The sequence below is a fragment of the Planctomycetota bacterium genome, assembly GCA_016125255.1.
GTDB lineage: Bacteria > Planctomycetota > Phycisphaerae > Phycisphaerales > Zrk34 > RI-421.
Genome location: WGMD01000009.1, coordinates 229,355 through 338,975, shown reverse-complemented (window position 1 = coordinate 338,975; position 109,621 = coordinate 229,355). Strand labels below are relative to the sequence as shown.

The 109,621-nt window shown below is 63.3% G+C and carries 106 protein-coding genes, 1 pseudogene and 1 riboswitch; of the genes and pseudogenes, 61 read left to right on the top strand and 46 right to left on the bottom strand.

Features of this window, described 5'->3' with window-relative positions; translation table 11 throughout:
• Positions 1-430 precede the first annotated feature (430 nt).
• Together GC162_10245 and GC162_10240 are read left to right on the top strand one after the other, a co-directional pair.
• Entirely contained in the window at positions 431-2,953 is a 2,523-nt protein-coding gene (locus GC162_10245) for a c-type cytochrome (GenBank protein MBI1369020.1), read from the top strand.
• An 84-nt stretch (positions 2,954-3,037) separates the two neighbouring features.
• Positions 3,038-4,117 carry a hypothetical protein gene (locus tag GC162_10240; protein MBI1369019.1) on the top strand — a complete coding sequence of 360 codons (1,080 nt, stop codon included), beginning with the start codon at positions 3,038-3,040 and terminating at the stop codon, positions 4,115-4,117.
• A gap of 64 nt (positions 4,118-4,181) precedes the next feature.
• Here GC162_10240 and GC162_10235 read toward each other — a convergent pair whose 3' ends face one another.
• On the bottom strand, positions 4,182-5,693 hold the full coding sequence (locus GC162_10235; GenBank protein MBI1369018.1) for a hypothetical protein: 1,512 nt from the start codon (positions 5,691-5,693) through the stop codon (positions 4,182-4,184).
• Positions 5,694-5,841: 148 nt separating this feature from the next.
• Here GC162_10235 and GC162_10230 point away from each other — a divergent pair, with 148 nt between their 5' ends.
• The 4 genes from GC162_10230 (at position 5,842) to GC162_10215 (ending at position 9,219) form a co-directional block, all read left to right on the top strand.
• A complete protein-coding gene (locus GC162_10230; protein MBI1369017.1) occupies positions 5,842-7,572 on the top strand; it encodes a hypothetical protein in 1,731 nt (576 codons plus the stop codon).
• Positions 7,573-7,747: 175 nt separating this feature from the next.
• Positions 7,748-8,047: a 30S ribosomal protein S16 gene (gene rpsP, locus GC162_10225; GenBank protein MBI1369016.1), complete on the top strand. Its 300-nt coding sequence runs from the start codon at positions 7,748-7,750 to the stop codon at positions 8,045-8,047.
• An 18-nt stretch (positions 8,048-8,065) separates the two neighbouring features.
• Positions 8,066-8,761, top strand: coding sequence for a tRNA (guanosine(37)-N1)-methyltransferase TrmD (trmD, locus tag GC162_10220; protein ID MBI1369015.1), 696 nt, complete (start codon positions 8,066-8,068; stop codon positions 8,759-8,761).
• A gap of 50 nt (positions 8,762-8,811) precedes the next feature.
• Positions 8,812-9,219: a 50S ribosomal protein L19 gene (locus GC162_10215; GenBank protein MBI1369014.1), complete on the top strand. Its 408-nt coding sequence runs from the start codon at positions 8,812-8,814 to the stop codon at positions 9,217-9,219.
• A gap of 78 nt (positions 9,220-9,297) precedes the next feature.
• Here the strand turns inward: GC162_10215 and GC162_10210 are convergent, their stop codons facing one another.
• From GC162_10210 to GC162_10195, 4 genes are all read right to left on the bottom strand, one after another.
• Positions 9,298-10,152 (bottom strand): prepilin-type N-terminal cleavage/methylation domain-containing protein, encoded by an 855-nt coding sequence (locus GC162_10210; protein MBI1369013.1) that lies wholly within the window; start codon positions 10,150-10,152, stop codon positions 9,298-9,300.
• Positions 10,153-10,233: 81 nt separating this feature from the next.
• Complete coding sequence (locus GC162_10205; protein ID MBI1369012.1) at positions 10,234-11,004, bottom strand: hypothetical protein; 771 nt, start codon at positions 11,002-11,004, stop codon at positions 10,234-10,236.
• Between the two features lie 39 nt (positions 11,005-11,043).
• Positions 11,044-12,546, bottom strand: a complete 1,503-nt coding sequence (locus GC162_10200; GenBank protein MBI1369011.1) for a hypothetical protein — start codon at positions 12,544-12,546, stop codon at positions 11,044-11,046.
• Positions 12,539-13,066, bottom strand: a complete 528-nt coding sequence (locus GC162_10195; GenBank protein ID MBI1369010.1) for a sigma-70 family RNA polymerase sigma factor — start codon at positions 13,064-13,066, stop codon at positions 12,539-12,541. Before GC162_10195 ends, GC162_10200 begins: the two co-directional genes overlap by 8 nt.
• A gap of 212 nt (positions 13,067-13,278) precedes the next feature.
• Here GC162_10195 and GC162_10190 point away from each other — a divergent pair, with 212 nt between their 5' ends.
• Positions 13,279-14,778 carry a serine hydrolase gene (locus tag GC162_10190; GenBank protein MBI1369009.1) on the top strand — a complete coding sequence of 500 codons (1,500 nt, stop codon included), beginning with the start codon at positions 13,279-13,281 and terminating at the stop codon, positions 14,776-14,778.
• 6 nt (positions 14,779-14,784) lie between these two features.
• On the opposite strand, the gene GC162_10185 is transcribed toward GC162_10190, so the two are convergent.
• The 4 genes from GC162_10185 to GC162_10170 all read right to left on the bottom strand — a co-directional run bounded on the left by GC162_10185 (position 14,785) and on the right by GC162_10170 (position 19,689).
• A complete protein-coding gene (locus GC162_10185; protein ID MBI1369008.1) occupies positions 14,785-16,227 on the bottom strand; it encodes a protein kinase in 1,443 nt (480 codons plus the stop codon).
• A 7-nt stretch (positions 16,228-16,234) separates the two neighbouring features.
• On the bottom strand, positions 16,235-17,350 hold the full coding sequence (locus GC162_10180) for a hypothetical protein (protein ID MBI1369007.1): 1,116 nt from the start codon (positions 17,348-17,350) through the stop codon (positions 16,235-16,237).
• A gap of 115 nt (positions 17,351-17,465) precedes the next feature.
• The gene (locus tag GC162_10175) at positions 17,466-18,290 is read right to left on the bottom strand and encodes a hypothetical protein (protein MBI1369006.1); all 825 of its coding nucleotides are present in this window, start codon (positions 18,288-18,290) and stop codon (positions 17,466-17,468) included.
• 25 nt (positions 18,291-18,315) lie between these two features.
• Complete coding sequence (locus GC162_10170; GenBank protein ID MBI1369005.1) at positions 18,316-19,689, bottom strand: NADP oxidoreductase; 1,374 nt, start codon at positions 19,687-19,689, stop codon at positions 18,316-18,318.
• Positions 19,690-19,745: 56 nt separating this feature from the next.
• Here GC162_10170 and rdgB point away from each other — a divergent pair, with 56 nt between their 5' ends.
• Positions 19,746-20,363 carry an RdgB/HAM1 family non-canonical purine NTP pyrophosphatase gene (gene rdgB / locus GC162_10165; protein ID MBI1369004.1) on the top strand — a complete coding sequence of 206 codons (618 nt, stop codon included), beginning with the start codon at positions 19,746-19,748 and terminating at the stop codon, positions 20,361-20,363.
• Positions 20,364-20,366: 3 nt separating this feature from the next.
• Here rdgB and GC162_10160 read toward each other — a convergent pair whose 3' ends face one another.
• Positions 20,367-21,827, bottom strand: coding sequence for a sulfatase-like hydrolase/transferase (locus GC162_10160; GenBank protein ID MBI1369003.1), 1,461 nt, complete (start codon positions 21,825-21,827; stop codon positions 20,367-20,369).
• Between the two features lie 160 nt (positions 21,828-21,987).
• On the opposite strand from GC162_10160, the gene GC162_10155 reads away from it, so the two are divergent.
• From GC162_10155 to modB, 3 genes are all read left to right on the top strand, one after another.
• A complete protein-coding gene (locus tag GC162_10155; GenBank protein ID MBI1369002.1) occupies positions 21,988-22,881 on the top strand; it encodes an HDOD domain-containing protein in 894 nt (297 codons plus the stop codon).
• A 114-nt stretch (positions 22,882-22,995) separates the two neighbouring features.
• Positions 22,996-23,772 (top strand): molybdate ABC transporter substrate-binding protein, encoded by a 777-nt coding sequence (modA, locus tag GC162_10150; protein ID MBI1369001.1) that lies wholly within the window; start codon positions 22,996-22,998, stop codon positions 23,770-23,772.
• Positions 23,769-24,572: a molybdate ABC transporter permease subunit gene (gene modB, locus GC162_10145; protein ID MBI1369000.1), complete on the top strand. Its 804-nt coding sequence runs from the start codon at positions 23,769-23,771 to the stop codon at positions 24,570-24,572. The genes modA and modB overlap by 4 nt, the downstream gene beginning before the upstream one ends.
• A gap of 184 nt (positions 24,573-24,756) precedes the next feature.
• Here the strand turns inward: modB and GC162_10140 are convergent, their stop codons facing one another.
• Positions 24,757-25,134, bottom strand: coding sequence for a DUF721 domain-containing protein (locus GC162_10140; GenBank protein MBI1368999.1), 378 nt, complete (start codon positions 25,132-25,134; stop codon positions 24,757-24,759).
• A gap of 68 nt (positions 25,135-25,202) precedes the next feature.
• On the opposite strand from GC162_10140, the gene GC162_10135 reads away from it, so the two are divergent.
• From GC162_10135 to GC162_10125, 3 genes are read left to right on the top strand one after another with little or no spacing between them, the layout of a single operon-like run.
• Positions 25,203-26,270, top strand: coding sequence for an ATP-binding cassette domain-containing protein (locus tag GC162_10135; GenBank protein MBI1368998.1), 1,068 nt, complete (start codon positions 25,203-25,205; stop codon positions 26,268-26,270).
• A gap of 47 nt (positions 26,271-26,317) precedes the next feature.
• Entirely contained in the window at positions 26,318-26,755 is a 438-nt protein-coding gene (locus GC162_10130) for a hypothetical protein (protein ID MBI1368997.1), read from the top strand.
• Positions 26,752-27,297 (top strand): hypothetical protein, encoded by a 546-nt coding sequence (locus GC162_10125; GenBank protein MBI1368996.1) that lies wholly within the window; start codon positions 26,752-26,754, stop codon positions 27,295-27,297. Before GC162_10130 ends, GC162_10125 begins: the two co-directional genes overlap by 4 nt.
• A gap of 12 nt (positions 27,298-27,309) precedes the next feature.
• On the opposite strand, the gene GC162_10120 is transcribed toward GC162_10125, so the two are convergent.
• Positions 27,310-27,567 (bottom strand): hypothetical protein, encoded by a 258-nt coding sequence (locus GC162_10120; GenBank protein ID MBI1368995.1) that lies wholly within the window; start codon positions 27,565-27,567, stop codon positions 27,310-27,312.
• Between the two features lie 192 nt (positions 27,568-27,759).
• Between GC162_10120 and GC162_10115 the strand changes: the two genes are divergently transcribed.
• Positions 27,760-28,011: a hypothetical protein gene (locus tag GC162_10115; GenBank protein ID MBI1368994.1), complete on the top strand. Its 252-nt coding sequence runs from the start codon at positions 27,760-27,762 to the stop codon at positions 28,009-28,011.
• A gap of 18 nt (positions 28,012-28,029) precedes the next feature.
• Entirely contained in the window at positions 28,030-28,677 is a 648-nt protein-coding gene (locus GC162_10110) for a hypothetical protein (protein MBI1368993.1), read from the top strand.
• A gap of 129 nt (positions 28,678-28,806) precedes the next feature.
• Here the strand turns inward: GC162_10110 and GC162_10105 are convergent, their stop codons facing one another.
• The 5 genes from GC162_10105 to GC162_10085 all read right to left on the bottom strand — a co-directional run bounded on the left by GC162_10105 (position 28,807) and on the right by GC162_10085 (position 32,277).
• Complete coding sequence (locus GC162_10105; GenBank protein MBI1368992.1) at positions 28,807-29,988, bottom strand: hypothetical protein; 1,182 nt, start codon at positions 29,986-29,988, stop codon at positions 28,807-28,809.
• A gap of 34 nt (positions 29,989-30,022) precedes the next feature.
• On the bottom strand, positions 30,023-30,544 hold the full coding sequence (locus GC162_10100; GenBank protein MBI1368991.1) for a beta-hydroxyacyl-ACP dehydratase: 522 nt from the start codon (positions 30,542-30,544) through the stop codon (positions 30,023-30,025).
• Positions 30,545-30,699: 155 nt separating this feature from the next.
• Positions 30,700-30,879, bottom strand: a complete 180-nt coding sequence (locus tag GC162_10095; GenBank protein MBI1368990.1) for a histone H1 — start codon at positions 30,877-30,879, stop codon at positions 30,700-30,702.
• A 102-nt stretch (positions 30,880-30,981) separates the two neighbouring features.
• Positions 30,982-31,533 (bottom strand): isochorismatase family protein, encoded by a 552-nt coding sequence (locus GC162_10090; protein ID MBI1368989.1) that lies wholly within the window; start codon positions 31,531-31,533, stop codon positions 30,982-30,984.
• Positions 31,534-31,572: 39 nt separating this feature from the next.
• Positions 31,573-32,277 (bottom strand): DUF3467 domain-containing protein, encoded by a 705-nt coding sequence (locus GC162_10085; protein ID MBI1368988.1) that lies wholly within the window; start codon positions 32,275-32,277, stop codon positions 31,573-31,575.
• A 146-nt stretch (positions 32,278-32,423) separates the two neighbouring features.
• On the opposite strand from GC162_10085, the gene GC162_10080 reads away from it, so the two are divergent.
• The 3 genes from GC162_10080 to GC162_10070 are packed head-to-tail and all read left to right on the top strand — an operon-like array spanning position 32,424 to position 35,747.
• Positions 32,424-33,740, top strand: a complete 1,317-nt coding sequence (locus tag GC162_10080) for a beta-ketoacyl-[acyl-carrier-protein] synthase family protein (GenBank protein ID MBI1368987.1) — start codon at positions 32,424-32,426, stop codon at positions 33,738-33,740.
• A gap of 5 nt (positions 33,741-33,745) precedes the next feature.
• The gene (locus GC162_10075) at positions 33,746-35,050 is read left to right on the top strand and encodes a beta-ketoacyl-ACP synthase II (protein ID MBI1368986.1); all 1,305 of its coding nucleotides are present in this window, start codon (positions 33,746-33,748) and stop codon (positions 35,048-35,050) included.
• Between the two features lies 1 nt (position 35,051).
• A complete protein-coding gene (locus GC162_10070; protein ID MBI1368985.1) occupies positions 35,052-35,747 on the top strand; it encodes a hypothetical protein in 696 nt (231 codons plus the stop codon).
• 91 nt (positions 35,748-35,838) lie between these two features.
• On the opposite strand, the gene GC162_10065 is transcribed toward GC162_10070, so the two are convergent.
• Positions 35,839-37,221 carry an MFS transporter gene (locus tag GC162_10065; protein ID MBI1368984.1) on the bottom strand — a complete coding sequence of 461 codons (1,383 nt, stop codon included), beginning with the start codon at positions 37,219-37,221 and terminating at the stop codon, positions 35,839-35,841.
• 124 nt (positions 37,222-37,345) lie between these two features.
• Positions 37,346-37,647: riboswitch (cobalamin riboswitch) on the top strand.
• Here GC162_10065 and GC162_10060 point away from each other — a divergent pair.
• The 3 genes from GC162_10060 to GC162_10050 all read left to right on the top strand — a co-directional run bounded on the left by GC162_10060 (position 37,636) and on the right by GC162_10050 (position 39,558).
• Positions 37,636-38,325, top strand: coding sequence for a PEP-CTERM sorting domain-containing protein (locus GC162_10060; protein ID MBI1368983.1), 690 nt, complete (start codon positions 37,636-37,638; stop codon positions 38,323-38,325). It overlaps the preceding riboswitch by 12 nt.
• A gap of 8 nt (positions 38,326-38,333) precedes the next feature.
• Positions 38,334-39,188 carry a prepilin-type N-terminal cleavage/methylation domain-containing protein gene (locus tag GC162_10055; GenBank protein ID MBI1368982.1) on the top strand — a complete coding sequence of 285 codons (855 nt, stop codon included), beginning with the start codon at positions 38,334-38,336 and terminating at the stop codon, positions 39,186-39,188.
• The gene (locus GC162_10050; GenBank protein MBI1368981.1) at positions 39,178-39,558 is read left to right on the top strand and encodes a hypothetical protein; all 381 of its coding nucleotides are present in this window, start codon (positions 39,178-39,180) and stop codon (positions 39,556-39,558) included. Before GC162_10055 ends, GC162_10050 begins: the two co-directional genes overlap by 11 nt.
• A gap of 36 nt (positions 39,559-39,594) precedes the next feature.
• Here GC162_10050 and GC162_10045 read toward each other — a convergent pair whose 3' ends face one another.
• Positions 39,595-40,005 (bottom strand): YraN family protein, encoded by a 411-nt coding sequence (locus tag GC162_10045; GenBank protein ID MBI1368980.1) that lies wholly within the window; start codon positions 40,003-40,005, stop codon positions 39,595-39,597.
• Between the two features lie 38 nt (positions 40,006-40,043).
• Here GC162_10045 and GC162_10040 point away from each other — a divergent pair, with 38 nt between their 5' ends.
• On the top strand, positions 40,044-40,808 hold the full coding sequence (locus GC162_10040; GenBank protein ID MBI1368979.1) for a DUF3887 domain-containing protein: 765 nt from the start codon (positions 40,044-40,046) through the stop codon (positions 40,806-40,808).
• A gap of 240 nt (positions 40,809-41,048) precedes the next feature.
• On the opposite strand, the gene queA is transcribed toward GC162_10040, so the two are convergent.
• Positions 41,049-42,104 (bottom strand): tRNA preQ1(34) S-adenosylmethionine ribosyltransferase-isomerase QueA, encoded by a 1,056-nt coding sequence (gene queA / locus GC162_10035; GenBank protein ID MBI1368978.1) that lies wholly within the window; start codon positions 42,102-42,104, stop codon positions 41,049-41,051.
• A 233-nt stretch (positions 42,105-42,337) separates the two neighbouring features.
• Between queA and GC162_10030 the strand changes: the two genes are divergently transcribed.
• From GC162_10030 to GC162_10015, 4 genes are all read left to right on the top strand, one after another.
• Positions 42,338-42,778: a hypothetical protein gene (locus tag GC162_10030; GenBank protein ID MBI1368977.1), complete on the top strand. Its 441-nt coding sequence runs from the start codon at positions 42,338-42,340 to the stop codon at positions 42,776-42,778.
• A gap of 23 nt (positions 42,779-42,801) precedes the next feature.
• Positions 42,802-42,999, top strand: coding sequence for a hypothetical protein (locus GC162_10025; protein ID MBI1368976.1), 198 nt, complete (start codon positions 42,802-42,804; stop codon positions 42,997-42,999).
• 181 nt (positions 43,000-43,180) lie between these two features.
• Positions 43,181-44,041 (top strand): radical SAM protein, encoded by an 861-nt coding sequence (locus GC162_10020; GenBank protein ID MBI1368975.1) that lies wholly within the window; start codon positions 43,181-43,183, stop codon positions 44,039-44,041.
• A 27-nt stretch (positions 44,042-44,068) separates the two neighbouring features.
• Positions 44,069-44,275 (top strand): putative motility protein, encoded by a 207-nt coding sequence (locus GC162_10015; protein MBI1368974.1) that lies wholly within the window; start codon positions 44,069-44,071, stop codon positions 44,273-44,275.
• Positions 44,276-44,583: 308 nt separating this feature from the next.
• On the opposite strand, the gene GC162_10010 is transcribed toward GC162_10015, so the two are convergent.
• The gene (locus tag GC162_10010; protein ID MBI1368973.1) at positions 44,584-45,681 is read right to left on the bottom strand and encodes a hypothetical protein; all 1,098 of its coding nucleotides are present in this window, start codon (positions 45,679-45,681) and stop codon (positions 44,584-44,586) included.
• Here GC162_10010 and GC162_10005 point away from each other — a divergent pair.
• Entirely contained in the window at positions 44,917-46,518 is a 1,602-nt protein-coding gene (locus tag GC162_10005) for a hypothetical protein (protein MBI1368972.1), read from the top strand. The two genes, GC162_10010 and GC162_10005, sit on opposite strands and share 765 nt — an antisense overlap.
• Positions 46,519-46,626: 108 nt before the next feature.
• Here the strand turns inward: GC162_10005 and GC162_10000 are convergent, their stop codons facing one another.
• The gene (locus GC162_10000; GenBank protein MBI1368971.1) at positions 46,627-47,322 is read right to left on the bottom strand and encodes a hypothetical protein; all 696 of its coding nucleotides are present in this window, start codon (positions 47,320-47,322) and stop codon (positions 46,627-46,629) included.
• 220 nt (positions 47,323-47,542) lie between these two features.
• On the opposite strand from GC162_10000, the gene GC162_09995 reads away from it, so the two are divergent.
• The 4 genes and pseudogenes from GC162_09995 (at position 47,543) to GC162_09980 (ending at position 50,703) form a co-directional block, all read left to right on the top strand.
• Positions 47,543-47,989 (top strand): hypothetical protein, encoded by a 447-nt coding sequence (locus GC162_09995; protein ID MBI1368970.1) that lies wholly within the window; start codon positions 47,543-47,545, stop codon positions 47,987-47,989.
• Between the two features lie 170 nt (positions 47,990-48,159).
• Positions 48,160-48,258 (top strand): annotated as a pseudogene (locus GC162_09990) (transposase).
• Between the two features lie 351 nt (positions 48,259-48,609).
• A complete protein-coding gene (locus tag GC162_09985; protein MBI1368969.1) occupies positions 48,610-49,317 on the top strand; it encodes a hypothetical protein in 708 nt (235 codons plus the stop codon).
• 129 nt (positions 49,318-49,446) lie between these two features.
• Positions 49,447-50,703 (top strand): hypothetical protein, encoded by a 1,257-nt coding sequence (locus GC162_09980; GenBank protein MBI1368968.1) that lies wholly within the window; start codon positions 49,447-49,449, stop codon positions 50,701-50,703.
• A 941-nt stretch (positions 50,704-51,644) separates the two neighbouring features.
• Here GC162_09980 and GC162_09975 read toward each other — a convergent pair.
• Positions 51,645-52,568 (bottom strand): DDE-type integrase/transposase/recombinase, encoded by a 924-nt coding sequence (locus GC162_09975; GenBank protein ID MBI1368967.1) that lies wholly within the window; start codon positions 52,566-52,568, stop codon positions 51,645-51,647.
• A gap of 240 nt (positions 52,569-52,808) precedes the next feature.
• Complete coding sequence (gene mqnE, locus GC162_09970; protein MBI1368966.1) at positions 52,809-53,960, bottom strand: aminofutalosine synthase MqnE; 1,152 nt, start codon at positions 53,958-53,960, stop codon at positions 52,809-52,811.
• Positions 53,961-54,138: 178 nt separating this feature from the next.
• On the opposite strand from mqnE, the gene GC162_09965 reads away from it, so the two are divergent.
• Positions 54,139-56,412: a hypothetical protein gene (locus tag GC162_09965; protein ID MBI1368965.1), complete on the top strand. Its 2,274-nt coding sequence runs from the start codon at positions 54,139-54,141 to the stop codon at positions 56,410-56,412.
• A gap of 125 nt (positions 56,413-56,537) precedes the next feature.
• Positions 56,538-56,990, top strand: coding sequence for a ribonuclease HI (gene rnhA, locus GC162_09960; protein ID MBI1368964.1), 453 nt, complete (start codon positions 56,538-56,540; stop codon positions 56,988-56,990).
• Between the two features lie 182 nt (positions 56,991-57,172).
• Here rnhA and GC162_09955 read toward each other — a convergent pair whose 3' ends face one another.
• Complete coding sequence (locus GC162_09955) at positions 57,173-57,373, bottom strand: hypothetical protein (protein MBI1368963.1); 201 nt, start codon at positions 57,371-57,373, stop codon at positions 57,173-57,175.
• A gap of 131 nt (positions 57,374-57,504) precedes the next feature.
• Here GC162_09955 and GC162_09950 point away from each other — a divergent pair, with 131 nt between their 5' ends.
• Positions 57,505-57,846 (top strand): hypothetical protein, encoded by a 342-nt coding sequence (locus GC162_09950; GenBank protein ID MBI1368962.1) that lies wholly within the window; start codon positions 57,505-57,507, stop codon positions 57,844-57,846.
• On the opposite strand, the gene GC162_09945 is transcribed toward GC162_09950, so the two are convergent.
• Positions 57,791-58,297 (bottom strand): hypothetical protein, encoded by a 507-nt coding sequence (locus tag GC162_09945; GenBank protein ID MBI1368961.1) that lies wholly within the window; start codon positions 58,295-58,297, stop codon positions 57,791-57,793. The genes GC162_09950 and GC162_09945 overlap by 56 nt on opposite strands.
• On the opposite strand from GC162_09945, the gene GC162_09940 reads away from it, so the two are divergent.
• Positions 58,242-59,354: a 4-hydroxybenzoate octaprenyltransferase gene (locus GC162_09940; protein MBI1368960.1), complete on the top strand. Its 1,113-nt coding sequence runs from the start codon at positions 58,242-58,244 to the stop codon at positions 59,352-59,354. The genes GC162_09945 and GC162_09940 overlap by 56 nt on opposite strands.
• Before the next feature lie 297 nt (positions 59,355-59,651).
• On the opposite strand, the gene GC162_09935 is transcribed toward GC162_09940, so the two are convergent.
• The 7 genes from GC162_09935 to GC162_09905 form a co-directional block, all read right to left on the bottom strand.
• Positions 59,652-61,367 carry a hypothetical protein gene (locus GC162_09935; protein ID MBI1368959.1) on the bottom strand — a complete coding sequence of 572 codons (1,716 nt, stop codon included), beginning with the start codon at positions 61,365-61,367 and terminating at the stop codon, positions 59,652-59,654.
• A 58-nt stretch (positions 61,368-61,425) separates the two neighbouring features.
• Positions 61,426-62,220 carry a prepilin-type N-terminal cleavage/methylation domain-containing protein gene (locus GC162_09930; GenBank protein ID MBI1368958.1) on the bottom strand — a complete coding sequence of 265 codons (795 nt, stop codon included), beginning with the start codon at positions 62,218-62,220 and terminating at the stop codon, positions 61,426-61,428.
• A gap of 252 nt (positions 62,221-62,472) precedes the next feature.
• Entirely contained in the window at positions 62,473-63,222 is a 750-nt protein-coding gene (locus tag GC162_09925; protein ID MBI1368957.1) for a hypothetical protein, read from the bottom strand.
• 157 nt (positions 63,223-63,379) lie between these two features.
• Entirely contained in the window at positions 63,380-64,936 is a 1,557-nt protein-coding gene (locus tag GC162_09920) for a hypothetical protein (GenBank protein ID MBI1368956.1), read from the bottom strand.
• The gene (locus GC162_09915) at positions 64,933-65,466 is read right to left on the bottom strand and encodes a sigma-70 family RNA polymerase sigma factor (protein ID MBI1368955.1); all 534 of its coding nucleotides are present in this window, start codon (positions 65,464-65,466) and stop codon (positions 64,933-64,935) included. The genes GC162_09920 and GC162_09915 overlap by 4 nt, the downstream gene beginning before the upstream one ends.
• A 375-nt stretch (positions 65,467-65,841) precedes the next feature.
• Positions 65,842-67,347: a sulfatase-like hydrolase/transferase gene (locus GC162_09910; GenBank protein MBI1368954.1), complete on the bottom strand. Its 1,506-nt coding sequence runs from the start codon at positions 67,345-67,347 to the stop codon at positions 65,842-65,844.
• Between the two features lie 161 nt (positions 67,348-67,508).
• Complete coding sequence (locus GC162_09905) at positions 67,509-68,576, bottom strand: 3-deoxy-7-phosphoheptulonate synthase (GenBank protein ID MBI1368953.1); 1,068 nt, start codon at positions 68,574-68,576, stop codon at positions 67,509-67,511.
• 214 nt (positions 68,577-68,790) lie between these two features.
• Here GC162_09905 and GC162_09900 point away from each other — a divergent pair, with 214 nt between their 5' ends.
• From GC162_09900 to asnB, 9 genes are all read left to right on the top strand, one after another.
• The gene (locus tag GC162_09900; GenBank protein MBI1368952.1) at positions 68,791-71,550 is read left to right on the top strand and encodes an azurin; all 2,760 of its coding nucleotides are present in this window, start codon (positions 68,791-68,793) and stop codon (positions 71,548-71,550) included.
• Between the two features lie 24 nt (positions 71,551-71,574).
• Positions 71,575-72,714 carry a hypothetical protein gene (locus tag GC162_09895; protein ID MBI1368951.1) on the top strand — a complete coding sequence of 380 codons (1,140 nt, stop codon included), beginning with the start codon at positions 71,575-71,577 and terminating at the stop codon, positions 72,712-72,714.
• Between the two features lie 41 nt (positions 72,715-72,755).
• Complete coding sequence (locus tag GC162_09890; GenBank protein MBI1368950.1) at positions 72,756-73,316, top strand: hypothetical protein; 561 nt, start codon at positions 72,756-72,758, stop codon at positions 73,314-73,316.
• 82 nt (positions 73,317-73,398) lie between these two features.
• On the top strand, positions 73,399-73,941 hold the full coding sequence (locus GC162_09885) for a sigma-70 family RNA polymerase sigma factor (protein ID MBI1368949.1): 543 nt from the start codon (positions 73,399-73,401) through the stop codon (positions 73,939-73,941).
• A complete protein-coding gene (locus tag GC162_09880) occupies positions 73,797-75,389 on the top strand; it encodes a hypothetical protein (GenBank protein ID MBI1368948.1) in 1,593 nt (530 codons plus the stop codon). Before GC162_09885 ends, GC162_09880 begins: the two co-directional genes overlap by 145 nt.
• On the top strand, positions 75,386-76,189 hold the full coding sequence (locus GC162_09875) for a PEP-CTERM sorting domain-containing protein (GenBank protein MBI1368947.1): 804 nt from the start codon (positions 75,386-75,388) through the stop codon (positions 76,187-76,189). The genes GC162_09880 and GC162_09875 overlap by 4 nt, the downstream gene beginning before the upstream one ends.
• Before the next feature lie 40 nt (positions 76,190-76,229).
• Complete coding sequence (locus GC162_09870) at positions 76,230-76,865, top strand: DUF1559 domain-containing protein (GenBank protein ID MBI1368946.1); 636 nt, start codon at positions 76,230-76,232, stop codon at positions 76,863-76,865.
• Between the two features lie 174 nt (positions 76,866-77,039).
• Positions 77,040-78,818, top strand: coding sequence for an aspartate--tRNA ligase (aspS, locus tag GC162_09865; GenBank protein ID MBI1368945.1), 1,779 nt, complete (start codon positions 77,040-77,042; stop codon positions 78,816-78,818).
• A 199-nt stretch (positions 78,819-79,017) separates the two neighbouring features.
• Complete coding sequence (gene asnB, locus GC162_09860; protein MBI1368944.1) at positions 79,018-80,841, top strand: asparagine synthase (glutamine-hydrolyzing); 1,824 nt, start codon at positions 79,018-79,020, stop codon at positions 80,839-80,841.
• 141 nt (positions 80,842-80,982) lie between these two features.
• On the opposite strand, the gene GC162_09855 is transcribed toward asnB, so the two are convergent.
• Both GC162_09855 and GC162_09850 read right to left on the bottom strand, forming a co-directional pair.
• Positions 80,983-81,603, bottom strand: coding sequence for a hypothetical protein (locus GC162_09855; protein MBI1368943.1), 621 nt, complete (start codon positions 81,601-81,603; stop codon positions 80,983-80,985).
• Positions 81,600-82,217, bottom strand: a complete 618-nt coding sequence (locus GC162_09850; protein ID MBI1368942.1) for a prepilin-type N-terminal cleavage/methylation domain-containing protein — start codon at positions 82,215-82,217, stop codon at positions 81,600-81,602. The genes GC162_09855 and GC162_09850 overlap by 4 nt, the downstream gene beginning before the upstream one ends.
• A gap of 38 nt (positions 82,218-82,255) precedes the next feature.
• On the opposite strand from GC162_09850, the gene amrS reads away from it, so the two are divergent.
• Positions 82,256-83,368, top strand: a complete 1,113-nt coding sequence (gene amrS, locus GC162_09845) for an AmmeMemoRadiSam system radical SAM enzyme (GenBank protein ID MBI1368941.1) — start codon at positions 82,256-82,258, stop codon at positions 83,366-83,368.
• A gap of 186 nt (positions 83,369-83,554) precedes the next feature.
• Positions 83,555-86,233, top strand: coding sequence for a glucosidase (locus tag GC162_09840; protein MBI1368940.1), 2,679 nt, complete (start codon positions 83,555-83,557; stop codon positions 86,231-86,233).
• A 36-nt stretch (positions 86,234-86,269) separates the two neighbouring features.
• Here the strand turns inward: GC162_09840 and GC162_09835 are convergent, their stop codons facing one another.
• Genes GC162_09835 through GC162_09820 form a run of 4 tightly spaced genes read right to left on the bottom strand, consistent with a single transcriptional unit; the run spans position 86,270 to position 88,605 of the window.
• Positions 86,270-86,668: a DNA-binding protein gene (locus GC162_09835; GenBank protein MBI1368939.1), complete on the bottom strand. Its 399-nt coding sequence runs from the start codon at positions 86,666-86,668 to the stop codon at positions 86,270-86,272.
• 32 nt (positions 86,669-86,700) lie between these two features.
• Positions 86,701-87,213 carry a hypothetical protein gene (locus GC162_09830; GenBank protein MBI1368938.1) on the bottom strand — a complete coding sequence of 171 codons (513 nt, stop codon included), beginning with the start codon at positions 87,211-87,213 and terminating at the stop codon, positions 86,701-86,703.
• Entirely contained in the window at positions 87,197-87,700 is a 504-nt protein-coding gene (locus GC162_09825; GenBank protein ID MBI1368937.1) for a YkgJ family cysteine cluster protein, read from the bottom strand. Before GC162_09825 ends, GC162_09830 begins: the two co-directional genes overlap by 17 nt.
• Entirely contained in the window at positions 87,664-88,605 is a 942-nt protein-coding gene (locus GC162_09820) for a histone deacetylase (protein MBI1368936.1), read from the bottom strand. Before GC162_09820 ends, GC162_09825 begins: the two co-directional genes overlap by 37 nt.
• A gap of 23 nt (positions 88,606-88,628) precedes the next feature.
• On the opposite strand from GC162_09820, the gene GC162_09815 reads away from it, so the two are divergent.
• The 3 genes from GC162_09815 (at position 88,629) to GC162_09805 (ending at position 91,312) form a co-directional block, all read left to right on the top strand.
• Positions 88,629-89,273 carry a hypothetical protein gene (locus tag GC162_09815; GenBank protein ID MBI1368935.1) on the top strand — a complete coding sequence of 215 codons (645 nt, stop codon included), beginning with the start codon at positions 88,629-88,631 and terminating at the stop codon, positions 89,271-89,273.
• A gap of 115 nt (positions 89,274-89,388) precedes the next feature.
• Positions 89,389-90,192: an SDR family NAD(P)-dependent oxidoreductase gene (locus tag GC162_09810; GenBank protein ID MBI1368934.1), complete on the top strand. Its 804-nt coding sequence runs from the start codon at positions 89,389-89,391 to the stop codon at positions 90,190-90,192.
• Positions 90,193-90,196: 4 nt separating this feature from the next.
• Positions 90,197-91,312 carry a DUF3298 domain-containing protein gene (locus GC162_09805; GenBank protein MBI1368933.1) on the top strand — a complete coding sequence of 372 codons (1,116 nt, stop codon included), beginning with the start codon at positions 90,197-90,199 and terminating at the stop codon, positions 91,310-91,312.
• A 16-nt stretch (positions 91,313-91,328) separates the two neighbouring features.
• On the opposite strand, the gene fliM is transcribed toward GC162_09805, so the two are convergent.
• Positions 91,329-92,357: a flagellar motor switch protein FliM gene (fliM, locus tag GC162_09800; GenBank protein MBI1368932.1), complete on the bottom strand. Its 1,029-nt coding sequence runs from the start codon at positions 92,355-92,357 to the stop codon at positions 91,329-91,331.
• A 56-nt stretch (positions 92,358-92,413) separates the two neighbouring features.
• On the opposite strand from fliM, the gene GC162_09795 reads away from it, so the two are divergent.
• From GC162_09795 to GC162_09780, 4 genes are read left to right on the top strand one after another with little or no spacing between them, the layout of a single operon-like run.
• On the top strand, positions 92,414-94,351 hold the full coding sequence (locus GC162_09795; protein MBI1368931.1) for a DUF255 domain-containing protein: 1,938 nt from the start codon (positions 92,414-92,416) through the stop codon (positions 94,349-94,351).
• Positions 94,352-94,368: 17 nt separating this feature from the next.
• Positions 94,369-95,253: an alpha/beta hydrolase fold domain-containing protein gene (locus tag GC162_09790; protein MBI1368930.1), complete on the top strand. Its 885-nt coding sequence runs from the start codon at positions 94,369-94,371 to the stop codon at positions 95,251-95,253.
• Entirely contained in the window at positions 95,250-96,146 is an 897-nt protein-coding gene (locus GC162_09785; GenBank protein ID MBI1368929.1) for an alpha/beta hydrolase fold domain-containing protein, read from the top strand. The genes GC162_09790 and GC162_09785 overlap by 4 nt, the downstream gene beginning before the upstream one ends.
• The gene (locus tag GC162_09780) at positions 96,143-96,598 is read left to right on the top strand and encodes a RidA family protein (GenBank protein MBI1368928.1); all 456 of its coding nucleotides are present in this window, start codon (positions 96,143-96,145) and stop codon (positions 96,596-96,598) included. Before GC162_09785 ends, GC162_09780 begins: the two co-directional genes overlap by 4 nt.
• Positions 96,599-96,647: 49 nt before the next feature.
• Here GC162_09780 and GC162_09775 read toward each other — a convergent pair whose 3' ends face one another.
• Together GC162_09775 and GC162_09770 are read right to left on the bottom strand one after the other, a co-directional pair.
• Entirely contained in the window at positions 96,648-97,454 is an 807-nt protein-coding gene (locus GC162_09775; protein ID MBI1368927.1) for a hypothetical protein, read from the bottom strand.
• Positions 97,455-97,461: 7 nt separating this feature from the next.
• Complete coding sequence (locus GC162_09770; GenBank protein MBI1368926.1) at positions 97,462-98,574, bottom strand: helix-turn-helix domain-containing protein; 1,113 nt, start codon at positions 98,572-98,574, stop codon at positions 97,462-97,464.
• On the opposite strand from GC162_09770, the gene GC162_09765 reads away from it, so the two are divergent.
• The 6 genes from GC162_09765 (at position 98,480) to rfaE2 (ending at position 104,232) form a co-directional block, all read left to right on the top strand.
• Positions 98,480-99,325: a phytanoyl-CoA dioxygenase gene (locus GC162_09765; GenBank protein ID MBI1368925.1), complete on the top strand. Its 846-nt coding sequence runs from the start codon at positions 98,480-98,482 to the stop codon at positions 99,323-99,325. The two genes, GC162_09770 and GC162_09765, sit on opposite strands and share 95 nt — an antisense overlap.
• Positions 99,326-99,343: 18 nt before the next feature.
• Positions 99,344-100,405 (top strand): hypothetical protein, encoded by a 1,062-nt coding sequence (locus GC162_09760; GenBank protein MBI1368924.1) that lies wholly within the window; start codon positions 99,344-99,346, stop codon positions 100,403-100,405.
• Between the two features lie 14 nt (positions 100,406-100,419).
• The gene (locus GC162_09755) at positions 100,420-100,977 is read left to right on the top strand and encodes a DUF2062 domain-containing protein (protein MBI1368923.1); all 558 of its coding nucleotides are present in this window, start codon (positions 100,420-100,422) and stop codon (positions 100,975-100,977) included.
• The gene (gene maf / locus GC162_09750; GenBank protein ID MBI1368922.1) at positions 100,920-101,588 is read left to right on the top strand and encodes a septum formation protein Maf; all 669 of its coding nucleotides are present in this window, start codon (positions 100,920-100,922) and stop codon (positions 101,586-101,588) included. The genes GC162_09755 and maf overlap by 58 nt, the downstream gene beginning before the upstream one ends.
• A 101-nt stretch (positions 101,589-101,689) precedes the next feature.
• Entirely contained in the window at positions 101,690-102,742 is a 1,053-nt protein-coding gene (gene lpxK, locus GC162_09745) for a tetraacyldisaccharide 4'-kinase (GenBank protein MBI1368921.1), read from the top strand.
• Positions 102,739-104,232: a D-glycero-beta-D-manno-heptose 1-phosphate adenylyltransferase gene (rfaE2, locus tag GC162_09740; protein ID MBI1368920.1), complete on the top strand. Its 1,494-nt coding sequence runs from the start codon at positions 102,739-102,741 to the stop codon at positions 104,230-104,232. The genes lpxK and rfaE2 overlap by 4 nt, the downstream gene beginning before the upstream one ends.
• A gap of 125 nt (positions 104,233-104,357) precedes the next feature.
• On the opposite strand, the gene GC162_09735 is transcribed toward rfaE2, so the two are convergent.
• The 4 genes from GC162_09735 to rsmH are packed head-to-tail and all read right to left on the bottom strand — an operon-like array spanning position 104,358 to position 108,405.
• Entirely contained in the window at positions 104,358-106,100 is a 1,743-nt protein-coding gene (locus tag GC162_09735) for a hypothetical protein (protein ID MBI1368919.1), read from the bottom strand.
• A gap of 3 nt (positions 106,101-106,103) precedes the next feature.
• On the bottom strand, positions 106,104-106,394 hold the full coding sequence (locus GC162_09730) for a hypothetical protein (protein ID MBI1368918.1): 291 nt from the start codon (positions 106,392-106,394) through the stop codon (positions 106,104-106,106).
• A gap of 39 nt (positions 106,395-106,433) precedes the next feature.
• The gene (locus GC162_09725; GenBank protein ID MBI1368917.1) at positions 106,434-107,396 is read right to left on the bottom strand and encodes a LysM peptidoglycan-binding domain-containing protein; all 963 of its coding nucleotides are present in this window, start codon (positions 107,394-107,396) and stop codon (positions 106,434-106,436) included.
• Positions 107,397-107,451: 55 nt separating this feature from the next.
• Positions 107,452-108,405 (bottom strand): 16S rRNA (cytosine(1402)-N(4))-methyltransferase RsmH, encoded by a 954-nt coding sequence (gene rsmH / locus GC162_09720; GenBank protein MBI1368916.1) that lies wholly within the window; start codon positions 108,403-108,405, stop codon positions 107,452-107,454.
• A 106-nt stretch (positions 108,406-108,511) separates the two neighbouring features.
• On the opposite strand from rsmH, the gene GC162_09715 reads away from it, so the two are divergent.
• Positions 108,512-109,585 (top strand): hypothetical protein, encoded by a 1,074-nt coding sequence (locus tag GC162_09715; protein MBI1368915.1) that lies wholly within the window; start codon positions 108,512-108,514, stop codon positions 109,583-109,585.
• Positions 109,586-109,621: the final 36 nt, after the last annotated feature.

Sequence of the window (109,621 nt, the reverse complement as noted above, 5' to 3'; positions counted from 1 at the left end):
TGACGCGAAAGCGGGATGGCGCGGCGGGTTTTTCGGCGGGAATCGCATGGGGGTGTCGCAAAACGCGCACGGGGATGGCAAATCGGACGCGGGTGTGCGCATGCGTTGATGTAAGTCCTGCAAACAGGGCGCACGAGCGCGACGGGGTCTCCTCGGCGGTGCGCACGGGCGCGCCTGTGCGAGCGGCAGGTGCGGGTTCACGCGGGTTTTGTGAGGATCGAGGGGCGTGCGGCACGTTGATGGGGGCGTGCGCGGGGGATTGGGTGGTGCGCCGTGGGGAGGAGAAGCACGCCGCGAGCGGCGTCGCTGAACGGGGCGGATGGTCCCTTGGCTGGGCGGGCAATGAATTAGGGACGGGGGGCGTTTGAGCGGGTAAGATGGTTTCCCCGCACAGAGTCCCGCCGAATCGCGTAAGAAGGAAATGATGCTGATGAAATGGCTTTACCCGCTGATCGTGTTGGTTTGTGTTGCGCCCGTATTGGCCCAGAGTGGGGATCACAAGGGCGAGAAGATGCCGGAGGTCTGGCGCGAGATGAATGTGCCGGCGGCTCCGCCGCTTTCGCCCGAGGAAGCGATGAAGACCTTCAAAGTCGCGCCGGGGTTTCATATTGAGTTGGTCGCCGCGGAGCCGTTGGTGGAGGATCCGATCGCGATGGCGTTCGACGGGGAGGGGCGGCTTTGGGTCGTCGAGATGCGGGGGTACATGCCCAATGTGGACGGCAAGGGGGAGGACGTCAAGAACGGGCGGATCGTGGTGCTGGAGGACACGGATCACGATGGGAAGATGGACAAATCGACGGTGTTTTTGGATGGGTTGGTGATGCCGCGGGCGATTTCGATCGTGTCGGGCGGGGTGCTGGTGGCGGAGCCGCCGAATATCTGGTACGCGCGCGACACCGATGGCGATCTGGTGTGCGATCAGAAGGAAATCGTGTTCAACAAGTACGGCAGTCAGGGCCCGGTCGAGCACACGGAAAACGGTCTGATGCCGGCGCTGGACAACTGGCTTTACAACGCCAAGAGCGATTCGCGTTTCCAGTTCCGCGACGGCAAGCTCATCGAGCAGCACGTGCCGGCGGCGGGACAATGGGGCGTGACGCAGGACAATTATGGCCGCATCTTCACCAACAGCAATTCGTCGTATCTGCATGGGCATCTGATTCCCGCCTGGTACACGCTGCGCAACAGCGCGTATCCGACGGGCTTGGGCGTCAACGCCCGGATCATCGGGGATCAGTCGACGTGGGCGATCCGCGTCAATCCCGGCGTCAACCGCGGGTACATGAAGTCGACGCTCGCCGCCGACGGACGCCTCAAGAGTACGACCGCCACCTGCGGCCCGGTCATCTACCGCGGCGATCAGTTTCCCTCTTCGATGGTCGGCGATCCGTTCATCCCCGAACCGGCGGCGAACATCGTCTCGCACTTCAAAATCAAGGACGACGGCTATAACGTCACCGCGACGCAGGAAACCTATCCCGACAAGCAATGGGGCAAGCGGGCGTTTTTAGCTTCGACCGACGAGCGCTTCCGCCCGGTGCATTGCTACAACGGGCCGGACGGATGTCTGTACGTCGTCGACATGTACCGCGGGATTTTGCAGCATCGCATCTACGTCACGACGTTTTTGCGGACACAGATTCTGGAGCGCGGGCTGGACAAACCCATCGGGATGGGCCGCATTTATCGCATTGTCAGCGATGAAGGCAAGAAGCCGGTCGAAACGGTGAATCTCGACAAGGCGTCGAGCGCCGAACTGGTGAACAAGCTCAGCGATGCGAACGGCTGGACGCGCGACACGGCTCAGCGCCTGCTGGTGGAGCGCAAGGACACGTCGATCGCGGCCTCGCTCAAGGAACTGGCGCTGTCGGGCAAGTCGCCGCTGGGTCGAATCCATGCCCTGTGGACGCTTGAAGGGATGGGCGCGATCGACACGAAGACGGCGATCTCGGCGATGCAGGATGCGGACGCGCAGGTCCGAATCGCGGCGATGCGCGTCAGCGAAGACACGATCACGCCGGATCATGCCGACGAACTGCTTTCCGCCTACGACCAGCTCAGCAAGGACAAAAACGAAGGCGTGAAGATGCAGGCGCTGTTGAGCTTCGGGATGCTGCCGGACGCTGCCAAGAGCAGCGACGAAGCGGTGGCCATGATCGAGCGTGAAGCGACGAGTGGCAATCATCGCGCGGCGATCATGTCGGGGCTCTCCAATGCGGAGTTGTCGGTGCTGACGCATCTGATCGCGGACCCGAAGGCCAAGGACGCCAATGCGCTGGCGATGGTCAAGGAGTTGGCCTCGACGATTCTCCGCCGCAAGAACACGGGGGAGATTCAGCAGATGCTCGCCTTGGCGTCGTCCGACAAGAACAAGCAGCGTCAGAAGGCGGTGCTCGACGGGATCATGTCGGCGAACAGGAAGGGTTCGGCGGTGAAGCTCGCGCAGCAGCCGGTTGGAGCGGACGAACTGGTCAAGCTTCAGCCGGGGATCAATCGCTGGATCGTCTGGCCGGGCTCGAAGATCGAAGCCGGGGCGACGGTCAAGGAGCTGACGCCGGAGCAGCAGAAGCAATACGAGCTTGGGCAGCAGACGTACATGATGATCTGCGTGGGTTGCCATCAGGTGAACGGCAAGGGCATGGCGGGCCTCGCCCCGCCGCTGGCCGACTCGCCGATCGCCGAGGGCCCGCCCGAGCGGATCGCCCGCATCGTGCTTAACGGGCTGATGGGTCCGGTGCAGGTCAACGAAGAGGAATGGAACCTGGTGATGCCGGGGCTGCGTGACAATCCGCTGCTCGATGACGAGAAGATCGCCGCGGTGATGACGTATGTCCGGCGGACATGGGACAATGATGCGGACCCGGTGCCGACGAAACTCGTGCAGGACGCGCGCAAGGCGACGGAGGGCAGGGTCGAGCCGTGGACCTTCAAGGAGCTTCAGAAGATCAAGTGAGGTGCGACCGATTGCACCGCACGATAAGATGACGCGCCCGCCAGTCTGATGAACGGTCTTTCACACTGAAAGGATACGGAATTTATGTGCCAAGGATTCACGCGGATGATCGGGTTTCGCTGGATCGTCATGCTCGCGGCGATGCTGACGAGCGGCGCTTCGCTTCGCGCGGCGGATCAGTGGATCACCTACGAAGCCGGCGACGGCACGGGCAAAGGCAAGAAAATCGTCTTCGTCGCCGGCGATGAGGAATATCGCTCCGAAGAGGGCCTGCCTGAGATGGCGGCGATTCTCGCCAAACAGGGGTTCAGTTGCACCGTCGTTTTCTCGCAGAACCCCAAGACCGGCGAAGTCGATCCGAACGAGCATTCGAACATCCCCGGCCTCGAAGCGCTCGATGATGCGGACCTGATGGTCATCCTCACGCGCTTCCGCGATCTGCCGGACGATCAGATGAAGCACATCGACGACTTTCTGATGGCGGGCAAACCCGTGATCGGGATGCGGACGGCGACGCATGCGTTCAACATCAAGGGCGGCAACAAGACGTACGCCCGCTACGACTGGCAGTACAAGGGCGAGCCCAAGGAATGGGCGCAGGGCTTCGGCCGGCTCGTGCTGGGCGAAACATGGATCAGCCATCACGGATCGCACAAACACGAATCGACGCGCGGCCTGATCGCGCCGGGCGCGGAAAGCAGCCCGCTCGTCAACGGCATCAAGAGCGGCGACATCTGGACGCCCACCGACGTCTACGGCGTGCGTTTGCCCCTGCCCGGCGACGCCAAGCCGATCATCCTCGGCCAGGTCACCAAGACCGAAGGCAAGTTCGATGACAAGGACCCGTTCTACGGTATGCGTCCGACGGACTCGACGCCCGTCGAAGGCGGGAAGAACGATCCGATGATGCCCGTCGCATGGACCAAGAGCTACGAACTGCCCGGCGGCAAGAGCGGCAAGGCGTTCGCCACGACGATGGGCGCGTCGACCGATCTGACCAATGAAGCGCTTCGCCGCCTCATCGTCAACGCGGTGTACGATCTGCTCGGCATGGACGTGCCGGCGAAGGCGAACGTCGATCTCGTCGGCGATTACAAGCCCAGCGCGTTCGGCTTCGGCGGATTCCAGAAAGGCAAGAAGCCGGCCGATTTCAAGATGCAGTGATCACCGCAGCAACATGCTCGATGAACAAAGGCCCAGCCGCGACGGCTGGGCCTTTTTGTTGGCATCAGGGCTTGGTGGTTTCGACCGATGGCGGCGGCGGAACGGCCGGCGCGGTGACGGCGGGTGCGGGTTCCATCCAGCTTGCGATCTTGTCGATGACGCCGCCTTTGATTTTGATGGCGGAGCCGACAACGGACATGATCACGGCGATGAGCAGCACGATGTTGAAGGCGATACGTTTGCCGCCTTTGCCGACGGCGTCGCCGAGGTAGCTGCGTTTGTTCTGGAGGATGAAGAAGCTGACATAGGCGATGGGCAGCATGGCGAAGGCGATCGCGGAGGCGAGGACCGGCAGCCAGATCGGGCTGGGGATCATCACGCCCCAGATGCCCACGACGGCGGGGACGAGTGTGAACATGCGGTAGCGTTTGGGCGTGTATTCGAGGCCGAACATTTCGCAGATGGTGAACCCGCAGCAGACCATGTGCGCCGAGATCGCGCCGCAGCACATGCCGATGAAGCCCAGGTCGAAGACGATGCGTCCGATCGGCCCGCCGAGGACGTCCCGGAGCGACGCGGCGGCCTGCACGGGTTTGAGAGTCGCCGGCGTGACATTGGTGCCCATCGCATCGATGACGCCGTAGGGCGGCTGGTGAATCGTGCTGGCCATGCCGATGATGATCAGCGAAGTCAGAATCGTGTACGGGATGAACAGCGAGGTGCACAGGTCGAACTGGGCCAGCCCCTTGTGATGCTTGCCCCAGCCCTTGGCGAGAATTGAGTAGGGATAGAGGAACGTCATGTTGATGCCGACCGCCGCGCCGATCGCGCCCAGCACGGTCGTCATCGAACCGGGTTGATCCGGGATCGACGGCACGAAGAAGCCCTTGAAGAGCGCGCCCCATGCGATGCGCCCCTTGACCGTCTGCACGGCGACGACGATCAGGAACGCGAGCATCACCATCCGCACCATCCATCGGATGAACGATTCGTAGAGCTTGATGCCCGTCGGCTTGGACCCGTAGCTCCAGGTGAGCATGATGTTGATGGCGAGAATGATCAGCCCGCCGGCGAAACGGACGATCGTCTCCGCGGTCTGCGAGCCCTCGGCATTGGTCACGCCGGCGACATTGGCCAGGTCCCACGACGCCCCGCCGAGCAGCGCGTACTGGCCCATGTGCCAGATGACGGTGGAGACGACGGTCGTGATCGCCCAGAGCAGTGCGATGCTGACATGCAGCTCGCGCTTGACGATCAGGTAGCCGCGCTCGCCCTTGGTGAGCGTGATGTTCGCTAGCGCGGACATCATGGCGACGCCGAGGATCATGGCGATGGGCTGAACCCAAAGAAGCTGATACCCGTAGAACGCGCCCGCCACGACCGACGCCGCGGCGCTGCCGGCCCCGAGCGTCATGGCGCTCTGCATCCACGCCGGTCCCGTCAGCTTGTAGTACCCGCGCACGCGCTCCATGAACGGCTTGCGCTCCAGTTCGATCAGAGCCGCGCTTTCCGCTTCGAGCTTTTGCGGATCCCACTTGGCGGTCATGGGTAGACCCGCCGACTTGGTTTCTGACATGAATGCCTCCAGAGGTTGACACGCCCCGAATTTGCGGCGATCTTAGCCCTCGCCCCGCAGCTACACAACTGCGTCCGCGAATACCGACTTTTTCGTCAGACGCACTCGTCGCAACCTTCCCTTCAAACACCCGCCACGGAATTACTACATGACTGACAGCCCCACGCCGCCGGCGATCGACCCGAAAGTTCAACAGGACCGACAATTCCTCGCCGACGCGCGCCAGCGCGGGCCGGTCGCCCTGATCGGCGCGTTCGTCAAACTCTCCGGCCCCGGCTGGCTTCAAAGCGCCATCACGCTCGGCGGCGGATCGCTGGCGGGCAGTCTCTACCTCGGCGTCCTGGCGGGGTTCAGTCTGATGTGGCTTCAACCCCTGGCCATGATCCTCGGCGTGATCATGCTCTCAGCCATCGGCTACGTGACGCTCAGCACCGGCGAACGCCCGTTCCGCGCGATCAATTCGCATGTCAACCCCGTGCTCGGATGGGGATGGGCCATCGCCACGATGATGGCGAATATGGTCTGGTGCATGCCGCAGTTCGCGCTGGGCACGGCCGCGATGCAGCAGAACCTCGCGCCGCACGCGCTGGGCACGAACGCCCTGCCAGACCCGACCGGCAAACTCGTCTGCATCGCAATCCTGTTCGTCGTCTCGTTCACGATCGTCTGGTTCTACAACGCCGGCGGATGGGGCATCAAGGTCTTCGACACGATCCTCAAAATCATGGTCGGCGTCGTGGTGCTCTGTTTCTTCGGCGTCGTGTTCGAGCTTCGCAGCACGCTGGACTGGGGCAACGTGTTCAGCGGGTTCATCCCGAATTTCAAGCTGCTCAGCGAGCCGGCGCCGACATGGGGGCCGATCCTCGAAGCGACCGGCGCGTACGCGGGCTACTGGCACGACCTGATCGTCTCGCAGCAGCGCGATGTGATGATCACCGCCGCGGCGACGGCCGTCGGCATCAACATGACGTTCCTGCTGCCGTACTCGATGCTCAAAAAAGGATGGGACCGCGACTTTCGGGGTCTGGCGATTTTCGACCTTTCGACGGGGCTATTCATTCCGTTCGTGCTGGCGATCAGTTGCGTCGTCATCGCGTCGGCGTCGCAGTTCCATGTCACGCCCGCGCCCGGGCTGCTGGGTGAATTGGACGCGAGCGGCAAAGCCATTGTCGCGCCGGCGAATCTTCAAAGCTCGTTCGACAAGCTGATGGACGGGCGCGCGACGTTCGAGCTGAATCAGCAGGCCAATGTCATGATCACGGCGGACCTGAAGAAGACGACGATCGGCAAGATGCCGGAGGCGGATCGGCGCGTGGCGGCGATGCTGGTGACGCGCGATTCATTCGATCTGGCGGGGGCGCTGGAGCCGTTGACGGGACACAATGTCGCGCAGCTCGTGTTCGGCGTCGGCGTGCTGGGCATGGCGGTGTCGACGATCATCATTCTGATGCTCATCAACGGATTTGTCATGTGCGAGATGCTCGGGTATGAGCAAGGCGGATGGATGCACCGATTCGGTTGCGCGCTGGCGGGGCTCAGCGGCGCGATGGGGCCGTTCGTCTTTCAGGGGGATGCCAAGTTCTGGCTGGCCGTGCCGACGAGCGTGTTCGGCATGGTGCTATTGCCGATTGCGTACATCACGTTCTTCGCCATGATGAACAACCGGACGCTGATGGGCGACTTCATGCCGCGCGGGGGCAAGCGGCTGGCGTGGAACCTGCTGATGATCATCGCGATCGGGTTGGCACTCGTCGGCAGCATGTACTCGGTGTGGTCCAAGACGCACTGGGTCGGCCTCGGGGCGGTGGGCGTGTTCGCGGGACTGGCCCTGATCGTCCATTTCGTCCGCCCGCCGAGCAAGGAGAAGCTTGGGGGATGAGGTTGATGGGCCGGGCGGCGGACGAACGCCTTCGGTCAGGTCTGACAACGGGTTGTGACGTTTCGCAGGCCTGCGGTTTTTCGCCTCGCCCATCTTGCCAATTGCGATGGACCTGCTATACTTTGCGATTCTTCCCCGATGGCGGGGGTTTGACTGTACTTATGGAGACCGCCGCATGGCTGTCAAGCTGCGAATGAAGCGACTGGGTTCGACGCACCGTCCGTTCTACCGGCTGACCGCCGTGGACGAGCGCAAGAAGCGCGACGGGCGCGTGATCGAGGAATTCGGTCACTACAACCCGGTCGAGAAGGACCCGGCCAAGCAGACCGTGATCAAGCTCGATCGTGCGGCGTATTGGTTGAGCGTCGGCGCTCAGCCCAGCGACACGGTCGCTACGCTGCTCCGCAAGGCCGGGCTCAATGCCAAGTCGGGCACGAAGGTCGACGCTCAAACCCTTCCGACCGCCGGCGCCTGATTGCGTGGGGTGATCCCCATGCGGATCGACGTGTTGACGCTGTTTCCGGAAATGTTCGAGCCCGTGTTGGGAACGAGCATCCTCAAGCGGGCAGCCGAAGCGAAGATCGTCAGCTACCACTTGACCGACATCCGTGCACATACGCAAAACAAGCACGGCAAAGTCGACGACAGACCCTACGGCGGCGGACCGGGAATGGTCATGGCCTGCCAGCCGGTGTATGACGCGGTTCGAGCGACCGAAGCTCAGGACCCCGCACCGGCGAGACGAATACTGATGACGCCGCAGGGCATGCCGCTGCGGCAGGCGCTGGCTGAAGAGCTGGCGCGTGAACCGAGGCTCCTGATCATTGCCGGACACTATGAAGGTGTTGACGAGCGCGTGATTGACGAGCTTGATCCGATGCCCCTGAGCATCGGCGACTACGTGCTCAGCGGCGGGGAACTGCCGGCCATGGTGCTCATCGACACTGTGGTGCGACTGATCCCCGGCGTGCTGGGCCACGAAGACTCGGCTCACCATGACTCGTTCAGCGGCGGGGCCGACCGGCTGCTCGAAGGACCGCAATACACCCGTCCGCCCGAGTGGACCGGCCGGAAAGTGCCCGATGTGTTACTGAGCGGCGATCACGCCGCCATCGAGGCATGGCGAAAACAGCAGGCCGTCAAGCGGACCACCGAACGCCGCCCCGACCTGCTCGACGAAACCGATTAACGTTTAGCGGCGGGGCAACGCCCCGCGCTCGATTACGAAGGACGACTCCCATGACCCACCCCATGATTGCCCAGATCGAAGCCCCCCAGCTCAAGACCGACCTGCCCCGCGTCAACATCGGCGACACCGTCGATGTCCATACGCGCATCATCGAAGGCGACAAGGAACGCATCCAGATCTTCAGCGGCGTCGTCATCGCCATGAAGGGGCACGGGATCACCAAGGTCATCACCGTCCGCCGCATCGTCGCCAACGAAGGCGTCGAACGCATCATCCCCGTCAACAGCCCGCGCGTCGCCAAAATCGAAGTCGTCCGCCAGGGCCACGCCCGTCGCGCCAAGCTTTTCTACCTCCGCGACCGTGTCGGCAAGTCCCGCCGACTCCGCGACAAACGCCGTGGCCTCAAGCACGGGATCGAAACCCCCGGCTCCGCCGACAGCGCCCCCGCCGCCGAGTAAGTCGCAGTCCCATCATCGATACCCCCGAAGCCCACGGCCTCACGCCGTGGGCTTCTTCTTTGAGTGCGATGATGCGCCTTACGGAATATCCCGCGAGGTGTATTCGTCGCTGTCCCACTTGCCGATCTGATACGGCGTCCAGTACACGTGGCCATCGACGAAACACGTGTTGCTGCGCGTCGTCTGCGTATTGCCGGGCCGGCCCTCCGGATCGTGGAACGACCAGCGATCGTTGCCCACGCCGACATACGCCCATCGATTCATGTAATTGCTCATCACATCCCACGCGGGCCATTCCTGAAACGCCCACGCGCGTGCGGAGTAGCGGATCGAGGTCAGCCGGGTGTACGCTCCGTTGCCGAAGCTGTGCGCGACGTTGGCCTTGACGAGGAAGATGTTGTACTGGAACGCGTTGCCCCAGACGGCCTGATACACGCCCAGCCCCGGCGGGTCGGTCAGCGCCCGCGCATCGCGCGGCTTGCCTTGCGGATCGTCGGGGCATTCCCAGATGTCATTGTCCGTTCCGTCGGCGTAGGGATTGAGCAGTCGGTCGGTCAGGTCGACGAATCGCCCGTTCTCCCAACTGACGTGGCGCCCGCCGTAGACATTGGCGAGGTTGTTGAGATTGCCCCCGGGGACGAAGGTCACATTCGGCAGCGCCCCGGTGTTGTCGCCGACATAAGCGAGCATCGCCACGTACTGCTGATGCAGATGCGTGGTGCAGACCACGAGCCGCCCCGCCTCGCGCGCCGCCCGCATCGCCGGCAGAAGGATCGCCACCAGCAGCGCGATGATGCTCGTCACCACCAACAGCTCGATCAATGTGAATCCACGCTGACGCAAGGGATATCCTCGATCGCCGCCGCTCAACGAGCGGCGCGTGACCCGCACATCTCCAAAGGCGTTCGATCGACTTTCATCGATCGAACGCATGGGCATTGCCCGGCCCGGTTCGACCTTCGAACCCAAACCCGCCAGAGTTTTTTTTCGGCCGGACACTCTGCTCATAGTCGTTCAACCCTTGGTCCCATGGCGCGGCCGACGCGCGAGCATCAGGCCGACCAACCCCAGACCGGCGGGCAGCGCGGCCGGCGTCGGCACCGCGATCACCTGCTGGAGCACCACGCCGTCGAGATAGCTGCGCAGGTGCGTGCCGCTCGTGGGGCGGCGGATGTAGAGCGTGGCGTTGCCGCTGCCGTCGGTCGTAACGGTGAAGCTCGCCAGGGCGCGGCGCCAGTCGGTGGTGTGCGTTCCGGCCGTGGTGATCAGCGTGCCGTCGTTGTTGTCATACTGGTCGAAGCCGGTGAACGAAGCGTTGTTGGCGGCTTCGATGCCCCAGTTCTGCGACGCGGACGTGTGCGTGTGGAACTCGAAGTAGATGTTGTAGGTCGTGTTCGCCAGCAAGGAGCCGGCGCCATTGGTGCCGTCGCCGCTGCCGCTGGAGAAGGTCCACTTGAGCGCCGGTTCGGAACCGATGCCCTCCAGAACATTGCTGTTGAGTGCATCGGTGTGGCCGGCAGCGGTGGTGGCTGTGCTGGCGATGCTCGAATCGGCGCGGCCCCAGTTGCTGACGCCATTGGAGTTCCCCGCCACGATGCCGGTCTGGTCGCCCGTGCTGGCGTTGACCAGCGTGCCGTTGGTCGACACGTCGGCGAAGATCAGCGTGCCGGACAGACCCGTCGTCACTTCGCTGAACGTGATCGGCGCGGCATGCGACACGGAGGCCGACGCAAGGCCGATCGCGCATGCCGTCATGCACAACTTCAAGAACGATTCCATTTTCATGACCAATTCCTTTCCACGCAGAAACATCCGAACTCATTCTCACTTTCCCGATGACGGAACATCCGTGACGGGTTTCGTCGCCGAGTGGTCTCGAGTTTCACTCGGCGATGATGGTTTGTTGTCGGCGGGTGTAGACCTCGCGGATGGGACTTCTTCGAGGACCGCCAGGGCATTGAGCAATGCGATCGCACGCCCGAGCGGATGCGGGCCGGTGACCAGCGTGATCCTCCCCGCGGCGTCGGAGCGGACCGTAAAGTCCGTGTGTCCGGTCACAGCCGGGTCGGTCGACGCCGAGCAGGTCGGCGAGGCGAAGAGCAGATGGTCCGGCTCGACCGAATCGCGATACACCGCCGCACGCGCCTCGACGACGTTGCGGTATTCCGAGGCGTTGTCGTAGTGATACCAGCGAAGTCGATACTCGGTGTCCGGGCTCAGGCCCGACAGTTCGACGCTCAGCGTCGTGTGCCGAAGATCGTCGGCGAAGATGAAGTCGCGCAGCGCCGGGGCGAACGGATCGTGGGCCACCGACCCGCCCGGACCGCGATCGCGCGCCATCGACGGCGAGGTGGGCATGTTGACCGTGTAATGCAGCGTGATGCCGCGCTGCGTGACCAGGCCGTTTATGCCGCGTGCATCCACCGCTTCGAAGTACGGCTGCGCGGCGACGCCTTTGCCGCCGGCCTTGAAGTCGAACGCCGCGAGCCAGAAGCGCCCGTCCTGCGCATTTTCGACCGTCACCGCTTCGCCCGCATCGATCGCGGCCGTCTGACCGGCGACGAGCGTCCATTTCCGCTCCGCCGCATGCTCGCCCGCCAGCAGCAGCATCACGCGACCTTCCTCCACGACGACCCGCCGCATGCGGTCGTCCTCGACGTGCGCGGAAAAGCGCGTGCCCAGGTCGACGACCTTCGCCCCGCCGGGCATCTCGACGGCGAACCCGTGCGCTTCGGGACGCACATACGCCTCGAGCCCCCCGCGCGTGAGCCGACCGGCATTGCGGCCGGTCATCTCGAACACGCACGGCGCCTTCAAGTCCACCACCGCCCCGGAACCGAACGCAAGCTGCGTCGTCCCGCGCACCAGATGAATCGCCCCCGCGTCAAGGTCCGCGCCCAGCGAAGGCGAATTCCCCTCGAACTGCGCATCGGCCGACATGTCTGAAAGGAGCGCCATCGCCCGAGGCCCCGGCACGCGCCCCCCCGCCGCCGGCTCCGTCTGATGAAACACCCGCACCGTCACGCCGGCCACGATCGCCATCATCGCCGCCGCGACATAAATCATCCACGTCCGCCCGCCGCGCGACGCCCGCTTCGCATTCGAATCCGGCATCACGCGGCTGGTGATATCAATCGCCGCGCGGCTCGGGGCGTGAAGATCAATCAGCGTCCGCGCATTGAGGCACACATCATTGAAGAACTGCGCCGCCTCCGCCTCTTCGCGCAACATCTTCGACAGCTCGGCGAACTCCGCCGCGTCGAGGCGTCCGTCCAGATGGCGCGTCGCCAGATCGGCAAGCCGCTCGAAAGCGATGGGGTCAGACATCGGACGTCCCCCCTTTCGCCAGTCGCTGACGCACGCACAGCGCCAGCGCCCGGTGCGCCCGCGCCAGTGCGGTGTAGACGGTATTGATCGAGCGCGAAGCCGCCGACGCCAGATGTTCGCCCGTCAGATCCTGCTCATAGCGCATCGTCAGAAGCTTCTGCGCATAGGGCGAAAGCGAAGCGATGCACTCGCGCAGGGCCGAGCGGAGGCGCATCGCATCGTGCGTCCGCCGATCCCAGTCCGCTTCCAGCGCATCGAGCACCGCGTCATCGAACACGAGCGGCTCGGCCGAACGGCGACGCAGCGCATCAAGCGAGCGATACCGGGCTGCCTGACGAAGCCAGCGATTCAGATGGTCCTCGTCATTGATCTGGCCCACCTTCGTCACCGCACTGATCGCCATCTCCTGATACACATCCTCCGCCACATCCTCATCGCGCACGATCGCCCAGATGTACGCCAGCAGCCGCGTCCGGTCGGCGACGAGAACCCGCATAAGTGTGGACTGATCGATGGGCATGACAGCGCGTGCTCCTGCTATCTGTTGATCGCAGCGGGCCCGCCCGATTGTACATGCGGCGAAAAATATATTTCGTGATCCGCAAATACATTCATGCAAATCACTTATAATCTCGCCCAGTCGTGCCGTCCCGTCGGCCGGTGGTGCGGGCGCGGCGGTTCTGTAGAATCGAACCGCTCCGATTCCTCCTGCCGATGAGGCCCGCCATGAAGATGCGTCTTGCGTTGTTCGCCGTGCTGTTCGCCGCGTCGCTCGCACAAGGTCAGTTGCTCGCCCCGACCGCGCCGGAAGCGCAGGGCGTCAACTCGGCGGGCGTGCAGGCGTTCGTCGAAGCGTTCGAGAAGGAAGTCGATGCGCCGCACGGGTTCGTGCTCGTGCGGCATGGCCATCCGATCGCCGCCGGCTGGTGGGCCCCCTATGACCGCGCCACGCCGCACATGCTCTACTCGCTGAGCAAGAGCTTCACCTCCACCGCGATCGGCCTCCTTTCCGATGATGGCAAGCTCGACGTCGACAACGCCGTGCTCCCCTACTTTCCTGACGACGCTCCGAAGGATCCGGATGCGAATCTCCGCGCGATGCGCATTCGTGATTTGCTCACCATGAACAGCGGGCACGACAAGGACACGCTCGCCCGCGTCACACTCGCCGGCAATGACAACTGGGTGCAGACCTACCTGTCCTTCCCCGTCGAGCACCCGCCCGGCACGCACTTCGTCTACAACACAGGCAACACGTACATGCTCTCGGCGATCGTAGAGAAGATCACCGGGCAGAGCGTGCTCGACTTTCTCAAGCCGCGGCTCTTTGAACCGCTGGGCATCGCAAATCCGACATGGGAAACTGATCCGCGCGGGATCGACACCGGCGGATGGGGACTGAGCATCACGACCGAGGATATCGCGCGCTTCGGACAACTGTATCTTCAGCACGGCATGTGGGACGGCAAGCGACTGCTGTCCGAATCATGGATCAGTCTCGCTTCCGCCCCGCAGACGCCCAACGGTACGAACCCCAATAGCGACTGGAACCAGGGCTACGGCTTCCAATTCTGGCGCTGCCGTCACAACTGCTACCGAGGCGATGGCGCGTTCGGACAGTATTGCATCGTCATGCCCGACCTTGACGCCGTGCTCGCCATCAACGGCGGCCAGGGCGACATGCAGCGCACGCTCAACCTCGTCTGGGATCATCTGCTGCCGGCCATGCACGATGCTCCCCTGCCCGCCGATGACGCCGCCGCCGAAGCGCTTTCAAAGAAGCTCGCGTCGCTCCATCACGCTCCCGTGTCGGGCGAGGCGAACTCGCCCCATATTGCGAAAATCACGGGAAATACCTACATATTCGACGCCAACAAGGCGGGGCTTAAGTCCGTGACGTTCGCCTTCGACGGCGACACGCGGCGGATCGTGCTCGACACCGAACATGGCCAAGAGCGCTTCGATGTCGGGTACGGCAAGTGGGAGAAGCAGACGGTGTCGTTTTATCAGTTGGGCATTCCCGCCGCCGCCTCGACCGGGCCGCAGACCGTCGCCGCCAGCGCGGCCTGGGCGAAGCCCGACCAGCTTGTCGCGCGCGCGTGGATCACGACGACACCTTACCGGATCGATATGACCTTCGACTTTGACGCGGAGGCGAACGCACTTGCGATGGCTGCGCGGATCTACCCGTTGCAGGGTCAGATGACGACGTTCAAAGCGAGCGCCAAGTGAGCCGCATCACGGCGCGGCATGCTTGCCGGCAAACTCCGCGGCGGACGCCGTTGCGTAGAACACGACCTGATCTGCCCGGATGAGCCGCGCGGCCGGATCGTCGATGGGCCAGTAGTGGATGGCGGAGATCGAGCTGACGAACGGCGCGCCTTTGGGGTCGACCTTGCCGACCCAACTGAACGGAGGGGCCTTGACCGGCGAACTCGCCGTCGGCGGCGCTTCGGCGGCGACGCGCGGACCGTAGCTGGCGGGCGCATCGGTGAAAGCAATCGGGAAATTCGGCCCTTCGTGCGCCGGGCGCGTCAATAGATACACCATCAGCACGATCGCCGTCACCACCCCCGCCGCCGCGCCCAGCCAGGCGCCCGGACGGCGCTCCACATGATGAAACACGCGCGTGACGACCGAATCGTCCATGCCCAGCTCGCGCCGCAGCAGCGTGCTGCCCGACGAGGCGTCGGGACGCAGCTCGACCTGCTCGGCGCAGAGGATCGAGGCGACCTCGCGGGCGGTGGGTCGATCCTGCGGATTCTTGGCCATCATGTGCCGCACGAGGCGCGACAGCGGCTCGGGAATGTCGGGGCGCGTGCGTCTGACATCCGGCGGCGGGGCATGAAGGTGCTGCTCGATGATCTCCTTCATCGTCTTGCCGGTGTACGGCGCTTCACCGGTCAGTGCGAAATACAGCGTCGCGCCCAGACTGTAAATATCGATCGCCGGGGTCTGCGCCTGCCGGCGGATCACCTCGGGGGCCATGTACTTGGGCGTCCCCACCGACATGTCGGTGAAGTCGAACGGATCATTGGGATCATCGACGCGGACAAGCCCGAAGTCCGAGACCTTGCATCGCCCGTCGCGGCTGACGAGCAGGTTGTTGGGCTTGATGTCGCGATGGATGATCCCGCGCTTGTGCGCGACCGCCAGCGCCGTCGCCGCGTCGCCGATGAGCGTGCACGCCATGACGGTCGACATCTCCTCGCTCGCCTTGACCAGATCGCGCAGCGTTCCGCCCTCGACCATCTCCATCGCGATGTACCACCAGCCCTGCTCCTCGTTGATCTCGAAGATGCGCACGATGTTGGGATGTTCGATGATCGCCGCGGCGCGCGCTTCGCGCAGGAACTGCTCGACCGCCGCCTGCTGATCGACGCCGACGACGCGCTTGCGCAACACCTTCAGCGCCACGATCCGCCGCAGGTTCACATCCATCGCCTCAATGACGCGGCCCATCGATCCCTCGCCCAGCAGGCGCAGCAGCTTGAAGCGCCCCAGCCGCTTGCCGACCCAACTCGGCTGCTCCGGCGGCGGAGCCGGATGAGGCGCGGTCACCGGCAGCGGCGATGTCAGCGCCGCGGCGTCGAGCGGCATCGAGTCGGTCAACAGCGACGCCTCGAACGCCGCGTCGTCGTCGATGCCCTGAAGCTGCTGTGTCGGTTCGTTGCCGTCCATGGGGCTTTTACCGCTTGAATCCCGTGAATTCCATAATCGTCAGAACGCTCTGCCGCTCCGACCGGCCTTCGCTCACGTCGCCTTCATCGGACGCGATGGCGATGTACGGCCCGTCGGCGATGCGCGTGATTGCCTCGATCTTCATGTCCGGCACGCGCGCGATGAGCACCGGCGTCTCCGCCTTGACGCCCGACCACCAGAACAGCGCGCTGTCGAGCGAATCGGGCGGGAACGGGCGATCGTTGTCGAGCTTCGGGCCGTTGGACAGCGCCGCCGTGATCAGATACCCGCGCGTCACCGGGTCCCAGCACAGATCGCTGACGCCGCGCCCGCCCAAATCGAGCGTGAAAATATCCGCGACGACGATGCGGTCGGGGTTGCGGACGTCGAGCGCATCGTTGACATGGTCGAGCGTGTAGAACATCGCGCGCCCGCCGTAGAGCGGATTGCGCATCCCGCAAAGAAGCCGCGGCGGATCCGACCCGGGCACGAAGGCGATGCCCTCCGTGTTCGCCCAGCGATAGGTGTTCTTGTGCGCGTCGGCGTTGAAGGTTTCGTACGGCGTGACATGGGCGCGGTCGAAGTAGCCGCGCAATGTTTCACGCACCGGCGTCAGGTCGATGACGATCGAACCGAGCGGCGTGATCTTCGTGGGGTCGTCGAAGGAAAAGCGAAGCAGATGGCGACGCTTGGGCAGCGGCAGCGCGTCGATGTCGTTGCTCATGGAGCACATCACATAGCCGTACCACTTGTCGCCGACGCGCCGCAGCGTCAGCGATTCGCCGTCCGCCAGCAGCTTCTGCTCATTGGCGATGACGACCATCGGCTCCGGCGGCGAGACGCTCATCGTCGAAAAGTCCACCTTGCTCGCGAACACGACATGCCCGTGCCGATCCGAACTGAACAGCAGATACCCGTTCGCCCATGCCAGCCCGCTGCACTCCATCGGAAGCTGAATCGTCTGCTCGTTGGACACGGCGGCGCGGATCGTGATGTCCACCTGCGAGACGACCGGCGGCTCGATTACGCCGAACCGGATTGTCAGCGGCTCGCCCCCTCGCGGCGCATCGGACACCGCCGCCGCGAGTACGCTGCACAGAAACATGGCTCGAAGTCCGGACATCAGTCCCTCACAAAAGGCGACACAAAAACCACGCCTCACCCCTCCCGCCGACGCCCCGGTATCGCCGCACAACCGACACGATTCTATCAGACCGCCGCCGCCTGCCCAAGGTTTCTCACCAATATCGCTCGAAGTGGATATTCCCGGGTTGTTTTTTCGTATGGGTCACGAAATTCAGCGTTTGCAGCCGGGTTTCGCCATCGTCGACCATCGCCGGGTTGCCGCACAGGAACACATGGCAGTCGGCCGGATCGAGCGCGAAGCCGGTCGCTTCGTGAAATGCGTCCGGCGTGAGCAGGTCGGTGACGTGGCCGTGACGCGGCGCTTCGCATGTGTGCGACTCGCGCGAGCAGATCGGCAGATAGATCACGCGCGGATCGGCGATCGACCGTTGCGTCAGTTCATCGTGAAAGGCCAGATCGGCGGCGTGACGCACGCCGTGGATGATCACGAAGCGCCGCCAGCGATCCGCCCCGGCGTAGGTCCGCAGCATCGAAAGGTAAGGCGAGATGCCCGTGCCGGTGGCGAGCATGATGAGGTTGCGATCGCGCGGCACGGGGGCGAGCGTGAAGTCGCCTTTGATGCGCGGATCGATCCACAGCCGCCCGCCGAGCCGATCGCGCCAAAGGCGCGGCGTCAGATGCCCGTCGCTGACCTTGACCGCCAGAAATTCGAGCGTGTCGCGCTCGCCGGCGCTCGATGCGATCGAATACTCCCGGCGCAACAGCTTCTTCCAACGCGGATCGCCCGGCGGGTATTCATCCGGCTCTTCCACCGGCGGATGATCCCGCGGCAAGCCCAGCGTCGCATACTGCCCCGGCTCGAACGCCGCGAACTGCCCCGCATCCGATCGGACCGCAAACACCGCCACCGCCGACGTCACCTCCCGCCAGTCCACGATCGTCGCGTTGTACGGTTCCGTTAGGAGCATGGAGGACATGCTATTCCACCCACCCGTTGAAAACTCAAAGCCCGTCGAGAAGGTGGATCATTTCCTGCACACGCGTGAATTTTTCGCGGGGTTTGCCCTGCGAAGCGCCGCGTTCGATCTCCGCCGCGTCGATCGTTTGCCACTCGGGGAACGTCACGATACGCACGCCGCGCTGTTCGAGCAGCGCCCGCAGCGACGCCTCGTCCGCCGTCGCGCGCGAAAGTTTGGGCGCATCTTCTAGCAGGCGCTCGATGGTGTCTTCGCTGTCCTTCTTGTTGGTGCCGATGAGTCCAGACGGTCCGCGCTTGATCCAGCCGACGACATACAGGCCGACTTCGACGCGGCCATGCTCATTGGGCACCACCGCGCGGCGTTCGTCGAAGGGCGCGCCCGGCATGGCGACGCCGCGATAGCCCACGCTCCGGAACACCACGCCGCACGCAAGCTCCTGCATCCTGCCCGTGCCGCGCGCCTTCTGAGCGCCCGCTTCGCCGGACAGCTCGTTGGCTTCGAGCACGATGGACGTCACGCCGCCGGCATTGCCGCGGATTTCGACGGGGCTCTGGAAAAACCGGAGAATGATGCGGCGCGGCTGACCCTTCACATCGCGCCTGGCGAATTCCTCGAGCGTCGCCATGTTGCGCTCGGCGGCGTGATGATCCGGCAGCGTCAGTTCCTGTTGCGACGCGGCGTTGAGCTTCAGGTCTTCGGGGTCGACGATGATGTCGCAACCGGGGATGTCGCCCAGTTCGTGAATCTCTTTGGGGGTGAACGCCGCCTGCGCCGGTCCGCGCCGGCCGATGACGTAAATCTCCCTGACCTTGCTGCGCGACAGCGCTTCGATGGCGTGATCGGCCATGTCCGTGTCGCGCAGTTGATCGGCGGACTTGCCCAGCACGCGCGCCACGTCCATCGCCACATTGCCCTGCCCGATGACCGCGACCGTTTCGTGACTCAGATCAAAGTGCACATCGCGATAATCCGGATGCCCGTTGTACCAGGCGCAGAAGGCCGTCGCCGTGTAGCTGCGGGCGAGGTTCTCGCCGGGGATGTCGAGCGAGCGGTCCGTCTCGGCGCCGTAGGCGAGCACGACGGCGTCAAAGTGCTGTTGAAGTTCGGCGATGCTCAGGTCGCGGCCGATGGTGACATTGCCCCAGAACTGAAAGTGCTCGTGCGCGGCGGTTTTTTCGTAGGTGTGGATGACGTTGCGGATTTTGCCGTGGTCGGGCGCGACGCCGAAGCGGACGAGGCCGAAGGGCGTCGGGAAGCGCTCGAACATGTGGACGTGAACCGTCGATTCATGTTTGAACAGCGCCTCGGCGGCGTAGAACCCGCTGGGGCCGGAACCGACGATGGCCACGCGCAGCGGCCGACCGCTCGATGATGCGCTGGCGGCGTCTTGCGACATGCTTGCCTCCGACGGGAAGTTGAACCGCGAACCGATCCCTGTGTACACTTCGGCCCATGAGTGTATCGCAATCGATTGTTTTCGCCACCAGCAATCCGCACAAGATCGAGGAGGTCGCGGCCGTGTTCGCGCCGGCGGGGATCGACGTCGTCGGGCTCGATGCGTTGAACCTCGACGTGCCCGAGCCGATCGAAGACGGGCGCACGTTCACGGATAACGCGCTGATCAAGGCGCGTTACTATGCGAAGCTGAGCGGGCGGCTGATTCTGGCGGACGACAGCGGGCTATGCGTCGATGCGCTGGGCGGCGAGCCGGGCGTGCGGAGCGCGCGGTATGCGGGGGTCAGCGGGCCGCGCAGCGTGGTGGACCCGGCGAACAATGCGAAAATGGTCGCACAACTGCGCGACGTGCCGGAGAAGGATCGCACGGCCCGGTTCGTCTGCGTGATGGCGCTGTGCGATGCGGACAAGACATGGGCCATCGCACAGGGCGCGATCGAAGGCCGGATCGTGCTCGAGCCGCGCGGCGGCAACGGGTTCGGATATGACCCGCATTTCTTCGTTGACGAAAAGGGCTGCACCACGGCCGAGTTGTCCCCCGATCAGAAGAACGCCATCAGCCACCGCGGCACGGCGAGCCGACGGATGATCGAAATCCTGCGGCGGCTCAAATGAATCTCACGGCTTGTCCGTCGCCCACGGGTCGCCGATGCGCTTCAGTTCGGGCATGAGCAGTTGGTCGGTCATCTGCTGGACGATTTGCGGGTTTTCCGCGGCGAGGTTTTTCAGTTCGTAGGGGTCGGCCTTGAGGTCATAGAGACAGGTCGTCGCCTCGCCGTCTTTGAGGGGGTGATCGATGACGAGTTTGTACTGGTGCGTGCGGACGCCGCGCTCGCCGCGGGCGAGGTTCTGATAGGTCATGCGGAAGTAGAGCTGTGCCGCCGGTCGATCGCCCCGCCCCGTCTTGAGAATCGTCGAACGATCAACGCCCTGCACGGCGTCGGGAATCGCATCGCGCAGGCCCATCAGCGACAGCAGCGTCGGATAGAAATCCGGCACGGAGATGAGCAGATCGTCATGGCGCGGCGAAAGCGTGCCGGTCCAGCGGATGAACAGCGGAATCCGCATGGCTTCCTCGAAGCGGTTGGACTTGGCGATTTCGTCGTGAATGCCCAGACAATTGCCGTGATCGGAGCTGAACATCACGATGGTGTTCTCGCTGAGGCCGGCGTCATCGAGCGCGGCGAGGATGCGTCCGATCTGCTCGTCGACGCCGCTCATCATGGCGTAGTAGTTGCGGATGTTCTTGCGGTAGTAGTCGCCCCACTCCGTGCCGGCGGGCGGAATGTCCGGCTGCTTGACGAGGTCTTCGATCGGCACATCGGCGTAGAGCTTTTTGTACTGGTCCGGCACCTGATCGTAGGGCATATGCGGCGGATTCATCGCCACGACCAGCGCGAACGGCGCATCGGCCTGACGATACGATCCGCCTTCATTGCGGATGTAACGGATGGCCATGTCCGCTTCGTGCGTCGGGCTCCATGCGTCGACGTACTTGAACCCGTCGCGCGGCGCATCGGTCGACCAGTACAGCGGCTTCAAGTGATAGTCATACGTGTTGTACGCGTACCAGAAGTCGAACCCGTGCCGCCGATTCGGCGGGGTCCATTCGTTCCACTTCATGCTTCCGCGATTGTTGGCGCAGTCGATGTACGGTTCGTGCGGCGTTTCGAGATGCCACTTGCCGACGTAGCCGAGCCGGTAGCCGTGATCATGCAGCACGTCCGACCAGCAGCGCGTCTCAGTCTTGAGCTGACAATGGATCGATGCGGTCTGCGTGTTGCAGTTACTTACGACGCCGTTGGCCGGCGGGTACTGTCCGCTCATGAGCATCGCGCGGTACGGGCTGCACACGGGCCAGTTGGACACGGCTTCAGTGAACACGATCGACTGCGCGGCGAGCTTGTCGAGGTTCGGCGTCTTGACGGGCTCGCGTCCGACTTCGCCCAATGCCTGCCCGCGCCACTGATCGGGGAAGATGATCAGCAGGTTCGGCTGCTTGGTCTGACCCATCAACGGGGATGCGAAAAGCAGGTGGAAACATGCGAGAAAAACGGCGGCGGGTGCGATGCGCTGCATGATGCTCCCTGCGAAAAGGGACGGACGGTGCGCGGTGCGGTGTCCGATAATGACGCGTCGACGGGCGGTGAAGACATTATTTTCCCCGCACGGTTAAGTCCGTGCAAGGGGCCGACGATGAATGGAGTGGTACGAGTGATTGCAGACGAGGAGAAAAGGCATGTCGCAGACTTCAACGTCGACGGCCCTGGCTTCGGGAAAACAGCAGGCGATCAACGCCGTCATGGCGGAGGTTTCTCAGATCGCCACGCTGCCGGAGATCACAGTCAAGATCATTGAAACCGTCGAGGACCCCGATGCGTCGGCGGAGGATCTTCATAAGATCATCGCCAACGATCCGGCCCTCTGCGCCCGCGTGCTCAAAGTGGTGAACTCCGCATTCTACGGCCTGCCGGGACAGATCGGCTCGATCAATCGCGCGATCGTCCTGCTGGGCCTCAACGCCGTCAAGAACATCGCCATCGCCGCCAGTCTCGCCAAGCTCTTCCGCGGCGGGCGGCTGTGCGCCGACTTCTCGGCGAAGGATCTCTGGACGCATTCGATCGGCGTGGCGGCGGGCGTGAAGCTGCTCGTCGAACGTCTGAAGGTCAACGTGCTCGACGAGGCGTTTTTGTCGGGGCTCATGCACGACATCGGCGTCATGGTCGAGATGCAGGCCGTGCAGCCGAAGCTGTTGGAAGTGTTCGATGTGATGCGCGAAGAAAAGCTTTCGATGCTCGACGCCGAGGAAAAAGTCATCGGCGCGAATCATCAGGACTTCGGTAAGGCGCTGTGCGAAAAATGGAAGTTCCCGGCGAGCTTCGCCTGCGTGGCGGGCTTCCACCACAACCCGATGACGCTCACCAGCGAGCAGCGGTCGCTGACGGCGATGGTCCATGTGGCGGACGTTCTGGCGGCCCGGCTTAAGCTCGGGTGCGACAAGACGGTTTCGACACTGGAGATCGAGCCGGAAGTGACGGACTACCTGAAGCTGACGGACAAGATGATCGAACAGGTCACTGAAGACCTGCCGCGGGCCCACGAGGTTGCCGGCGACGTGATGAGTCTCTCGTAAGCCGGATACCGGACCCGCTTCAATTTGGCGTCTCTCTTTCTCCCTCCGGGCGACCAGAGCTCTTCTGGTCGCCTTTTTTTGTCATGGGGCGAGGCAACTCATACAATCGCGGGCATGCGTCGCGGGCTGCTCATCCTGATGTTCACGCTTGCCTTGGCCGGTTGCGACCGGAAGGACGCCGCGCCGGCGCCGACGGTGACGATCTTCGCCGCCGCGTCGCTTACGGAGGCGTTCGAGGATCTGGAGTCGGCGTTCCGCAAGGCGCATCCGCAGGTGAACATCACGTGCAACTACGCCGGCACGCAGCAGCTCATGGCCCAGCTTCGCCTCGGCGCCCGCGCGGACGTGCTCGCCGCCGCCAACACGCGTTACATGGAGCAGGCCGTCGACGAGCACCTCGTCGATGAGCACGCCGATGTCGTCTTCGCGCTCAATCGGCTCGTCATCGTGCAGTCCAAGCGCAGCGAAGCGCACATCGAGAACGTGGCGGACCTGGCCAAGCCGGGCGTGCGGCTGGCGCTGGCGGATGACAAAGTCCCCGTCGGGCGATACACGGCGCAGATGTTCAAAGCCGCCGGCGAATCGGTCGAAAAGCAGGCGCAGGCGAACGTCCTCTCGCGCGAGCAGAACGTCAAGGCCGTGCTGACGAAGGTGCGGCTCGGCGAAGCGGACGCGGGCGTGGTTTACGCCACCGATGTCACGCCCGATGCACAGCGCGACGTGCAGGTCATCGCCATCCCCGACCCGATCAACGTGAAGGTTCAGTACCCGATCGCCCGGCTGCGCGGCGCTTCCAAATCGGCGGACCTGTACATCCGCTTCATCCTCGGCGATGAGGGCCGCTCGATCCTCGCGGCGCACGGGTTCGAGCTGCCGCCGGTGAGTCCATGACGAACGATCAGAGGCGGCGCGGCGGGTCGTGGACATGGCTGCTGGGTCTGCCGCTGTTGGCGCTATTGCTGATTCCGCTGGCCGCGCTGATCGCGCGGGCGCCGGTGCATCTTCTGCATCATTACCTGTCCGACTCGGACACGCTGACGATCATCACGCTGAGTCTGACCACGAGCACTGCGGCGACGCTGCTGGCGGTCGTGTTCGGGACGCCGCTGGCGCTGGTCATGACCCGACGGCAGTTTGCGGGGCGCCGCGTGCTCGAAGTGCTGATGGAGATGCCCATCGTGCTGCCGCCGACGGTGGCGGGACTCGCCCTGCTGCTGGCGTTCGGACGCTTCGGGCTTCTCGGACCATGGCTCGACAAGCTCGGCATCGAAGTGGCGTTCACCACGGCCGCGGTCATCATGGCGCAGGCGTTTGTCGCTTCGCCCTTCTACATCAAGGCGGCGATGGTCAGTCTTTCGGAAGTGGATGCGACGCTCGAAGACTCGGCCAGGAATCTCGGGGCGTCGGGCACGCGCGTGTTCTGGCGCGTGACGCTGCCGCTGGCATGGCGTGGCATCCTCGGCGGCGCGACGCTCTGCTGGGCCCGCGCCCTGGGCGAGTTCGGCGCGACGATCATCTTCGCCGGCAACTTCCCCGGCCGATCACGCACCATGCCCATCGCCGTCTACCTCGGCTTCGAAACCGACCTCAAACAAGCCATCGCCCTCGCCGTCATCCTTATGACCTGCTCCTTCGCCGGCCTGATGCTCGTGCGGAGTCTCTTGGAGAAGCGGCATCCGTTGGTGAAATGAACGATCCATTCACCATGGCGCGGTTCGATCGTGTCAGTCCGATATGACCAATGACAAATGCATAATGCCTAATGCCTAATGGCCAATTCAATTTGTCATTAGGCATTAGGCATTTGTCAATGGTCATTGAAAGACCACGCACGATCTCGCTGCGGGACACGACGGGCAGGTGTGTTTGCCTTAATTATGCATCCACCGCGCCGACGCTCACGCGGATTTTGCGGAGGGTGGTTTTGCATTTCTGTTTGAGCGTCAGTTCGAGGCCGGAGCGGAGGAGGCGGTCGAGTTCATAGTTGGTGGCGGCGTCGGGGACGGTCACGTGGAGGACGCCGCGTGTGAATTTCGCGAGCTGCGTGCGCGGCAGAAGATGCACGGGCACAAGCTCGACCCACAGCGAACCGAGGTCGCCGAGCTGGGCGGCGGGCTTGGCGATCTGCTTCTGCACGTATTCATTGATGAAGCTCAGTGACAGGTCGCGCTCGGGGCGGTGGCGCCAGTGGCGGAGCCGGGCGATGTGCTGCTCAGCGGCGTGGGCGTCGTGCTCGGAGGCGAAGCGATCCATCGATGGGTCATTGTATCGGCGGCAGGCGGTTGTGACATGGGGGGCGGTCAAGGTATGCTGGTATGCTTATGGTAGGCATCACGCTGACGAATCTGACCAAGCGTTTCGCGGGCACGATGGCGGTGGACAACGTCAACCTCCGCATCGAGCCGGGCGAATTGTTTTTTCTGCTCGGCCCGTCCGGCTGCGGGAAGACGACGCTGATGCGCCAGATCGCGGGGCTGATTGATCCGTCGTCGGGCACGATTCTGTTCGGCGACCGCGATGTGACCCATCTGCCGACGAGCAAGCGTAACACGGCGCTGGTGTTTCAGGGTTATGCGCTCTGGCCGCACATGACGGTGTGGCAGAATGTGGCGTTCGGGCTGGAAGTGCGCAAGGTCGCGCCGGACGAGAAGGCGCGGCGTGTCACGGAGGCGCTGCGCGTGACGCGCATGAGCCAGTTCGCGGACCGGCGGCCGATGCAGATGTCCGGCGGGCAGCAGCAGCGCGTGGCGCTGGCGCGGGCGCTGGTGGTCAATCCCGATGTGCTTTTGCTGGACGAGCCCTTGTCGAACCTCGATGCGAAGCTGCGGCTGGAGATGCGCAGCGAGATTCGGCGCATCTGCACCGAAACGAAAATCACCAGCGTGTACGTCACGCACGATCAGGAGGAAGCGCTGAGCATCGCCGACCGCATCGCGGTGCTGCGCGACGGCAGGATTGCGCAGGTCGGCACGCCGATGGAGGTCTACGCCCGGCCTCGGAGCCGATTCGTCGCCGACTTCCTCGGCAAGGCGAATTTCATTCCGGCGGTCGTCGCCGGTCGTGACAATGGGCAGTTGAAGCTCGACAGCGCGGCGGGCACGCTCAAGTCGGCCGTCTTCCCCGATAACGCCCCCGCGGGCGGCAACGTCACCTGCTGCGTCCGCCCGGAGTCGATCCGCATTCTCCGCAACGGCGAAACCGGAGCGAACACGATCGCCTGTCGTCACGTACAGACGGTTTTCCTCGGCCATCTCGCCCAGCACGAGTTCAGAACGGAGGACGGGCTGGTGCTGACGACCGAGGAACTGAAACCGATGGATCGGCGGTGGTCGGAGGCGCCGCTGCGTCTGGCGTTCGACGCGGAGGATCTGGTCGTGCTCACGGACTGAGTCCTTCGTTTTCCGTTTGTGCATCCGAAGTCTCAAGGGGTTCGATCATGGTCTACGTCGATCTGGCCGCCCGGTTCCTTCATCTGCTTTCGATGGCGGCGCTCATCGGCGGCACGCTGTTCATGCTCGCAGCGATGCTGCCGGCGATGAAGCTCCTCGACGATTCGCTCAAGCAGTCGATCATCGCCCTCGCCCGCAAGCGCTTCATGCGCATCGCGCACCCGGCGATTGCGCTATTGATCCTCACGGGCGCGTGGCAGTGGTATCGCAATGTCGAAATCTACCGCGCGTCCAACAAGGCGCTGCAGGGCGTTCTGGGCATGAAGGTGCTCATCGCGATGGTGATCTTCGGCCTGATCTTCGCGGGGGCGTTCGGCGTGCTCAAGGGCTGCCCGCGCAAGTGGGCGAAGATCACGCTCGCGCTGGCGATCGTCGTCGTGATTCTCGCGGCGGTGGTGCGGGCGATGCGCCTGGGTCAGATGTGAGCGACAAGCCGCCGATTCCGCTCGGGCAATGGCTCATCCGCCGAAGGCGACGGCAATGGATCACCGGCGGAATCGCCATACTGCTGATTGCCGGCGTGCTCATCACACGCACCCTTCAATCGTCAATTTCGCAGATCACACGCGAGCACGCTCTGCTGCGCATTGAATCCATCGATGATTCGGCCGGCTTTTTGCTTTGCGCCTCCCCGCACGGGGACGACAAGGAACATCACATTCATCTGCTCGGCGTCGACTCCGTCACACTGCGGGCCCCCGCCACGCTCGACCGACTCCGCCGCGAGCTGGCCGATCAGCGCGTCCGCGTGTCGCACGATGCGACGACGCACGCGGCGGATCAGGCGTATGTGTATCTGGAGGACGGACGGATGATCAACGAATGGGTCATCGAAGAAGGATGGGCCCGGGCCGACGCAACATCATCGCACGCGCTGACCCAATGGTTCGGCCGGCTCGAAGGCCAGGCCCGACGTCATGAGCGCGGCATCTGGCAACAAAAAGCGCCGGCGGACGCGACGCCCTGAAACGCACGGCAATCACCGATCGTACGGATTGCTTTGCTTGGCTTTGGCCTTGTCGGATTCGTTGCCGATGATGTAGCCCCCGCCGGCTCCCGCGCCGGCGCCGATCAGGGCGCCCTCGGCGGTGTGCCCGCTCTGGTGTCCGACGATCGCGCCGATGCCCGCCCCCGCCGCGCTGCCGACGAGCGCGCCGGTCTTGGCGTCGTTATCACATCCGCCGACGACGGCCAGGGCCAGCACAACCGGCGTGCAGAAAAACAATGAGCATTTCATGAGGACGCCTCCAATCGGAAGGATTGTCAACCTTCCTGATTATACGTGGCCCGGCGAACCGGGGTTCGAAGCGGTTCGTCACGAGGCATCGACGGGTTTTAGGACGTTGCCGCGAGGTTTGGCCAAAGCATGGGGAGGTTCTATACTTGACGCACTCGCCCGGTTCGCCGGACGCCCACTGGAGTCGCACACGTGATCTACCGATCCAATTCACAGTCGCCATGGGAGGATCGGCGGCAGCGGATGATCGACGAGACGAGTGCGTTTCTGACGTGGGCGCTCAAGTATGACCTGCCTCTACCGCAGATTCCGACGCGTCAGGTCAGCGAAGGCGGATTCGGCCAGATGATGAAGAATTCGGGCGCCCGGGCGGCGGCGACCCACTGGTGGCTCCGGGCGGTGCACCTCACCGGTGCGATCTACAATCAATTCTCCGGTCAATGACCGGATCGACGAGGCCTGTTGACGATGGCGATTGAAGCGCATGTGAATCCGACCTGGGCTTGGAAGTGGGTGATTATGGCGGTGTTCACGCTGGTGTTCGGGGCGTGGTGCATCTACGACGCGGTCGTGCGTTATCCGACGCACAATCTCAAGGTCGCCGCGTTCGCCCATTTTCAGAAGAAGGAGGAGCCGCCGCTCTTTGACGCCACGGGCGGGCCCAACGGCTGGGCCTTCGACGAGACGAAGCTCAACTACGACGGCTTCGCCGACTACCCGGCGTTCGCCGCCGCGCAGGGCTGGTCCGACGCCGCCCCCGGCGCGCCGCACAGCGACAGCGATATCTTCATTCAATGGGTTCAATTGGGCATCTGCCTTTCGATCGGCCTGGGCGCGCTGACGTGGGTCACGATCCACAAGGGCACCAAGCTCGTCGCCGATGACGATACGCTCATCGCCTCCAACGGCAAGCGCATCCCCTTCAGCACCATCACGAGCATCGACAAGAAGAAGTGGGACTCCAAGGGCATCGCCGTCGTGCACTACCACACGCCCGAAGGCTCCGAAGCCACCACGCGCATCGACGACTGGGTCTACCGCGACGGCGACCTGGTGCTCGAACAGGTCGAACGTATGACCGGCCTGGGCACCGAACTGCCCGGTGACTGACCCCCGCAAGCGAAGCCATTTGCCCCAAAATACCCGCGATTTTTGCGGGTTTTTTCATCTTAAGTTATTTAGCATTTAGCCTAAATGCGATATATAAACAATGCCGGTCGTCGATGCGGCGGCGGTCGTTCAGTTCGCGTCGGTGTCGGTGTCGGTGTCGATCGAGGTGATGTTGCGATCGGAGGCGCCCTGCTCGCTGCATGCGTCGACGGCGTCGGCGAGCGTGGCTTCGGTCAGCGTTTCGACGGGCAGAAAACGCCCGGTGCGGTGCGGGTTGGCGATCGACCATGCGGCGAAGCTCGCGCGGTCGACGTCGATGGCGTCAAACGAAAGGGTGCGCGCCGCTTCGAGCACCGCGGCAAGGCGCTCGTCGCGGTTTTTCGGCGTGATCTCGCCCAGCGGCGTGATGTGCTGCGGCGTAAGAGTGAACATGTTCACCCGCCCCTTGCGCGAGCCGGGTTGAAGCGATACGAAACGAAACGCCTCCAGCGGCCGCAGCTTCGCGCACGCGGCGCTGTCCGCGAAGCTCGCCAGTTCGAGCCGCGCCTTGTGCTTCTGAGCCGCTTCGTAGCGGCGCTCCCCCGCCGCCGCCCGCATCGCCTGCTCCGCTTCGCTTCGCCAATCAGCGCGCGGCCCGGTCACGAAGCGCACCGCCGCCGCGAGTTGCTCGCGGTAGGCCGCCATCGTGACGGACCCATCGCACGGCGCCGGGCACTTGCCCATCTGCTTGTACGCGCACGCCGTCGCATGCGGCTCCTGCACAAGCAGCGGATACTCGCGGCATAAATCGAAAAGGTCCTCGAGCATCTGCACGTACCGCCGGGCCGCCGCCGTCGTCGCGAACGGCCCGAAGCACATCGCCGGTTTGCCCAGCGGGCGATCGACGCTGACGAAGCGCGGGTGGGCCTCGGTCGGATCGATGGCGATCCACATCGCCCGCCATCGCCGAATCAGCTTCCGGTACGTGCGCGGATACATCGTGCGCACGTTTTCGAGGTAGACCCACTGCCCCTCGAACCGGCTGAACACGGGGCGATAGCGCACGCGCCGCGTGATCGCCCGGTAATCGACCTTGCGCGTCGGCTCGTCCGCCGCCGGTGCGCCGAGCCGATGCACCAGCGCCGCGCGCAGGTTCGTCATCGTCGAAAGCAGAATCGGCCGCCCCGCGCCGTCTTCGAGCACGAAGCACGCCGGTTTGGCCGGAAGGGTAAGCCGCCAATCCTCGACCTGAGCCGCCGGGTCGAAGTCGAACGACGCATCGAGCAGCGGAAAGTCTGAGGATTCGCTGGTGATGGTGGGGTCGCTGGTCATGCTGACGCCTGAAAGCTGACCGCAGAGACCTGACTCAAATCGGCATGCCCGTGATCGTCGCTTCGAAGACGAGGGTGCCGTCGACGACGCCCTGCGCGTCGCAGATGAAGCGGCGGGGCTTGAACTGATTTTCCCGGCCGAGGATCAGCAGGCGCTGACCGGGCGTGACCTGCGAGCGGAACTTGACGTTGTCCGCCGCCACGAACCCGACGAATCCGAGGTCGGGCTTGATGCGTTTCATCATGTACGCGGCGAGCTGTGCGGCGGCTTCGATCATGATGACCCCCGGCAAAAGCGGCCGGCCTGGGATGTGACCGGGAACCCAGAATTCGTCCGCCCGCACATCCTTGTACCCGATGCCCGACTTGCGGTCGGCCGATTCCCACAGAATGCCGTCCAGATGCCGCATGTCCCCGCGCTGGGGATTGACCGCCTCGATCTCGGCGGGGCCGGCGATCGGGTGGGTCAGGTCAATCGTGCTCAGATCAACGATAAAAGTAGGCGGCATGCCGGGCGATCCCTGTACCGGAGCTGCGGGCGATGGCGGTCGCCGCATGGACGCACCGCATTCCTGCTGCGCCGCCGAACCCCCGCGGGCGGTGCAGCCAACATCGTTAAACAATACCCTCACCCTGTTCAATGACAGTTCGGAGGTCCGAAGCCCCGGCGTCGGCCGCTCCGCCGCACCGGGCCCCCGGAATAAAGTCAGGTTCAGCCCTGACTCGAGTCCCGCATTTCCAGGACTTTCACGCGGACCGCCTGAGCCGCCGCCTTGATGTCCTGCATGGATTTACGCACGCGGGTCCCGGCCGCCTTGTTGCCGCCCTCGGCCTTGGCGATGTCTTCCGCGGCCGCCTCCACGAGCGCCTTGAGCTGTTCGTATTCTTGCATTGCTGTCTCCAGTGACAATATGAGTCCTTGAACGAGTGACCAGTTAACCCTATTTTCACCCGCTCCGCAACTCCCCCACCTTGTCCTGCCGCTCAAAAACGACTATCGCACAATCGGCAGCACGCTCCGGAACCGATCCGTCCCTGCTTCGTGCACCATCTCAAGCAGCGCCATCTCCACACTGACCGGCAGCACATGGGCCGTGTTCATCCGCGCCAATCCCGCCTGATGATCGCCCACACGGCGTGAACCGATCGCATCCGTCGCCACGGCCGCGACATACCCCGCCGCCGCCAGGTCCAGCGCCGTCTGCATCACGCAGACATGCGTCTCGATCCCGCAAATCAGCACCGTCCAGCGATTCAGCTCCGACACATGTTTCCGCACCGGCTCGATCCACGCCGAGAACTTCATCTTCGCCTCGATCGGCGTCCCGCGCGGCAGCGCTTCGGCGATCGCCCCCACCGTCGGGCCCAGCTTCTGAGGATTCTGCTCCGTCACGATGATCGGCAGTTTCAGGGCCGCGCACCCGGCGATGAGCTTCGCCGCCGACGCGACGACCGATTCGCCGCCGTCGATCTGCGGCAGAAGGCGCTCCTGAAAGTCGACGACCAGCAGAACGGTCTGCTCGAGTTTGAGGCGTGGGATCGGCATGAGGGGTCACTCCCTGATCGGCCGGTGGCGGGCGGTCCATCACTGCGGGTCATCGCCGCGGTCTTCGTCAGATGGGTCATCCGCATCGGGCGCCGCCGGGGGCGCTTCCGGGGGTGCGTCCGGGGGCGCTTCCTGCGATGCGGGCGGCGCGGCGGGGCGGTGCTGCTGCACTTCTGCGAGCTTGCGGAGGTACTGCTCATGCGAGCGGGTGAGCGTTTCGAGCAGCCGGGGCAACTGCGGGACGGACATGAACACGCGCGCCGCGACGGTGGAGCGCGGATAGAAATTGGCGATGAAGTCGAAGCAGAATTCGCTGGCGGAGTGCGTGATGAGCACGGTGTTGGCGTAATGTCCGACGGCCACTTCGTCGACGAGCTTGAGCTGGCCGTAGATTTCCTCCACGCTCGGCACGGGCGTGCCGGGGGCCGGCTTGGGCAGGGCCGGCGGCGGACCGTAGCGCCGCGTGTAGATGCCGATGTTCTGTTTCAGAGCGCCGATGAGTCCGCTGAAGATCGACAAGGGGAGCACGACGCGGACGGCGATCTGCTGCGGGCGCGTGACGGACTGAAGGAAGTCGATGACGAATTCGTGCTGGCCATTGATGACCAGCGCCCCGCTGGCGAAGGTGCCGCGTGCGACGGACTCGGGGACGCGTGCGGAGACCTGCTGATGCTGCACGCGCTGGGTCATCTGCCCCGAGTCGTCGAGGGGCTGGGGCCGAAACTCTTCGGGCATGTCGTTCATGACCGCTTACGGTAGCGTCCAAGCCCGCGCTGTTCCAGCGTGGGGCGTCGGCGCGTAACCGCAACTGGCCAGCGCTCATCAACCGGCGTACACTGGCATCTTCAAACGGCCCGGCCCCGTCGGGCGACTATCGAGGATCAAACGACATGCCGCCACGCGTGGTGATCACCGGACTTGGAAGCGTCAGCGGGCTGGGCATCGGCGCCGCCGCCATGTGGGAAGCCGTCTGCAACGGCCGCTCCGCCCTGGCGACCATCTGCGCCTTCGACCCCGCCGGTTTCGACGTCCGCATCGGCTCCGAAGTCCGCGAATTCAAGGTCAACGACTACGTCCCAAAGAGCTACCGCAAGGCCACGAAAGTCATGGCCCGCGACATCTCCCTCGCCGTCGCCGCCGCTGATCGGGCCGTGCGCGATGCGAATCTCATGACCCCCGGCATCGACCCCGAGCAGCCCCGCTCGTATCCCGGTAATCGCACCGGCTGTCACATCGGGGCCGGCCTCATCGCCGCCGAAATCAACGAGCTGGGCGACGCGGCCCACCAATCCGTCGGCGAGGACGGCGAGTTCGATCTGCACAAGTGGGGCTCGGAGGGCATGACGCACCTCACCCCGCTCTGGCTCCTCAAGTACCTGCCCAACATGCTCGCCTGTCACGTCACGATCATTCACGACGCACAGGGCCCGTCCAACACGATCACCTGCTCCGAAGCGTCGAGCGGTCTGAGCATCGGCGAGTCGATGCGCGTCATCCAGCGCGGCAACGCCGACATGTGCTTCTGCGGCGGGGCCGAGAGCAAGATCAATCCGATGACCTTCTACCGTCAATATCTGACGGGTCATCTGACCAAGACCGGCAATGACCGCCCCGCCGCCGCCGTGCGACCCTTCGACCAGACGGCCGACGGGTCCGTGCCTGGCGAAGGCGGGAGCATTCTGGTGCTCGAATCGCGCGAGACGGCCGACAAGCGCGGCGCCCGCGTTTACGCTCAGCTTGTCGGCTTCGGCGCATCGCATACGATCCACCCCGAAGGCGGCGGACTCGTCCCCGATCCCGCCGGCAAGGGCATCGCCGCCGCGATCAAGAGCGCCCTCCGCGATGCGCACCTCACGCCCGCCGACATCGATCTGATCATCCCCTTCGGCTCCGCCATTCCCGCGTTCGATCAGGCCGAGGCCGCCGCCATGAAGAGCGTCTTCGGCGATCGCCTCGCCGACATCCCCCTCTGGTCCAGCGCCCCGTACGTCGGCAACATCGGCGCGGGCAACGGGGGCATGAACGCCGCCGTCGCCGCCATGGCGCTGGCCGAGCAGACCATCCCCGCCCGCCTCAACTGCGACACGCCCGTCGACGGCCTCAACGCCAAGTCCGCCGCCGCGGCCAAGGCCGACCTCCGTCACGTACTCGTCTTCACCAGCAGCTTGGGCGGTCAGAACGTCGCCCTCATCCTCAGCCGCGCTTAATCGCCATGACTACATCGAATAAAACACGCATTGTCATCACCGGCATCGGATGGGTCACGCCGCTCGGCCATGACATCGAGACCGTCTGGTCCGCCCTGCTCGCCGGCAAAAGCGGCATCAGCGCCACCGAGCGCTTCGACGCGACGACCTTCCCCACGCGCTTTTCCGCACAGGTCAAAAACTACGATTTTACGAAGTTCGTCCAGCACCCCGAGCATCACGCCCGGGCCGGGCTCAATACGCGCTTCGCCCTCGGGGCGGCCCGGCAGGCATGGACCGGCGCGAAGCTCGATCAATGCGGCGACCTGGATCTGGATCGCGTGGGCATCTACCTCGGGTCCGGCGAAGGCACGCTCGACTTCGACAACTACATCGGGTGCATCGTGCACGGGTGGGACGAGGAAAAGCGCGCGATCGACCCCGTCAAGTGGGCGGGTCAGGCGAAGGCGAAGCTGGACATGTGGCGCGAGTTCGAGCAGGAATCGAACATGACGTTAAGCCATATCGCGATGGAGCTGGGCGCGAGCGGGCCGGCGTACAACTGCCTGACCGCCTGTGCCGCCAGCACGCAGGCGATCGGCGAAGCGAGCGAAATTCTCCGCCGCGGCGACGCGGACGTGATGGTCAGCGGCGGGGCGCATTCGATGATTCATCCCCTGGGCGTGACCGGCTTCAATCGCCTCACCGCCCTCTCGACGCGCAATGACACGTGTCTGACGGCCTCGCGCCCGTTCAACCGCACGCGCGACGGATTCGTCCTCGGCGAGGGCTCGGGCATGGTCGTCCTCGAAACGCTCGAACATGCGAAAAAGCGTCACGCCCCCATCCTCGCCGAACTCGTCGGCTACGGCTCCAGCGCCGACGCCTATCGCATCACGGACATCCATCCCGAAGGGCGCGGCCCGATCGGGTCCATGCGCGGCGCCCTCGCGCAGGCCGGCGTCGAACTCGCCGACATCGACTACATCTCCGCGCACGGCACCGGCACCAGCGAAAACGACTCGATCGAAACCCGGGCCGTTAAAGCCGTCTTCGGCGACATCGCCAGGCAGATTCCCGTCAGCTCGATCAAGAGCATGATGGGCCACCTGATCGCCGCCGCCGGCGCGGTGGAGCTGATCACCTGCATCCTCGCCATGCGCGACGGCAAAATCCCCCCGACGATCAACCTCGACGATCCCGATCCCGAACTCGACCTGGACTACGTGCCCAACCATGCGCGCGATCAGCAGGTCGACGTCGCCCTCTCCAACAGTTTCGGCTTCGGCGGTCAGAACGACACGGTGATCATCCGGCGGTTTGAAAATTGAGATGAACGACAAAGCCGTCACACCCTCCGCACCGAAGCCCCGCCGGTGGCGGCGGCGGGTGTTGCCGGCGATTGTCATTCTGGTGGTTTTGCCGCTGGTTTTCGTATATTTCACGCTGTCGGCGCGGCCGGGGTATTGGCGGGTCGTCGATGTCACGGAAGCGGGGCATGAGCACAATGCGCAGCAGTTTGAGCAGGGCTTGAGCAGCGAGACGACGCGCGTGCGGCCGGCGGGCGCGCGGTGGGAATTGCCGCTCAATGAACAGCAGGTCAACGACTGGCTCGCCGTGCGCCTGCCGCAGTGGCTTGTCAATCAGAACGTCGATCCCAAGCTCATCGGCGCGCTGCATCATGCGATGATGCACACCGACCCGAACACGAACACGCTCGAGTTCGCGGCGCAGCCGGCGATGATCACCGTCGGCCCGCTGCATCCGATCGTGCGGCTGCATGTGTCGATCATTCGTCAGCCCGACGAACCGCTCGCCCTCAAGCTCACCGGCGTCTGGCTCGGCCGATTCCCCATCGCGCTCGACACGCTCGCCGCCCGCGTGCCGGGCCAGTTCAAAATCGACGAACCCCTGCCGTTGATTCTGCCGCTCAAGGACGGGCGCGAAGTCGCCGTGATGGACGCGACGTTCGTCGACGGCGGCGTGATGCTCACCTGTGAAACCCGTCGCGCGATGCACAAAAAATAACCGCGTGCATTTGGCACGCGGCTATTTCAATACACCTCGCCCATCCGGGCGCATTGGACGGAGGGACTCAAGTCCCCCCCGCCTCGGAAAATCAGGGAAGTTCCTCGGCGGCGAGCGCGTTGTTCATCGACTCGGTGTTCGACGCGTCGGTCTTGTCGTAGTTGGACATCTTGTCCCAGAATCCGATGAAGAAGATCACCGCGATGACGCCGGCCATCCCGGCCGGGAGCCACCAGAACTCCGCCCACTGTTTCATCGCCGTCGAAATCAGATCGGGGCTGATGCCCAGCGCTTTCAGGTCCGACACCTTGAACATGTTCATCATCGACTGCACGAATGTTTCGTCGACCGGCGGGCGGGCCTTGTCGATGGCGGCGGTCAGCTCGCCGTATTTTTCGACGGTGCCGAGTTTGGCGAAGCAGACCCAGTAGCCGAAGTACATGCCGACCCCCTGCGTGAAGAACACGAGCATGCTCTGCGCCTGCCCGCGGATGTCTTTCGCCGCGACTTTGTCGGTGTACATGAACCCGGTGACGAAGAAGAAGTCGTAGCATACGCCGTGCAGCGCGACGGCGATGTAGATCATCCAGATGACCTGATCGGGAGCGGCGAGTGCGTAAAGCCCATAGCGAATGACCCAGGCGAGCATGCCCAGCAGGATCATGTATTTGACGCCCAACCGGCGGAAGAAGAACGGAATGAGCAGCATGAAGATGATCTCGGACATCTGCCCGATGGTCATCGTCGACGCCGGGGCGACGAAGCCCGTGTTGTGCAGGTAGTTGGAGGTCAGTCCGTAGTAGTAGGCGAGGGGAATGCAGATGAGCGTCGAGCAGGCGATGAACACGAAGAAGGCGGGCTTGGCCAGCAGCTTCAGCGCATCGACCATCAGAAGCGCGCGGATGTCGAACGGCTTGCCGCGCGCCGGGGGCGGCGTGTGCGGGAGCGTGAAGCTGTACACGCCCAGCACGAGCGACGACGCGGCGGCGAGGATGAGAATCTTAAAGTCCGACGACCAGCCGGCGAACCCGACGACGAGCCCGGCGGCGATCCAACCGATCGTGCCCCAGACGCGAATCTTCGGAAAGTCGTTCTGGTCGGTGATGTTCGTGAAGGCAATCGTGTTGGAGAGGCCGAGGGTCGGCATGTAGCAGAGCATGTGTCCGATGAAGAGCCAGACCATCATCTCGCCGTCGCCCGCTTTGGCGTATCCGTAGGCGAGGTACATCAGGACGCCGCCGATGAGGAACAGCACGCCCATGACGCGCTCGGACGAGAAGAGTCGGTCGGCGATGAGTCCGAGGAAAAGCGGCGCGATGATGGCGGCGATCGGTGCGGAGCCGTAGGACCCGCCGCCGAATTTTTCCGCCATGCCCGCCGCGCCCAGCGCCTGCCCGAGCGTGGCGAACCACGCGCCCCATACGAAAAACTGGATGAACATCATCACGCTCAGGCGAGTGGTCACACCATTCATGCAGAGTCCTCGATATCGGGATGCAAGCCGTAACAGAAAGGTTGGCGGGTCGTTACAAGGTATCAGACGCGTTCGACAATTCAAGCTTGATCGCTGCGGTTGACGCGGGACCCCCGGAAGGGGTATAAGCACACTCGCAATCGGTGCTGCTGCGAATCGCTGATTCAACGCGGCTCAATAGGGAAGTGGGGTGCGGAGAAGCTGTCAGGCGTCAGCCATCAGCGGTCAGCAAAATGCTGAAAGCTGAGACCTGAATGCTGAGAGCTTCTTCCAACTCCCCCGCGGACGCGCCGCCGTGAAAGGCCTCCCGAATCGTCGGGAATGCGTCCGGTCAATCAAGCCACTGTTCGCCCTCGGGCGAATGGGAAGGTGACCGGACGAAACGGGCCTCAAGCCGGAAGACCTGCCTGTTGCATGATTCATGTGTCCTCGCGGTATGGGACGCATCGGGCAACGGCAGCCGTCTTTTTTGACCCACAGACGCCAAGCCACCCGGTACTCGCCGCGAGGACCGGGTGTTTTTTTTGTCTGTGGGTCGCTTCGCCCGGCGCGCAACCGGGCAAGGAGTCTGCCATGTTTGTCCGCGTCTCTCTTCTCGCGTGTGTCATGTTCGTCATGACCGGTCTCGCTTCCCTCGCCTCCGCCGCCATCATCCCGATCGGCTCCGGCGAGAACACCGCCTACGTCGTCGTCAACTTCGCCGACGGAGCCGACTATCGCTTCGACGTCTCCTTCACCGGGTCCGTCACGGGCCTGGACCTCTTCGACCTCATCGAAGCGAGCACCACCCTCACCACCGATCGTCAGACCTTCGACTTCGGCGCCGGCCCCGTCGTCTTCATCGACGGCATCCACTTCGACGGACACGACAATTCCGGCTTCGGCGGCGGGGAAAACTACTGGCACTACTTCACGCGCGACGCCGCGATCGATCCGTGGGCCGTCTCCTTCGATGCGGTCAATCAGCGTGTCGCAGGCGATGATTCGTGGGACGGATGGGTGTACGGGTCGGCGAGCGAACCGTTCGTGACAAGCATTCCCGAACCGGCGTCGATGATCTCCTTCGCACTGGTCATGGGCGCCCTCGTCACACGTCGCCGATGAGGTCAGCGATGATCCACGACACGTCATCCCATTTAGCGGCGGGGCTTGCCCCGCGCGGCGCATCGACTCATCCGCGGCGGGGGGACTTAAGTCCCCCCGCCGCGCCGAGCGCGCGATACGCCTTCACCCTGATCGAACTCCTCTCCGTCATCGCCATCATCGCCGCGCTGATCGGCATCCTCATGCCTTCGCTCTCCAGCGCCCGCGAAGTGGCGCGCGGCGGAAAATGCCTGGCGAACCTGCATGCGATCGGCACCGCCGGCGCCATGTATCAGCGCGACTACGGCGGGGCATTCTGGCCGACCGTGCGCTTCGACTATCCGACCGCCGGCAAAAAGACCTACTTCTGGGGCACCGTCGGCGACCCGCCCGACCCGACGCACAGTTGGCTCCTCAATTACACCAATGACACGCTCGCCATCTTCGACTGCCCCGCGCTCAAATGGGGCACGTACATCCCGCAGGCCGGCATGAAAGCGCCGACGACGACGTATGGCTACAACGCGTGGTGCCTCGACCCCGCCTTCTGGGGACGCACCAACGCCGCCGGTCGACCGATGAGCTACAAGCGCGATCTCGATCTGCGTCGCCCCTCCGACCTGTTCGTCTTCGCCGACTCGGGCTTGTCATGGTCGCCCGGCGGCATCGTCATCTTTCAGAACAGCACCTCCCTCGACCCCGTGACTTTCCCCTGGGGTCCCAACACGACCGCGACGAATCACTTCCGCCATCGCGATCAGACCAACGCGCTTCTCGCCGACAATCACGCCGCCGCGTTCGATCCCGATGGCGGCTCCTTCACCCAGCCCGATCAGAAGCTTGGCTTCGTCGGTGCCGAAAACACACCTCACTATGATCAATAACCGCGCCGCCATCCTGCTGCATCTTCCGCTCATGACCGTCGTCCTCGCCGGCTGCGGCAACGACTTCGCTCGCTCGGACCTCGGCCCCGATTCGCCGCGCGGCCGCGAAGTCACCGCCATCATCGAACAACTTCGCTCTGCCGACGCCGCCCACTTCGATCAATTCACCGCCGACGCCTTGACCCCCGCGCAGAACAAGGCTGTCCAACTCATGCTCAACACCCTCGCCCGATCCCCCGACGCCCGGCTCACCAGCTTCGAGCGCTTCGGCGACAACGTCTACCGCGCCGGCTTCGACGTCAACCAACGCACCCTGTACGCCCTCCTCATCGACAAAAACAACCACCTCCTCTTCGCCGGCCCCAACTGACCCCGTTTGGCGGCGGGGCAACGCCCCGCGCTTTCTTCACAACATCGACTCAAACGCATTGACATGATGCGTCACCCGCACCGGCTTCTTCGCGCCTTCGGGCCACACCACGCCCACCACATCAAAACGCACCACGTGATCCTCGAGCTGATGCGTCCGCACCAACTGTCCCGCCAGCGCCGAGAGCTTCCGCTGCTTGTGGCGATCGACGTGCACCTCCGGCGGCGGGTCCTCCGACGTCGTCGTCTTCACCTCGACGATGACCAGCACGCGCTCCCTGCCCCGCCGCACGATCAGATCGATTTCGCCCAGGCGCGTCCGCACATTGCGTCCGACGATTTTGTATCCCGCCTTGCGAAGCGTCTTTGCCGCCGCGCGCTCGCCGCGCGCGCCCAGCCGGTCGCGCTTTTGCCGATAATCACGCCATATTTGCAACCACCGACGCATCAGCGATACCATACCACAACCCCCGCCCCCGGACGTTCATGCAACGCACCGCGGGCCGCCATCGATGGAGGATCACCCTGTCACGAGTCGCTGAAGTCATTCTGGTGTTTTTGCTGGTGGTGGTGACGCTGGGGCTGGCGCTTCAGTGGCAGAACCAGCAGATGTTGCGGGAAGTGTTGAGCCAGTTGCGATCGGAGTCGCGGAAGGTGACGCTCACCGAGCCGACCGTGACGCTCACGCCGGGCAAGCCGGCTGTTAAACCCGCCGCGATGGACAAGCCGGACAAACCGGCGATGACCGCTCCGCCGTTGGAGCCGGTGACGACCGCGCCGGAGGTGGCCGCCGCGCCGTCGTCGACGCCCGACCGCGCGACGGTCGAACCCGCCAAGCCCGACGCCGCGCCGACCGAGCCGACCGCCGCGACGACGACTTCGCCGACGAAGCCCGACGCCGCCCCGGCCCCTGTGAACCCGGAGGATGAAAAAGCATGGACGACGTTCGGGCCGACTGTCGAGCAGTTCGTGCAGCAGCTCATGAACGGCGACTATGACGCCGTCGTCAAACGCTTCAACGCCCACATGGCCGCGAACCTCACCAAGAGCCAGCTCGCCGCCATCATCGACCCCATCCGCCAGCAGCACGGCTCGTTCAAGGCCCTGACCCGGCACGCCGTCGAATCCGACAACCTCCCCCCCGAAATGCACGTCTTCAACGTCGGCGTCGAACTCAACGACGGTCACGCCCTCACGCTGACCATCACTCTCGACGACAAACAGCGCGTCACGGGATTGTTGATGAAGTAGTGATGGGGTGATGGGGTGAAATCAAAATCCCCCCAAGGACCGGATATCTTCAGTTTCTAGTTTCTAGTTTCTAGTTTCTGGTTTCTGGTTTCTGGTTTGTGGTTTGTGGTTTGTGGTTTGTGGTTTGTGGTTTGTGGTTTGTGGTTTGTGGTTTGTGGTTTGTGATTTTCACCTAAGCTGATCCGCTGCTTTTTCGGTTTTACATCACCACTTCACCGTATCACCACATCACCAAATCCATCACACGATCAGCATCGCGTCGCCGTAACTGTAAAATCGGTACCTTCGCGCGATCGCTTCGGCGTAGAGGGCCTTGAGGCGATCGAGCCCGGTCAGCGCGGCGACGAGGGCGAGGAGCGTGCTGCGCGGCAGATGAAAGTTCGTCATCAGCGCATCGGTGTAGCGGAAGGCGAAGCCGGGCGAAATCAGGAGGCGCGTCGCGGCGCTGTAGTCTTGCGTGGGGTCCAGTTCCGGGGGCGGGGGGAGACTTTCGAGCGTGCGGACGGTGGTGGTGCCGACGGCGACGATGCGCCGGCGGTCGGCTCGTGCGGCGGCGAGTTCGGCGAGCGTGGCGGCGGGGACGGTGAAGCGCTCTTCGTGCATGTCGTGAGCTTCGAGCGTGTCGGTGCGAACGGGGGCGAACGTGCCCAGCCCGACATGCAGGGTCACCGGCGCGATCCGCACGCCCATCGCCCGCAGGTCCGCCAGCAGCGCCTCGGTGAAGTGCAGCCCCGCCGTCGGCGCGGCGACCGCGCCGTGCTGCCGAGCGTACACCGTCTGATAGCGCTGCCGATCGAGCGCGTCGAAGCGGGTTTCATCGCCTTCGCGCTGTGCCCGGATGTACGGCGGCAATGGCATGCGGCCCACCCGATCGAGGAGCGCCGCCGTGTCAAGCTCGCTGTGTCGCGCCGCGTTCCATGATCCATCCTCGCGCTGCGTGATCAGCTCCAGTTCCCCCGCACCGGCGAGGTCGAGCCGTTCGCCCGGCCCAAGTTTCCCGCCGCTTTTGAGCAGCACGTGCCACATCTGATCATCGCGCGTTTCGACGAACAGCCCCTCGACTTTCCCGCCGGTCCTGACCCGCACCGCGTCGAACCGGGCGGGCAGCACCTTCGTGTCATTGATGACCAGCAGGTCGCCGGGCCGCATCAGCGCCGGCAAATCCGCCACCACACGATGCGACATCGCGCCTCCGCCCCGTTCGTAAACCAACAACCTCGCCGCATCGCGCCGATCCGCCGGCGTGCGGGCGATCAATTCCGGGGGCAGTTCGTAGTCCAGTTCGTCGATGCGCATCAACCGATGATCGACGCAATGTGGCGTGGGGTCAACACGCCCGCGCAATCGGATGCTTCTCTTCCCTGCCTTCCATTAACCAATAGCAAATGCCCAATGACGAATAGCAAATGCATTGGTTAATAGTCATTGAGCATTTGTTATTGGTTAACCGAAGAACAATGGCTCCGCCGCCTCCGAGCCGCTGCCGTTCATCTTCTTTTGGCACGCCCTTCGCTCTATCTCCCTGTGCCATGTTCATCGGACGACCTCCCATTCGCCTGCCGGGGAACCTGACGATCGCACACGTGAAGCGCGATCGTCAGTTCCCCGTGCAGGCCGGTCCGTGTCATGGCCATTGCGAATCGTCGTACATGCTCAGCTCGTATCGCCGTCGGTACGTTCCCGCGGCGATCCGCTGCCTGTATACCGAAGCTCATCTGGCCGCCCGTCAGCGCTGTCTGGATTTCCGTCCGCCGTGTAACTCGGTGGATGACCTGCGCCCCGCCCTCTGGCCGTATCGTTTTCCTGACGCCCGGACCCCGGAAGAGGCCGACGTGAACTGTGACGCATCGCAGGACGTAGAACCTTACGTCCCGCACAGGATCCCCGATCCGAACAATCCGCGCTTTGCACAAAAGTCGTACAATCCGCCAGCCGATGCTATCGACAGACTCGTGGATGTGTACGCCTGATGACAATCGCAAAGGAGCGCCCCGTGGATCAGAATCCGATTCACCAAACCGTGCGTGAGATTCACGCCATGTCCCGCGGGCAATGCATCGACGCCCTGACCCACTTCCGCGATATTCCCCTCGACTTTGACGAGTCCTTCCTGAGCCAGATGAGTCTGGAGCGCCTGCGGCATGTGCTGCTCGCCGCCGTGCTGACGGTGCACCGGCGGCGGAGCGCGTGAGCCCGGCCTTTGCCTTTCCGCCTTGCATTGACCATTGACAATTGCCTGATGCCTAATGACCAATGCATTGGTCATTAGGCATCAGGCATTTATCATTGGCCATATCGGCATCTGCGTTAGAGGCCGCTCCCATTCACGCGCGTATAATCTCCTCCCGATGACCGATCCGCGCCCCCTTTCCCTGAAACAGCATTACGCCGCCCATCCCCGGAAATGGCGGGAGTTTTCGTATGTTTACCCGGTGATCTCGCGGCGCAGCGGCGGGCTTTCCATCGGCGTGAACCTCAACATCGACAAGGTCTGCAACTGGGACTGCGTGTACTGTCAGGTCGATCGCAGCGTCCCCCCGCCGCGCATGGACGTCGACCTCGACGCCCTGATGAGCGAGCTGGACTGGCTCGTCGGTTACGCCGCCAGCGGGGCGATCTGGGACGATGTGCAGTTCGCCGATGTGCCGGCCGATCTTCGCCGCATCAACGACATCGCCTTCTCCGGCGACGGCGAGCCGACGACGTATCCGCGCTTCGATGAAGCGTGCGAACAGGCCGCAGCGATCAAGGCCAGGCACCATCTCGATGCCGTGAAGCTGATCGTGCTTTCCAACATGACCATGGCGCACCGCCCCGCCGTGCAGCGCGGCTTCGCCGTCCTCGATCAAAACAACGGCGAAATCTGGGCCAAGCTCGAAGCCGGCACGCAGGCGTACTACGAACTTGTCGATCGCTCGGCCGTGAAGCTCGATCGCATCGTCAGCAACATCCTCGACGCCGGCCGCCTCCGCCCGATCGTCATCCAGTCCATGTTCATGAAACTCCGCGGCGAGCCGATCCCCGATGCGGAATTCAACACCTACCTCGACCGGCTCGCCCATCTCGTGGCGCACGGCTGTCAGATCAAGCTCGTGCAGCTTTACACCATCGCCCGTCAGACCGCCGAGTCGTATGCGACGCCCCTTTCCGATGCGCAGCTCGACGCCCTCGCGGCCCGGCTCCACGCCCGACTCCCCCAGCTCCCCGCTCAGACGTTCTACGGAGTGGAGTAAATCCGCCCGATGACCGATATCATCGTCATGAGCGATCTCGCTTCGCAAATCACCGGCCTCTCCAACGCGCAGCTCGGCACGCAGATTCAGTTCGCCGTGGCGTCGAAGGTGCTTGACGCCGCCAAGTCGCAGGGACAGGCCGCCCTCGCCCTTCTCGATCAGGCCGCCCAGGTCCAGCAGTCGCTTCAGGATGGCCATCCCTATCTCGGCGCCAACGTCAACGTCCGGGCGTGACCGCCTTTCTGATTCGCTTGCCTGTGAATCGTGCTTGTGCACGCGGCGGGGTATCGCCCGCGCGATGGGCGCAAAAAATAACCGATCGAGACACGATGATGGTGAGAAAAGAAGTATGAGATGATAACGGAATGCGCGTGTGTCGATCGGTCGGCAGTCTTTTGCCATTTTTCGGAGTGGAAGTCCGGCGGTCCGCGGCACCTCCTTGGGGGGATCCCGTCTGTCCAACAACATGATTACCCCCCGCACCGCTCACGTCAAGCCGGGGGGACCCCAATTTTGGATTTGGCAAAGGTTCGACGGGTCCCTCAGTTGCCCGCCACCGACGCCGCCCGCGTCAGATAGGACGCCAACGTCTCGTTTTCCAGCAGATTCGTGAACGCCAGGCCCATGCTCACCGGCCCGACCGGGTCCTTGTCGCACATGCGAACCACGCGCCCCGCCGCATGAATCACGCACGCATCACGCCCCGGCAGCGTCACTTCCACATCGACCGCCTCCCCCGTCTTCAGCGCCGAGTCCAACTCAAACCGCATCCCCCCCGCCGAAATGTCGTAGGCGTGGCCCGACAGCGAATAGCGCGAACGCCCCGATCGACGCACCCGCAATCCGGCATAACCGGCCGCAAGCGCCTGACGCGGATGACGACGCTGCTCGATCGAACTCGACGACGAAGTGGATCGGGTCATGTGATACCTCCCTCTCCCCCATCGGCCCGGCGGCGTAACGACTTTAACGACCGCAGCGAACGGGAGGATTGGGAAAAGTACGTAGACAGGAGTGTGGAGTGGAGGGGGAATGCGGTATTGGGAGCGGAGGGGGAATGCGGAGCGGGGAGTGCGGGGTGCGGAATAAAAGACAGGCCGGCCCACACTGCCTTTCCACTCCGCACTCCCAACTCCCAACTCCCAACACTCCTCCGCAACCCCCCTCTCCCGCACCGGTATAATTCCAACATGAACCCCACCTCCCTTCCGGTCCGCGTCCTTCCGTGTCTGATGCTCGCCTTCGCCGCCGCGCTCGCGCCCGCCGCTCGCACCGTCGAGCCCTACATGCGCGTCGTCGAGACTCCCGAAGGCGCCAGCCAGCTTCAGATCGCCGTCCGTAAATTCGTCCCGCGCACCGGTGACGGTCCGGCCATCTACCTCGCCGCCGTCATTCACATCGGCGAGCCCGACTACTACCACACCTTGCAGAAGCAGCTTGACGGGTCGGAGCTGGTGCTCTTTGAAGGCGTGGGCTGGCCGCTCTTCGCCGACCATACGCCCGCCGCGGATGACGAACTCGCCGAGCGCACCGAGACGGGCATCCGTTTCGTCGCCACCCTGCTGGAGCGCTACCGCAAAACCGCCGGCGCCTACCCCGCCACGCTCGGCCTCCTCGAACAAGCCACCCGCCAACATCATCGCCGCGCCGCCGACTTCCTCACCATGGCGCGCAATGACAACTGGGGACGCCCGCTCGTCTACAAACTCGACGGCGACACCTTCACCCTCACCAGTCTCGGCTCCGACGGCAAGGAAGGTGGCGACGGACCCGCGGCCGACCTGTCCTTCGCCGATCAGCCCCCGCTCGATGACGATGAGCTTTCCGACGCTGCCGGCCTTCAAACCGATCTCGCTCATGCGCTGGGCCTCACCTTCCAGCTCGACGAAATCGACTACACCCGCGCCAACTTCCGCAACTCCGACATCCCCATGGCCACCATCCGCGAATCCTTCTCCAACTCGCGCGAAGGCAACGCACAGATGAATCAGCTCGTCGGACTCCTCAACGGAACCAGCATGCTCGCCGGGTTCGTCAAGTTCGGCCTGAACCTCATCGCCTCCAGCCCCAAACTTCAATCCATGACCCGCCTCACCCTCATCGAAGTCTTCGGCCAGCTCAACGGCGATCTGTCCCGCATGAAGGGCCTGCCCCCGGGCATGGAGACGCTCTTCAAGAAAATCATCCAGGACCGCAACAAGATCGTCCTCCGCGATCTCGACGACGCCCTGCACGCCGAGCATGCCCCCAAGTCGATTACGGTCTTCTACGGTGCCGGTCACATGGCCGACCTCGAACCGCGCCTCCGCAAAGCGTTTCACTACAAGCCCGCCGAGGACACCTGGTACCCCGCCCTCACCGAAAACCCCGCCGCCGCCGGCCTCACCGACGCCGACGTCCAAATGATCCGCGGCATGGTCAAACTCCAGATGATGCAAATGCAAGGCGAACCGCCTGCGGGCAACAAAGAAAAATAAGAAGCCGCGCGTCGCGCCATCGTAGGGCAGGATTCATCCTGCCATTCCAACGACACCGTGTCGCCGGCAGGAGGCAGGATGGATCCTGCCCTGCGAATCTTTAACAGTTCAATGATTTGCCTGATTGGAAGATGCGTCGGGTTGACCGAGCAAGTTTGAATCGGCAATCGCCCGTGCCTTGACGTAGGCCTCATGCACGAGCCCCTGATGGATGGTTTGATTGACGCGATCGTCGAGGAGCGCCGCCGTTTTGTCATGTCCTTCGATGTCGATCAGCGCTTTGACGCAAAGTTCGAGGCGCATGTCGGGATGTGATGGCGCATCGGCAATTCGCAATTCGGACGGTCGAACGTCGCTGCCGATTTGCTGCACGAGATACTCGGTCGCCGGGTGGCCGATTTCGATGAGCGCCCGCATCGCCGGATAGCGTCGCTCCCATTCGTTGCCATCCAGCGGCTCGACTTCGTAGTCGATCACGCGAGACAGCGTCGCAATCGCGGCCGTCAGCTTCATACGCCCGAGCATGTCGATGGCGATCCGCTTGCTGCTGTTGATGCGCCGATGCAACTCCTCTTTCGACGGATTCGGATCGTCCTTCTGCGAATCGATCATCGCCAACAACCCGGCCACCATCTGCTCGTGCATCCGCAAAAGTTCATTACGAGCCTCGAATCGCGCCTTCGCATCCTCCGACTTGAGAAGCGCGAGTTGCTGATCCACCGGCGCGTTTTCATCCGCCCGCGCCGCCCCCGCGAAAATCATCATCGCCAGAGTGATCGCCGCGCAAATGGATCTCAGATTCATGGCAGATGCCTCCCAGCCAAACGATTCGTGATGTGGATGACATTCAGAACGTACTGACCACCGCGACGACGACCATCAGGGCAGCCAGGACCATATAGGCGAGGACCCAGACGACGACGGGATTCTCGCGGGCGAACTTGAGGATTTTCTGATAGGCGCTCATGGTCGGCACATTGTTCGTGAATCAGTGGGATAAATCAAACGGCGGGCGGCGAAAGCGATGCAGCTCCGACGTAGGTTCGGGCCAGCCCGGACACTTTTTGCGAATCACCTACGGTATACTGTTCGCGTGGATTACCGTCGCAACTTTCAACCGGGCGGGACTTTCTTTTTCACGCTTGTCACCTATCGCCGCCGCCGGCTTTTTGATCACGATGCGGCTCGCGATCTGTTGCGGGAGATTGTTGGGAAGGTGAAGGCGGAGCATCCGTTTCGCATGGTGGCGTGGGTTGTTTTGCCGGACCATCTGCACATGATCTGGACGCTGCCGCCGGGGGATGCGGATTTTTCATCGCGATGGTCGACGATCAAGGGCCGATTCACGCGCCGCTGGCTTGGGTCCGGCGGCTTGAACTTCCCGTATCCTCCGGCAAGAAACACGACCAGCGTCGGGGCGTCTGGCAGCCGAAGTTTTTTGAACACACGATCCGAGATGAGGAGGACCTGATCGCGCACGTCGAATATGTCCACTAGAGCGGTTTGAATAAATGTGTAGCCACGCATCCTAACGAGCCGCGCGCGTCAGCAAGCGGTCGAGCCCGCGTCCAATCACGTTCCTTGACCGCTCCCTCACGGTCGCGGCTCGTTGGGAACGCGATTTGATTTGTGAAACCGCTCTATAATCCGGTGAAACATGGTTACGTGCCTTGCCCGAAAGATTGGCCCCATTCGAGCTTCGGCGAATATGTCCGACGCGGAGATTATCCGTTGGGCTGGTGTTGTCAGGGCGGTCAGGATCGGCGCGAGCCGCGCGTTGAGTTGTCGTACGAGGGATTTGAATAGCGTGTCCGGGCAGGCCCGGACACGATAGCCATGAAGATTCACGATGCGAATGAAATGTCCATCGCCAATCGACGGCCCGACCTATCATGTATACGGGTTCGTCAATTGTGTCCGGGCTGGCCCGGACCTACAAAACTGCGATACGCCATGAGAAGTGATTTGGTACATGTTCGACTTGCCCGGCGTTCAATTTGTCGTGTCAACGCGGTGAGAACCTCATTGGCTATGATTGTGATCGCTCTATTTTGTCTCGGATGTCGCTCTACGACGAGCAACGCGATAGTCATGCAAAGAATTTCTAATAACCATTACGACAGGTTATTGCCGGACCTTGATCATGGCAACGAACAAGTGCGAAAAATGCTAGCTGATCGCAAAGCAATGACTCACCTTCCGCTCAAGAATGGTGGTCAATTTGAAATTGCACCAGATTCTTTTCCTTGGAAATGGGTTGCAATGAAGTATGGTGGTGATGGATATCCAAATATCATCTTTTGGAATGGCAAGCAAGTCAACACATTTAATGGCGCAAAGTCGCGTTCACCAAACAAAGGACGACCGGGGATTGTCTGGGTATCAGCTTATTATCTGGATGCCGACAATCAAGAAATCGTTGTATCGGGAGAAGAGTTGTGGTACAATTTAGTTTTTGAATTTCACAATATGCAATGGTACGACAAAGACGATGAATTGGTACGAAAAGCAAGGTATGGGTTGATTTCAAGAAACAATTTTATCCGATCAGTGGCGCTCTGTGAGTATTATGCCTTGATGGAAACTGTTACATTTTATCAGGTTGATTGGAAACCTTGGGCCGAGGCAAATGGCATATACACAGATTCGAGCATCTGGAGAATTGAAAGCCCTAAAACCTTTGATGAATTTTATCAGTTACACGCTGCGGCCCACGACGGTTATCCTGAAGCGTTCTATGGTCCCGTATATGACAACCTTAGGAAATCCGGCCCTGCCGGAACGGGGCAATCCAAGTGATGTAGGGGGAATAAAAGGTTGGGGTATTTGCAAATGTTGTGTTCGGCCAATCAAAGGTGTCAGGAACCAATAGCGAGGTAGGGTGGGTCAAGCGTAGCGGACCCGCCACGCGAGGCGTGGAATGATTCGATGCCCGAATATCGTCGTTGGCGACAAGTCGGAACTTACTTTTTCACCGTCAAATCCGATCGCGACGCCAACGGCTCCTATGAAACCACCGAACACATCGACGCCTTCGCCGTCGACGGCAGCGGCTATGTGGATGTCTCGCCCACCCATGACGCGGCGGGCAACCTCACCTATGATGGAGCGCACGTCTACACCTACGACGCATGGAACCGCCTCGTGAAAGCGACCAAAGCTTATCGCGACCCGACGAATGGCGACGCCGTCACCCCCGGAAGCGTCGTCGCCGAATACGAGTACGACGGCCGCCACCGACGCATCGTGCGCAAAATCGAAAACTCCGCCGATTTGGACTGCACCTACGACGACTACCACACCGGCCACCGCATCGTCGAAACGCGCAACGGCTCGGACATGGTCATCAAACAGCAGGTCTGGGGCGCCCGCTACATCGATGAACTCGTGCAGATCGCCGTCAACGACGATCCGACGGACGAGGGCGAACAGGACTGCGAGACGAAGTACTACGCCCTGACCAACGCGAATTTTAATGTCCAAGCGCTCGTGAACGACGCCGGCGAAGTCGTCGAACGCTACGAATACGAACCCTACGGCCAAAGACAGGTCTACATCTCCCCCGGCACCGCCGACCCGCAGTGCTACGCGCCGACGTACATGTCACGACGCGTCGTCACCTCCGACGATGTCACGCAACCCTACGCCCTCAACGAGTTCGGCCATCAGGGGCTGATGCATGATGAATCACTCGGACTCATCTACAACCGAGCTCGTGAATTGCATCCCAGATTCGGACGGTTCATGCAGCGAGATTCGATTGGTTATATCGATGGAATGGACATCTATCAATGCTTACACTCAAACACGATTACTAGGTTCGATCCATGGGGCCTAGAGGACAGAGCTGGAACAAGTTCTTCTGGACAAGTGACAACGACAGATGTGGACATCTACCTAGTCGATATTGACAAAGATCTCGTCGAAATTATGAGGCCTGGTGATCCGCCGACGGATCCCAAAAAGAATGATTGGGATTTTATTGTTGAAAAAGGAGGATACATAACAAAAATTCAAGGTGGAACAGTCGAATATAAAGGAAAAGGTAAGTTTGTCGATACCGGGTGGTGGAAATACGCAGGGAAGGGTGCCAGAGAAGCCACAAAACAGGAAAAAGATTGGTTAATTGATTGGTTGAAAAAGTTAGCCGAAAAATTGAAACAGAAACTCAAACCTGATTGCTAGGCGGTCCCGTTGAGCCTCATTCATGTGTCTTTGTCATTCCGATTCTTCCTTATTGGAGAATACCGTTATGATACAAGCAATATATGACAAAACGAAATGGCGATACCAGTCGATAGCTTTCAACATGATCAACGCAATACATCTGTTGTCCACGCTATTGCCGATGTTATTTATGCTATCGTTTTATATTTACGTTTTTTTAACCAGAATGCGTATTGGTCATTGGCCGTCATTCTATAATCAGGACCCTGCCGTCTTTCGAACATATTTCGATTTAATTTTCTGGTTGCATTTATTGACAATATTTAGCCCGGTCATGTGGCTTGGTTCTATGATATTGATGCGTTACTGGACACATAAATTTAGTTTGATCCCTCGTGTTGTCATATTTGTGATGAGTTGGTTGTGTTTTATCTTTATGCAATTGTTCGATCCGGGCGGGTTCTTGTCTTGGTGGATAGATTAACCGTAACGGTTGTAGCGGCGCAGAAGCTTGGACCCTGTAGCGGCGCAGAAGCTTGTGCCTCTGTTTCCGGCCTGATTTTGAGGGGTTGACCGTGACGTCTATTGCACATTTTCTCAGCGCGGCGCACCACGACAACCGCGAATGCAATCGCGGCGGCGGAAGCACGCTGGATTTCGCTCCTCATCACGCACCCCGACGACGCTCTACAGTGATGCCGACCACGGGCAATCGCGAATCATCTGCGAACGAGGAATCGAATGCGGCGGGAACCCACAATGAGGCAAAAGCCCCGATGACAAGCCGAAGCCCCATCGTCACCCATGCTGTTGTAGCGGCGCAGAAGCTTGGACCCTGACTTTTGGCCTGATTTCGAGGGGCTGATCACGACATCTATTGCAAATTTCCTCAGCGCGGCGCACCACGACAACCGCGAATGCAATCGCGGCGGCAGAAGCACGCTGGATTTCGATCCTCATCACGCAGCCCGGCGACGCTCAACCTTGATGCGAACCACGGGCAATCGTGGATCACCTGCGAACGAAACACGCCGCACTGTCATCCCAGGTGAACACCCGTCGCGCGCCCGATATGCGGTCGGTGCGGCCATTGCTCGATCGTGCCACATTTCATCCGGGGTTCGCCCATCAAGCGCTGCGTGGGGACGCTGCGCGTTGTACCATCCTTGGAAGTGATCCAAGCGTCTCTGGACACCGGTCACTGTCATCGGCAGCAACACGCCGCGAAGCCAAAGGCGGAGCGTCCGAATGAGTCGCTCGGCTTTGCCGTTGAAACTCGGACATCGCACTTTGCCTCGCACATGCCGAATATTCGCAGCTTTCATCGCGGCGCGGAACATTCGACGGAACTGGCAACCGTGATCGGTGATGAGAAAGTCGGGGCGCCCGTATTCGCCGACGGCGTTTTCGATCACGGCGATCATCTTGTCGCTTGTAGGCGGGGCTGCGAACGCGGTCAGATGCAGCAGTTTCCGTGAGCAGCCGTCGAGTAGGACGACGATGGTGAAGTGCAGCCAGAGGAATCGATATTCGGCAAGGTCAAGATGCCAGACGCGATTGACCGTTGCCGGGGCCAACAGATGATCCGGCTCGACCCCGGTGGGCGGCGTGATCGACGGACGCCGCAAGCGGGGGCTCCGAGGATGAACGGGCGGCTTTTCCCGGCAAACGCGTTGCACCGTGCGCCGGCTGATCCGGATGCCGGCGCGGATCAGATGGCGAGCGATGGTGCGTGTCCCGAATTCGGCTTCGGGAAACAGACGCCGCAGGGCGTGTACGGTCCGCTCGTTGATCGGCGACCGCGCCGGGTGCGCACCGGGACGCCAAAACGGCGCACCGGCACGTCCGAACCGCGCACCGGCGCGTCCGGTGATGACCGCCATCGGCGTTTTTCATAGCGCCAGCGCGCACCGCTGAGGCAACCCAGCCCCGCCGATGCGCACGGCGCGGAATGCCTGCCGCGCCGGTGCGCGCGTTTACTGAACTTGCGCGCGGGGGGCGCGGATTCTGATTCAAAAACCGATGCCCCCCGCAATGGGTGAAATGCGTATCGCATGTCCGCGCCGATGCGCGCGACATGCTGCGCCGGCTTTGCGAAGGGAAAACTTCCGGGGGCGAGGAGCTCAGGCGTGGGCGAGTTGGGGTTTTGCGGCGAGGCGCCAGGTCGGGCCGTCGCGTTCGATGCGGCGGTACAAGGTGTCGCGCTCGACGGGGGTGAACCCGGCTTCGCGGATGGCGTTGCGGAGTTTGGGGACGGTCATTTCCTGATGGGTGGACCCGTCGCGCTTGACCTTGGTGATGTCGTACCAGACGACGGTTCCGTCGACGTCGTCGACGCCGAACTGGAGGGCGAGCTGGGCGAGCTCGAGGGTCTGCATGATCCAAAAGGCCTTGACGTGGTCGAAATTGTCGAGCATGAGGCGGCAGATGGCGAGCATTTTCAGGTCATCGAGGCCGGTCGGGCCGGGCAGGTGTTTGAGCTCGCTCTCGCCGGGGATGAACGGGAGGGGGATGACGGTCTGGAAGCGTGCGGGGTCGCCGCGCTCGATGGAGCGGTCCTGCGATTCGCGGAGGACCATCAGGTGGTGCAGGCGATCGTCGATCGATTCGATGTGGCCGTACAGGATGGTGGCGTTGGACATAAGCCCGAGTCGATGGGCCGCTTCGTGCACCGCCATCCACTGCTCGGAGCGAATCTTGCCCTTGAAGACCTCATCATGCACGCGATCGTCGAAGACTTCCGCCCCGCCTCCCGGAAGCGAACCGAGGCCGGCGTCTTTCAGGTCGCGCAGGACGCCTTCGATGTCCCGGCCGCGTTTGGAGATGCGGGCGAGGTGGACGATTTCGACGGCGGTGAACGCCTTGATGTGCAGTTGCGGATACACGTCATGCACCGCACGCATCATGTCGGTGTAGTAGCCAAAGGGGAGCCAGGGGTGAAGCCCGCCGACGATGTGGATCTCCGTCGCCCCGGCTTCCTTCGCCGCAGCGGCTTTTTGGCGGACGTCGTCGAGCGTGAACTCGTACGCGCCCGCCTCGCCCTTCTTGCGGTAAAAGTCGCAGAATTTGCACGACAGGGCGCAGACGTTGGAGTAATTGAAGTGGCGATTCACGTTGTAATACGCCACGTCGCCGTGCATGCGGCGGCGGACCTTGTCGGCGAGGCGGCCGATGGTCCAGACGTCCTGCGAGTCGAAGAGGGCGCGTCCGTCGGCGGCGGAAAGGCGCTGGCGGGCGTCGATCTTGCGTGCGATGTCGGCGAGATTCGGGTCCATGTGTGCCCCATGATAGCCGCTTCGGGCTCGCCCGGCGATGCCGGTATAAACGCTACGACCGTCACAACCGGACCAATCGCCCAATTTTTTCCACATCGGACTGGCCTCACGCTCATTGCATATGTCCCTCCGCCCGATATCCCACGATGGACCCCCGGAGAGATGAGGAGCCGAACCCATGCAGGGCCATCCCGAGAACGCCACCCGAACGCCGCCGACGAGCCCCGTCACGCCGGCCGCCGCGCGCGGCTGGAACGATTTGCAGAACCACCTGCTTCAGACGCAGAAGGCCGTCGACGCCTGCAATCAGCAGCTCGCCGACCTCGTCGCGGAGCAGGAAGCGTTACAGCAGAAGATGATCAGCGAGACGCGCGCCGCCCTCGCCGCCGAGATGGCCGAGCAGCGTCAGACGATCGAGGTCGAGCGTGACGCGCTCGCCGCGGAGCAGGATCAACTGCGTGAGCGTCAGGCGGCCCTCAAAGCGGCGCAGTCCCAATTCGATCAGCAACAGCAGGCGCTGGCGGCGGATCGTGAAGCAGTGGCGGCTCAGTACGCCGCACTCGAATCGGATCAGTCGACGCTTGCGGATCGCCTCACCGAATTCGAGCAGCAGCTTGCTCGTTTCGCCGACGATCAGTTGGCCATCACCACGCTTGAAGCCGAAATCAACGAAAAAGCCCAGCAGCTTGCGGAGCAGCATGAGGCATTACAGGCCCGCAATGCTCAGCTCGACAAACAGACGGCGGCGCTCGAAACGCATCAGGCGAAATTGCAGGATGCGGATCACGCCCTGACCGAGCGCCGCCTGTCGATCGACGCGGCGGAAGCCACGCTGGCGGAGCGGCAGTCGACCTTCGAAGCCGAGGCCGAGGCGTTCGCTGCCGAACGCGAGCAGTTCGCACAGCAGATCGCCGCGCTCGACGCCGCCCGTGCCGAGTTGGATGCGGCCCGCACCGGCCTCGACGCTCGGCGCGTCCAGCTTGACGCCGATCAGCAGGCCATCACCGCCCTGGAAAGCGAACTGAACGAGGCGCATCGCGCACTCGATGAGCGCACCAGGCAGCTTGACGCCGCCGAGCAGGCGGTCACCGCGCGAGCCGAGGCCGTCGACCAGCGCGAACAGCAGTTGGCGTCGGAACGCGAGCAGCTCAGCGTGGTGGGCGCGACACTCGACGAACAGCAGGCGAAGCTTGATGCGCGGGCGGCGGATCTGGACAATCGTGAGCGGTCCCTTGCGGAAAGCCGCAAGAAGCTCGAAGCCGACGAGAAGGCGCTGAGCGCCCTCGATGCGGACCTCCAGCAGCAGCGTCAGCAGCTTTCCAAGCTTCGCAAGACGCTCGAAGAGCAGCACACCGCCCTGGAAAAACGCGGCAAGCAGGTCGAAGCCGGCGAGGCGGATCTCAAGAAGCGGCTCGAAGCCGTCAAGGATTCACACGCCAAGTTCGAAGCGACCTGCAGCGAACTTGAAGCCCGTTCCGCCGAACTCGATGAACAGAAGCAGCTCATCAACGATCGGGCCGCTCAGCTTGTCGACAAAGTCACGGCGTTCAAAGCCCAGCAGGCGCATGTCGAAATTCGCAAGTCGCGACTGACCCGCTATCGCTCGCTCGTCGCCGATCACAAGGCGGTGCTCGAGAAGCGGGCGCAGCAGCTTGAGCAACTCAAAGGCGCGGTCAAGCAGGTGCTTGCGGAGCGCGAGTCGCTCAAGCAGGTGCAGACGCTGCTCAGTGAAGCCGAGCAGCGCATGATTCACCGCTGGGGCATGCATCAGGCGTTCGGCTGGGTCATCCGAGCGCTGATCGTGACGGTGATTCTCGCCGTGACGAGCTACGTCGCGGCCGACAAGTTCGCCACGCGCACGTGGACCGCCTCCGCCACGCTCCGCCAGGTCGGCAACAATCTGACCAACAGCCCCGACTGGCTCGAAGCGCAGAAACAGATTCTCACCAGCAGCGAGATGCTCAACGCCGCCTCCGTCTTCGTGCGCGAGGCCGGTTACGCCGGTCCGGCGAACACGGAGTACCTGCAAGCGCTGTTGCGGAAGAACATGAGCGTATCGGCCCCGGAAGCGGGCGTCGTCGCCATCGAACTGCGCTCGGCGAATCAGGATGAATTGAGCCCGATTTTGAGCTCGATCGTGCGCGCCTACATCAAGCAGGCGCCGCATGACGCATCGAACAGCGCGACCGCCCTGCGCGTCGGGCAGCAGGCGACCGTCGCCAATCGTCCGCTCACGGACGATCGCCTGCTCATCAGCGGCGAAATCATGGGCGGGCTGTCGCTGCTGACGATTTTGTTCCTTTTCGCCGCCCGGTCATACTTCGCCCGAGCCGGCAAGCCGCTGGCGACACTCGAAAACGTCGGCAATTTCAATGATGATGATGTGTGGGCCAGGTACAATCGCGAATCGACCGCCGACCTGAACTTCAAGAATCGCGACGACTCGATGTGAGCATCCGCGAGGACAGTCTCGAAAGATGAAGCACGGCCGCCCGCGGCCGTGCTTTTTTTATGCGGGACCCGCTGCGCGACCGAATCGGATTGCGATATCATGCTCGACCAGACGAAAGGTATCGCATGGTCGAAGCGACGGATGTGATGTTGTATACGGACGGCGCGTGTCTTGGGAATCCCGGGCCCGGCGGGTGGGCGTATATTCACAAGTTCCCGGCGAGCGGGCGCGAGGTCGAAGTGAGCGGCGGCGAAGCGGCGACGACGAACAATCGGATGGAGTTGACCGCCGTCATCGAAGGATTGGCGTCGCTGGATGCGCGGTGTCATGTCACGCTCGTGGGCGACAGCGAATATGTGCTCAAGGGCATCAGCGAATGGTTGCCCGGCTGGAAGAAGCGCGGATGGCGCAAGGCGGACAAGAAACCGGTGCTCAATGCGGATCTGTGGCAGCGGGTCGACGAACTATTACAGACGCATCAGGTCAAAGTGCAATGGACGCGCGGCCACGCCGGTCATCCGGAAAATGAACGCTGCGACGAACTGGCGTCCGCCGAGGCGCTTCGTCACAAGCGATAAAGCGTTTCATGCCATCCGCTCAAGCCACTTTCGGCTGAGCAATCGCTGGTTCGCCACACATCCGATCCGATAGGGACAACGCTCGTTCGACACCGCGACTATTGCCCGGTGAAGGAACCAAGCGTTGCCCCTGGAAGGGATCGGTTTGTTTGAACAGCGAGCCCCAGGACCGCTGACACCTGTCAGCCGCGACGCCCGGATGCACTTCGGGGCGGCGAGGTAAGACGTGTGTGATCGCTCTTGTCCCGACGAGGCGGCGCAGCCGATTGGCGCACGTTGCGACGACCGGCGGCCGAGTGCGCCGCGTCGGTCGGCGGCATCCGACGGCGCAATACCGCCGCCATCATCCGAAGAACCGCCAGCTCATCGTCGTAGTCGTTCATCAATGGACTTCCCGGCCTCTCGAGCGTAAGCAAAAGAAGTTTAGCGGACAAGACACATAAGTCAATTAAAGTCTACAATGGTATCTGATCATCACACAGAGGGCGACGTTCGGGGCGAGTAAATTGACGCCATGACCGAACGCGAGATCATCAAGATAGCGGTGTCACCGAAGGCCAAGGCGGCGATCGAGTCGATGTGCCAGCGGTATGGGATGAGTCAGGTTGAGCTTGCGAGCCGGCTGTACCTTTGGCTCAGCGAGCAGGACGAATTGATTCAGACGGCGGTACTGGGGATTCTGCCCGAGTCGGTCGCGCCGGATATCGCGGCGATGGTGCTCCGGAAGCTGGCCGGCGAGTCAGGCACGCCAGCGGGCCGGTCCGCCAAGGCGGCGCGGACAAGCCGGCGTTCGGTGCATGTCACGACGCGGCTGCCGGACGAAACGCCCAAGCGTCAGGATCGTAAAGACGAATGACCCACTTGGCGTCAGGCTCCGCCTCGACCGGCTGCAACCGCGCAACCGCCGCCGCTCCTGGAGTTCCGTCACACCGATCCTTGCCCCCCGCCGCCGCATCGGTCGATGCGCGATCTCGTGCCGGTGCGGCAAGCGCCGATGCCAGCGCCGCCCCGCTCTCGCCCCGGCCGCGCAGCACCGTCATCACCTGATCCACAAACTGCGTCATCGCCACCCCGACCAGATCCGCCACCGCCTCCTCATCCGCCGGGTCGATCCCGAAGTGATACCACCACGCGTGCATCAATTCGTGAAAGAACACGGACAGACGCTGCTTCTCCGTCGGCACGTCGGAGATGAGTATCAACTGAGCGAGATTGTCGCACAAACCGTAACAGTGCTGACCCTCGTGCTCGATGTGCCCGTGCACGAGGCGAACGCAATACCGGAAGGGCCCGACGTCGATCTGCATGACAACACTCCCGAAGCGCGGCCATCTTCCCGGAGGGCGGCGCGTCACACGGACGACCCGGCGTCCACATCGCTTCTTATATCGGCCCGGACAAATTGCGAACACTCCCCGCCGTGCCATTAGTGTGGCACACCCGTCTGACTTTTTTTCGCCGCCGCTCCGCATACGATACGGACCCATGCCATCTACGCCCGTATACGCCGTTCTCGCCCTGGCCCGCGACATCAAGGTGTCCCACTCCGTCTTCGCATTGCCCTTCGCCTTGCTGGCGACGTTCCTCGCCGCCGGCGGGATGCCCGGCGGGACCGACCTCGCGCTGATCGTCGTGTGCATGTTCTTCGCACGCACCTTCGCCATGCTCGCCAATCGCTACCTCGATCGCGCCATCGATCGCCACAATCCGCGCACCGCCGGCCGGGCCCTGCCCGCCGGTCGACTCAGGCCCGCGCAGGTCATGGCCGCAATGGCCTTCTGCGCCATCGCGCTGATCGCCGCGGCGGCGATGTTCGGCGTGATCGATCAAAACTGGTGGCCACTGATCTTCGCCCCGCTGGTCCTCGCCTGGCTCGGGGCCTACGGCCTGATGAAGCGCTACACCCTCCTGTGCCATTTCTTCCTCGGCGCCGCTCTGGCGTTAAGCCCACTCGCCGCCGCCCTGGCGATTCGACCCGCCTACCTCACCGAACCGACCCTCTGGTATCTCGCCGGCTTCGTCCTGCTCTGGGTCGGCGGATTCGACATCATCTACGCCATGCAGGACATCGACCACGACACACGCGACGGCCTGCACTCCATCCCCGCCAAACTCGGCCCGACCGCCGCACTCGCACTCGCCAAACTCGCCCACCTCCTCGCCGTCGTCCTGCTCATCCTCATGCAGCGCTCCTCCCTCCCGCTTGGACGGCTGTTTTTCATCGGCATCGTCATCGTCGCCCTCGCGCTCATCTTCGAACACCTAGCGGCCTCGCGCGGCCGCTTCACCATGGCGTTCTTCACGCTCAACGGCTTCATCTCCCTGACCCTCGGCGCCCTGGGCGTCATCGATGTCTTCATGTGAGTCGCACCGGCGCGGCAAACACCCGGTTTTTCGACCACCCCGTGCGCTCGCATTCCCGCATCAGCATCGCCGCTTTTTCGCATCTTCAAAGCAAACTGCGCGCACGGCGCAGTCCGGTGCGCACAGTCGCACCGGGGTCGGGCGCGCCGGTGCGCGATCGAATAAGGACTTACATCAACCGCGCGCGCACGCACGCGTCCGATTGGTCATCACCATGCGCGAAATGTCACGCGCTGGTGCGCGAAGTGGGTTAAATGACCCATTCAGATCGTAGGGCAGGAAGCGGGAGTTGGAGGGCTAAGGCTTGCCGAGCGATGAGTTGTTTTCGATTTTCACATCCGTGCATGCCGCTGTCGTCACCGAAACATTGCCGGCAAAGCGATTGTCGACCACGGTCAGACCTTTGACGCTCTTGGCGGAAACCCCGCCGCCGTCGAAAACATTGTCCGCGATGCGGATGTTTACGTGGACCGGCAGCGCCGGATCACTGTTGTCGTTGTGCGGATTGATCCAGACGACCGGATTGCCGCACTGAATAAAACGATTGTTGCGAATGGTCAGATCGCGAATCGGCCCGGACTCAAACCATCCCTCGGCGTCGTCCTCGACAAGGATCGCACTCATGTGCGTGCGGGTGAACGTGCATCCCTCGACCAGCGCCTTGCCTCGCGTGGTGATCAGAAAGCCGCGACAGGAATCCATCGCGACGGTGCAGTTGCGGATCGTGATATTCGGATACCACGTCACATTGTCCATCACGTCATCTTTGCCGAAGTCGGCGACAGGCTCGGCGAGCGTCAGCAGCCAGTCCTGATCCGTCTTGCGTTCGATGGCGGCGACCGTATTCGACGCGTAGCTGCGCAACGTGCCGTGATTCACGAAATCCACTTTGTCGCCGGGCTCGAATGCCGCAATGCCGTACGTCTGCGGCTGCATGAAGCGCAGGAGCACCTGATTCGGTCCGGTCTTCTCAATGATCCGCATATGTGTTCCGTGGACGTTGATCGCGTCATCCTGCATGCCGGAGAAGTTGCACGAGTCGATGAGGATGTCGCCTCGACAGCCGGAGAAGTGAAAACAATCCGCCCACGCCGGACACGTGCGGATGGTCCCGGGACGCGGCACGACGTTGACGCGCTCATACGTGATGTTCTGCGTGAACTGGCTGACGATTCCCATCCCTGGGAGGCTATAGAAATTGCAGTCGCGAAAAACAATATCCTTGCAGCGCGTGTTCACGGCACTGGTGTTGTCGCGTTTGACGTGACGGAACTGCCATTGCTGGCCCGGCTTTCCACATCGGCCCTTGATCGCCAGGCGGATTTTGCCGCCGCCCAGGTCGGTGGCCACGGCATGGGTAAACGGATTCCATCGACCCATGCGAGAACACGCGCCCGTGGCCGGGTCAGCGATCTGCGCCATGACCCATCCGCTTCCCAAGTCACCGGTCCACGAGAATCCGCCGTCCTTGATCTGGTAGGTCGAGCCTTCGGCGACCTGCACAACGGTCTGGTCGTCCACGGCGCTCACAACGCGACACTCCGACACCGTCGGCCGCACAAAATCAAACGTCAGTCCGGTGTACGTGATGTCCTGCGAATGTTCGTTGATGAACATCGTCATGCGGTCGCCGTACACGATCTCGGCGGATTTGTCGCCGGTGAGTTGCACGTGCCGGCAATCCTTGATGAGGATCCCGATCGGGCGCGGTTCCAGCGGCGCATCGGCGGAGTTCGACACGAAGTAGCACCGCCGGATCGCATGATCCGCACGAAACACATGGCGGCCCGGCGAAAATTCGACAACGACAGGATGCTCCCGCGTGCCGACCGCGTGAAGCACGAGGGATTCGTGATACACCCCCGGTTTAAGAATGACCCGATCACCCGGCGCGAGCTGAATCGCATTGATCTTGCCCATGTCCTCGCCTTTGGCGGGATCGACCGTGTAGACCGCGCCGCCGGCGGAGGCGGTCATAGCGAGAACGATCAACAACACAAATCGTCGCAACATGGAAGCCTTTCGGATGAGCCGCCCCACACATGGCCAACGGCAAGGTAGCGGCGGACGATTACGGGTTCAACCAGGGGATCGTCGGTGCCGGCTGGCCGGTCTGGCACGTGGCGTACCAGCGGTAGTTGACCCACAGATCGGGCAGTTTAGAGTTTTCGGTGTGGCCGTCGGCCAAAGCGAGGTTGACCGTGTCGTCGATGTGGCGTCGAATGGCGTAGCGCGGAATGCCCCAACTGTAGATCTGCGTTGCGGTCGGGCACCACTCCTGGGGATCGGGATTATCGTGGGGCCAGTAGATGTTGCCGGGGAAGGCGCCATCCCACGCGCCGTCGCCGATCAGCGGAACGCGAGCGTCGGCCTGCGACACCCTGGAGATGTAGTTGTTCACAGGGATGTAGGGGCTCGGGTTGCCCAGCGAGGACCAGGCGCCGCGGACGTTGCACATGCCGTTCCACGTGTAGCTGCCGATCTCGTAATCACGCACACCGTCGCCGTTGGTGTCGATGCGAGCCTCGACATAGGCGTACTCAGCGCCGCCGATTTCGGTGCCGCCCAGCGGAGGCATTTTGTACGGCGAGGCGGCCGAGGGACATAATTTGATCTGCTCGTTCTGCCAGTATGCTCTGAGATTCTGATAGGGCGTGATGTAGGTGGTGTACAGCGGAAACGCGCCGGAGTTGTCGGTGGCGTAGTCAAAAACAATCAGCCCCCACTGGTGCAGGTTCGCCTGGCAGGTCGTCGATTGGGCCAGCTTCTGCGCCCGACTCAGCGAAGGCAGCAGAATCGCGATCAGCAGCGTAATGATCGTGACGACCACTAAAAGTTCGATGAGCGTGAAGGCGTGACGTCGCATGAGGCGCTCCTGTCCGAGCCGGGCTGCGCCGGCCCGGAATCCGGCGTGAGGGCACGCCGGCTCTGACAAACGTGGCAAGGCGTCCGATCAGCTTGCGCTCATCGAACGCATGGTCCCGACCGGCCGCCGGTTCGATTCGTCGAACCTTCACCCGCCAGAGTGTTCTTGCGCGGCCGAACGGAAAATGCTTCTTTCGATCCAATGCGGCGCGTCGACTTTCGCCGACGCGCCGCAAGCAGGCAAACATTCGAATCATCGCCGACGGCGGCGCGTGGCTGCGAAGGCAAGCAGACCCAGACCGGCGGGCAGTGCCGCGGGGGTGGGAACGGAAGCGACGCCCAGGTCACGGACCTGGATGGCGTTGAGCTGGCTGGAGACGTCGCCCAGGATGGTGAAGTCCTGCGTGGTGCCGCTGGCCGTGAATGTGCCGATGGTGTACTGACCGGCTCCACCGGTGCCGCTGGTTGCGTTGAAATTCAGAATCACGCTATTGCCGCCGGTGCTGGTGAGGGTATCTTTGCGATTGATGGTGGCGCGAGAATCCTCCGCCCACACTTGCACGGCATAGTTCTTGCCGCTGACCAGGTTCTTGAGCGAGACCGTTATGGTCTGCACGGGGGAGTTGTAGATCGCACCCTGAAGCATGGTGCCGTAGGCTGTGGTGAGGCCCGATGCATGGCTATAAGCGGATGTGTTGATGGTCAACGCTCTCGTCGAATCTGACAGGGTGATATCGCTTCCAATCGTATAAATGTTGGCGCCTGAATAAGTGCCAGTGGCGTATACGAAGTTGACGCTGTGCACAGTCTGAGCACTTGAAAAGTCATAGGCATAGAGGGTGCTTCCGGTGTTCAGCACGTCCGAGTCGCCGTTGGTGCCGATGGTGACGGCGGCGCCCCAGGTGATGGCGGCGGCATGTGCGGAGGCGGCGGCGAAGGCGACCAGCAGCGCCGCGGCAAGCAGCGAGCTACGAACTACGAAAGATTTGATGGAGCGTTTCATACTTGGCGGTCCTTTCCAGAAAACAGTTTCTCGGAATCTCCCGTCCGCGGCACACCCGCGGCCGGCGTTGCCCCGTGGTCCGGCGGATCAGGCCGGGGTGCAGGGGCGTGCCGATCGACGGCGTGGCTAGCTTGCGTCGTCGATCGGCGAAGGGTTGTTAATGTGAAGCATTCGCGGTGTCGATCTCCAATGGTTGTGTGTTTTGCGATTTCTCGGCCTGATATAGAGCGTGAACTTCGTCTTGCGTCAGAGCGCGTCGGAAGATGAGCACCTGGTCGATGACGCCGGGGAAGGGTCGTAAGTTGTTGACACGAGTCGGAACCCAGTTGCCGATACGTGCTGAAGCGAGCGTGATGTTCTGCGACTGATGGATCGCTCTGAAGGCGATCAACGCACCGTCGAGATACAACCGAATCAAGCCGTTCTGCGGATCGTAGGTGCCGACGATCTGCACCCATTGGCCGAGCGGTAATGCGGCCGACGCGGGGCTGGTGACCTGCGCATGCGGATCGCCAAAAACATTGAACCGGGCAAGTCGGCCGGCGGCGACGTCCATCCCGACGCAGCCTGGATGCCATTGGTCCGTGGCGAGGATGACGCCGTAGTGATCCGGCGCGGCGGGCTCGGCGTCGAGCTTCACCCATGCGGCGCACGTGAACGACTCCAGTGGCTCGGGCACGGCAATGTGAACGTACTGATTAGCGCCGCCGAATTGCAGCGCGCGGGTGTCGGGCAGGCGGCCGTCGACGATCGCCGCGCCGTGAATCACGCCATCCAGCGAAGAGCCGGACGAGGACAGATTCGTCAGCGAGCTGGGTGTTGAAGCGGTCGCCCCGTTCAGCGAATACAACGCCACGAGGTCTGCGTCCATGCGAAGCTGATCGCGCACATCGGTCTGATCCGTCGAGGCGATCCAGCGACTGGAAACGGACGCGAGACGTCCGCCGGCGTCGAGGCGGGCGATCTGACCCACCGTGAGCGTTCGATGTTCGTCGCCGGCGTCAACGAGCACGCGGCCTTGGTAGACCCGCACCACGGTGTGACCGGCATCGGTGATCGCGCCGAAGCGCGTGCCCAAATCGGTCACGGACGCGCCGTGGGGCAGATCGACGATAAAACCGTGAGCCTTTTGGGGCACATACGCCGACAAGCCCCCGGAAGTCAGGCGGCCTCGGTTGGGTCCGGTCATGTGGAATTCGCACGGGCCGGTCAGATCGACGACGGCGGTGGATTTGAACATGAGCTGAGCGCGGCCGGCGGTGAGTTTGATCGGGCCGGATAAGTCAGAGCCGAGGGCGTGTTCGGCGTCGGCGAACTTCGCGTCGTCGGAGAGGTCGGAGAGAATCGCGAAAGACGCGGGGGAGGGGGAGGGGGGATGGGGGTTGGGGGAGGGGGGATTGGAAGGCAGGAAGACGAAATAAAGCGCGGCGGCGATCAGGAACAGGGCGGCGAGGGTGAAACTCGAAATCCGAAACACGAAACGCGAAGGGGAGGGAGCATTCTTCGTGTTTGGGGTTTCGAGTTTTGAGTTTTCAATTGCGACCGGCGCGGACTGGATGAGCAGGTCGCGGAGCTGGTAGTGCTGGATGGAGCGATGGACGAAGAGATCGATGCGGGCGGGGTCTTCACGCAGCCAAGGCGCGAGGCGGGCCATGACTTCGTCGGTCGGGCCGTCGTCGAGGTAGGAATCGATGAGGAGGTCGTCGGGGCTCATTCGGCCTCCGAGCGGGCGAGGCGACGTTCGATGCATTCGCGGAGGGCTTGGCGCGTGCGGGTCAGGAGCATGCGGAGGGCCCCGCCGTTCATGGACAGTTCGCGGGCGATGGCGGCGGGCTTGAAGTTGCTCACGTAGCGCAGCTCCAGCGCCTGGCGGGCGCGGCCATCGATGCGTTTGAGACATTCGGACAGGGCCTGCCGGTGCGGATCAATCCGGGCGGCCTGCTGCTGGTAGCGTTGCGTGATGCGGTCGATGAGGGCGTCGTCGAAGATGTGCCTATCGGTGGCGGTGAGCCGGCGGTACTGCATCACCTCGATTCGTGCGATGCCGATCGCCCATGCGGCGAACGGACGGGCCGGATCGTACTGTTCATACTTGCGGACGACGGCGACGGCGACCCGGCTGAGCACCTCATCGACGGCGTCGAAGTCCCCGAGCATCGTGGCGATGAACGCCCCGACAAGCCGCTGGGCCTGCGTCCACTGCACGGCGAGTTGTTCGGTCGATTGACGGTCCATGGGTGACATCTCCACCCATGTTCCGCGCGCGCGGTCGTTTTGTCACAGAAAATTTGGATGGATCATCCATTTGAGAATTCTGAAATACTCCCTCTCCCTTCGGGAGAGGGCTGGGGTGAGGGTGGTCCCGGAGTATGGCGCCCACCGTTGCGGTCGCGGTCAGTGATTGGGCGCACCCTCACCCGGCCCTTTGGGCCGACCTCTCCCGGAGGGAGAGGTATTTCTGCCCCCCCGCCCTTGAGGGCGGGGCCGCTTGCGGTGAGCGCAGTCGAACCGGGGGAGGGTGAGGCGCATCCGTCGAGGCGCGTTCCGATTCGGAACCGTTACGAAGCGATACGATTCACCCCCACCCAACCCTCCCCCTCGGAGGAGGAGGGCTTTAGATCAGCGGATTTTCGCGTCGGGGAGTTCCTTGCCGATGCCTTCGTAGATGGGCATCTTGCGGGAGTTTTCCACCTGATCCATCAGCTTGTCGAGCTGGTTGGAAAGTCGCTTGCACAGATCGGCGTACTTGGGGTCCTGGGCGAGATTGACGGCTTCCTCCGGGTCATGGACGAGATCGAAAAGCTCCGGGGGGATGCGGTCGGGGGAGCCGTCGCCGTGGGGGTAGCGGATGTATTTCCATTGGTCGGTGCGAATGCCGCGGACGTTGGGCGTGTAGGGGAACTGCTTCTCGTAGTCGCACTCGTAGTACCATGCCTTGCGCCAATCGGGGTCGCCGGCGGTGACGAGTTTCTTCCAACTGCGGCCGTGCGTTTTGGGAAGCGCGGGGGCGCCGCAGAGATCGAGAATCGTCGGAGCAAAGTCGACGTGGAGCACCTGCTGTTCGATCACCTTGGGTTTGTCGGGCGGAGTCAGGCCGGGATAGCGGACGACGAGGGGGACGCGGATCGACGGTTCGGCCATGGTGCGTTTGTCGACCATGCCGTGCTCGCCTTCGAGGAGGCCGTTGTCGGTGGTGAAGATGATGAGCGTGTTGTCGAGGACGCCTTCGTCGGCCAGTTCCTTGTAGAGTTTGCCGACGGAGTCGTCGACGCTCAGGATGGTGCCGCGGTAGGCGTGGACCATGTTCTCAAAATCAACGACGGCGGCGGCGGAACGGTCGGGGAAATTCTTGCGCCATTCAAAGAGCGGGCCGTAGATACCGTGCCATGTATCGAGCCGCTCGCGGTACCAGTCGGGATTCGTGTCGAGGTGGTACGCGGTGTGCGGATAGTCGATGGGGACGTTGTCGAAGGCGTGCTTGTATTTGTCTTCGGGGATGTAGAAGCTGTGCGGCGCTTTGTGTCCGAGCATGAGGAGGAACGGCTTGGACTTGTCGCGATTGTGAAGCCAGTCGAGGGCCATGTCGGTGACGACGGTCGTGTAGTAACCCTTGACGAGTTTGCGTTCGCCGCCGTTGGTTCGGAAGACGTTGTCGAAGTATTTGCCCTGACCTTTGTGCGTCACGAAGTAGTCGAAGCCGGGGCGCTGGTCGTCGTTTTCCTCGCCCATGTGATACTTGCCGATGTACGCGGTGGTGTAACCGGCTTGCTGAAGCGCCCGCGGGAACGTCGGCATGTCATCGGGGTATTCGGTGAAATTGTTGGAGACGCCATGCGTGTGGGCATACAGGCCGGACAGGATCGATGCGCGGCTTGGTGAGCAGAGCGAGGTGGTGCAGAAGGCGTTGGGGAAGTAGACGCCTTCGCGGCCGAGGCGGTCGATGTTGGGCGTCTGCATGACGGAATTGCGGGCGATGCCCATGCAGTTCCAGCGTTGATCGTCGGTGAGGATGAACAGGACGTTTGGCCGGGCGCGGGCGGAGCGCGGGGTCGACTCGGCGGCATGAACGGATGCGACAAACAGGCACAGACACCCGACCGCGAGCAGCGATGCGATGGACCTCATGATGTGACTCCCAACGTAGTGGCGTTTCATCCCCCTCCCTTCGAGGGAGGGGTTAGGGGAGGGTGAATCGTATCAGTCAGGACCGCCTCCGTATCGATGCGGACGAGGGCGTGGACTGATGCGCTTCACCCCCACCCATCCTCCCCCTCACGGGGGAGGGGTTAAGACAGCGTCGCGTGAGCGGAGCGGAGAAGCTCGGCGGTTTTTTCCCAGCCGAGGCATTCGTCCGTGACGCTCACACCATACCGCATTTTCGCAAGGTCGGGGCAAAGCTCCTGCCGGCCTTCGAAGAGGTTGGACTCGAGCATGAGCCCGATGATCTGGGCGTTGCCGGCGGTGCGCTGGGCGATGACGGAGTTGAAGACGACTTCCTGGCGTTCGAACTTCTTGCCGGAGTTGGCATGAGAACAGTCGACCATCAGCGTCGGCGACAGCCCCGCCTTCTGGAGCCGGGCGGCGGCGGCGGCGACGGCGGCGGGTTCGTAGTTGGGTTGGCCCGGCCCGCCGCGCAGGATGACATGACCCCACTTGTTGCCGGTCGTCTGCACGATGCACGAGCGGCCGTGGTGATCGATGCCGAGGAAAGCGTGCGGCGAGCGGGCGGAGATCATGGCGTCGATGGCGACCTGCAATTCGCCGGTCGTCGAATTTTTGTAGCCGACGGGCATGGACAGGCCGCTGGCCATCTGACGATGCGTCTGACTTTCGGTCGTGCGGGCGCCGATCGCCGCCCAGCTCACCAGGTCATCGATGTACTGCGGCACGATCGGATCGAGGAACTCCGTCGCGGCGGGCAGGCCAAGCTTGTTGACCGCGAGCAGGATGCGGCGGGCGGCGTGCAGACCGGCGTTGATGTCGAAGCTGTCATCGAGATGCGGATCGTAAATCAGCCCCTTCCATCCGACCGTCGTCCGCGGCTTCTCGAAATACACGCGCATCACGATGAGCATCGTCGACGCCACTTCGCGCTGAACCTCCGCGAGGCGACCGGCGTATTCAAGCGCGGCCTTCTCGTCGTGGATCGAACACGGACCGACGATGGCGATCAACCGGGGGTCCTGACCGAGGAGCACCTGCTTGATGGCGTCGCGCGATTCGAGCACCGTCTGCCGCACGTCCTCCGTCAGCTCGATCTTCTTGTCGAGTTCGGCGGGGCTGATGAGCGGTGTGGTGCTCTGGACGTGCAGATCCTGCGTGGCGCGGCTGGATGTCGAAGGGGTCGGATTCATGGGGGCGATATTGTACCCATGTCGCCCCGGCCCGGCATCCATCGCGTGTCATCCCGCCCCATGACGCAAAAGCTTAGCATGGTGACGCAATATCATTTGACAAGGTACGTTGATCGGGTTGTCATGGGTGGCTCGCGTCACCCTGCTGAGGATTCTCCGCAGACGCCTTCAACCCCCCCCCGACCGACCTGACTTCACCCTGGAGCACAGATTCATGACTCAACGCCGCAATCTGCTCACGTGGTCCTGCCTCATCGCCCTGGGCCTTGGGCTCGTCTCAAACTTCGCCGCCGCCGCCGATCTGCAGATCAACAAAGGCGACCACATCTGCATCATCGGCAACACGCTCGCCGACCGCATGCAGAAGGACGGCTGGGTCGAGACCATGCTCCAGGCCCGCTTCGCCGGCGACGATCTGGTGATCCGCAACCTCGGGTTCTCCGCCGACACCGTCGCCCTCGACGGCCGGCTCCGGTCCATGAACTTCGGGTCCCCCGACGAGTGGCTCGCCGGTAAGGGCAACCCCATCGGCGGGTATCAGGAAAACCGCTTCGCCAAGACCAACACCAACGCCGACGTCATCTTCGCGTTCTTCGGCTACAACGAATCCTTCGCCGGCGAAAAGGGCCTCGATCAGTTCAAGAAGGATCTCAACGACTTCATCGACCACACCCTCGCGCAGAAGTACAACGGCAAGAGCGCCCCGCGGCTGGTCCTCTTCTCGCCGATCGCGCATGAAGACCTGCACAATCCGAACCTCCCCGACGGCAAGGAAAACAACCAGAACCTCAAGCTCTACACCGAAGCCATGGCCCAAGTCGCCAAGGCCAAAAACATCCCCTTCGTCGATCTGTACACGCCGACGCTCGCCGCCTACGCCGCCGCCAAGTCACCCTTGACGATCAACGGCGTGCACCTCAACGAAGACGGCAACAAGGTGCTGGCTCAGATCATCGACAAGTCGCTCTTCGGCGCCGCGGTCGAACCCAAAAACGGCGCTTCGCTGACGCAGATCAATGAGGCGGTCAAGGACAAGAACTTCTACTGGTATCGCCGGTATCGCATGGTCGACGGCTACTCGACCTTCGGCGCCCGCGCGTTCCTGGTCTTCTCCAAGGCGGCGGTGCGGCAGGTCAAGAGCGCCAAGGACGTCAAGAAGGAAGACCTGTTGCCGATGAACTACGACACGATGCAGCGCGAGCTGGAAGTGCTGGACGTGATGACGTCCAATCGCGATCAGCGCATCTGGGCCGTCGCGATGGGCAAGGATCGACAGGTCGATGACTCCAACACGCCGCCGTTCGTCGAGACGGATACGAACGAGCCGGGCAAGGGCCCCAACGGCGCTCACGAATTCCTCAGCGGCGAGGAAGCGATCAAGCACATGAAGCTCGGCAAGGGCATCAAGGTCGGCCTGTTCGCCTCCGAAGAGCAGTTCCCGGAACTGATCAACCCCGTGCAGATGTCGTTCGACACGCAGGGCCGGCTGTGGGTCGCGTCGTGGAAGAATTACCCGCACTGGCAGCCCAAGACGCCGATGGACGACAAGCTGCTGGTGCTTGAGGACACGAACCACGACGGCAAGGCCGACAAGGTCACGGCGTTCGTGGACAATCTCGAAGACCCGACGGGCTTCGAGTTCTGGAACGGCGGCGTCATCGTCGCGCAGGCGCCCGACATCGTCTTCTACAAGGACACCGACGGCGACGGCAAGGCGGATCAGCGCACCGTGCTGCTTTCAGGCATGGACACCGCGGACACGCACCATACGTCCAACAGCTTCGTGATGGACCCCGGCGGCGCGTTCTACTGGCAGGAAGGCACGTTCCACCATACGCAGGTCGAAACCCCGTGGGGCGCCGCCGTGCGGAACATCAACGCCGGCGTCTACCGCTTCGAGCCCCGCACCGCAAAGTTCGAAGTCTACGTCCCCTACAACTTCGCCAATCCGCACGGGCACGTGTTCGACTACTGGGGCTACGACATCGTGCATGACGGCACGGGCGCGGTGCCTTACATGGGCGCTTCGTTCTCCGGTCACACCGATTATCCCGCCAAGCACAAGGGCGGCGCCCCCGTGCTCTACAAGCAGCGCACACGCCCCTGCCCCGGCACCGAAATCCTCTCGAGCCCCGCGTTCCCCAAGGACATGCAGGGCGATCTGCTCGTCGGCAACGTCATCGGCATGCAGGGCATCCTCCATTACAAGATCAGTGAGGACGGCTCGGGCCTGTCCGCGACGGAACAGGAGCCGATTCTTTCGAGCGACGACTACAACTTCCGCCCGGTGGATTTCGAGATGGGCCCGGACGGCGCGCTGTACTTCTGCGACTGGCAGAATCCGATCATCGGTCACATGCAGCACAACCTGCGCGACCCGAGCCGCGATCAGAAGCACGGCCGCATCTACAAGGTCACCTACGAAGGCATGCCGCTGGTCACGCCCGCCCCGATCGCCGGCGAGCCGATCGACAAACTGCTCGACCTCCTCAAGAGCGAGACCGATCGCGTCCGCTATCGCACCCGCATCGAGCTGACCGGCCGGAACGTCGACGACGTCATGGCCGCCCTGAACAAATGGGTGGCGGGACTCGACAAGTCCGAGCCGACCTACGAGCACAACCTGCTCGAAGCGCTCTGGCTGCATCAGAGCTTCAACGTCGTCGACGAAGCGCTGCTCAAGCAGGTGCTTGCCGCCAAGGACTTCCACGCCCGCGCCGCCGCGACGCGCGTCCTCTGCTACTGGCGCGATCGCGTCAAGGACCCGCTCAAGCTCCTGGCCGTGCAGTCCAAGGACGAGAACCCGCGCGTGCGGCTCGAAGCGATCCGTGCCTTGAGCTTCTTCACCGACTCGAAGGATCAGGCCGACGCCGCCATCGAAATCGCCCTCGAAGCCGCGGACAAGCCGCTCGACAAATACCTCAAGTACACGCTCGACGAGACGACCAAGACGCTCGACAGCGTGAAAAAATAATCGTCCGCACACGCTGACCGAGCCATGCGTACGATCAACATGACACGACCGGAGACCCCGCTGGTGAAGATCTTAACCCGCTGCGCGATCGTCGTTCTCATGGGCCTTCTGCTCACCGCGTCGATGGCGCGCGCCGAAGACGCGGCCGACATCGACCTTTCCAAGAACCCCCGGCTCGTCAAGTACAAGCTCGGCAAGCTGTCCAACGAGCAGTTGCTCGGACTCCACCGGTCGACCGACGACCCGAAGTACAAGCCGATTTACGAGGTGATGCTCACCCGCGCCGGGCTCACCGCCGCGCAGCGCGACGAGGCGATCAAGGGCATCGCGACGATCGACAAGACCGACCCCGCGGCCGTGCTCGTCACGGCGCTGGGCGCGCTGAATCCGGATGACGAAGAGGATCAACCGGCGCTGGCGCTGATCACAAACCTGCTCATCGCGCAGGAGCCGGCGGATCTGGCGGTGCAGCGCATGGCGGTCATGGGCGCGATCCGCGCGACGGCCGATGACAAGAAGACGAAGATGCTGCCCGGGCTGGCGCAGCGCTGCCTCGATCATCTCAAGGGTCTGCCGGCGGACCAGAAGGATTCGGACGACGCGGTGCTCGTCGGGGCGCTGTGCATGCAGGTGGCGCGCGAGCTGCCGGTCGATCAGGAGTACAAGATCGCGTCGCAGATGTACGCGGCGGGCGTGCATGTGTTGAGTCTGCGGGCGCTGCACGAGATGATGATCTATGACAAGCACTACTTCGCCGTCCCGGCGGGCACGATGCTGCACATCATCTTCGACAACACCGACGTGATGCAGCACAACCTCGTCATCGGCATGCCCGGCAAACTCAACGACATCGGCATGGCGGCGGCGGTCATGCAGCCGACGGCCGACCTGACGCAGAAGCAGTTCATCCCCGACCTGCCCGCCGTGCTTCACTCGTCGCTATTGATCAACCCCGGCGGGTCGACGCGCATGGACTGCAAAACGCCCGAAAAGCCCGGCGAATACCTGTATCTGTGCACCTTCCCCGGTCACTTTTTCAAGATGTACGGCGTGCTGATCGTGACGGACGATCCGGCGGCATGGTTCGCCAGCCCCAAGCCCCCGACCGACCCCCTGGCCGGCAAGCCCTACGCGACCTCCCGCAACGAAGAAAAGAAACCGTAAGGCAGCGGTCAGAGGTCAGCGATCAGTCGTCAGCCAATCCCATGTCACGCCCTTCCGCCCGCAAACCGGCGATCATTGAAATCCGCATCGCGGAGGTCAATCAGCTTTTCAATTCGCTCGATCCTTCGCCGTTTCCGGAAAAGGACCTCGATCAGGATGCGGAGGAGTTCATCGTCAGTTGGGCCACGGAGGAGCACCGCCGCTCGCCGTTTCATCTGCGCATCCATCTGACCAAACCGGCGAATGATCCCACTGCCCGCGAGCGCATCACCGAAGCGGTGCACGCCTTCTTCGCCTACCGCGCTTCGATCACCCGCCGGCGACTGCGCCGATTGCTCGCCACGGGGCGCTCGGCGCTGATCATCGGCGTGCTGTTCCTTGCGGCGTGCGTGCTGGCGGCGGACCTGCTCATCCCGCTGGCGGAGGGCCGCCCGCTCATGCAGATCGCGCGCGAGTCGCTGATCATCGGCGGCTGGGTGGCGATGTGGCGGCCGATGGAAATCTTCCTCTACGAATGGTGGCCCATCCGCCACGAACGCCGCGTCTACGACCGACTGAGCGTCTGCGACGTCGAAGTGGTCGAACCGGGGGCGGGGAGTTAGTTTCTAGTTTCTAGTTTCTAGTTTCGGATTTTTTTATTGTGTCTGATGTAAGGTTCGCTCCAATCATGGACACTATCCATGGATGGAAGCGCCACGGAATGAACAGGCCGGTGAACTGGTGCGGCTTTTCGCGGAGCGGTGGCTCGACGCGGAAGCCGCGGTGTCGTCGTTTATCTTCGCCTCCGTGCGGGACTTCCAGCATGCGGAGGACTTGATTCAGACGGTGGCGATGGACGCGGCGGCGGCGATCGGGACGTACGATCGGGCGCGGCCGTTTCTGCCTTGGATCATGGGCATCGCGCGGAACCGGGTGCTCAAATATTACCGCACGCGGACCGGCGATCGGCTCGTATTCGATGAGCGGACGCTCGCCGCCTTCGCCGCGGCGCACGAAGCGGCGGCCGACGAAGCCGACACGCGACGCCGGGCGCTGGATCAGTGCCTCTCGACATTGACCGGGCGCACGCGCGACGCCATCGAATGGCGGTACCGCTCGGACCTTTCCGCCGCCGACATCGCCGCGCGGCTGGGCATGACGCCCAACGCCGTATTCGTCATGCTCCATCGCGCCCGGCAGACGCTCCTGGACTGCATCCGCAAACGTCTGGCGGAGGGCGCGGCATGACGATGAACCTCCGCGAAGCACAGCAGACGATGGACGCGTACCTCGATGGAGGGGAGGACGCCGCGTCGTTCGAAGCGATGTGCCGGCTCATGCGCGACGATCCCGAAGCGGCGCGCGAACTGGCGCTGCGGTCGATGCTGCATCACGAAATCCGCCGCCAGATCGTCCGCCGCCAGCCCGAGCGCCGCGGCGGCACGCCGCGCATGCATCGACGGCGGATATGGATCGGCGCCGCGGCGGCGGTCGTGCTTATCGCCGTGATGCTTGCGTTCATGTCGATGAACGGCACAATGCCGACCAATTCGACGGCGGCGCGGCCGGTGGCGGTGCTGACGGATGTGATCAATGCAAGCTGGGCGAGCGAGCCGCATGTGCCCGGCGACGAGTTTTCCGCCGACACGATCGGACTCGCCGGCGGGTCGATCAAGCTCACGTTCCTCGACGGCAGCGCCGTGGAGCTGACAGGCCCGGCGCGACTTTCGATCAGGGGCAATGCTCATGCGATTCTCGAAGCCGGCCGCCTTGCCGCCGACGCCCGCTCCGGGTTCACCATCGATGCCCCCGGCGGCGTGCGCATCGTCGATCTGGGCACGCGCTTCAATGTGCTCATCGACGAAACCCGCCGCGTGCACATCGACGTCACCGAAGGCATGGTCAAAGTCAGTCTGCACGGCGAAGGCGTTTCTGGCGAAAAGCTGCTGGCGGCGACGATGGGCGTCATCGTCGATCCGACGACCGGCTTCGTCTGGCGCGACGGCGGCGGATCGACGCCGATGGTCAGCGCCGATGGCGAACTGGTGATTCCCTCGGCGGACGCGGACGGTGCGGTGTACGCGCTGCCGAGCGGGCAGTTGGGGGCGTTCAGCAACGCGGACCTGATCGTCGGGTCGGCGACCGGCCCCGCCGACTACAGCGGCATTCTGTTCTTTCAGCTCCCCGACCGCGACGGCGGCGCGATTCGGGATGCGACGCTGAACCTGACGGTTCAGTCGGCCGGCCGACTCGAACATGCGAACATCGACCTGTGGGGACTGGGCTATGTGCGCGGCCGGCCGGCGCTGTCGGGCGACTGGCGGCTGAACGCCGACGCCGACGCGCGTCATCTTCTCAATGACGCGCCGCCGGTACGCATCATCGACAACCTGATCCCCGCCGGTCAGGCCGCCGCGATCGGTCAGATGGTCGCCGTCATTGATCGGCATCAGCCGGCGCTGGCGCAGTACCTCAACGATCTGTACGACAAGCACGGCGCGGAAGCGGGCGACTTCGTCGTGCTGCGCCTCAATGCCGATGCGCCCGTCGCCGCCGAGTTTGACGGTTCGCCCGACCATCCGTTCGCCAATATCCGCTTCGCCGGCTCGCATCGGACCGATCCCGACCGCCGCGCGACGCTCACGCTCCGCCTCCAAGCCGACTCAAAACCATCCCCGAAGGAGAGACAACAATGAGCCGTCACACTCAAGCCGCTGTCCAAACCACTTCGCAATCCCGTGATCGCGCCGCAAATGACGCCCGCTCGCAATCGCGCCATGTGCTGCTGCTCGCCGTGCTCATCACCCTGAGCTTCGGCGCGGCGCGATCGGCGATGGGCGCGATGTATGTCGTCAACTCCGATGCCGCCGACGGGGCCGTCTACCGTCTGACGAGCAATGGCAACTACGGCACCTTCAATACCCAGGCGCTGATCGTCGGCGCCGCCTCCGGACCGGCCAATTACAACGGCATCATGTTCTTCGCACTGCCCGACCCGTTGCTGGGCATCGATCGCGCGGCGCTGCACCTGACGCTCACCTCGCCCAACACGCTTCCCTTCAACACCGACCTTTGGGGCATCGGCTACATTCACGGCTCGCCCGCCCTCGTCGGTTCGTGGGAAGTGCATGCCGACACCGACCCGCGCATACTGCTCAACGGCGTCGCGCCCACGAAACTCGTCAACAATCTCGTCGCCGCCAACACCGCCGCCGCCACGCTCACCACCAACATCCCGCAGAGCATCGCCATCGGCAGCTACCTGCAAAGTCTCTACACCGCCGGCGCGGTCGCGGGCGACTTCGTCGTCCTGCGCGTCAACGCCGACGGCGACACCTACGCGCAAACCAATAGCATCCTGACCAACTTCCGATGGGGCACCGATGTCCAATCCGCCCCGGCCCAGTTGACGATCACGACCGTCCCCGAACCCGCGTCCGCCGCGATGCTGCTCATCGGCGGCGCGGCGACGCTGATGCGCCGGCGACAGGGTTAATCGAAACCGCTCGTCGAGCGGCCGCTATAGTGAGGATGTCATGCGACAACGTGCCTTCACCTTGATTGAGTTGCTTGTGGTCGTGACGATCATCGCGCTGCTCATCGCCATTCTGCTCCCGTCGCTGCGGCAGGCGCAGATCACGGCTAGGCGCGTCGCATGCGCGTCGAATCTGCGGCAGATCCGCATCGCCACCGAGATGTACATCTCCGACTACAAGCAGTCGCTGCCCGGGCCGACGACGTCCGGCCAGTTCCCCGGCTATAGTTCGACGTTCTACGTGCTTTCCGGCTATCTGGCTCCGTACCTGGGCAAGAAGCCGGTGTCGTCGGTGATGCAGATGAATGACGTGTTCATCTGTCCGGGCTTCGCGCGCGTCGCGCCGCCGAATGTCGATCCGACCGTGTGGGTTACGTACGTCGCCGACGGGCTCGACAAGCATGGCAAGCGCCTGCTCGGTTATCCGCCGGGCCCCAGCGCCGCCCCGCCGGAGAAAGTCACCGACGTGTACCGCCCCGATTCGACGGCCATGATGCAGGAGATCGACGAACTGACCCACCCCGGCGGCTGGGGCGGCAAAGTCGCCCTTGAGCCCATGCACGACTACTTCAACGGCCTGCCCGTCCGCAACTACCTCTACTTCGACGGACACGTCGACGCACACATCGGTTTTTAGCCAAAGCCCTCAGCCATCAGCACACAGGCATCAGCAGCCCGCAAGTCGGCCGGCGATTGCTCCGCCGCTGGCACCTGACCGCTGATCGCTGACAGCTCTCCATTGGCTCGCCACCGACCCCCGACCCTGCTAACATGGCGGACCTTTATCGAGTGACTTTTCGAGATTGCCACCATGCTCAAGCGCACCCATACCTGCGGACAACTTCGTGCCACCGACGCCGGTCAAACCGCCTCGCTTCTCGGCTGGGTCAACAGCTACCGGGACCACGGGGGCGTGATCTTCATCGACCTGCGCGACCGCGAAGGTCTGACGCAGCTCGTGTTCCATCCCGAAAACAAAAACGCACATGATCTGGCCGATCGGCTCCGCGCCGAGGACGTCATCGGCGTGAGCGGCAAGGTCGTGCCGCGCGAGGCGGGCATGGCCAATCCGAAACTCCCCACCGGCGCGATCGAGCTGGACTGTGACACGCTGGAGATTCTCAACAAGGCGACGACCCCGCCGTTCGTGCCCGACGAGGCGAAGAAGGTCGCCGAGGAGCGCCGCCTCAAGTACCGCTACATCGATCTTCGCCGGCCGGAGATGCAGCACATCCTCCGCACGCGCCATCGCGTCACGAAGATCATGCGCGACTACTTCGACGAGAACGGGTTCTACGAAATCGAGACGCCCTTTTTGTGCAAGTCCACGCCCGAAGGCGCCCGCGACTTTCTCGTGCCGTCGCGCCTTCAGGCCGGCGAGTTCTACGCCCTGCCGCAGAGTCCGCAGCTTTTTAAGCAGATTCTGATGGTGGCGGGGATGGAGCGATATGTGCAGATCGTGCGCTGCTTCCGTGACGAAGACCCGCGGGCCGACCGTCAGGCGGAGTTCACGCAGCTTGACCTGGAGATGAGCTTCGTCGAGCAGCAGGATGTCATGGACATGATCGAGGGACTGGTGCGGCGAATCTGGAAACAGATTCTCGACATCGAAGTGCCGCCGCTTTCCCGCATGACCTACGCGGAGGCGATGGACCGGTTCGGGTCCGATCGGCCGGACCTGCGCTTCGGCATGGAGCTGGTCAACATCAGCGACCTTGCCGCCAGGACCGAGTTCAAGGTGTTCGCCGACACGGTGGCGAACAAGGGGCTGGTCAAAGTGATCCGCGTGCCCGGCGGCGCGGCGATGACGCGCAAGCAGACCGACGGGCTGGCCGATTGGGCGAAGGGGTACGGCGCGAAGGGCCTGGCGGTGACGAAGGTCGTCGCCGGCGGCGCGCTGGACACGGGCATCGCCAAATTCATCGCGCCCATCGCCGGCGAACTGATCGCCCGCACCGGCGCGGTCGAAGGCGATCTGCTGTGCTTCGCCGCCGACTCGTTCAAGGTGGTGCATCGCGTGCTGGGCGAGCTGCGCGTCAAGCTGGCGCACGATCTGGGCATGATCAAACCGGGCGATTGGAAGTGGCTCTGGGTCGTCGACTTCCCGGCGGTCGAGTGGAACGAGGATCACAAACGCTGGGACAGTCTGCATCACCCGTTCACCGCGCCGCTCGATGAGGATCTGGCCAAACTCGAGACCGACCCCGGCTCCGTCAAGAGCAAGGCATACGACATCATCTTGAACGGGTCGGAACTCGGCGGCGGGTCCATTCGTATTCACCACCCCGAGGTGCAGCAGAAGGTGTTCGGCCTGCTGGGCATCGATCCGGCGGCGGCGGAGCTCAAGTTCGGGTTCCTTCTCGATGCGCTGCGCTACGGCGCTCCGCCGCACGGCGGGATCGCGCTGGGGCTGGATCGCATGATCATGCACCTGTGCGGCACGACGAACATCCGGGACGTCATCGCCTTCCCCAAGACGCAGACCGGAGCCGACCTGATGACCGAGGCCCCGAGCCCCGTCGATCAGGTCCAGCTCGACGAACTGCGCCTCCGCGTGCAGACCCACAATAAACCCGACAAGGCGGTTTGAAAGCGCGGCGATTTTGACACGAAGACACGGAGACATGGAGACACGGAGAGGAAGGCGGAAAGTTCAATGCGGCGGACGTAATCGAGCGTCGCATGTTTAGGCCATTTGTGATTTGCACACCTGATTTGCGCCTTCTTCGTGTCTCCGCGTCTCCGTGTCTTCGTGCTGAATCTTCACCTCGCCAGGGAGTCGATCAAACATGTGCGGCATCGGCGGGATTCTTCGATTCGATGACGAGCCGGTCGACCGGCGGCGGCTCGAAGCGATGCGTTCCGTGCTGCACTGCCGCGGGCCCGATGAATCGAACATCGCCATCGACGATCGCTGCGGACTCGTCCACACGCGCCTGTCGATTCTCGACATCGCCGGCGGACATCAGCCCATGTCGATCGACGGCCTGCGCGTCGTGTTCAACGGTGAAATCTACAATCACCGCGCCCTGCGGGCGGAGTTGACCGACGCGGGTTGTCATTTCAAGACGGACCACAGCGATACGGAGGTTTTGCTGCACGGATATCGCCAGTGGGGCGAGTCGCTGCCGTCGCGGCTGCGCGGGATGTACGCCTTCGTGCTCTGGGACGGCGAGGAGATGCTGCTGGTGCGCGACGCGGTGGGCAAGAAGCCGCTGTATTTCTGGCATGATGAACATCAACTGGTTTTCGCAAGCACGGTCGGCGCGGTCCTCGCCGGCGTCGGTCGCAAGCTGAGCGTCGACCCCGATGCGCTGCGGCAGTATCTGGCGTTCGGGTATACGGAAGGGTTCGCGCTGTCGCAGGGAGTGCGCGAGATCGGGCCGATGCAGTGGCTGCGCTTAAGCCCCCGGCGGGCGGACAAGCCGGGCCCCCCGCCGCCGGCGCGGTCGGAGCCGGCCGACGCGGCGGAGATGATGGCGCTGATCGCAGATGCGGTCGAGGCGCGGCTCGAAGCGGATGTGCCGCTGGGGTGCTTCCTGTCCGGCGGGATCGACAGTTCGATTGTCGCCGCGATCGCGCAGCGGAAACTGGCGGCGCGCGGCGAGCGGCTCAAGACCTTTTCCGTCTCGATGCCCGAAGCGGCGTATGACGAAGGGCCATGGGCGAAGAAGGTGGCGGATCACATCGGCGCGGAGCATCATGCGTTGCGGGCCGAACCGCGGGTTTTTGAGGATTTGAAATACCTGATCGCCACGATGGGCGAGCCGCTGGCGGATTCGTCGATTTTGCCGACGTACTGGCTCAGCAAGGCGGCGCGCGAGCATGTGACGGTCGCGCTGTCGGGCGACGGGGGCGACGAACTGTTCGGCGGGTACGAACGCTACGTGGCGATGCGTATGCTCGACAAACATGCATGGTGGATCGGCAAGGGGCCGCGCGGCTTGCTCGGCGGCGAGCAGAAGTCGCGTTCGGCCCGGCTCCGCCGATTGATCGACGCGGCGCGCATCGGCAACGAAGCGGCGCGCTACTTCAGCATGGTGCGCATTTTTGATGATGCGCAGATGTCGGCGCTGGGTGTGCGGCCGATGGGCAGCGTGCCGAAGGATGCGATGACGCCCGAGCGCGACGATTTCATGGACCCGGCGGATAAAGCGCGGTGGTGGGATTTTCTGCACTATCTGCCGGGGGATCTCTTGCGCAAGGTCGATCGGGCGTCGATGGCGACGGGGCTGGAAGTGCGATGCCCCTTGCTGGACCGAGCGCTGGCGGAGGCGGCGCTGGCGACGCCGATGACGACGCTCATGCCGGGTCGGCGCACGAAGGCGATGCTGCGATCGATGGCCCGGCCGTTGCTGCCGGCGGATGTGTGCGCCCGCAAAAAGATGGGCTTCGCAGTGCCGATCGGGACATGGTTCGCGAAGGATCTGACGCCGCTCTTGAAGCGATGGCTGCTCGAGAATCACGGCCTGCGGGACATGGGCCTGCACCGCCCGATGATGGAGACATTAATCGTCGATCACCAGCGGGGCCGAATCGATCACACGCATCGGCTGTTTTCGCTGTTGAGTCTGGCCATCTGGAAAAGCTGGCTCGACGTTCAGCGGTTTTAGAGCGGTTTCAATCAATGCGTACCCGCGTCCAACGAGCCGCGCGCGTCAGCAAGCGGTCGAACCCGTATCCAAAGATCATTCCTTGACCGCTCCCTTACGGTCGCGGCTCGTTGGAGACACCCTTTGATTTCTGAAACTGCTCTACTTCGGCTTCATCTTCCTGACCGCGTCCTTCGCCAGCGCCATCACCAGCGCCCGCTCGCGGGCGGTCGTCTTGGGCAATACATCGGTCTGAAAGAACTGGATCACCTTCTGCTGCTTCGCCGCGTCGAACGGCGCCTTGCGCTCTTCCTCGCGCTTCTTGCGCTGCTCGTCCGTCTCGCCATTGCGCTTCTCGTCCCCCGCCCCCATCGCCTTCCACACCGCGATACGCCCGTCGAGCCAGGCGGCGCGCTGGTCCGGCGGAAGCTGCACATATTGCTCCGCCTCCGAGACGACAAACTGCTTCCACACGCGCATCGCCTGATCGCGCAGCTCCTCCGGATGATCCTTCTTCATCTGCGCGATGCGATCCTCCACGATCTTCCGCTGATCGTCATCCATCTTCGCGTACCGCTTCATCGCCTGTTCCGTGTAATAGCGCTGATCCTCCGGCGAGAGGCGATTGAAATACGGCGACAACATGAACGCGATCAGCTCGTCCGGGCTCGCGGTGTTCAGGTCCGGCGGCTGGGCGGCGAAGTAGTCGTGAATCAGGTACACGCCTCCCGCGGTGCATGAAAGAATGATCAGCAGGTAGAGCGCGGTCTTGAGTCCTCTCATGGCGTGCTGCCTCCCGATTGCGGCATCGTGAACCAGTCGGCGTGACCATCCAGGAAAAGCGCGTTGCGCCCCCCGCCGTCTTCGTTGCCGGCGCCCGGATGCGCCGCTTCGCCGTCGATCATGATGAACGCCATCGCGGGGAATTTTTCGAAGGTGTGCATCAGTTCGTTCTTCTTGCCGGTGGAGTTGGCGGCGTCGAGGTCGATCATGGTCAGGTAGAACCCGATGAAGTATTCGTAGCTGGTGCCCACCTGTGCGAAAAGTTCGCGGTCGGCGGGGCATTTCCAGATCGACTCGGGCAGGTCGTACTTTTTCAGAACGCTCATGATCGTCGGCGCGAACGGATCGACGGGGACGGTCTGCACCTCGGGGATTTCGCCGTGATTATCGCCCATGTAGAACCCGATGCCGCCGCCGATCTGGCGAAGGTTGGAGAGACAGACGGCCCGCTTGGCGGCTTGCTGGGCGCTTTTGAGCGCCGGGAGCGTGAGCCCGACGAGCAGGACGATGATGCTGACGGTCACGAGCAGTTCGATGAGCGTAAAGGCGCGGATTGGGCGGTGAATGAAGGACATACGTGCTATCCCTACCCGTGCGGCGGCGAGCGGTTGCATAGCATCATAGGGAGAATGGCCGGCCAGCGAGGGATGCCATGGCCCTGAGAAGCCCCGAGGCGATTCGCCTGCGCACGTTGATGCATGAACTGACCCGACCGGCGGAGTTGTACGAGCCGCTGCCGGACGGGCGTTTGCTCTGTTACGCCTGCGGTCACGAGTGCAAAATCGCGGAGGGGAAGGAAGGCGTATGCCGCGTACGGTTCAACGACGGGGGCGTGCTGAAGGCGCCGCACGGTTATGTGGGCGCGCTGGCGTGCGATCCGATCGCCAAGAAGCCGTTCTTTCATGCGTTCGTCGGGGCTGAGGCGTTGAGCTTCGGCATGCTCGGTTGCGATCTGCACTGCGGGTATTGCCAGAATTGGGTGACGAGTCAGGCAATGCGCGACGAGGCGGCGGTGTCGAACGTGTACCGCATCACGCCCGAGCAGATCGTCGATCTCGCGCAGCAGCATCACGCCCCCGTCATCGCCACGACCTACAACGAACCGCTCATCACCGCCGAGTGGGCCGTCGAGGTGCTCACACCCGCCAACGAAGCGGGCCTCTGCGGCGCGTTCGTCTCCAACGGCAACGCCACGCCGCGCGTCCTCCAATACATCCGCCCCTGCGTGCAGCTTTACAAGGTGGACCTCAAGAGCTTCGACGACAAACATTATCGCGCGCTCGGCGGACAGCTCGACAATGTCAAGCGCACGATCCGCCAGCTTCATCAGATGGGCTTCTGGCTCGAGATCGTCACACTGCTCATCCCCGGCTTCAACGACAGCCCCGACGAAGTGAAGCGGATCGCCGACTTCCTCGCCGGCATCTCCCGCGACATTCCCTGGCACATCACCGCATTTCACAGCGACTACAAGATGAGCACGACGCCCAACACGCAGGTCGATCAGCTCATCGAAGCGTGTCGGATCGGGCGGCGCGCCGGGCTTCGCTACGTCTACGCGGGCAATCGGCCGGGGCAGGTCGGGGAATGGGAGCACACGCGCTGCCCCGCCTGTTCCGCCATGCTCATCGAACGCCGAGGATTCTCGATCCGCGCCAATCGTTTGCGCGATGGCCACTGCCCCGACTGCCGGACGCCGATTCCCGGATTCTGGTCGCGCGACTGCATCGTCCCGCAGGAAAACATGGGCGGCATGAGCCGTTAGGCCGCGTGTGGGAAGGCCATGGATCGACGAGCCGCGACCGTCAGGGAGCGGTCGAAACCAGCATCCATGAGCGGCGCCGTGACCGCTCCCTCACGGTCGCGGCTCGTTAAACTCCGCCTTCTCACACACGTTCTTAAATCGGGCCTGCGCATTGCGGATCGCGGCGCGGCGTGATACTTATGTGTCATGGCAAAAACGAGGCCCACGCCCGACGCGGAAGTCAAACGTCTGGAAGAGGACGCTTCACGCAAGAAGAACTGGAAGCGCTGGGGGCCATACCTTTCCGAAAGACAATGGGGCACGGTCCGCGAGGACTACTCGGCGGACGGTTCGTGCTGGAATTATTTTCCGCACGATCACGCGCGGAGCCGGGCGTATCGATGGGGCGAGGATGGGCTTCTGGGCATCAGCGACCGGGAGTGTCGGCTGTGTTTCGCCGTCGCGCTCTGGAACGGCAAGGACCCGATCATCAAGGAGCGTCTTTTCGGTCTGACCGGGCCGGAAGGCAATCACGGCGAGGACGTGAAGGAATGTTACTACTACCTGGACTCGACGCCGACGCATTCGTACATGAAGGCGTTGTACAAGTATCCGCAGAAGGCGTACCCGTATGACCAGATCGTGCGTGAGAACGCCACGCGCGGCAAGATCGGCGAATACGAGCTGATCGACACGGGGATTTTCGATTCCGATGAATACTTCGACGTCACCGCCGAGTACGCCAAGGCCGGGCCGGACGATGTGCTGATCCGCATCACGGTGGCGAACCGCGGGCCGGAGGCGGCGCTGATTCATGTGTTGCCGACGCTGTGGTTCCGCAATACCTGGGTCTGGGGCTGCACGCACGAAGGATGTACGCTCAAACCGCGCATCGCGGCCGTCAGCGACACCGAGCTTCAGGCCGACCACCCCACGCTCGGCCGCTTCCATCTCGTCGCCGAGAAGGAGCCCGAGCACTGGCTCTTCACCGACAACGAGACGAATCAGGAGCGCGTCGCCGGCGTCGAGAACTTCTGCACGTACACCAAGGACGCCTTTGACCGCTATCTCGTGCATGGCGAGCACAAGGCGGTGAACCCCAAGGAATACGGCACGAAGGTGGCGGCGCATCACGAATGGATCATCCCCGCAGGCAAGGAAAAGACGCTGCACCTGCGGCTGTTTTCCGATGCGGAACCGCCGAAGAAAGCGATGGGCGCGGGATTCAAAAAAGTGTTCGTCGACCGCATCGCCGAGGCGGAGGCGTTCTACCAGCGCGTGCTTCCGCCGGAATACGATGCGCCGAGCCGGGCGATGGCGCGGCAGGGTTATGCGGGGCTTCTGTGGTCCAAGCAGTTCTACCATCTGGTCGTGGAGGATTGGCTCAAGGGCGATCCGAACATGCCCCCGCCGCCCAAGCAGCGGATCGAACATGCGCGCAATCGCGAGTGGAAACATCTGTACAGCCGCGATGTGTTGAGCATGCCGGACAAGTGGGAGTATCCGTGGTTCGCGGAGTGGGACCTGGCGTTTCACATGATCCCCTTCGCCCGGGTCGACGCCGAGTTCGCCAAGCATCAACTGCTCACCATGCTGCGCGAATGGTACATGCACGGCAACGGGCAGATTCCGGCGTACGAGTTCTGCTTCTCCGATGTGAATCCGCCGGTGCATGCATGGGCCTGCTGGCGCGTGTACAAGATGACCGCCCCGCGCGGCAAGCGCGACGTCAAATTCCTCGCGCGGGCGTTTCAGAAGCTCATGCTCAATTTCACCTGGTGGGTCAATCGCAAGGACCCGCACGGCAAGAACCTCTTCGCCGGCGGATTCCTCGGCCTCGACAACATCGGCATCTTCGACCGCTCCGCCCCGCTGCCCGGCGGCGGCACGCTCAGTCAGGCCGACGGCACGGCATGGATGGCGTTCTACTGCGCGACGATGCTGTCAATCGCGCTGGAGTTGGCGCAGCATGACCCGGTCTACGAGGACATGGCCAGCAAGTTCTTCGAGCATTTCGTCGCCATCGTCGAAGCGATGAACAGTCTGGGCGGCACCGGACTCTGGGATGATCACGATGGGTTCTATTACGACATGCTCCATCAGGACCATCACAGCACCCGCCTGAAAATCCGCTCGATCGTCGGCGTCATCCCCCTCTTCGCCGTCGAAATCCTCGAGCGCAGCGTCATCGAAAAACTGCCGGGGTTCCACAAGCGGGCCAAGTGGTTTCTGGAGAACCGCAAGGAGCTGGCGCGGTTCATCACGTACCTCGAAGGCGATTCGGAAACGGCGCAGCGCTACATGCTCGCCGTGCCCAGCAAGCAGCGCCTCCTGCGCGTGCTCCGATACGTGCTGGACCCCAGCGAGTTCCTCTCGCCCTTCGGCATCCGCTCGCTCTCGGCGGTGCATCGCGAGAAGCCCTTCGTCCTCAACCTCGAAGGCACGGAGCATCGCGTGACCTACGTCCCCGGCGAGTCGGACACACATATGTTCGGCGGCAACAGCAACTGGCGCGGACCGATCTGGTTCCCCGTCAACTTCCTCCTCATCGAAAGTCTCGAAAAATACCACCATTTCTACGGGCAGGACATCAAGGTCGAATGCCCCACCGGCTCTGGCAAAATGATGAACCTCAAGCAGGTCGCCGCCGTGCTGCGCAAACGGCTCGTGTCGCTCTTCCTCGCGGACAAGGCGGGCAAGCGGCCCTGCCATGGCGACGATCAGCGCTACATGACCGATCCGCATTGGCGCGATCTGATTCTGTTCTACGAATATTTCCACGGCGACAGCGGCCGGGGACTCGGCGCGTCACACCAGACCGGCTGGACCGCGCTGGCGGTCAACTGCCTCGAAAAGTCCGACGCCCTGCACGCGCTGGATCACTGATCTCACCGCTCGCTTCGGGAGAGCGAGCGAAAAGTCTCAATTCGGCTCGACCACTTTCAGCATGTCCGGCGATTTGATCTCGATCTGCGGGATGTCCTTGTGCAGGACGACCTTCCCCGTTACGCGCACCGTCTTGCCGACGTAGTTTTTTTCCGGCGATTCGCCGAATTTGGCGCGGTCGTCGCCCCAGATGACGATCACGAAGCGCGACGGATCGGGATGATCCTTGCCGACGTTCAGGAACGTGGGCTTGCCCTTGATATGTTCGAGATACACCGCCCCGGCGACGGGGCCTTCGACCGTGCATGTCTTGCCCACATGCTGCTTCGCTTCGCTCCACGGCACGATCGCCTCGTCCGCCGCCAGGGCCGCTCGCATCAATCCCGCGCAAACGAGCATCACACCGACACAGGCCCACATTCGATACGTCTTCATGAGCGCGTTCCTTTCGTGCCTCCGTGAATCGATCATCCGTTCGCCGCGCCGCCCATCGCCGCACGCGCGTCTTCCAGCCCCATCCGCCATTCCATGTAACGGTACGTCAGACCCCGCTGATCATGCAAGCGGCGAAGCTCATTTTGATATTGCTCATACACCTCGTTCTGCCACGATTTCGCCGCCGGATCGCAGTAATAGATTCGGCAGCCGAGGGGCCGAATGGCATGCACGCCGCACATCTTGCTCATCTGAAACGGACACCCGTCCATCCCTCGCAGTTCCGCCGCGTCGAGCCGGGCGCGTGCGTCCGCGTCGATCTGCCCGAGCATCCATGCGATCTCGAGCCCCGTCACGTAGAGCCGGTGCCCGTAGCTTTCGAACTTGCAGCATTTGCCGCTGAGCCAGCACGTCGGCGATCGGCCCGCAATGTCGTCGACGAGCCGGTCATAAAGATCGCGCAGCGCGTGATCCACCGCCGCTTCGCCCGCCGCGTCCGCCCAGCTTCGCCAGACCCGCCTGTCATCTTCAGTGAGGTGTGCCATCGCGCATGATACGGATTTTTTCGATCGGGTAGAACGTGCCCTTGGCGCCCTCGCTCGGCAAGCCGCCCTTCGTCATCCCGGGGCACCGCTGCGCCCCCGCCTTCCATCCCGACCGGCTCCGCAGATTCTCCGGCCAGAAAGGCCACGTCCGACACTGCGTCGGACGCACCGGATAGATCGAACACCCCGCCTTCCCGTTCGCGTCGCGCTTCAGAAAAACGCAGTCGTGTCCGTGCTCCGTCAGGTTCTCATTGAGCGTGTAGTGCCCGTGCACCTTCCGCGCGTACTTGCGAAGAAACTCGTTCGGCAGCATCTTCACGTACTCGGCCATCGACTTCAACTCGTCCAGATGGAACCACACGTATCCCTCCGGCCCGGTGCAGCAGTTGCCGCATTGCGTGCACGTGAAGCTCATGCCCTCCGCGTACCATTCCTGCTTGACCGAATCGCTCATGAAAGTAACGCCCTTGTGTGTGCGGCCGCGCATCGCGCCAGAGCCGCCAGATTGTAGCCGCCTTCGAGCAGACTGATGACGCGCCCGCCGCAGTGCCGCTCGGCGATCTGAACAAGCTGCTGCGTCATCCATGTGAACGCCGCGTCGGTCAGTTCGATGTTCGCCAGCGGGTCCTCCGCCGCCGCGTCGAAACCGGCGCTGATGAGCAATACCTGCGGGCCGAACACGTCGAGTCGCGGCAAAATCGTCGCCTCGAACGCTGCCTGATACTCCCGGTCGCCGGCGCCGGGCGGCATGGGGACATTGAGCGTGAACCCCTCGCCCTTGCGAAGTCCGATCTCGCGGGCGAAGCCGGAGCCGGGGTAGAGCGTGGCGGGATCCTGGTGGATCGAGATGAACAGCACATCATTGCGATACTCGAAAGCATGCTGCGTCCCGTTGCCGTGGTGCACATCGAAATCGACGATGGCGATGCGTTCAAGCTTGTGATGGGTAATGAGATGATCGGCCGCGAGGGCGATGTTGTTGAACAGGCAAAAGCCCATCGCCGTGTCGAACTCCGCGTGATGCCCCGGCGGGCGGGCGGTGACGAAGGCACGCTCAATCTCGCCGTGCATGACCGCGTCCGCCGCATCGACCGCCGCGCCGGCGGCGAGCAGCGCCACGTCATAACTCGCCCGGCAGATCACCGTGTCCATCGAGTCGATATGCCGCACGCCGCTCCTGCATGTGGCGGCGACGCGCTGGATGTAGTCCGCATCGTGAATCGCCGCGAGTCTCGCCGGGTCGATCGGCGTCGGCGTGAGGCGGACCAGCTCGTTCGCCAGCCCCGACTTTTCAAAATGCTCGACAATCGCGCGCAAACGCTCGGGGCGCTCCGGGTGCTGGCCGGTGTCGTGCTTGAGGTAATCGTCATGATAAAACCAGCCGACGCTCATGAGGCGAGCATACCATACGGGCGATGCGATGGGATGTGGTGGACATTGTCGAAGGCGCGTTTGACGCGCTGGCGAAGGCCGCGCGGGACTGCGATGCGGAGCAGGCGGTGTACGGCATCGATGCGCTGGCGGAGTTGGGGCTGCACCCGATCATCCAGCGCGGCCTGCGCGACGCCGGTTTCGGCGTCCGGCCCGAGCAGGCGTTTCCCTCCGCGCTGGGCGCACGCAAGCGCAAAAGCGAGGGCAAGCGCTGCGACATCGTGCTCATTCCCGATGGCGCGTCGCTCGTCGATCCCGAAGCCGAGGCGACGCTGTTCAGTCCCGACGACGCCGTGCCGCTCGAAGCGGCGTACTGGCTGGAGATCAAGACAGTCAGCCAGTTCACAACCGACGGCCCGTTCGCCCGCTACTCCGCCGAACTGCTCAGCCCCGTCCGCCAGGACATCCGCAAACTCGCGCAGGACCCGATGATCTTTCACGCCGGTCTGCTGCTCGTGCTCTTCACCATCGACCGTCCCACCGCCGAGCACGATCTGAAAATCTGGGAGGAGCAATGCCTGAAGCGCGCCTTCCCCGTCGCCCCGCCCATCGTCCGCGACATGCCCATCACCGACCGCCTCGGCAACGCCCACATGACGGTGGCGCTGTTTCCGATTCGACGGCTGTGAGGCGGGGATCGGGGATCAGGGGTTGGGGATCGGTCGGACATTTCCGCCATCCTGATCATCCTGTGATCCTGTCGACTTTTCCAGAATTTGAATCGGTATAATCGCCGTGCTGCGTATGAAACCTTCCGAGGCACATTCCGCCATCGCGCTCGTCACCGGTGCTTCCAGCGGCATGGGCGCCGCCATCGCCCGTCGGCTCGCCGCGCGTGGATGGGTCACGCTGCTCCTGGCCCGCCGCGCTGACAAGCTCGCCGCCGTCGCCGATGACTGCCGCTCGCACGCCCCGTCGCATGCCCTCCCCTTCGATCTTTCGGACACCGAAGCGCTCCCGGCCATGATGCACGAACTGATGACGACCCACGGCTCGCCGACCGTACTCGTCAATGGCGCCGGGTCGGGCATGTACGGCCGGTTCCTCGATCAGACGACCGACACGGAAGACTACCTCCACCGCCTCAACTACCTCGCCCCGTCGCGCCTGATTCGTGAAACGCTGCCGTCGATGCTCCGGCAGCGGCGCGGACATGTGATCAACATCGCTTCGATCTCCGCCAAGATGTCGCCCTGGGGTCACGCCACCTACACGCCGACCAAGTCCGCGCTGGTCGCGCTCACGCAGACGCTCGCCGCCGATTACGCCGACTCGGGCGTGCATTTTTCGTATGTGCACCCGGGCGTCGTGAACACGCCGTACTTTCATACGTCCAAACCGATGGAGCTGCTCTGGAACGTGGTCCGCCCGCACGCGATCGAGCCGGACACCGTGGCCCGACATGTGGTGAATCTGCTCGACCACCCGAAGCTGGAACTCTGCGTTCCGCGCGGCTACCGCATCCTCGACTATCTCAAAGCCCTGAGCCCCACGCACACCCACCGCCTCGTCGCCCGCAACAGCAAGCCCAAATCCGACGGAGCGTAAAGCCATGACGCCGACGAAACGCCGCATTCTCTGGACGTTGGGCGCGCTCGCGGCGGCGGCGGGGATCGTCGTGACGATGCTGATCGTTCTGCTCATGCCCTACGAACACGAAGGCCCGACGCCGGGCGGGTATTACATGGGCACGCTGCCGGACGGGCGGGCGGTGACGATGACCCTCTATCCGCGCGAGGACAAGCTGGGCGGGTCGATTGAACTGGAGAATGACGAGCACACGGGCCAGTGGATCGAAGGCGAAATCGACGCGGGCGGGTCGGTGCGGATCGATGTCAATCCGAATCAGGATGTAAAGCTGCACCTGAGGGGAAAGCTGGACGACGCATCAGGCCGGCTCACCGGCGAGCTGATCATCGGCGATGGTCCGCCGCAGGCGATGGCTTTTGATCGGGTGATGACCAACTGGCGCATCGAGCGACGGACCGGCGTGCGGATCGGCGATCGGGGATGGGCAGCGCACTACACGGCGGAAGTGCCCGATCTGAAGGGCTCGCCGCTGCGTGACGCGATGCGGGCGGAGTTGATGCTGATGGCCCGCGCGTCCGCCGGGTCGCTGAACGAGAGCACGAGTTGGCGGGATGTATGGGAGAGTATGTGGGAGCCAAGCGCAACGAATTACTGGGAGGGAGAAACGTCCGTGGAGATGCTGCTCGATGACCCGACGATGATCAGCGCGGTCATCACGGACTATGCCTACACCGGCGGGGCGCATGGCAACTCGAATCTCAATGCGCGCGTATTCGCACAGCGTGATGACGGTTCGGTCGGCGCGGTCGTGCTAGAGGATGTCATCGTCGACACGCCGGCGGCGAAGGAGAAACTGGTTGAATTGTGCTGCAAGGCGCTGCGGGCTGCGGGGGCGACTTCGCTGAGCGATTATGAAGCGGGTCGGACGAAGCCGCCGATTTCGATCGACAATCTGCACACGTTCGCCGTCGTGCCGTCGGGGTTGCGGTTTTACTTTTCGCCCTATGAAGTGGGTTCGTACGCGGAGGGGGCGTACAGCATCACGATTCCGTGGGGGGAACTGGCCGGGATCATGATCAGGGACGGGCCGGTGGCGAAATGGCTGGAAGAAAAAACACGCGACAAGTCGGCTCGCTAAACGGGAAGACGGCGAATCACACGCGGTCTTTGGGTGTGATCGCGCGGGTGATTTTCAGGGCCCGGTTGCCGCGGTACTGCCCGAGGTTGGCGAGGAACTTCTTTTTGCCCTCGAGCGTCAGCACGACGGGTTGGGCGGCGGCCTTGTCGGTGAGGATCACGTCGCCAGGCGCCATGTTCATCAGGTCGCGCAGCGTGATCGTCGTCTCGGCGAGCAGCGCGGTCGACATCAGCGGGGCGCGATTGAGCTTGTCGGCGAGCCGCGTGCGCAGACTCGTGTTGGCCTTGCTGCGCGTGTAGGAGTTCCAGCTCTGACTCGAAAGCTTGTCGATCACCGGCTCGATGACGTTGAACGGGATGCACAAGCTCATCGTCCCGGCGCGCCCGCCCATCTTCAATTCAAACCCCACCACCACCACCACTTCGTTGGGCGGCACGATCTGCACAAGCTGCGGGTTCGACTCCGTCTCGGCCAGCGTGAAACGCACCGGCGTCAGCGCGGACCAGGCCTCCGTCAGCGCGCTGGTCGCGCGATCGGTGATCTTGCTCACGAGTCGCTGCTCGATCTGCGTGAGCGGACGCTGCGGGATGAACAACTCGGCGTTCGACCCGCCGAGCAGACGGTCGATGATCGGGTAGATGATCAGCGGGCTGATCTCCAGGCACATCTGCCCTTCGAGCGGCTCGCAGCGCAGCAGATTAAAGCTCGTCGGATTGGGCAGCCCCTGCGTGAACTCGGCGTAGGTAAGCTGCTCAATGTTCGCCACTTTCACTTCGACGATCGTGCGGAGAAAGCCCGAGAGCTGCGCGCCGAAGTTGCGGCCGAAGCCCTCATGAAGCTGCTCCAAGGCGCGCATCTGGTCCTTACTGACGCGCTCCGGGCGCTTAAAGTCGTAGAGGCGGATTTCAAGCTGCTTGGTCGGGCGACGCTGATTGGAAAAGACCTGCACGTTGGACGCTTCGCCGGCTTCGGCCGCGGCGACTTCCCCGCCGCCGATCGCCGCCAGCAATGCATCAACATCACCCTGATCAAGGACTTCCGCCATAAGGACTTTATCGGAACGAAGGCCCCCGCTTCTTCAAATCCCCGCACAGCCCCGGTATGATGCCCCGAACCGCCGCCCCCACACCGACGTTTCAACCACGCATGACTCATCCGCCCCGCCATTTTCCCGCCCTGCTCGCCTGTCTGATGCTCAGCATGATCGCTGTTCAGACGCGCGGACAGTTGACGGACCCGGCGGGGTTCGGCGACGCCTTCGGCGCGCCGGACGCGACTTCCGGGAGCGGGGCGCGCGAGCCGGTGGTCAAGTTCGACACGCGCTGGCAAGGCGAGGCGATCGCCGCCGACTCGGAGGGCGCGCTGGCGATTGAGCTGGACATCGATCCGCGCTACCACATTCAGCTGCATAAGCCGCAGCTTGACTACCTGGTGCCGACGGATGTGAAAGTCACGGGGCTTCCGGCGGGCGTATTGGTGTCGGGCGTGCGATACCCCGAGCCGCACCCGATCGTCGTCGACTTCGGAGAAGGTCCGCAGAAACTCGACTTCTACGCGGGCAAGGCGGCGATCGTCGTGTCGCTGCACGTCGGGCCCAGCGTCGCGCCGGGCAAGTACGACCTCGAAGCGGCGACGACGTGGCAGGCGTGCGATGACAAGACGTGCCTGCAACCGCAGACGACGATCAGCAAGGTCACGCTCACCGTCGCGCCGGCGGGGACGAACATCGCGGAAAGTCATGATGCCCCGTTCGATGTGCTCCGCCAACCGATCGCCGACGTTCCCGCAGGCGCGAACACGCTCAACATCCCGCTGTTCGGCTATGACTTTTCGATTGATCCGACAAAGTTGTGGTTGTTGCTGCTGATCGCCTTCATCGGGGGTTTTCTGCTGAATTTCACGCCATGCGTGCTGCCCCTGATTCCGATCAAGATCATGGGCCTCTCGGCGGCGGCGGGTCATCGCTCGCGCTGCCTGATGCTCGGAGCCGTGATGAGCGGCGGCGTCGTGTTCCTCTGGCTCGCATTGGGCATCGCCATCGCGACCGTCAGCGGGTTCACCGCGACGAATCAGCTTTTCCAGAAGCCGTGGTTCACGATCGGCGTGGGCGTGATCATCGCGATCATGGCGGCGGGCATGTGCGGGCTGTTCGCCGTTCGACTGCCGCAGAAGGTCTACATGTTCAACCCGTCGCACGACACGGCGTTCGGGTCGTTCCTCTTCGGGATCATGACGGCCGTGCTTTCGACGCCGTGCACCGCGCCGTTCATGGGCGCCGCCGCCGCATGGGCCGCCACGCAGAATCCCGCCGTCACGCTCTCGACCTTCGCCGCCATCGGGTCGGGCATGGCGTTCCCCTACCTGCTGCTCTCGGCGTACCCGAAGCTCATCGACCGCATGCCCCGCACCGGACCGGCCAGCGAATTGATCAAGCAGGTGATGGGTCTGTTCATGCTCGCCGCCGCGGCGTTCTTCGTCGGCACCGGCGTCTCGGGCCTGATCGTGACGCCGCCCGATCCGCCGACGCTCGCCTACTGGTACTTCGTCGGCGCGTTCATCATCGCCGCCGGGACCTGGCTGACCTGGCGCACGATCGCACTCAGACCCAAACACCGCGCGAATCTCATCACCTTCGTCCTGATCGGCCTGCTGTTCATCGGGGCCGGGGCGCACCTGGCGTACTGGTACACGCGCCACGGGCCCGTCAACTGGGTCTACTACACGCCCGAGCGCCTCGAAAATGCGAAAAAAGACGGCAAATTCATCGTCCTCGAGTTCACCGCGCAGTGGTGTCTGAATTGTCACGCCCTCGAGCATGCCGTGCTGTTCGATCCGCGCGTCACGGCGGCGCTCAACAGCAATAAGGTCGTGCCCATCAAGGTTGACCTGACGGGCGACGACAACGGCCCCGGCAACGCCCTGCTCACGCAACAGGGCCGCCGGTCGATCCCGCTGCTCGTCATCTACGCGCCCGACGGCAAGGTCGTCTTCGAGTCCGATGCGTACACGGTCAGTCAGGTGCTCGAAGCGCTCAAGTGACCGACGATGGAGAACCCATGACGCGCCATTTCGCAATCGCAGCCGTGCTGATCGCTCTGCTCACCACGATCGCGCCGGCGGCGGACCGCTTCGCCACCGATGCGAAACCCACGCGGCTCGTCACGTACAAAACCGTCGGCGATGTCGAGTTGAAGCTGCACATCTTCGAGCCGGCCGGACACAAGGCGACAGATCACACGCCCGCCATCGTGTTCTTCTTCGGCGGCGGGTGGGTCGGCGGCACACCCGCGCAGTTCTACCGGCAGGCGGCGTACCTTGCGTCGCGTGGGATGTGGGCGGCGACGGCGGAGTATCGCGTCAGCAGCCGCAATCACACGACGCCCATCGAATGCGTCAAGGACGGCAAGAGCGCGATGCGATACGTGCGGGCTCACGCCGCGGAACTGTGCATCGACCCCGACAAGCTCGCCGCCGGCGGCGGGTCGGCCGGGGGACACGTCGCGGCGGCGACGGCGACGGTCACCGACTTCAACGAAGACGGCGAAGACACGAGCGTGTCCGCCGTGCCCGATGCGCTTGTGCTGTTCAACCCGGTGTACGACAACTCCGAACATGGCTACGGCTACGACCGCGTCAAGGAATACTGGCAAAAGATCAGCCCGATGGCGAACATCGAAAAGGGCATGCCCCCCGCGATCGTCTTTCTCGGCACGCAGGACAAACTCATCCCCGTCGACACCGCCAAGGCGTTCCAGAAGAAGATGCAGGACATCGGCTCGCGCAGCGAACTGATGCTTTTTGAGGGCAAAGGCCACGGATTTTTCAACGACGGCGATGCGTACTTTCAAACCACCCGCGCGATGGACATCTTTCTCACATCGCTCGGCTACCTCAAGGGCGAACCGACGATCGGCGAAAAGCCCGAGGGAGACAAACCATGAAGCGTCTGACCGGTCTGTGCACGCTGCTGATGCTCACCGCTGTCGCGCTCGGCGCCGATGATCCGCTTCGTCCGCCGGAGGCGCAGGCGATGCCGTACAAGACAATCGACGGCACCACGCTCAACCTGTACCTCTACAAACCCGCCGACTGGCAGGCGAGCGATCATCGGCCGGTAATCGTGTTCTTCTTCGGCGGCGGGTGGAAGGCCGGTTCGCCCCGGCAGTTTGAGCATCAGTGCGAATACTTCGCTTCACGCGGCATGGTGGCGATCACGGCCGACTACCGCGTCGCCTCGCGCCAGAATGTCAAAGCCGTCGACTGCGTCACCGACGCCAAGAGCGCGATCCGCTTCGTGCGGGCGCATGCCGCGCAGCTCGGCGTCGATCCGAATCGCATCGTCGCCTCCGGCGGGAGCGCCGGCGGGCACATCGCCGCATGCACCGGTGTGATCGACAAGTTCGACGATACCGGCGAGGAAGCGACCGTGTCGTCGAAGCCGAATGCGATGGTGCTCTTCAACCCCGCCGCGGCGCTGGCGCCGTTCGAGGGCAGCCCCAAGGCGTCGGAGGAGTTGATCGCCTCGCTGCGTGATCGCTGCGGCGTTGAGCCCGTCGAAATCTCGCCGGCACATCACATCCACCCCGGCGTCGTGCCCACGATCATTTTCTTCGGCACCGACGATTCGCTGCTGTCCGGCGGGGAATACTTCACGAAGCAGATGATCGCGGCGGGCAATCGGTGCGAACTGCGCACCTGGCCGGGCATGAAGCATGGGTTTTTCAATTTCGGTCGCAACGACAATAAGCCGTATGTCGAGACGCTCGACGCCGCCGACCGATTCCTCGCATCGCTCGGTTATCTTGCCGGCGAGCCGACGATCAAAGCGCCATGAACATCACTGACCGACTAGCCGAGTTGAATCTGACCTTGCCGGCGGCGCCGAAGCCGGTCGCGGCCTATCTGCCCGCGGTGCGCAGCGGGAATCTGATCTTCGTCAGCGGGCAGTTGCCCTTCAGAGACGGCAAGCTCGCAAGCACCGGCGCGGTCAGCGACATCGCCCTCGCGCAGGCGGCGGCGGGTCAGTGCGTGCTCAACGGTCTGGCCGTCCTCGGCGACATGATCGGCGGCGACTGGTCGAAGTTCGTGCGCGTCGTGCGCGTCGGCGTGTTCGTGCAGAGCGCCGCCGGCTTCGATCAACAGGCGGCGGTGGCGAACGGAGCGAGCGAGCTTCTGCAGAAAATCTTCGGCGAATCCGGCCGACACGCCCGCGCGGCCGTCGGCGTCAACGCCCTGCCGCTCCATGCGACGGTGGAAATCGAATTCATTTTCGAAGTGCGCGGCTGAGAGAGAGCAGTTCGCCCACGGAGGACGAATCGCAATATCGTGATTGACTTCAGATCCCCGGCCGATACGTGCAGACGGTTTTGCTCGTTTCCCAGACGCGGACCTGCTCGAGCTTGACGCCGCGCTTGGCGACGGGGGATTCGAGCATGTCGTAGACGACCTTGGCGATGTGCTCCACCGACGGATTGAGCGATGCGAACTGCGGCACATCGACGTTCAGATGTTTGTGATCGAGTTTCTCGATCACCGCTACGTCGACGAGCTTGTCGAGGGCGCCGACTTCGATGGCGTGACCGGCGGCGTCGATTGGCGAGCGGACGGTGACTTCGACGCGGTAGTTATGCCCGTGCCCCGCGGGGTTGTTGCACTTGCCGAACACTTCGCGGTTCTCGGTGTCCGACAGGGCCGGGGTGTGCAGACGATGCGCGGCGGCGAACTCGAACTGCTGGCTGACGAGCACATGGGTCATGTCCGATACCTCAATGCCGATCGAAACCGTCGGCGTCAATCGCAATTCGACCTTCACCACCGTCCGATCCAGCGGCCCCCCGGAAGCTCCCAACATGCTGATCATAGTCGCCATCAATCGCCCCAGCGGCGCGTCCGCCCGCTTCGCCGCGGCGCTGATCGCCGGCAGCGCGTGCGTCCGCGCCGCTTCGTCGATCCGCTTGATGTTCATGAAATACCCCGTGTCCCGATCCGCATCGCCCACGCATGTCACCGTCAATTCGTAATACCGCCCCAGCCCGCGCATTGGGGGCCAGGCGGCGAACGAATTGCTTACCTCCGCGTCGACATCGAGCGACCCGTCGGCGGCCAGACAGAACCGAATCGTGCGTGCAAGTTCGACGCGCATGCCGTGATCATACCCGATCGTTTGACGCCTGATCCGCCTGCGTGAATCGACGGCGGAACTGGCCGGGGCTGCATCCTTTGAGCCGGGCGAACTGGCGATTGAAATTCGCGGCGTTGTTGAAGCCCGAGGCGTAGCAGACCTCCAGCACCGTGCGGTCGGTCTCGATGAGCAGACGACTCGCCCGCCCGACGCGCAGCTCGTTGATGTACGCCGTCATCGTCCGCCCCGTCGCCTTGCGGAAAAACCGGCTCAGGGCGGCGGGGTTCATCCGCACCATCTTCGCCACCTTCGCCTGATCGATCGAGCCGGTGAAGTGCTCATTGAGAAACCCGCACACCGCATCCACCCGCTGCCGATCGTGCGACCGCGCCGATGGGATATACCCCTCGCTCGCCAGCGTGTCGAACGTGCTGGTCATCGACAAATGACCCAGCGCCGTCAGCAGCGTGAACAGTCGCACGTGACCGTCGGTCATAAGCATCGACGCGAGCATCTCGGCGACGTGCCCGCAAATGTCGCCCTTGAAACGAAGCCCCCGCCTGGCGCGCTCAAGCATTTGCGCGAGGCGCGTCATCTCGGGCACATCAAAAAATCGCCGGCCCAAAAAGTCGTGATCGAAGTGCACGACTGTGGCGCGATGTTCCCTTGCCGCGTCGTCCTCATCGCTGCACCATGTATGCGGCAGGTTCGGGCCGATCAATACGAGGTCGCCGGCGGCGTAGTCGTCGATGTGGTCGCCGACGAAGCGCCGCCCGCGGCTGTCATTGATGAGCGTCAGTTCGTACTGCGGATGGTAATGCCACGCGAACTCGAACCCCTGGTCCACCCGCTCAAAGCAGTTGAACGACCGGTCCGCTGCGGTTTGGATTTGCTCAAAGTAGGCCTGCATCGAGTATCCTGTTGGCGATTTTAGCTCACAAAATCCACCGCTGGCGCAAATCGGATACATATTTTTGCCAATACGGCGGACGAAACGGCCGGTCATACCGGCGATAATGTCTGCAACACTTCCCATGAGGCCCGCCATGACGACCACCACCGCCGCGACGCGAATTGACCTCGACACGCCGTACCCCCTGACCGCTGAGCAGATCGCGTTTTTCCGGCGGGAGGGATACATCAAGCTCAAGAACGTGTTCAGCCCCGCCGAGCTTTCGCACTTCGGGCCGATCATTACGAGGAAGGTCATCGAGCTTAACAACCTCGCCGACATTCCGTGGGAGAAGCGCGACACGTATCAGAAGGCGTTCATACAAGTGATGAACCTCTGGCGGCAGGACGAAGCGGTTCGGGCGTTCACATTCGGGAAACGACTGGCGCGGATCGCGGCGGAACTGATGGGCTCGACCGGCGTGCGGCTCTATCACGATCAGGCGCTGTACAAGGAACCGGCGCGCACCGCCGGCGGCGGACATACGCCCTGGCACGCCGACCAATACTACTGGCCGATCGATACGCCCAGGACCTGCACCGCATGGGTCCCCCTGCACGCGGTGCCATTGAACATGGGCCCCCTGAGTTTCGCCGCCGAGAGTCATCAGCACGAGATCGGCCGCGATTTGCAAATCAGCGACGAGTCGGAAGCGAAGCTGCAAGCCGAACTATCCGCGGCGGGGTTCGCGAATATCGTCGAACCCTTCGATCTGGGCGAGGTCAGTTTTCATTACGGATGGACCTATCACCGGGCGGGGGCGAACACGTCGAGCCAGCCGCGCGAGGTGATGACGGTGATTTATCTGGATGAGGAGGCGAAGGTGGTCGAGCCGCGCAATGAGCATCAGGTCAATGATCACAAGACGTGGCTGCCGGGCGTGAAGGTCGGAAATGTCGCGGATTCCCCGCTCAATCCCGTGCTGTACCGGCGGGGCTAGGGTGCGTATATTACCCGGATGAATCGGCCGGCGGAGAACCCCCAGCGCATTCTGATCGTCAGGCCCAGCGCCTTGGGCGATGTCGCGCGCACCGTGCCCGCGCTGGTGAGTCTCAAGCGTGCCTTCCCCGCCGCGGACATCGACTGGCTCGTGCAGGATTCATTTGCGCAGGTCATCGCGCATCATCCCGATCTGCATCAGGCGATCGCGTTCCCGCGCAAGGACCTCCGCGCCGCCGTGCGAATGTGTTTTGCGCTGCATCGCCACCGTTACGACCGCGTGTATGACTTGCAGGGCCTCCTCCGCAGCGGCCTGTTCACCGCCGCGACGCTCGCCCCGCGACGCATCGGGGCCGGCGATGCGCGCGAGATGGCCTGGCTCGGGTATACGAAGCGCATCGCCGTCGATCCGGCGAACGTGCACACGGTCGACCGCATGCTCGCCATCATCGAAGCCGACGGCGTGCCGATCGTGCGCGACATGCGGCTCCACGTCAGCGTGCCCGACAAGCAATGGGCGCGGCAGTTCATGGCCGATCACGGCCTCGAAGCGGAGCGCTTCGCGGTGATCGCGCCGACGGCGCGGTGGGCGAGCAAGGCGTGGCCCGCCGAGCGCTATGACCAGATCGCCGAGCGGCTGGGCGAAGTGGGCATGGAGGCGGCGGTGATCGTGGCGGCGAAGAACGAGCGCGACGCGGCGGCGCTTTTGGTGAATGAAACATCCAAAAGAAAAGTCCGCCGCATCGACCTGATCGGCAAAACGTCGATCGGGCAATTGATGGCGATCTTGAGCCGTGCGGGGCTGGTGCTGGCGAATGATTCGGCGGCGCTGCACATCGCGATCGGGTTAGAACGCCGCGTGGTGAGCGTTTTCGGCCCCACCGATCCAGCGAAGGTCGGGCCTTACCGATATGACATCGGGACCGTGTGTGCGGAGCCCGGACAGCGCCTACACTATCGGTCTACCTCCGACCCGTCGGTCATCGCCTCGGTGAGTGCCGAGCGCGTTTGGCGGGCGGTGACGGAGGTGATGCGATCGGATCCGCCCCGAGGCCTGCCCCAACCGGCTCCCGCCGCTTAACCGGGATCGTCACGATGTTCCGCCGCCACGTTCGCGCCCGCATCCGACTTTACTCCGCCATCACGCGGCGCTTCGTGCTGCACAATCTCCTCCACGCCGACGATCCGCCCGAGCGCCTGGCCCGCGGCGTGGCGATCGGGCTCTTCGTGGCGTTCACGCCCACCATCGGCTTCCAGATGGGCCTCGTCCTTTTTCTGGCATGGCTCTTCCGCGCCAACAAACTCATCGGCCTGCCGATGGTCTGGATCTCCAACCCCGTCACGCTCGTGCCGATCTACTACCCGTGCTACAAGCTGGGCGTGATGCTCACGCGCATGACGCCCGTCAACGCCAAGTGGTGGAGCGATCTGGCCCATCCGCCGGAGGGTTGGTGGAACACGGTCGATTTCTACTGGACGCAGATGGTGGACGTGGCGGTGCCGATGTGGGTCGGCTGCGTCGTCGTCGGCCTGCTCTTCGCCCTGCCCAGCTACATCATCGTGCACCGCACCATCTGCTACTATCGCATCAAGCGATGGGGCCAGTTGATCCCGCCCTCCGCTTCCAAACCGCACAAGCGAGAAGCGGCGTGAGCGCGCGACTCATCCTCGCCAGCACCAGTCCGCGGCGCACGAAGCTGCTCGACGAAGCGGGCATCGCGCATCGGTGCATCGCCCCGCCGTTCGACGATTCGCATTTCGATGTGTCGCATCTGAAGGTGCGGCAGGCGGTGGCGACGCTCGCGCACATGAAGGCGGCAAGCGTGGCGGAATTGCTCGACGCCGGCCTCGTCCTCGGCGCCGACACGCTCGTCAGTCTCGACGAGCATATCCTCGGCAAACCCGCCGATGCGGACGACGCGCGGCGGATGATCGGGCAACTTGTCGGCCGCACACACGCCGTGCTGACCGGCGTGTGCCTCATTGATGCGGCGAGCGGGCGCGAACGGATTTTCGTGGACGAAGCGTTCGTCACGATCGGCCCGCTCGACGACGCGGCGATCGAAGCGTACATCGCCGGCGGGCAATGGCAAGGCAAGGCCGGCGGGTATAATCTGGCCGAGCTGACCGACCGCTGGCCCATCACGGTCGAAGGCGACCCGGCGACCGTCGTCGGCCTGCCGATGCGCCGGCTCGGCGAATGGATCGACGCATTCAACGCCTCCTCATCCCCCTCCCTTGAGGGAGGGGCCAGGGGAGGGTGAAGCGTATCAGTCGATGCGTGTTCCGATTCGGAGCCGTTGCGAAGCGATACGATTTACCCCCCCCCAACCCTCCCCCTAGGAGGGGGAGGGCTCCGAGCCGCATGCCTTTTGTCACATATCTGTCGAGCAACGCATTGAGCCACCCGCCTTTCATCGCCAATCCCTTCGCCCGCGCCGCGGCGGCGTTCGCTTCGCCGTTTTACGCGGCGGGCGTCACGCTGCGCAATCTCGCCTTCGACTCGGGCGTGCGGCGGATGCACAAGGCGCATGTGCCCGTCATCAGCGTCGGCAATCTCACCGCCGGAGGCACGGGCAAGACGCCGATGGTGATTTACCTCGTGCAGGCGCTTGGCAAGCTCGGCGCGACGCCGGCGGTATTGATGCGCGGATACAAGGCCGACCCGAACGTCGGCTCCGAAGAACGCCTGCTGCTGGGCGAAGCGCTGGGCGACACACCGATCATCACGGATGCGGATCGCGCCCGAGGCGCGCAGCTCATCGGCCGCGAGCATCCTCAAGTCAATGTCATCGTGCTCGATGACGGGTTTCAGCATCGGCGTCTGCACCGCGATCTGGACCTGGTGCTCATCGATGCGACGAATCCGTTCGGCTATGGGCACATTCTGCCTTGGGGCCTGATGCGCGAGCCGCGCGGGGCGCTCAAACGCGCAGATGCGATCATCGTCACGCGCTGCGATCAGATTGACGCGCCGGCGCTCGACAAGCTGGACGCCACCTTGAAGTCGATCACCGGTCAAGTACCCCTCGCCCATGCGTCCCATCACTGGGCGTCGATCACCGACGGGCGCGACCAGAGCGTCCAAACCAGCGGGCAAAGCGTCATCGTGATGTGCGCGATCGGCAATCCGCGGGCGCTGATCGCGCAAGCGGAAGAACGCTTCGACGTGGTCGAGTCCATCGTGCTGCCGGATCACCACCACTACCGGCCGGAGGACCTGCGGCGAGCGGATCAGCTCGCAAAACAGACCGGAGCCGCGGCCGTGCTCACGACCCACAAGGATTGGGTCAAACTCCGGACCCTGATAGAATCAACGCCCCTGTCCGTCCCCGTCTGGCGGCCCCATCTGGTCATGCGGCTCGACAACGGCGCGGACGCGCTGACCGAACTTGTGAGCAAGACGCTTCACCCATGAAACACCTCGTCGAATTCATCGACCGCTGGCAAACCCGACGCGTCATCGTCGTCGGCGACTTCATGCTCGATCAATACGTTTACGGCAACGCCGAGCGATTGAGCCCCGATGCCCCCGTCCCCGTCCTGCGCGTCGACCGCGAGGAGCACATGCCCGGCGGAGCGTCGAATGTCTGCATGGACCTGGCGGCGCTGAAGTGCCATGTCACCTGCATCGGCGTGACCGGCGCCGACGCGACCGGCGACCTGCTTCGCGCAAAACTTCGGGAAGCAAAGTGCGATTCGACGTTTCTCGTCGCCGACGCCTCGCGGCGCACGACGGTCAAGCGTTCATACATCGGTCTGGCCCAACATCGCCATCCGCAGAAAATGTTCCGCGTCGATACCGAAGACAACGGTCACCTCGATTCGGCGACGATCGACAAACTGCTCGCGCATGTCGCGGCGGCGCTCAAGGATGCCGACGTGCTGTGCATCGAAGATTACAACAAGGGCGTGCTCGGCGAGGGCGTCAGTCAGCGCGTCATCGAACTGGCGAAAAAAGCCGGCGTGCCGGTGCTGGTCGATCCGGCGGCGATCGAAGACTATTCGCGCTACCGCGGCGCGACGGCGATCACGCCCAACCGCACCGAAGCGGAGAAGGCCACCGGCAAGACGGCCGGCGACGACGCGGCGGTGCATGCGATGGCCGTGAAACTGCTCGATGATCTGGCGCTGGACGCGGTGGTGCTGACGCTCGATCGTCATGGGGCGCTGCTGCTGGAGCGCGGGGGCGAGCCCACGGCCGTGCCGACGGAGGCGCGGAATGTGTACGATGTCAGCGGCGCGGGGGACATGGTGCTCGCCATGCTCGCCGGCGCGCGGGCCAATGGGGCCAACTGGCTCGATGCGGTCAAGCTCGCCAACGTCGCGGCGGGGCTCGAAGTCGAAAAATTCGGCGTCGTGCCCATCCCGCTCGAAGAAGTCCATCTCGCCCTCTTGCTGCGCGATCATCATCAGATGGGCAAGGTCCGCACGGCCGATCAGCTTGAGGCGGAACTGAAGGCGTGGCGCCAGCAGGGACGCAAAATCGCCTTCACCAACGGCTGTTTTGACATTCTTCATGCCGGTCACGTCCGCGTTTTGCAGGGCGCGCGGGCGATGGGCGATCTGCTCGTATTGGCGGTGAACACGGACGTGTCGATCCGGGCGCAGAAGGGACCGCAGCGCCCGATCGTCAATGAGGACGAGCGCGTGCAGCTCCTCGCGGCGCTCGAGTGCGTCGACTACATCGTGCTGTTCGGCGACGGCAAAGGCGGCGAAGGCGACACGCCCATCCCGCTCATCAAGCGACTCCAACCCGATGTGCTCGTCAAAGGCGGGACGTACAGCCACGACCAGGTCGTCGGCTGGGAAATCGTCGAAAGCTACGGCGGAAAAGTCGCGACGGTCCCGCCGGTGGAGGGATTATCGACGACGAACATCGTGGAGCGCATTCGCGGGAAGGCGTGAGCGGATTTGTATTTCAATGACCATTGACAAATGGCTGATGACCAATGCATTGGTCATTAGGCATCAGGCATTTGCTATTGGTCATATCGGAAGGGAACGCCGCGGGTGTCGGCAGATGAACTTCGTCAATCCGCTGAGGCGATCGACGCGCCGCGGGGGGCGTCCTGGTTGTCGGGGGGGACGCCGAGGTAGGTGAGGGATTTTTCCATGACGTTTTTGGCGACGGGGGCGGCGACGATGCCGCCGTAGTAGCCGATGGCGGCGTCGGGTTCGTGGACGGTGACGAGGGTGATGAGGCGGGGGTTATTGAGGGGGGCGCCGCAGATGAAGCTGGCGTTGTAGGCGCGGTCCTTGTATCCGCCGTGCACGCGGTCGGGGACCTGGGCGGTGCCGGTCTTGCCCCAGAGGCGATAGATCGCCGAGTCGGCCTTGCGGCCGGTGCCTTCGGTGACGACGCGGCGGAGGGTGTCGCGCGTGTGCTGGGCGGCGTCGGCACTGATGGCGCGCTGGTAGATGGGCGTGTCGGCTTCCTCGCCCAATACGCTGGGCGAGACGATGACGCCGCCGTTGGCGAAGGCGCTGAACGCCTTGACCATCTGCACGGGCGTGACGGCGATTTCCTGTCCCATCGGCACGCTGGTCAGCGAGTATTTGGACCACTGGTTGAGCGGATTGACGATGCCCGGCGACTCGCCCGGCAGCGCGGTGCCGGTGCGCGTGCCGAAACCGTAGCTTGTCACGGCGTTGAAGAGCGCGCGGCTGCCCATGCGTTCGCCGACTTTGCCCATGCCGATGTTGGAGGAGAAGATGAGCACGTGATCGAAGTCGATGAGCCCGTGGGCATGAGCATCGCGGAGGCGTCGGCCGTAGGAGGTCACGTAGACGCCGCTGGTGGTGCAGTCGTACATTTCCGATCCGCGGGTCACGCCGGTGGAGAGGGCGGCGCCGTAGACGAAGGGCTTGAAGATCGAGCCGGGCTCGAACGGATCGGTGATGCAGCGATTGCGGCGCGCCTCGCCCTGCGCCGCGGCCGGATCATTGGGATCGAACGGGGGCCAGTTGGCCATCGCCAGAATCTGCCCCGTTCGGGCTTCCATGACGATCAGCTCGGCGCGCTTGGCCTTGAACTGCCGGCAGGCCTCGGCAAGCTCCTTCTCGGCGATCGACTGGATCACCATGTCGACGCTCAGGCGGAAGCTGCGCCCGTCGTCGGAAGGCACATACTGCGACTGCTCGATCCAGAGCGGATTGCGGCTGACGTCGCGAAGCGTGTGCACCCGGCCCGGCTCGCCGCGCAGGAGCGAGTCCAGCGCGAACTCGACGCCGTCAAGTCCCTTATGCTCAGCCCCGACGAAGCCGACAAGCTGCGACGCGAGCTGACCCTGATGATAGATGCGCACAGGGTTGGGCTCGACCCCCAGGCCGGCGAGCTTCAGGTCCTGTACCGCCTTAACCTGAGCTTCATCCAGCAAAGGGTTTATAACGATATACCGGCTGTCAATGCGGCGACTAATGAGCTGATCGATCCGGGCGGGGTCATCGCCAATGGCGTGCGCGACGTGGGCGGCGAACTCGTCGATATCGGTGATGGCCTTGGGGTCGGCGAAGAGGCGGTAGCCGAGGTGGGTCGAGGCGATGGGCCGGCCGCGCGTGTCGGTCAGGTCACCGCGGCGGGCGAGGATGCTCGCTTCGGACCCGCGGTTTTCGATGAAATCGTGCAGTCGGCGTTCAGGGTCAAGCTGAAGCTGCACGACTCGCCCGAGCAGGCCGAACATCACCAGCGACAGGCCCGCCACGAGAATCAGCCCGGTGCGATAGATTCGCACGGGCTGCTTATCGAGGTCGGCGTTCGGCTCGAACTTGGGCAAAGCTCATCGTCCCCCGGGTGAGTCGGTGCTGGCGAAGCGCGTCGCCGGGGAGGCGGAGGGCGCGACGGGCTCGAGCGCCAACTGGGCGGCGTCGATGCGGTTGCGAAGCTGGCGCGGCTCGAGCACGTTGGCCGCCTTGCCCTGCGCATCCCATATTTCCTGCCGCAGATGCACAATCTGCTGATGCAGCACCGCCGAGTCGTTGGCAAGCTGAATGCGATGTTGACGCAACACGAGCATGGCCGAGGCCAGGCAAACGAGCAGCAGCGTCATCGTCACGAGCTTGGCAAACATGAGGCGTCGCCGGTGATGAAAAGGAACGAAGCGATCCGATCAGCGGGCGGGCACGCGGATGACCGTCCCCTCCGCGATGCGATCGGGGTTGGAAATGCGATCCTTGTTAAGCTCGTAGAGCTTCTGCCAGTTCTTGGACGAGCCCATGAACTTGGCGGCGAGACTCGAGAGCGTGTCGTCCTCTTGGACCGTGTACTCGGCGGTCCTGGTCGCCTGCGGTGCGGTCGGCTTGGGCGACGCGGCGGGCGGCGTCGAAGCCGGCGCGGGAGCAACATTTCCGGGGGCGGGGGCGGATTTGCTGGGGATGATCAGCCGCACGCCCGGGCGGACGAGGTTTTCGTTGGGGATCGCCTTGCGGTTGGCGTCGAGAATGATCTGGTAATCGCCGGGGTTGCCATAGTACTGACGGGCGATGGCCGAGAGTGTTTCGCCTTCCTTGACGTAGTGGATGGTCTGTTTCGGTGCGGCGGTCGTGTTGCCATTGCTCATGACGCCCAGCGTCGCGCGGTGACCGTCGACGACGACGAAGCCTTCGGGGATGGCGCTGGTGCTGCTCACGCCGGTGTTGGAAGAACCGGTGGTCGGAACAGGATTGGGCGTCGGGCGGACGGTGTCGCGGGCGGATTCGACGGCGCGCTGCTGGCCGATGATCCCCGCCGTGTTGGGCGGCAGGTCGGTCATCGTCTTCATGGCGGGAATCAGATCACGATCCAGCCCGTCCTGCCGGATGATGTCCGGACGCGGCCCGGCGGTCGTCGCGGCGTGTTCGCCGGGATTGCCAAGCTGCGACGGCAGCGGCAACGGCGACGATGCGCCCGGACCCGAATCGCTCAAGCGCACGGGCGAGGGAATCATGTCGCGGCTGATTTCCGGCGGGACGTTGCCGGCGAGCTGCGCGGGCTGCTGACGCTGCGCATCGGAAAGATGATCGCTGATCAGAATCCCGATGAGGATGATCACGCCCATTCCCACGAGCAACCCGATTTTCGTTTCCCTGGTCATTGTCGATTCGTCCCTGAAAGTTAAAGGCGAGGGCCAGTCCGTTGGCTGTAAGCGACTATTCTATTGGCGATTCGTCCGGGGGCAACTCTCGCCATTCAATCCCGCGCAGTTTCGCGCTGCGGCTTCGACGATTCCTGGCGATCTCCGCGTCGCCGGCGATGAGCGGCTTCTTCGTCAGGCGCTCGGCTTGACCGTCCTGATGCCACTTCAAAAACGCCTGCTTGACCATGCGGTCTTCGAGCGAATGGAAGCTGATGATCGCAGCACGCCCGCCGCTCGCCAGCAATCGGGGCAGCTCTTCGAGCAGTCGCCTCAGCACGCCCAGTTCATCATTGACGGCGATGCGGAGGGCCTGAAAAGTGCGGGTCGCCGGATCGATCCGGTGTCGCCCCCTTCCGTGCCCGCCATACGCGGCGGCGCAGAGATCGGCGAGTTGCCCCGTCGTTTTTATCGGCTGGCTCTGCCGAAAAGCCACAATTTTTCGTGCGATTCTCCGCGAAAACCGCTCCTCCCCATATTCGTAGATGACGTCCGCCAGTTCCGTCTCGCTTAGACTCGCCAGCAGATCCGCCGCCGTCGTGATCAGCGACGGGTCGAGCCGCATGTCCAATGGCCCCTCCGCCGTGAAACTCAAACCGCGCGATGCATCCGCCATCTGCGTCGATGCAAACCCCAAATCCGCCAGCACCCCGTCCACCCGCGCGACGTTCAGTTCATCGAGCACCGCCCGCGCGGAGGCGAAATTCGTGCACACGCAATCGACCTGCACGCCTTCGTGACGCAGCGTGTTGCGACCATGCTCGATGTTCGTCGGGTCGACGTCGAGGCCGACGTATCGACCGCCCGGCGCTAGAAGCGGCAGGATCGCCGCCGCGTGACCGCCCCGGCCCAGCGTGCAGTCGAGCACCGTCCGCCCCGGCCTCGGCGACAGCACCGACAGCACCTGCTCCATCAAAACCGGAACATGCCCCGCTTCCGCCGCGCCTTGTGTGTGTGAAATGTCCGTCATACGCCTGTCGTGCATCCTACACCGATCCGACCGCCAAGCCCACGCGTTGGCCCGCGGGACTCCCCCCATGTTTCTACCTCCCCCATCAATCGCTATAATCCCCTGCATGATCGACCTTGCATGTCCTCAGTGCGAAAGTGAACTGGAAATCGACGATGGCTTCCGCGGCGGCGTCTGCCGATGCTTCAACTGCGGCACGCTGATGACCGTTCCCGATGACCCGGACGCCAACAGTCCCGAGTCGCTTTCCCGTCCCGATTCCCCTTCGTCCTTCGGCCCCGGATCCACCAGCCGAAAACTTAGCGTCTATCGCACCAAGACCGGCAAAACCATCGAACTGTCCGAACGACAGATCTCCGGCGTGCCCGTCGCCCGCAAAAAACGCATGGGCGTCCGCATCGGCGTCGTCAGCGTCATGATCATCATCGTGCTGTCCGTCGTCGGCGTGGTGATCTACGGGATGAGCACACTCTTCAAACCCAAGCGCGACGTCACCGCCGTCGAGGCCTGGCCCTATGACCCCGACGCCAATCCGTTCACCGAGACCCGCCCGTCGTTCATGGGCATCCCCGCCGGCAAGAAGACGATCATCATGATCGACGCATCGACCGCCATGCGCGATTATCTGGATGTCGCCAAGCAGGCGGCGCTCGCGGCGGTCTCGCACCTCGGGCCCGAACACGAGGCGCAGGTCGTCTTCTGGTCCGAGTCCGGGCCGCGCGTTTTTCCCGGTGCTTTGACCAATGGGTCGGGCCTGTCGCCCAACGCCCTGGCCGCACAGTTCGATTCAGTCGTCGCCGGCGGAGCGCTCGCCGCCCCACAGGCCTTCGCCGCCGCACTCAAGGGCAATCCCGACAAAATCATCCTCGTCGCCAAGCTCCTGCCCTCCGATGCCGAACTGGCCGTCATCGCCAATCAGGTCAAGCAGACCAACGCCGTGCTGGATGTGATCCTGCTGGACAATTCCAACGAAACGCTCAACAAGATCGCCAAGGACACCGGCGGGGAAGTCCACGAAATGCCCGCCGGTCAGATTCAGCGCTGGTACGAAAAATTCCTCCGCGCCGGTGGCCAGCCCATCACCGCCACCTCCGGCGGTCCCGCCGCCCCGGCCAAATCCGAATCCCCCAACACCCCAGCCGACGGCGACAAAAATTCCACCCCCGAAACTGCCAAATAGCTTTGCATTGCCATCATGGCGACCCGTCTGCCCTGA

What these genes read in the sequence shown, in the direction of transcription:
- GC162_10245 (MBI1369020.1), top strand. Translation starts at nt 431, where the DNA reads ATGAAATGGCTTTACCCGCTGATCGTGTTGGTTTGTGTTGCGCCCGTA.
- GC162_10240 (MBI1369019.1), top strand. Translation starts at nt 3,038, where the DNA reads ATGTGCCAAGGATTCACGCGGATGATCGGGTTTCGCTGGATCGTCATG.
- GC162_10235 (MBI1369018.1), bottom strand. Translation starts at nt 5,693, where the DNA reads ATGTCAGAAACCAAGTCGGCGGGTCTACCCATGACCGCCAAGTGGGAT.
- GC162_10230 (MBI1369017.1), top strand. Translation starts at nt 5,842, where the DNA reads ATGACTGACAGCCCCACGCCGCCGGCGATCGACCCGAAAGTTCAACAG.
- rpsP (MBI1369016.1), top strand. Translation starts at nt 7,748, where the DNA reads ATGGCTGTCAAGCTGCGAATGAAGCGACTGGGTTCGACGCACCGTCCG.
- trmD (MBI1369015.1), top strand. Translation starts at nt 8,066, where the DNA reads ATGCGGATCGACGTGTTGACGCTGTTTCCGGAAATGTTCGAGCCCGTG.
- GC162_10215 (MBI1369014.1), top strand. Translation starts at nt 8,812, where the DNA reads ATGACCCACCCCATGATTGCCCAGATCGAAGCCCCCCAGCTCAAGACC.
- GC162_10210 (MBI1369013.1), bottom strand. Translation starts at nt 10,152, where the DNA reads ATGCGTTCGATCGATGAAAGTCGATCGAACGCCTTTGGAGATGTGCGG.
- GC162_10205 (MBI1369012.1), bottom strand. Translation starts at nt 11,004, where the DNA reads ATGAAAATGGAATCGTTCTTGAAGTTGTGCATGACGGCATGCGCGATC.
- GC162_10200 (MBI1369011.1), bottom strand. Translation starts at nt 12,546, where the DNA reads ATGTCTGACCCCATCGCTTTCGAGCGGCTTGCCGATCTGGCGACGCGC.
- GC162_10195 (MBI1369010.1), bottom strand. Translation starts at nt 13,066, where the DNA reads ATGCCCATCGATCAGTCCACACTTATGCGGGTTCTCGTCGCCGACCGG.
- GC162_10190 (MBI1369009.1), top strand. Translation starts at nt 13,279, where the DNA reads ATGCGTCTTGCGTTGTTCGCCGTGCTGTTCGCCGCGTCGCTCGCACAA.
- GC162_10185 (MBI1369008.1), bottom strand. Translation starts at nt 16,227, where the DNA reads ATGGACGGCAACGAACCGACACAGCAGCTTCAGGGCATCGACGACGAC.
- GC162_10180 (MBI1369007.1), bottom strand. Translation starts at nt 17,350, where the DNA reads ATGTCCGGACTTCGAGCCATGTTTCTGTGCAGCGTACTCGCGGCGGCG.
- GC162_10175 (MBI1369006.1), bottom strand. Translation starts at nt 18,290, where the DNA reads ATGTCCTCCATGCTCCTAACGGAACCGTACAACGCGACGATCGTGGAC.
- GC162_10170 (MBI1369005.1), bottom strand. Translation starts at nt 19,689, where the DNA reads ATGTCGCAAGACGCCGCCAGCGCATCATCGAGCGGTCGGCCGCTGCGC.
- rdgB (MBI1369004.1), top strand. Translation starts at nt 19,746, where the DNA reads ATGAGTGTATCGCAATCGATTGTTTTCGCCACCAGCAATCCGCACAAG.
- GC162_10160 (MBI1369003.1), bottom strand. Translation starts at nt 21,827, where the DNA reads ATGCAGCGCATCGCACCCGCCGCCGTTTTTCTCGCATGTTTCCACCTG.
- GC162_10155 (MBI1369002.1), top strand. Translation starts at nt 21,988, where the DNA reads ATGTCGCAGACTTCAACGTCGACGGCCCTGGCTTCGGGAAAACAGCAG.
- modA (MBI1369001.1), top strand. Translation starts at nt 22,996, where the DNA reads ATGCGTCGCGGGCTGCTCATCCTGATGTTCACGCTTGCCTTGGCCGGT.
- modB (MBI1369000.1), top strand. Translation starts at nt 23,769, where the DNA reads ATGACGAACGATCAGAGGCGGCGCGGCGGGTCGTGGACATGGCTGCTG.
- GC162_10140 (MBI1368999.1), bottom strand. Translation starts at nt 25,134, where the DNA reads ATGGATCGCTTCGCCTCCGAGCACGACGCCCACGCCGCTGAGCAGCAC.
- GC162_10135 (MBI1368998.1), top strand. Translation starts at nt 25,203, where the DNA reads ATGGTAGGCATCACGCTGACGAATCTGACCAAGCGTTTCGCGGGCACG.
- GC162_10130 (MBI1368997.1), top strand. Translation starts at nt 26,318, where the DNA reads ATGGTCTACGTCGATCTGGCCGCCCGGTTCCTTCATCTGCTTTCGATG.
- GC162_10120 (MBI1368995.1), bottom strand. Translation starts at nt 27,567, where the DNA reads ATGAAATGCTCATTGTTTTTCTGCACGCCGGTTGTGCTGGCCCTGGCC.
- GC162_10105 (MBI1368992.1), bottom strand. Translation starts at nt 29,988, where the DNA reads ATGACCAGCGACCCCACCATCACCAGCGAATCCTCAGACTTTCCGCTG.
- GC162_10100 (MBI1368991.1), bottom strand. Translation starts at nt 30,544, where the DNA reads ATGCGGCGACCGCCATCGCCCGCAGCTCCGGTACAGGGATCGCCCGGC.
- GC162_10095 (MBI1368990.1), bottom strand. Translation starts at nt 30,879, where the DNA reads ATGCAAGAATACGAACAGCTCAAGGCGCTCGTGGAGGCGGCCGCGGAA.
- GC162_10090 (MBI1368989.1), bottom strand. Translation starts at nt 31,533, where the DNA reads ATGCCGATCCCACGCCTCAAACTCGAGCAGACCGTTCTGCTGGTCGTC.
- GC162_10085 (MBI1368988.1), bottom strand. Translation starts at nt 32,277, where the DNA reads ATGAACGACATGCCCGAAGAGTTTCGGCCCCAGCCCCTCGACGACTCG.
- GC162_10080 (MBI1368987.1), top strand. Translation starts at nt 32,424, where the DNA reads ATGCCGCCACGCGTGGTGATCACCGGACTTGGAAGCGTCAGCGGGCTG.
- GC162_10075 (MBI1368986.1), top strand. Translation starts at nt 33,746, where the DNA reads ATGACTACATCGAATAAAACACGCATTGTCATCACCGGCATCGGATGG.
- GC162_10070 (MBI1368985.1), top strand. Translation starts at nt 35,052, where the DNA reads ATGAACGACAAAGCCGTCACACCCTCCGCACCGAAGCCCCGCCGGTGG.
- GC162_10065 (MBI1368984.1), bottom strand. Translation starts at nt 37,221, where the DNA reads ATGAATGGTGTGACCACTCGCCTGAGCGTGATGATGTTCATCCAGTTT.
- GC162_10060 (MBI1368983.1), top strand. Translation starts at nt 37,636, where the DNA reads ATGATTCATGTGTCCTCGCGGTATGGGACGCATCGGGCAACGGCAGCC.
- GC162_10055 (MBI1368982.1), top strand. Translation starts at nt 38,334, where the DNA reads ATGATCCACGACACGTCATCCCATTTAGCGGCGGGGCTTGCCCCGCGC.
- GC162_10050 (MBI1368981.1), top strand. Translation starts at nt 39,178, where the DNA reads ATGATCAATAACCGCGCCGCCATCCTGCTGCATCTTCCGCTCATGACC.
- GC162_10045 (MBI1368980.1), bottom strand. Translation starts at nt 40,005, where the DNA reads ATGCGTCGGTGGTTGCAAATATGGCGTGATTATCGGCAAAAGCGCGAC.
- GC162_10040 (MBI1368979.1), top strand. Translation starts at nt 40,044, where the DNA reads ATGCAACGCACCGCGGGCCGCCATCGATGGAGGATCACCCTGTCACGA.
- queA (MBI1368978.1), bottom strand. Translation starts at nt 42,104, where the DNA reads ATGCGCATCGACGAACTGGACTACGAACTGCCCCCGGAATTGATCGCC.
- GC162_10030 (MBI1368977.1), top strand. Translation starts at nt 42,338, where the DNA reads ATGTTCATCGGACGACCTCCCATTCGCCTGCCGGGGAACCTGACGATC.
- GC162_10015 (MBI1368974.1), top strand. Translation starts at nt 44,069, where the DNA reads ATGAGCGATCTCGCTTCGCAAATCACCGGCCTCTCCAACGCGCAGCTC.
- GC162_10005 (MBI1368972.1), top strand. Translation starts at nt 44,917, where the DNA reads ATGACGACGCTGCTCGATCGAACTCGACGACGAAGTGGATCGGGTCAT.
- GC162_10010 (MBI1368973.1), bottom strand. Translation starts at nt 45,681, where the DNA reads ATGATGTTGGCGGGTGGCTTGTTCGAGGAGGCCGAGCGTGGCGGGGTA.
- GC162_10000 (MBI1368971.1), bottom strand. Translation starts at nt 47,322, where the DNA reads ATGAATCTGAGATCCATTTGCGCGGCGATCACTCTGGCGATGATGATT.
- GC162_09995 (MBI1368970.1), top strand. Translation starts at nt 47,543, where the DNA reads ATGCAGCTCCGACGTAGGTTCGGGCCAGCCCGGACACTTTTTGCGAAT.
- GC162_09985 (MBI1368969.1), top strand. Translation starts at nt 48,610, where the DNA reads ATGCAAAGAATTTCTAATAACCATTACGACAGGTTATTGCCGGACCTT.
- GC162_09980 (MBI1368968.1), top strand. Translation starts at nt 49,447, where the DNA reads ATGCCCGAATATCGTCGTTGGCGACAAGTCGGAACTTACTTTTTCACC.
- GC162_09975 (MBI1368967.1), bottom strand. Translation starts at nt 52,568, where the DNA reads ATGGCGGTCATCACCGGACGCGCCGGTGCGCGGTTCGGACGTGCCGGT.
- mqnE (MBI1368966.1), bottom strand. Translation starts at nt 53,960, where the DNA reads ATGGACCCGAATCTCGCCGACATCGCACGCAAGATCGACGCCCGCCAG.
- GC162_09965 (MBI1368965.1), top strand. Translation starts at nt 54,139, where the DNA reads ATGCAGGGCCATCCCGAGAACGCCACCCGAACGCCGCCGACGAGCCCC.
- rnhA (MBI1368964.1), top strand. Translation starts at nt 56,538, where the DNA reads ATGGTCGAAGCGACGGATGTGATGTTGTATACGGACGGCGCGTGTCTT.
- GC162_09955 (MBI1368963.1), bottom strand. Translation starts at nt 57,373, where the DNA reads ATGAACGACTACGACGATGAGCTGGCGGTTCTTCGGATGATGGCGGCG.
- GC162_09950 (MBI1368962.1), top strand. Translation starts at nt 57,505, where the DNA reads ATGACCGAACGCGAGATCATCAAGATAGCGGTGTCACCGAAGGCCAAG.
- GC162_09940 (MBI1368960.1), top strand. Translation starts at nt 58,242, where the DNA reads ATGTGCCCGTGCACGAGGCGAACGCAATACCGGAAGGGCCCGACGTCG.
- GC162_09945 (MBI1368961.1), bottom strand. Translation starts at nt 58,297, where the DNA reads ATGCAGATCGACGTCGGGCCCTTCCGGTATTGCGTTCGCCTCGTGCAC.
- GC162_09935 (MBI1368959.1), bottom strand. Translation starts at nt 61,367, where the DNA reads ATGTTGCGACGATTTGTGTTGTTGATCGTTCTCGCTATGACCGCCTCC.
- GC162_09930 (MBI1368958.1), bottom strand. Translation starts at nt 62,220, where the DNA reads ATGCGACGTCACGCCTTCACGCTCATCGAACTTTTAGTGGTCGTCACG.
- GC162_09925 (MBI1368957.1), bottom strand. Translation starts at nt 63,222, where the DNA reads ATGAAACGCTCCATCAAATCTTTCGTAGTTCGTAGCTCGCTGCTTGCC.
- GC162_09920 (MBI1368956.1), bottom strand. Translation starts at nt 64,936, where the DNA reads ATGAGCCCCGACGACCTCCTCATCGATTCCTACCTCGACGACGGCCCG.
- GC162_09915 (MBI1368955.1), bottom strand. Translation starts at nt 65,466, where the DNA reads ATGTCACCCATGGACCGTCAATCGACCGAACAACTCGCCGTGCAGTGG.
- GC162_09910 (MBI1368954.1), bottom strand. Translation starts at nt 67,347, where the DNA reads ATGAGGTCCATCGCATCGCTGCTCGCGGTCGGGTGTCTGTGCCTGTTT.
- GC162_09905 (MBI1368953.1), bottom strand. Translation starts at nt 68,576, where the DNA reads ATGAATCCGACCCCTTCGACATCCAGCCGCGCCACGCAGGATCTGCAC.
- GC162_09900 (MBI1368952.1), top strand. Translation starts at nt 68,791, where the DNA reads ATGACTCAACGCCGCAATCTGCTCACGTGGTCCTGCCTCATCGCCCTG.
- GC162_09895 (MBI1368951.1), top strand. Translation starts at nt 71,575, where the DNA reads ATGCGTACGATCAACATGACACGACCGGAGACCCCGCTGGTGAAGATC.
- GC162_09890 (MBI1368950.1), top strand. Translation starts at nt 72,756, where the DNA reads ATGTCACGCCCTTCCGCCCGCAAACCGGCGATCATTGAAATCCGCATC.
- GC162_09885 (MBI1368949.1), top strand. Translation starts at nt 73,399, where the DNA reads ATGGAAGCGCCACGGAATGAACAGGCCGGTGAACTGGTGCGGCTTTTC.
- GC162_09880 (MBI1368948.1), top strand. Translation starts at nt 73,797, where the DNA reads ATGGCGGTACCGCTCGGACCTTTCCGCCGCCGACATCGCCGCGCGGCT.
- GC162_09875 (MBI1368947.1), top strand. Translation starts at nt 75,386, where the DNA reads ATGAGCCGTCACACTCAAGCCGCTGTCCAAACCACTTCGCAATCCCGT.
- GC162_09870 (MBI1368946.1), top strand. Translation starts at nt 76,230, where the DNA reads ATGCGACAACGTGCCTTCACCTTGATTGAGTTGCTTGTGGTCGTGACG.
- aspS (MBI1368945.1), top strand. Translation starts at nt 77,040, where the DNA reads ATGCTCAAGCGCACCCATACCTGCGGACAACTTCGTGCCACCGACGCC.
- asnB (MBI1368944.1), top strand. Translation starts at nt 79,018, where the DNA reads ATGTGCGGCATCGGCGGGATTCTTCGATTCGATGACGAGCCGGTCGAC.
- GC162_09855 (MBI1368943.1), bottom strand. Translation starts at nt 81,603, where the DNA reads ATGAGAGGACTCAAGACCGCGCTCTACCTGCTGATCATTCTTTCATGC.
- GC162_09850 (MBI1368942.1), bottom strand. Translation starts at nt 82,217, where the DNA reads ATGCAACCGCTCGCCGCCGCACGGGTAGGGATAGCACGTATGTCCTTC.
- amrS (MBI1368941.1), top strand. Translation starts at nt 82,256, where the DNA reads ATGGCCCTGAGAAGCCCCGAGGCGATTCGCCTGCGCACGTTGATGCAT.
- GC162_09840 (MBI1368940.1), top strand. Translation starts at nt 83,555, where the DNA reads ATGGCAAAAACGAGGCCCACGCCCGACGCGGAAGTCAAACGTCTGGAA.
- GC162_09835 (MBI1368939.1), bottom strand. Translation starts at nt 86,668, where the DNA reads ATGAAGACGTATCGAATGTGGGCCTGTGTCGGTGTGATGCTCGTTTGC.
- GC162_09830 (MBI1368938.1), bottom strand. Translation starts at nt 87,213, where the DNA reads ATGGCACACCTCACTGAAGATGACAGGCGGGTCTGGCGAAGCTGGGCG.
- GC162_09825 (MBI1368937.1), bottom strand. Translation starts at nt 87,700, where the DNA reads ATGCGCGGCCGCACACACAAGGGCGTTACTTTCATGAGCGATTCGGTC.
- GC162_09820 (MBI1368936.1), bottom strand. Translation starts at nt 88,605, where the DNA reads ATGAGCGTCGGCTGGTTTTATCATGACGATTACCTCAAGCACGACACC.
- GC162_09815 (MBI1368935.1), top strand. Translation starts at nt 88,629, where the DNA reads ATGCGATGGGATGTGGTGGACATTGTCGAAGGCGCGTTTGACGCGCTG.
- GC162_09810 (MBI1368934.1), top strand. Translation starts at nt 89,389, where the DNA reads ATGAAACCTTCCGAGGCACATTCCGCCATCGCGCTCGTCACCGGTGCT.
- GC162_09805 (MBI1368933.1), top strand. Translation starts at nt 90,197, where the DNA reads ATGACGCCGACGAAACGCCGCATTCTCTGGACGTTGGGCGCGCTCGCG.
- fliM (MBI1368932.1), bottom strand. Translation starts at nt 92,357, where the DNA reads ATGGCGGAAGTCCTTGATCAGGGTGATGTTGATGCATTGCTGGCGGCG.
- GC162_09795 (MBI1368931.1), top strand. Translation starts at nt 92,414, where the DNA reads ATGATGCCCCGAACCGCCGCCCCCACACCGACGTTTCAACCACGCATG.
- GC162_09790 (MBI1368930.1), top strand. Translation starts at nt 94,369, where the DNA reads ATGACGCGCCATTTCGCAATCGCAGCCGTGCTGATCGCTCTGCTCACC.
- GC162_09785 (MBI1368929.1), top strand. Translation starts at nt 95,250, where the DNA reads ATGAAGCGTCTGACCGGTCTGTGCACGCTGCTGATGCTCACCGCTGTC.
- GC162_09780 (MBI1368928.1), top strand. Translation starts at nt 96,143, where the DNA reads ATGAACATCACTGACCGACTAGCCGAGTTGAATCTGACCTTGCCGGCG.
- GC162_09775 (MBI1368927.1), bottom strand. Translation starts at nt 97,454, where the DNA reads ATGCGCGTCGAACTTGCACGCACGATTCGGTTCTGTCTGGCCGCCGAC.
- GC162_09765 (MBI1368925.1), top strand. Translation starts at nt 98,480, where the DNA reads ATGACGACCACCACCGCCGCGACGCGAATTGACCTCGACACGCCGTAC.
- GC162_09770 (MBI1368926.1), bottom strand. Translation starts at nt 98,574, where the DNA reads ATGTATCCCTCCCGCCGGAAAAACGCGATCTGCTCAGCGGTCAGGGGG.
- GC162_09760 (MBI1368924.1), top strand. Translation starts at nt 99,344, where the DNA reads ATGAATCGGCCGGCGGAGAACCCCCAGCGCATTCTGATCGTCAGGCCC.
- GC162_09755 (MBI1368923.1), top strand. Translation starts at nt 100,420, where the DNA reads ATGTTCCGCCGCCACGTTCGCGCCCGCATCCGACTTTACTCCGCCATC.
- maf (MBI1368922.1), top strand. Translation starts at nt 100,920, where the DNA reads ATGGGGCCAGTTGATCCCGCCCTCCGCTTCCAAACCGCACAAGCGAGA.
- lpxK (MBI1368921.1), top strand. Translation starts at nt 101,690, where the DNA reads ATGCCTTTTGTCACATATCTGTCGAGCAACGCATTGAGCCACCCGCCT.
- rfaE2 (MBI1368920.1), top strand. Translation starts at nt 102,739, where the DNA reads ATGAAACACCTCGTCGAATTCATCGACCGCTGGCAAACCCGACGCGTC.
- GC162_09730 (MBI1368918.1), bottom strand. Translation starts at nt 106,394, where the DNA reads ATGTTTGCCAAGCTCGTGACGATGACGCTGCTGCTCGTTTGCCTGGCC.
- GC162_09725 (MBI1368917.1), bottom strand. Translation starts at nt 107,396, where the DNA reads ATGACCAGGGAAACGAAAATCGGGTTGCTCGTGGGAATGGGCGTGATC.
- rsmH (MBI1368916.1), bottom strand. Translation starts at nt 108,405, where the DNA reads ATGACGGACATTTCACACACACAAGGCGCGGCGGAAGCGGGGCATGTT.
- GC162_09715 (MBI1368915.1), top strand. Translation starts at nt 108,512, where the DNA reads ATGATCGACCTTGCATGTCCTCAGTGCGAAAGTGAACTGGAAATCGAC.